Source organism: Paracidovorax oryzae ATCC 19882 (assembly GCF_000687165.1).
Lineage (GTDB): Bacteria > Pseudomonadota > Gammaproteobacteria > Burkholderiales > Burkholderiaceae_C > Paracidovorax > Paracidovorax oryzae.
In genome coordinates this window covers 55,888-170,375 of sequence record NZ_JMKU01000011.1, presented here as the reverse complement: position 1 = coordinate 170,375, position 114,488 = coordinate 55,888, and the positions used below count along the sequence as shown (strand labels likewise).

Genomic DNA, 114,488 nt, shown 5'->3' with positions numbered 1-114,488 from the left:
GGGCGAGAGCAGGAAGCGCGACAGGTCCGGCGGCGCCTTGTAGGGCATGAGCCGGTGCAGCCGCGCGCCCGCCGGCGACAGCACCATGGCCTCGATCTGGGTACCGTTGTGCGCGATGCGCAGCGCCAGCGGGTTCTTGCCCGCGCCCCGCTCCACCTGGGCGGTGAAGCCCACGCCGTTGCACTGGCCCTGCACGCGGATCTGGCCCAGCGTGGCGGCGCTGCCGATCTGGTAGTCCTTGCCGCCCACGCGCACGCTGCTGCCGCCGGACGGATCCTGGAAGTCGGTCACAGACACCTCGTGGTGCACGTGCTCGCCCCCGGCACCCAGCACCACCACCACGAACTGCTCGCCCACCTTCACCTCGTGCCCCGAAAGTTGCCCGCTGATGCCGCTCGCGCGCGCGCGGTAGCGGCGGTGCATGTAGGCGGCCAACGCCACCAGGAAGAGCGGATCGTCGTGCGGCACGTCTTCGGAATGGAAGCCCTGCGCATAGTGTTCGGCGATGAAGCCAGTGTTGAACGCGCCGGACACGAAATCCGGGTGCGCCAGCAGCGCCGCCTGGAACGGGATGTTGCTGCTGATGCCGCGGATCACGAAGCCGTTCAGGGCCGCGCGCATCTTGTGGATCGCGTCCTCCCGGTCCGTGCCGTGCACGATGAGCTTGGCGATCATCGAGTCGTAGAACATCGGGATCTCGCCGCCTTCATAGACGCCCGTGTCCACGCGCACGCCCAGCTTCTTCTCGGTATCGGCCTGGAACATGCTCTCCAGCGGCGGCTGGAAGCGCACCAGCCGCCCGGTGGAGGGCAGGAAGTTGCGGAACGGGTCTTCGGCATTGATGCGGCACTCGATGGCCCAGCCGTCGCGCTTCACGTCCTGCTGAGCCAGGGGCAGCGCCTCGCCGGCCGCCACGCGGATCATCAGCTCCACCAGGTCCAGCCCCGTGATGCACTCCGTCACCGGGTGCTCCACCTGCAGGCGGGTGTTCATCTCCAGGAAGTAGAAGTCCTGGTCCTTGCCGACCACGAACTCCACCGTGCCGGCGCTCTGGTACTTCACGGCCTTCGCCAGCGCCACGGCCTGCTCGCCCATGGCCTTGCGCGTCGCATCGCTGATGAAGGGCGACGGCGCCTCCTCGATCACCTTCTGGTGGCGGCGCTGGATCGAGCATTCGCGCTCGTTCAGGTAGATCACGTTGCCATGCGCGTCGCCCAGCACCTGGATCTCGATGTGGCGCGGCTGCTGCACGAACTTCTCGATGAAGATGCGGTCGTCGCCGAAGCTGTTGCGGGCCTCGTTCTGGCAGGCGGTGAAGCCTTCGAGCGCCTCCTTGTCGTTGTAGGCCACGCGCAGGCCCTTGCCGCCGCCGCCGGCCGAGGCCTTGATCATCACCGGGTAGCCGATGTCGCGCGCGATCTCCACCGCGCGTTCTGCCGACTCGATGGCGTCGTTCCAGCCCGGGATGGTGTTGACCTTCGCCTCGTTGGCCAGCTTCTTGGACGCGATCTTGTCGCCCATGGCCGCGATCGAATGCGCCTTCGGGCCGATGAAGGCGATGCCTTCGTCCTCGCAGCGCTGCGCGAAGGCCTCGTTCTCCGACAGGAATCCATAGCCCGGGTGGATCGCCTGCGCGCCCGTCTGCTTCGCGGCCGCGATGATGCGGTCCGCCAGCAGGTAGGACTCGCGCGAGGGCGCCGCGCCGATGTGCACGGCCTCGTCGGCCAGCCTCACATGGCGGGCATCCTTGTCGGCATCGGAATACACGGCCACCGTGGCGATGCCCATGCGGCGGGCGGTGGCGATGACGCGGCAGGCGATCTCGCCGCGGTTGGCAATGAGGATTTTGGTGAACATGGTGCGTCGAAAATGTTGTTGCGGGCGGACGTGGAGCAGGTGCCGGGCAGGCGGTCAGGAGGTCCGGTCGATGGTCGGGCTCATGTCCTCCATCCAGAGGACGTTGTCCGAATACGACTGCAGGTCCGGAGACAGGTTGGCCGCGGAGCCCGACACCCACACCTCCTTGTGCAGTTCGGACTTCACGTAGGAGATCGCGTCCTCGAAATCGCCGTCTCCCGCGGAAAGGATCAGGCGGTCGTACACGTTCTGCGCGGCGAGCTTGATGATCAGCGTGGCGATGCCCACGTCCACACCCTTCTGGACCCACCGCTCGGACGAATGGCCGCATGCCGCGCAGTTCATGTGCATCCTCTTGAGCTTGTAGAGCTGCACGCGGAACTTCGGCCCATGGGGCGGCGCGGTCTTGATCCACGAATGGAACGCGTTCTGCGCATCCGTGGCGGGGTCGCTCACGGAGTTCAGGTAGTAGCTCTCGCGGATCGGCCCGCCGTTCAGCCGGGTGATCTCGTTCTTCAGCTTGAGGTAGTCGAAGGGCCTGCTCTTGCCGTAGTTGAAGAGGTAGGCGCCATCGACGATCCAGACGGTTTTCATCGTGCTCCCGGAAGGTTCGTCCGAGCGGCCGTGCATGGCTTCGCGCCGGGGCGACTCACAGCGTAGGTGGCGATCATGCGACAGGCGACTCCGCCGCGGCTGGCGATGAGGATTTTGGTGAACATTTCGATGGCTCCGTTGTTCTTTCTCGGCTTTTCGATCCCTTGATTGGCCGGCTGGCGAATTCTCATCACGACCGCGGCCACTCGCACTGTCACGGTGCAGGCGTACATACATGGATGAACGGGGCAAGCTCATGGTTTACCCCATTTCTTCAAAGAGCGTCCCCCAAGGGCCACGGGCTTCGGTATCCAGGAGATCCTTGGGTATCTTGCCGTCACGATTACGCAGGTCTGTGCGCGCACCCGCCTCCAGCAGTGCCTTCACGCTGGGTACGTCGTTGGCATGCACCAGCCACCTCGCCAGCAGATGCAGCGCCGTGTTGCCCCGCGCGTCCTGCGCGTTCACATCCAGTCCTCTGCTGCACCAGAAATTGAACAGCGCCATGTCGACAAGCCGTCGATGATCGTGGAGGTGCTTGTGCAGCAGTGTCCCGCCTTGGGCATCACGCACCAGTGGGTCGAAGGCAAGTACTTTCTCCAGCACGGCGGCTGCCTCGGCCCCTGGGCAATGCCACCATGCGTTCAGGCCGTCACCGTCCAGCAGCCTGGGATCTGCCCCCTCAGCCAGCAACCGCTCCATCACCTGGGGCGCCTCTTCGGGACTGGTTCTTATCGTGTGCAGCGGCCGCACGGCATCTCTGCCACGAGGTGGCCTGGATAAGTCGTTGACATCCAGGCCATGGGCTTTCAGCAGCGACACCGATTCGGCAGTCCTCACCCGATGCATTGCGGTCTGACCGTTCAGCGTGCGACGCATCACATCCGCGCCAGCCTTCAGCAGTACTTCCTGCGTGCGATGCTTGGCTCGCATCAGCAAGGTGGTCGTCAACTCGGAAGTGAGATGACCCCAACCAACGTCCACGTCGCATCCGCGGGCAATCATCGCGCGCAGCAGTCGCCAATAGTCATCCTCCTTGAACCGGGGGTTGCCATACAACTGATGGAGGGCGCTGCCATATGTCCCGGGCCAGGGGTCGATCCTGGCACCATGCTCGATCAGCCACAACAAGGTCACCGGATTGGCCGTGCGAGGTTCCCCCGCCGAGAAGATCAAATGGGAAAGTGGCAACTCATGCGTGGAGAGAGAGGCGCCATGCGCCAGGAGGACCTCCAGCATCTCAAGATTGTTATGTTGCGCGGCCATGCGCACAGCGGTCATGTCCTTTCCTGCACCGGCGTAGCTGTCAGGAAAGAGATGGTCATTCAGTTCTTCGCAATCGGCGCTGGCGCCCTGCTCCAAGGCGGTAGCCACCGCACGCAGATCATTGTCCCGGGCGCCAAACAGAAGCGCATAGTCACTTTCGGTACGCGCCGCAACACGAGGTGGCCGTTCACCGGGCTGCGCTTCTCGCGGCTGGGTTTGCAGCCATGAAGTCCATTGGGTCGCAGCGGCCCCTTCCACGTCGAATTCCCAGCGCATTTCGCCGATGCCGCGCAACAACGGCAGCCACTGTGAAGCACCATCGCCCACGCAACCGAGGGATACCCAGGCACCGATGAAACTGAAAAGGTTCACCGCCAAAACGTCTCCGTGAAGCCGGTCCTGCTCATGACTGAAATACCGCACTGGCTGAAAAGCCGGATCGTCATTGCGCGTATCCAGAGTGAGCAGGTCTCCATTGGAGAGCTCCATAAAGGGTACATGACTGTTCCAAAAATCCCGGTAGCGCGCAATCGCCTCCTCCGGTACGTGGTCGTCAGAGTCCACATGCTGGTTCACCCAGCCCGCCATGCGCTCAGGTAATTCGGTCAGCCCTTGAGTGGTCCAGATGGCCCCTCTTATGCCTCCGCTATAGCAGAACGCCAGGTCGCGAGGCAAGCTATCGACGGGTGAGGATGACCAGCCGAAAGTCCATTCTGAAGAGCGCGAGAGCACCCACCGCAACTGCAATGGAAGCGCGCATCCCATTTGCTGCTCGAGGAGCGCCAGCGCATCTGGCGACACTCCTGGAGCGCGCCGCGGGCCTTCGACCCTCCATCCCCGACGGCCAAGACATGTGCTGAACTGAACGACGTTTGCAAGCCAGGTCGCGTCCATCCGCTCGAGCGCAGGACCATCACCGACGGATGCACAGAACGTGGCTTGAAGTTCCAACGCCAGCGAAGCAGGCCGCGACGGATCGCGCTGCCCGAGCGCGCTCGCGCCCTTCTGCAAAGCCTTCAAAAATCGGTCGAACACGGCAGCGTCGCGAATCGGTTCATCGTCCGGCAAATTACAGCGGAATGTTCCCGTGCTTGCGCCACGGGTTCTCGATCTTCTTGTTCTGCAGCATCACCAGGCTGCGGCAGATGCGCTTCCTCGTCTCGTGCGGCAGGATCACATCGTCGATGAAACCCCGGCTACCTGCCACGAAGGGGTTGGCGAAGCGGGCCTTGTACTCGGCCTCGCGCGCGGCCAGCTTGGCGGGGTCGTTCTTGTCCTCGCGGAAGATGATCTCCACGGCGCCCTTGGCGCCCATCACCGCGATCTCCGCGTTGGGCCAGGCCAGGTTCACGTCGCCGCGCAGGTGCTTGGAGGCCATCACGTCGTAGGCGCCGCCGTAGGCCTTGCGCGTGATCACGGTGATCTTGGGCACGGTGGCCTCGGCATACGCGTACAGCAGCTTGGCGCCATGCTTGATGATGCCGCCGTACTCCTGGCTGGTGCCGGGCATGAAGCCGGGCACGTCCACGTAGGTCACGATGGGGATGTTGAAGGCATCGCAGAAGCGCACGAAGCGTGCGGCCTTGATGCTGGACTTGATGTCCAGGCAGCCCGCCAGCACCAGCGGCTGGTTCGCCACGATGCCCACCACCTGCCCGTCCATGCGGCCGAAGCCGACGACGATGTTGCGCGCGTAGTCGGGCTGCAGCTCGAAGAAGTCGCCGTCGTCCACCGTCTTGGCGATCAGCTCCTTCATGTCGTAGGGCTTGTTGGGGTTCTCGGGCACCAGGGTGTCCAGGCTCAGGTCCTTGCGGTCGGCCGGATCGGTGCTCCTGCGCACCGGGGGCTTCTCGCGGTTGTTGAGCGGCAGGTAGTTGTACAGGCGCCGCAGCATCATGAGCGCCTCCACGTCGTTCTCGAAGGCCATGTCGGCCACGCCGCTGCGCGTGGTGTGGGTGACGGCGCCGCCCAGTTCCTCCGCCGTGACCTCCTCGTGCGTCACGGTCTTGACCACCTCGGGGCCGGTGACGAACATGTAGCTCGAATCCTTCACCATGAAGATGAAGTCCGTCATGGCGGGCGAATAGACGGCGCCGCCCGCGCAGGGGCCCATCACCATGCTGATCTGCGGGATCACGCCCGAGGCCATCACGTTCTTCTGGAACACGTCCGCATAGCCGCCCAGGGACGCCACGCCTTCCTGGATGCGCGCGCCGCCCGAATCGTTCAGGCCGATCACCGGGGCACCGACCTTCATGGCCTGGTCCATGATCTTGCAGATCTTCTCGGCATGCGCCTCCGACAGCGCGCCGCCGAACACGGTGAAGTCCTGGCTGAAGACGAACACCAGCCGGCCATTGATCATGCCGTAGCCCGTCACCACGCCGTCGCCGGGGATCTTCTGGTCCTGCATCCCGAAGTCCGTGCATCGGTGCTCGACGAACATGTCCCATTCCTCGAAGGTGCCGTCGTCCAGCAGCAGTTCGATGCGCTCGCGCGCGGTGAGCTTGCCCTTCTTGTGCTGCGCCTCGATGCGCTTCGCGCCGCCGCCCTGGCGGGCCTGCTCGCGCTTTTTCTCCAGCTGTTCCAGGATGTCTTGCATGGTCTTCCTTCCAACGATCCGTGAAGTTGTCTGTGCGAATGTCCGTGTGGCGCCCGCGGCCTGCGCGGGGCCAGTCAGGGCGGAGCGAAACCGCCCGCCTGCAGCAGGCTGCGGGCCGCCGTCGATGCCGCGATGCGCCCGGCGAGCACGTCCTCGCGCAGCCCGGGCAGCATCGCCTGCACCTGCGGCTGCGCGCGGAACGCCTGCTTCAGGCCGGCATCGATGCGCTCCCACATCCAGGCCTGCGCCTGCTGCCGGCGCCGCGCCGCGAGATGCCCGTTGGCCGCCTGCACGCGCCGGTAGTCTTCCACCGCAGCCCAGAAGGCGTCCACGCCGCGGCCCTGCAGCGCGCTGATCTGCAGCACGCGCGGGTGCCACAGCGCCGTGTCGTGCCGTGCATGCCCGGGGTGGCCGTGCTGGCTGAACAGCCGCAGGCTGGAGGTGATCTGCGCCTCGGCGCGCGTGGCAGCATGGGCGTCGATGTCCGCCTTGTTGATCGCCACCAGGTCCGCGATCTCCATCACGCCCTTCTTGATGGCCTGCAGGTCGTCGCCGGCGTTGGGCAATTGCATCAGCACGAACATGTCCGTCATGCCTGCCACGGCGGTCTCGCTCTGGCCCACGCCCACCGTCTCCACGATCACGATGTCGTAGCCGGCCGCCTCGCAGACCAGCATGGCCTCGCGCGTCTTCTCCGCCACGCCGCCCAGCGTGCCGCTGGAAGGGCTCGGGCGGATGTAGGCCTGCTCGTGCACCGACAGGCGCTCCATTCGCGTCTTGTCGCCCAGGATGGAGCCGCCCGACACGGTGGAAGACGGGTCGATGGTCAGCACCGCCACGCGGTGGCCCTGCGCGATCAGGTGCAGGCCCAGCGCCTCGATGAAGGTGGACTTGCCCACGCCGGGCACGCCGCTCAGGCCCAGGCGGAAAGCCTTGCCGGTGTGCGGCAGCAGGGCCGTGAGCAGCCCGTCGCCCTGCGCGCGATGGTCGGCGCGCGTGGATTCGAGCAGCGTAATGGCCTTGGCGATGGCCCGGCGCTGCACGGGGCCGGGCTCGCCGGTGATGCCGGCCAGGAGCGGATGCGGGGGCGCATTCATGGCTGCGCTCCCGGGGCCGGGCCGTCCCACGACGGGCTCCAGCGGTACTCCAGGTCGAAAGGCTCATCGGCCACCTGCCGGAAGCCGTGGCGCAGGTAGAAGCGGTTGGCGTCGCTGCGCTTGAGCGCGCACAACGTCACGTCGCAGCCGCGCTCCCGGGCCCGGGCCTTGACCCAGGCCATGGCCCAGCTGCCGGCGCCTGCGTTCTGCGCGCCCGGCCGCAGGTAGAGGTGGTGCAGCCTCAGCGTGCCGTCGGCCACGCGCGGCAGCAGCGTGAGGTAGCCGATGCGCTCGCCGTCCCGCACGATGTGGCGCATGCCCTCGGGCACGAAGGCATCGCGCAGCCGCTCCCGCACGCGCACCGGATCGAAGCGGCCCAGCCGCTCCAGGCTCTCGCGCAGGGCCTCGGCCCGCAACTCGGCCATGGCGGCGAAGTCTCCTTCGGAGACGGCCTCCCAGCCCAGGCCGGAGGGTCCGGGCGGTGGTGAATACGGCGAGGCGACAGGCATCGCGGGCGCACGCATCCTCAGGCCGCCACGGCCTTGCGGATCTGCTCCAGCACGTCCTTCGCGCTCGCCGGGATCGGCGTGCCGGGGCCGTAGATGCCCTTCACGCCCGATTCGTAGAGGAAATCGTAGTCCTGCTGCGGAATCACGCCGCCCACGAACACGATGATGTCGTCGGCACCCTGGTCCTTGAGGGCCTGGATGATGGCCGGCACCAGCGTCTTGTGGCCGGCCGCGAGCGTGGAGACACCCACGGCGTGCACGTCGTTCTCGATGGCCTGGCGCGCGCATTCCTCGGGTGTCTGGAAGAGCGGCCCCATGTCCACGTCGAACCCCAGGTCGGCGAAGGCCGTGGCCACCACCTTGGCGCCGCGGTCGTGGCCATCCTGTCCCAGCTTGGCGATCATCACGCGCGGGCGGCGCCCCTCGCCTTCCGCGAAGGCGTCGATCTCGCCCTTGAGCTTTTCCCAGCCTTCGGCCGAATCGTAGGCCGCGGCATACACGCCCGTCACTTTCTGCGTGTCGGCACGGTGGCGGCCGAACACCTTCTCCAGCGCGTCGCTCACCTCGCCCACCGTGGCGCGCAGGCGGATCGCCTGGATGGACAAATCGAGCAGGTTTCCGGTGCCGGATTCGGCCGCTGCGGTGAGCGCATCGAGCGCCTGCTGCACGGCCGCCGCGTCGCGCGTGGCGCGGATGCGTTCGAGCCGCGCGATCTGGCCGTCGCGCACCTTCATGTTGTCGATCTGCAGGATGTCCACCGGGTCTTCCTTGGCCAGGCGGTACTTGTTCACGCCCACGATCACGTCCTTGCCGGAATCGATGCGCGCCTGCTTCTCCGCGGCGGCCGCCTCGATCTTGAGCTTGGCCCAGCCCGAGTCCACCGCGGCGGTCATGCCGCCCATGGCCTCGACCTCCTCGATGATCTTCCAGGCGGCGTCGGCCATGTCCTGGGTGAGCTTTTCCATCATGTAGCTGCCGGCCCAGGGATCGATCACGTTGGTGATGTGCGTCTCTTCCTGGATGATGAGCTGCGTGTTGCGCGCGATGCGGGCCGAGAACTCGGTGGGCAGCGCGATGGCCTCGTCGAAGCTGTTGGTGTGCAGGCTCTGCGTGCCGCCGAACACGGCCGCCATGGCCTCGATGGTGGTGCGCACCACGTTGTTGTACGGGTCCTGCTCGGTGAGCGACCAGCCCGAGGTCTGGCAGTGCGTGCGCAGCATCAGGCTCTTGGGGTTCTTCGCGCCCGTGCCCTTCATGATGCGGCACCACAGCAGCCGCGCCGCGCGCATCTTGGCCACCTCGAGGTAGAAGTTCATGCCGATCGCCCAGAAGAACGACAGCCGCCCGGCGAACTCGTCCACGTCCAGGCCCGAGGCGATCGCGGTCTTCACGTACTCCTTGCCGTCGGCCAGCGTGAAGGCCAACTCCAGCGCCTGGTTGGCCCCCGCCTCCTGCATGTGGTAGCCGCTGATGGAGATGGAGTTGAACTTCGGCATGTTCCGCGCCGTGTAGCCGATGATGTCGCCGATGATGCGCATCGAAGGCTGGGGCGGGTAGATGTACGTGTTGCGGACCATGAACTCCTTGAGGATGTCGTTCTGGATGGTCCCGGAGAGCTGGTCCTGCCGCACGCCCTGCTCTTCGGCCGCGACCACGTAGCCGGCCAGCACGGGCAGCACGGCGCCGTTCATCGTCATGGAAACGCTCACCTTGTCGAGCGGGATGCCGTCGAAGAGGATCTTCATGTCCTCCACGCTGTCGATGGCCACGCCCGCCTTGCCCACGTCGCCGGTCACGCGCGGATGGTCGCTGTCGTAGCCGCGGTGCGTGGCGAGATCGAACGCCACCGAGACGCCCTGCCCGCCCGCCGCCAGCGCCTTGCGGTAGAAGGCGTTCGATTCTTCCGCCGTGGAGAAGCCCGCATACTGCCGGATCGTCCAGGGCCGCACGGCATACATGGTGGCCTGCGGGCCGCGCACGTAGGGCTCGAAGCCCGGCAGGGTGTTGGCATGGGGCAGCCCCGCCACGTCCTCTGCCGTGTAGAGGGGCTTCACGGTGATCCCGTCCGGCGTGACCCAGTTCAGCGCGGAGACATCGCCGCCCGGTGCGGACCTGGCCGCCGCCTTCGCCCAGGCGGCGAGATCGGCGGACTGGAATTCGGGCGGGGGCGTCTGGCTGCTGCTCATGGATGGCTCGCGTCGGGGTTTTGCTTGTCGATCGGAGGTTCCGCACCGCCTTGTCTCCGGGCAGCACGGGGAAGCAAAGGCGAGTCTAGCCGATTCCGTAATTATTAATTCATCATTTTTTTGACGTACCATTCCGCGCCATGTCCACCGCCTCGCTCACCCCACGCGCCCTTTACGAGGAAGTGGCGGAGCATCTGCGCCAGCGCATTTTCCGGCGGGAGCTGCAGCCGGGCAGCTGGATCGACGAGCTGAAGATCGCTGAGGAATTCGGCATCAGCCGCACGCCCCTGCGCGAGGCCTTGAAGGTGCTGGCGGCCGAAGGGCTGGTGACCATGAAGGTGCGCCGGGGCGCGTACGTCACCGAAGTGTCGGACAAGGACCTGCGCGACGTCTATCACCTGTTGGCGCTGCTGGAGAGCGATGCCGCGCGCGTGGTGGCTGAAAGCGCCACCGATGCGCAGCTGCGCGAGCTGGAGGCGCTGCACGCCGAGCTGGCAGCGTGCGTGGACGACCGGGACCGCTTCTTCGGCGTGAACGAGCGCTTCCACATGCGGCTGCTCGAACTGGCGGACAACCGCTGGCGCAACCAGATGGTCGCCGACCTGCGCAAGGTCATGAAGCTCAACCGCCACAACTCCCTGCTGCGCCAGGGCCGCATCGAGGAGTCGCTGCGCGAGCACGCAGGCATCCTCGGCGCGCTGCAGGCCCGGGACGGGGAACGCGCCGCGGCCGCGATGCTGGACCATTTCAGCCAGGGACTACAGGCCGCGGCCTGAATCCCCCCATCGTCCAGCCCTCCTCCACGCCTGGGTCCCCAGGCCCTGCGGCTGACGCGGACCTTGCCGCGTCGCGTGCATGCAAGCCGCGGCACGGGATATTGCGGCGATGACTTGTCGCGAGGCGGCGCTCCCCGCATCATTGGGGACGGAGAGCGAAAAAGCAACGCCGCCTGCGACGCGGACGGGGCACCGCCGGCAGCACGCCCGAGGAGGCCTGCCGCCATCACCGACACCTGGGAGGAGCCTTGCGCATGCTGGAACTGGAGCGTTTCTTTCTTCTGGACGGGGCGGACGGCCTGCCCGCGGGGGCACTGCTCGCCGGCAGCCACGATCCCGCGCTCGTCGCCCTCTCGGTGGCCGTCGCGGTGCTGACCTCCACCCTCGCGCTCTACCTCTCCGGCCAGGCCCGCGGCGCCCAGATCACATCGTCGCGCGTGCTCGCACTGGCCAGTGCCGGCGTGGCGCTCGGTGCAGGCATCTGGGCCATGCATTTCATCGGCATGCTTTCATTCACGCTGTGCGCCGCGGTGCACTACGACGTGGCGCTCACGATGCTGTCGATGTTTCCAGCGATGTGCGCCTCGTGGCTGGCGCTGTCGCTCCTGGCACGCCCCGACGTGCGGCCGCGCCAGCTCATGCTCGGCGGCGTGCTCGTGGGCGCGGGCATCGGCACCATGCACTACATGGGCATGGCGGCCATGCGCATGGCCCCGCTGCTGCGCTACGACCCGCTGTGGTTCACCGCATCGCTGGTGGTCGCGGTGGCGCTGGCCAATGCGGCGCTGTGGGTGCGCTTCATGCTCATGCGGCGCATCGGCATGGCGCCGTGGAAGGCCAACCTGCTCGGCGGCGCCATCATGGGCTGCGCGATCTCGGGCATGCACTACACCGCCATGGCCGCGGCCCGCTTCGTGGGCACGGCCGAACCGGGCGGCGGCGAAGGCCGCGAGTGGGTGCAGATGCTCGCGATCACCGTGACCCTGGTGACCGCCTGCGTGGGCCTGTTCGCCGGCGCGGTGAACGGATTCCTCCTCTACCGCGACCTCTACCGCAAGGTGCGGCGCAGCGAGTCGCGCCTGCGCGCGCTGGTGGACACCGCCGTGGACGGCATCATCACCATCGACGGGCGCGGCATCATCCAGAGCTTCAACCAGTCGGCCGAGCGCATCTTCGGCTGGACCGCCGGCGACGTGCTGGGTCGCAATATCCGCATGCTCATGCCCTCCCCCGACAGCGAAGCCCACGACGGCTACCTGCAGCGCTACCTGGCCACCGGCGAGGCCCGCATCATCGGCACGGGCCGGGAGGTGGTGGGCCTGCACCGCGACGGCAGCGCCCTGCCGCTGCGCCTATCCATCGGACGCGCCAACGCGCCCGACGGCCCGCTCTTCGTCGGCTTCCTGATCGACCTGCGCGGCGTGAAGGAGGCTGAAATGCGCCTGAGCATCGCCGCCAGCGTGTTCGAGCACAGCTACGAGGCCGTGCTGATCCTCGACTCGGACCACCACATCGTGGATGCCAACCCCGCCTTCGAACGCACGACCGGCATCTGCCGGCAGGACCTGCTGGGCACGCCCGTGGAAGCGCTCTACCCCGGCTCGGAGGAGGCCGCGGAGGACGGCACCGCGGAAGACCGTGCGCCCGAGCGCCCCCGTTTCGCGGCCATCTGGCGGACCATCCAGTCCCAGGGATACTGGCAGGGAGAGATCCTGGGCCGCGGCCAGGGCATCGCCATGCCGCAGCGCATCTCCATCGCCAGCGTGCTGGGCAAGGAAGGCCATCCGCACCACTACATCGTGGTCATCAGCGACATCAGCCAGATCAAGGCGCACGAACAGGAGCTGCAGCACATCGCGCTCTACGACAGCCTCACCGGCCTGCCCAACCGCCGCCTGCTGGCAGACCGCCTCGTGCAGGGCATCGTGCAGGCGCAGCGCAGGCGCCAGCTCCTGGCCGTGTGCTACCTCGACCTCGATGGATTCAAGCGCGTCAACGACCAGCACGGACATGCCGCCGGCGACCAGCTCCTCATCGAGGTGGGCCGGCGCATCCAGTCCCAGCTGCGCGCGGAAGACACCCTCGCCCGCCTGGGCGGCGACGAGATGGTGGTGCTCATCAACGGCCTGCAGACCCCCGAGGACTGCACCCCCCTCATCAACCGCATCCTGCACGCCGTGCGCCAGCCCGTGCCGCTGCCCAAGGGCCAGGGCTTCGTCTCGGCCAGCATGGGCCTGAGCTTCTACCCCCTCGACGGCGACACGCCCGACCTGCTGCTGCGGCAGGCCGACCATGCGATGTACGAGGCCAAGCAGGATGGCAAGAACCACTGCCGGCGCTTCGGCAGCGACACCGCCGGGGCGCCGGGCGGGGGCGCATCCAGGGTGGATTGAAGCAGGCGGGATTGCGCCCGCCTTCAGTTCGCGAACTCCCGGCCACCGGTGCCCGCCATGCCGCCCCGGCGGTGCGCCATGCTGTAGATCAGCGGAAGCACCAGCAGCGTCAGGACGGTGGAAGACAGGATGCCGCCGATCACGACCGTCGCCAGCGGGCGCTGCACCTCCGATCCGGTCCCCGTGGCCAGGGCCATGGGAATGAAGCCGAGAGATGCCACCATGGCGGTCATGAGCACCGGACGCAGGCGCTGTACCGCGCCGGTCCGCACGGCTTCGGGCAGCGGCATGCCTTCCTCGCGCAATTGCCGGATGAACGACAGCATCACCAGGCCGTTGAGCACCGCCACCCCGGAAAGCGCGATGAACCCGATGCCCGCGGATATGGACAGCGGGATGTCGCGCAGCCAGAGTGCCAGGACACCCCCCGTCAGTGCGAACGGGATACCCGTGAACACCAGCAGGCCGTCCCGCGCGTTGCCGAACATGGCGAACAGCAGCACGAGCACCAGGCCGAGCGACACCGGCACCACGATCTTCAGGCGGTTCGCCGCGGACTGCAGGTTCTCGAACTGGCCGCCCCATTCCACCCAGTAGCCCGAGGGAAGCGCGACCTGCCGGATCGCCGCCTGCGCCTCCGCCACGAAGGAGCCGAGGTCCCGCGAACGCACGTTGGCGCTGACGACGATCCGGCGCTTGCCGTTTTCGCGGCTCACCTGGTTGGGCCCCGGCGCGATGTCCAGGGAAGCGACCTCGCCCAGCGGGATGAACGATGTCGCGGCCGTGCCGTTCCTCGGCAGGGCAATGGGCAGCCGGCGGATCGCCTCCAGGTCGGTCCGGACGTTATCCGGCAGGCGGACCAGGATGTCGAAGCGGCGGTCGCCTTCGAACATCGTGCCGGCGCGCCGGCCGCCCACGGCCGTCGCCAGGGTGCCCTGCACATCCGCGATGTTCAGGCCATAGCGCGCGGCCCTGGCGCGGTCGATGCCCACGGTCAGGACGGGCAGGCCCGTGGTCTGCTCGACCTTCACCTCCGAAGCGCCGTCCAGCCTCGCGAGCACCGCCGCCGCTTCGGCCGCCGTCCTGTTCAGCACGTCCATGTCGTCGCCGAAGATCTTGACCGCGACGTCGCTGCGGATGCCGGAGATGAGCTCGTTGAACCGCAGCTGGATGGGCTGCGAGAACTCGTAGCTGTTGCCGGCGATCTTCTCGACCTCCTCCTGGATGGCATCGCGCAGTTCCGCCGGGGTCTTGCGCGGCTCGGGCCACTCGCTCACCGGGTTCAGCATGATGTAGCCGTCGGAAATGTTCGGCGGCATCGGATCGGAGGCGATCTCCGCCGTTCCCGTCCGTGCGAAGACGCGCCGGACCTCGGGGAATTTCGCCTTCACGGCGATCTCGATCCTCTGCTGCATCGCGACGGATTCGCTGAGGCTGGTGCCCGGAATGCGGATGGCCTGGATCGCGAGGTCTCCTTCGCTGAGGTTCGGGGCGAACTCGGTGCCCAGGCGGGTCGCCATGAGCCCGCACAGCACGATGGCCGCCATGGCCGCCGTGAGCACCACCAGCCTTGCGCCCAGCGCCCGCTCCAGCAGCGGTTCATAGCGTGCGCGCAGCCAGGCCATCATCCGGTTTTCCTTTTCCGCGACATGCCTGCCGATGAAGAGCGCGACCGCGGCCGGCACGAAGGTCACCGACAGGACCATGGCGCCGAGCAGCGCGATCACGACAGTGAAGGCCATGGGATGGAACATCTTGCCCTCGACTCCCGCCAGGGCGAAGATCGGCAGGTACACCACCATGATGATGAGCTGGCCGAAGATCAACGGACGCCGGGCTTCCCGGGCCGCCTCGAACACTTCGGCGAACCGCTCCTTCAAGGTGAGCGCGCGCCCCGCGGCGTGCTGCGCGTGGGCCAGTCGCCGGATGCAGTTCTCGACGATCACCACTGCGCCGTCCACGATGATCCCGAAGTCCAGCGCCCCCAGGCTCATGAGGTTGGCGCTGACCTTCTGCGAGACCATCCCCGTGAACGTGAAGAGCATCGCCAGTGGAATGACCATGGCGGTAATCAGCGCCGCGCGGATGTTGCCGAGGAAGGCGAAGAGCACGGCGATCACCAGGATCGCGCCCTCGAGGAGGTTCTTCTTCACCGTGGCGATCGCCTTGTCCACCAGCACCGTGCGGTCATAGACCGTCACGGCCTTCACGCCCGCGGGCAGGGTCCGGTTGATTTCCTCCATCTTCCGGTCCACGGCCTGCGACACCGTGCGGCTGTTCTCTCCGATGAGCATGAACACCGTGCCGAGGACCACCTCCTTGCCATTGTCCGTGGCGGCTCCGGTGCGCAGTTCCCTGCCGACGATCACCTCGCCCACGTCGCCGATGCGGATGGGAACGCCCGCCACGTTGCTGACAACGATGTTCCCGATATCCTCGATGGTCCGCACCTGCCCGGGCGCCCGGATCAGGTACTGCTCACCGCGGCGCTCGATGTAGCCGGCACCCACGTTCTCGTTGTTGCGCTCCAGGGCGGTGACGACATCGGCGAGCGTCAGGCCATGGGCATGGAGCTTTTCAGGACTCGGCGCGACCTGGTACTCCTTGGCGAATCCACCGATGCTGTTGATCTCGGCCACGCCCTTCACATTGCGCAGCTGCGGCTTGATGATCCAGTCCTGGACCTCGCGCAGATCGGTGGGCGTGTATTCCTTGCCGTCCGGGCGGCGCGCACCCACCCCGGCCTCCACGGTCCACAGGTAGATCTCGCCCAGGCCCGTCGAAATCGGCCCGGCCACGGGACTCACGCCTTCGGGCATCTGCTCGCGCGCCGCCTGGATGCGTTCGTTGACCAATTGGCGGGCGAAATAGATGTCCGTGCCGTCCTCGAAGATCACCGTGACCTGTGACAGCCCGTAGCGCGACAGGGACCGGGTCTGCTTCAGTCCCGGCAGCCCCGCCATCACCGTTTCGATCGGATAGGTGACCCGCTGCTCCGTCTCCAGCGGGGAGTAGCCGGGTGCCGCGGTGTTGATCTGCACCTGGACATTGGTGATGTCCGGCACCGCATCGATGGGCAGGCGCTGGTAGTTGTAGATACCCAGTGCCGCCATGCCCATGACGGCGAACATCACGAGCCAGCGATGGGCGATGGAAAAATGGATGATTCGATCGAACATGCTGGATCTCAGTGTTCATGGCCCGAGGAGCCCTTGCCTTGCTGCGCCTTGACGACGAAGCTGCCCTTGCCGGCATATGCGGTGCCGGCGGCCAGGCCATCGAGGATTTCGACGCGCTGGCCATCGGAACGTCCCGCCTTGACGGGTCTCGCCTCGAATCCGCCGTCCACCCTCGCATACACGGTCGGGCGGTTCTCCACCATCTGGATCGCGTCCGCCGTGACGGTGACGGGCGCCGCCGTCTTCCCGGTGGCCAGTTCCACCGTGACGAACAATCCGGGACGCCACGCCATCTCGGGATTCGGCAGCGTCACGCGCGCCGTGGCCGTACGCGTCTGCTCGCCGATGAGCGCGCCGACATACGACACCTTCCCCGTCGCCTCGTGCTGGAAGCCCGTCGCCTGGATGGCCACGGGCTCCCCGACCTTCACCAGCGGCAGGTTGGCCGCCGTCACATTGATCTGGGCCCACACCGTGGAGAGATCCGACACGGTGAACACATTCGCGTCTTCCTTCACCGACTCGCCCAGCGCGATGTGCTTTTCGACCACCATGCCGTCGAACGGTGCCCGCAGTTCGAAGCGCGCCAGGTCGCCAGAGACGGCGGTTGCGCCCAGGGCCCGCAGCTTCTGGCCGGCGTTGGCGACGGCGATCTCCGCTTCGTGCAGCACCTGCTCTGCCTGCAGGACATCCTGCTGGGCAGAAATCCTGTCCTGGAAAAGCCTGCGTTCACGGTCCGCGGTGGTGCGCGCCAGGACGAGGCGCTTCTGTGCGGCCAGCAGTTCGCTGCGCTGCTCGGACAGCGCCACGCTGGAGATGACCGCCAGCACCTGGCCCTTGCGGACGCGCTGCCCCAGATCGGCGCCGACGCTTTCGACGACACCGGCGACGCGGGGAACGACGTGCGCCGTGCGGTCCTCGTTGAACCGGATTTCGCCGGGCAGCCGGGTGCGGGTTTCGATCTCGCCCGGCGCACTCGTCTCGACCACCACGCCGGAAGACCTGAACTGCTCGTCCGAGAAGGCGATGAGGCCTTTTTCATGGCCCTCTTCACGGCCGTCCTCGTGGCCATGTTCCTCGGGTTCCGCGGCATGGCCCTCGCCATGCCCGTCGGCGGGCCGCGCGGCGGCCGCATGCCCATCGGCGCCACCAGGCTGTTTGGCGGGCCGGAGGATGAAAAATCCGGCAATGGCCGCCAGAACGACGAGCGCGATGGCCAGGATCAGGTGCCGGCTCTGGGTTTTGCCGGCGGAAGTTTCAACAGGGGATTGCATGGCGTTCAGGGCTTGGAGGGGTTCAGGAGGCCGGACGAGGCATCCGTGACGTGGAGCAGGCGCTCCAGCTCGGCTGCTGCGCGGTAGGTATCGAGCAAGGCACGAAGCAACTGGGCCTGGGTGCCGACCAGGGTGCGCTGGGCATCCAGCGTTTCCAGGTAGCTGAACTTGCCCAGCTGGAAGCCTTGCGATGCAACGCGGTAGGCCTCGCGCGCGCCGGGAATCGCGTCCTGCTGCAGGGTCTGCGCTTCGGCGCGGGCCGACCGCAGCTGCTCGCGCACCTGGGCGATCTCCGACGCCAGCCGCAGCTCGGCCGCGTTCAGTTCCTCCCGGGCCTTCTCCTCCCGCGCCAGTGCTTCGGCGAGGTTGCCCTGGTTCCGGTCGAACAGGGGCAGAGGCACGGTCAGGCCCACGACGGCGGCCGTCACCCCGTTCTCCTGGCTGCGCTTGACGCCGACGGACACCGCGACATCCACGACCTGGCGCGAACGCTCCAGTGCCACGGCCGCTTCCGCCCGCTCCCGTTCCAGCCGGGCACGCTGCAGCACCGGCGATGCGGCCATCCGGGCGAACACCACCTCGTCGGCCAGGCCTTCGGCAGGCAGGTCCAGGGGGCCGATCAGCGTGGTTTCGCGGTGGCCAGTGTCGCCCCAGAGGGCGAACAGCTTCTGGCGGCCGGCACGCAGCGCGCCTTCCGCCTGGGCCACCTCGGCAACCGCTGCGGCGCGCGCGACCTGCGCGCGCGTTTCCTCCAGCGGGGCCACCTTGCCCGCCTGCACGCGCTTGCCGGTCATCTCCGCATCGCCGGTGGCGAGCTGCAGCGAAGACCGCGCCAGCCGCAGGCGTTCCTGGCCGACCAGCACTTCATGGAAGGCGACGACGACCTGGGAGCGCACATCCGCGCGGGCCTGCTCGATGTCGGCAGCGGCCTGCGCGCTGATCCGCTCGGCGACCGCCGTCCGGTGGGCCCTCTTGCCGCCGAGCTCCAGCGATTGGGTGACCTGGACGGTGGACGTTCGCCGCCCCTGTTTGAAATCCTCCTGCTGGACGGACAGCTCGGGGTTCGGGCGCAGGCCGGCCTGCAGGACGGCGCCGCGCGTCGCGTCGAACTCGCGCTGCGCCACGGCGATGGCCGTGTTCCTGGCGAGCGCCAGCGCGATGGCTTCCGCCAGCGTCAGGGAGCGGGCCGACGGTTCAGTGGATGTGGCCCGGGCCGGGGTGGTCAAGGGCTGCGCATGTACGGGCGCAGGAAAGAGGGGCAAGCCGGCCAGCAGGACGGAGCAGGCCGTTGCGATGAATGGTCTGGTATGGGACACCTGGGTCTCCGAAGTGATGAAAACTTCGGTGGACCGCAGGGGCGCAGTCAATCAGGTGATCATTCCCCCGCAGTCCACCGTCGATGGAGCGTGGAAGGACCACTTGGGGCGCTCGATATCGTTGGCGGCACCGGTGCCCCGGTGCCGGAGATGCCTGGGAACGACCCACGCATTCGAGGCCTGCTGCACGGGGCACCGCGGGTTCGGCACATCGCCGATCGACGAAGGCTGGGCGACGTTGTGGAATGGGCAGGGAACGCCCCGGTCTTCGGAAAAGTGGATGCCTTCCGCCTCATCGGCGGCTTTCTTCTGGGCCGAGGCGTACCCCGCCGCCACGGACCCGGCAGACGAGGCCGACTCATGGAACTGCGCTGCCGTCCATTGGAGCGGCAGCAGCAAGAGCATGAAGACGATGACGATCCGGCGAACCATTGTCAGGGGGGACTGCTTCCTTGGCTGCACGGGCCCTCGACAGGGCGCCGCACAGGACATGCCCGACGAGCGCCGCGAAGAGGGCGCCCTTGGACAGGCGATTTTCGGGAGCGGATTCTAGAGCGTTCAGCCGGGACTCGTACGCGTCGCCCCTTTGCGGCACAGGCCAATGTTCGTCCGGGCCGCGCGCACGATCTCCAGGTAGCGCTCCGCCAGTGCAGGCGCCCAGCCATCCACCGCCGCATCATCGTCCTTTGCGGCATCCCCTGCATATTTGGCGAGCGTCGCCAGGCATTGCGCATGAAGTCCGTTGCGGTACTGCGTGATGGCCAGGTCGTTGCGAACGGCCCCCTCGTCTTCCCAGTCCAGGGTCACCGAACAGCTCTCCAGCACAGGAGACAGGGTGGCGAGGGCCGCCTTGAAATTCCTGCGGTCATAGAGACGCTGGAACGCGGCACGCGTGCGATCGACTTCATCCCTGCCGCAACCCTCCTTCACCCGCATATAACGCCCTGCGAAACTTCCGTTGTAGCCACAAAAATCCCTGCACTCGGCAGGCGTAGCGGCCTTCACATCGATGCCCTGCGCGCTGTGGCCGAAGCCCACCATGCAGGAAGAACGCCTGCCGTCCTGCATGGCAACGCCCTGGCCGCCGTCGATGGGCCCATCGAGCGAGCACAGGCTGTCACCCGTGGTGCTTTCGAGCGAAAACGTCATCTCGCCTTTCTCGCTCCTGATCAAAAGACGTCCCCAGCCCCGCTCCGTCATGTACTCACCCGGCTGCAACGCACCGTTTCCGGATGGCGACGGGCGCTCTGGAGGCTGCAGATGGCCCGCCGGCTGCGCAGAGGCACCACCCGCACAGGTCGAACAGGACATGGCAAACAGCAGAATGACCGATGCAAGCATCCGCGGTACCGTCGGCCTGGGAAAGCGATGGGGTGACAGGGTCATCAAGGTCTTCGCAGAGAAATTGCCTGTTGCGGCATGGAATCTTCGGTAGCGGGCCGGCAGGTCTTGCGCCATGATAAGACCGTGTTCCCTGGGGTAGCGACAGGCATGCCGAGGTTGCCCGAGCACGTGGTGGATCCCTGTTGAATCTGGTTGCATCCACATCCAGCACCCGGGTTCTAATGCCCAGCTTCCAGCAGCATGTGCTTTGCAGCGCCGCCCCCTGGATCCGGCTTGTACAGCCCTATCGCAACCTGTTCACCGAGGAATCGCAGATGCCCCGCTTCTCCCCCATCCTGATGGCCTTGTTCACGATCGCCTGTGTACCGCTGGCGCAAGCGCAGGGTACCAGCGAATTCAACAAGGAGGCGATCAAGTCCACCGGCGAAGCCGCCGCGATGGCGTTCGTGTGCGGCAAGCTCAACCAGGCCCAGATCAATGCGCACAAGGAAAAGGCGCGCCGGCTCTACCTTGCGGACGGCGTCTCCCAGGCGACCTTCGACACCCTCTACGCCGAGGGGTTCAAGGAAGTGCAGGCCAAGGCGAAAGCCAATCATGTGCAGGCAGGCAGCCCCCAGTGCCAGCTTCCCGTACCCGGTGCAGGCAAGCCGGACTGAGATAGGAAAGCATGCAAATGAAGTTCCGTACGTCCGTCCCCCTGCTTCTCACTGTATTTATCGCGGTTTCGAGCCTGCACGCCCAGACCGCATGCCCCTCCGGCGTGGCCGCGGGCAGCGCGCGTTGTGGTCCGAGCGGCGACAGCGGCGACAGCGCGCCTCCGCGGCCGACAGGCCACTGGGTGAAAACCTGGGGGGCCCTCGTCAGCTCTAACCAGGCGGGCGGAGCCTGGTCCTCCAAAGGCAAGGACTCGGAAGAAGACGCGCGCCAGGATGCCCTGAAAAGGTGCCAGGCCCAGGGCGCATCCGACTGCAAGGTGGACGCGACGTTCTTCAACCAGTGCATTGCCGTCTCTGGCTCTAACGCCCAGCGTGGCGTTTTCACGAACACGGGAAAGAACAAGGAAGTCGCCGGCGCCCGGGCCCTCAAGGACTGCCAGGACAGCGGCAGGGCAAACTGCGCCGTCGTGTTCGCCGAGTGCACCGATCCCTACTTCGTGAAATATTAGCCGGTCGGCACCTGCCGCCGCACCGGCAGTTCAAGCGCCATCGATGCGAACACCGCGCAGCTTGGCGATGAGTTCCACCCGGTTGCGGGCCTGGAGCTTCTGCAGGATCGCCGTGAGGTGTTCTTTGACGGTGTGCTCCGAGAGGTGCAGCGCGGAGGCAATTGGCTTGTTCTGCAGACCGTCCAGGACGAGTGCGAGGATTTCCCCCTGCCGCGGCGTCAGGCCGATGTCGGCAGGCGCCAGGTGGATCTCGCGGGGCGCCGTGGACCGGGCCGGCGACCGTGGATGCAATGCAGCCGCGTCCGTATCGAACCAGACCCGGCCGCCCAGCACCGCGGTCACGGCCGCAAGGTAGGTGTCGGGCGCTTCGCGCTTGTGGACGAACCCGTGGGCACCGCTTGCACGGGCCTTCAAGGCAATCGCCGGGTGCTGGTCCGCGCTCGTCACCAGCACACGGGTTGCGGGAGACATGGCCAGGAGGCTGGCGATGAAGGAAGTCGCGGCGCCCTCGGCGAGCCAGAAATCCACGAGGGCCAGCATGGGCGGCCCCTGCGTGGCCACGATGCGCAGTGCGCTGGCCCCATCGAAGGCATGGCAGGTTTCGGCGATAGCAGGGTGCTGGCCTAGAAAATCGGCCATGCCGCGTGCGACGAGTGGATGGTCATCGACGACGAGCGCATGGCCTGCCGGATGAAGGCGCGAGCAAGGAGGCAGGGGCATTGGGACGATTCGCCAGTGCAGCCGAATCGACAAAATGCAATGCGACAGTTTGACAAAGCGTAACCGCCCCTGCTCGGCGTTTGATGACAAGCCCCTGTCGACGCCGCGGATGCAACGCAGGTGACTCGTCAAACGCGATTTCGCGGATATGGCAAGTGGAATGGTGGGTGGAACGAGCAAATCGCTTTGGCATATCTCGGTGCAGTCCGTTCGCTCTATGGCACCAGCGCTCGGTCGGTGCCCGAAAAGACAGCCTGGCCCGCAGCCACCGCCTGCCCCAGCTTGAAGATGCCGACCGCCTGCACCAGGTCTTGCGCCTGCGCCCTGAGACTGGCGGCTGCGGCTGCGATTTCCTCGACCAGCGCGGCGTTCTGCTGGGTGACCTGGTCCATCTGTATGACGGCTTCGCCGACCTGGTTGACGCCAGCGCTCTGCTCCCCGCTGGCGGCACTGATTTCGCGCATGATCTCGGTCACCCGGCGAATGCTGCCGACCACCTCCCCCATGGTGGTGCCAGCCCGGTCCGCAAGTTGTTCGCCCATTTCGACGCGCGCGACGCTGGTGTCGATGAGATTCTTGATTTCCTTGGCCGCCTCGGCACTTCGCACGGCCAAGCTGCGCACCTCTCCCGCCACTACCGCGAAACCACGGCCCTGCTCACCCGCACGGGCCGCCTCCACCGCCGCATTCAGCGCGAGGATGTTGGTCTGGAATGCAATGCCATCGATGACGTTGATGATGTCGGCGATCTTGCGTGAGCTCTCGCTGATGCCCTTCATCGTCTGCACCACCTGCGACACGACCTCGCCCCCACGGGTCGCCACCACGCTGGCCTCCTGGGCGAACTGGTTGGCCTGGCGGGCATGGTCGGCATTCTGCTTGACGGTCGAGCCCAGCTGCTCCATCGATGCGGCCGTTTGCTGCAGGGCACTCGCCTGCCGCTCCGTTCGGGCCGACAGGTCGGAATTTCCCTGGGCGATCTGGGTACTGGCGGCAGCCACCGATTCGCTGCCCTCCCGTACCCGCGTGACAACATGGGCCAGCGAGTCGTTCATGGATTTGAGACTCAGCAGCAGGGTGCCGACCTCGTCGCGGGCGGCAACGTCGATGCGCGTCGTCAGGTCGCCGTCCGCCACCGCCTGCGCGACACCGAGGGCCTGGGAAACCGGCCTGGTGATCGACCGGATGACCCACATCCCCAGGAAAGTCGCCATGACCACCGCCAAGGCCGACCCGCCGAACTCGAGCATCAAGGTCGTGCGCCGGGCACCGTCCAATGCGGCGGAGCGAACCGCGAGCAGGTCCCTCTCCATTTTGCTGAAATCCCCTTCGAGCGCACGGAATCCATCCATGGCAGCTTTATCGAGACCTTTCCTGAACTCGGCCAGGAAATCCTCCCAGGAAACTGCGCCGCCATTGACCTCCCTGCGCAGCCCTTGCATCTTCTCGACAATAAAAACGAACTCTGCCTTCCGGGCTCGCATATCCTCCAGGCGCTTTTGCTGCGCCGGATTATCGGAAGTCAGGGATTTTGCCTTGTTCCAGGCGGCATCGAAGCTCTTGATGCCGGTGGTCCAGGGCTCGAGAAATCGCTCCTCCCCGGCCAGCAGGAAACCTCGCGCGCCCGTTTCCATGTTCACCATGCTCTGCAGCATCTCCTGCCCGACGCCCAGCACCAAATAGGTGTGCTGATTCATCTCATCCGCTTTCTTGAGCTCGTTCTGGCTCTTGATCGCCACGCCGATCACGGTGAGGAAAATCACGATCACGCCAGCAAATGCCAGAGAAAGCCGGCGAGCCAGGGGCCAATTTGATAGAACCATGACAGACCTCCCATGAAACATTTAATTCTTTGCGTCATCGAGGCAGCGCATTTTTCAATTTGGAATCGAATCGACTGCAACACGCGCTTTTGCAGGGTTTCTACAGTGCACCTCTTGTGCTCGACACGTCAAAGATTATCCGATCCAGCAACGAGGTTATTAAGAGCGGCTGCAGCCGGTTTCAACAGCGCTTCGTGGATGTCCAGCCGCCTCTTGAAGCGGATGCGCAGCTTGCCCAAGCCTGCGAGCCATCCATGCTCTCTCTCTCCACCGCCCAGCGATGCCGACCTATCCATATCCTCCGCCGCTGAGGTTGCGCCCCCTCCGCGCTACGCGAACAACAACAACAACAACAACAACAACAACGATAGGCGGTGAAGGTCAGGTGCAATCGGCGTCGTTCTCTCCGCCATGTGACTGCACTGCGTGCGCGATTCTTTGCGCCAGCGAGTTCAGCAGTTGCTGGCAGGCCGTCGCCAGTGCTTCGACGTCGCCCGCCGGCGCACTCTGGCTCAGGCGGCTGCGGCAGACCGTGCGCTGCTGTGGCGAACTGGCGAAGCCCATGCTCCAATCCGCGTCCATGTCCACCTGCCGGCCGAGCCAGGCATCCAGGCGGCGGATCTCGACCTTGACCCGCACGACGGGCTGGCCGGGCGCTCGCGCCAGGCCCGACACATCCTGCGCGCCCAGGAGCACGGCGAGTCGTGCCGACAAGGCGCGGCGCACCTCTTCCCCCAGCGGCCCGGCCCAACGCTCGCGGTCGAGAACCGCGACTCCCGCCTCGCCCTGGCGCACCACCAGCCCTGGTCGATCCAGTGCCTCCGGTATGCCCACAGGGAGCACCTCGATCTGATACGAAGCGGTCGCCGCGCCGTTACTGGCAGCCGGCGCCACCAGCGTGTAGTAGCGCACGGGCGCGGACGCGCAGCCGCCCAAGCCCAGCACGGCGGCGAGCAGGACAGGGAACAACACAGGCCTGGTCTTCATCGGGACTCCTTGGAACCCTTCGCGGGAGTTGGCGCTGGCGGGAGTGTGCGCACATCGTCGGCACGGCGCCCTCGCAGCAGCGCTTCCGGCTGTTCACCCAGCAAATCGGTCAGTGTGCGCAGCGAGCGAGCGCTGCGGCGCAATTCCTCCAAGGTCAGCCCGAGGTTTTGCTGGAGCGGCGCGTCATCGGCCAACATCCCCTGGGCCGTGCTGAAGGCCTGGCTCGCCTGTTGCAGCGTCTGCGTGGTCTGCGGCAGCACCTGGCCGTTGACCTGCTTGAGCATGCGGTCCAGGTCGGCCAGCGTCGCGTCCAGGTTGCGGCCGATCGAGTCCAGCGGGATCTTGTCGATCTTGCCCACGATGCTCGCCATCTGCTCCTGCAGCCGGTCGAAGCTGCTGCCGATGGTCGGCAGGGTCAGAGGCCGCGCCTTGGGGTCGAACGCCACCTTCGGCGCATTGGGCACGAAGTCCAGCGAGATGTAGAGCTGGCCGGTCAGCAGGTTGCCCGAGCGCGCCTGCGCGCGCAGGCCGTGCTCGACCATGCCGTGCAGCAGCTGTGCAGCTTGCTCCTGCGAGCCGCCATCCATCTTCGGCGGGCGCTGCAGCACGCGACCCAGCCGCTGCGGATAGACGACGATGCCGACCTCGGTCGGGAAGCTGTGTCTGCCCGGATCGTAGTCCAGCTCCATGGACACCACTCGTCCCAAGTCCACGCCGGAGAGCTGCACCGGCGCGCCCACCGCGAGCCCGCGCAGCGACTGCTCGAAACGCAGGCGGATGTACTGCGCCGGGCCGTCCGGCGGCGCCAGTGCCGTCTGCTCGTCCTGGGCCAGCGTGAACTCGGCGTTTTCCGCGGCCACTGCGGCCTGGCTACCCGATGGCGCGCCGAAGGCGACGCCGCCGGAGACGATGGTGGAAACCGACTGGGTCTTGAGCTTGAGCCCGTCCGCGCCCAGCGAGATGTCCACGCCGCTGGCGTTCCAGAACCGCGTATCGGTGGTCACGAAGCGGTCGTAGGGAGCATTGACGAACACCTGCACACGCACGGTCTTGCCGTCCTCTGCGAGCTGGTAGCCGGCTACCTGCCCGACCTGGATGCGGCGGTAGTACAGCGGCGAACCGATGCCCAGCGATCCCAGGTCCTCGGTATGCAGCACGAAGGACTTGCCGGGAGTGTCGCTGACCACGGTGGGTGGCGTTTCCAGGCCGACGAAGGACTTGGCGGTCTGCTCTTCGTGACCAGCATCGGCGGCAATGTAGGCACCCGAGAGCAAGGTGTCGAAACCGGAGACGCCGCCGGCACCGATGCGCGGCCGCACGACCCAGAACCGGGTGTCCCTGCGGGTCAGCTTTGTGGCGCTCTTGTCCAGGGACACGGTGGCCACCACGTGCGAACCATCATCGCTCAGGGCAATGGCGGTGACCGCACCAACGGTCACGTCCTTGTACTTGACCGCGGTCTTGCCCGCTTCCAGGCCCGCGGCGGTGTCGAAGCGCACCTGGATGTCCGTCCCGGCCGACATCCAGGCATGCACCAGCATGGACAGCCCGACCAACGCGGCCACGATCGGCACCAGCCAGACCAGCGAGATCGGCCAGCTCCGGCGGGCCACCGCCGGCTCGCCCGGCTGCGGGGTGTTGGAAGGCTCACTCATTTGTCGTCATCCCAGATCAGGCGCGGATCGAAGTTCATTGCCGAAAGCATGGTCAGGATCACCACCACGCCGAAGAAGAAAATGCCCACGCGCGGCTCGATGTCGCTCAGCGCCTGGAACTTCACCAGCGCAGCGACCACGGCCACCACCAGCACGTCGAGCATCGACCAGTAGCCGATTACCTCGACCAGCCGGTAAAGGCGGGCGCGCTCGCGCCGCCTCCAGCGACTGTGCCGCTGCGAAGTCCACAGCAGCAGGGCCATGACCAGAAACTTGGTGCACGGCACCGCCACGCTGGCGATGAAGATCACCAGCGCGATGCCGTAGGAGCCGCCCTGCCAGAACTGGATCACGCCGCCCATGACCGTGCTCTCGTGGCCACGGCCCAGCAGCTCGGTGTACATCACCGGCAGCACGTTGGCCGGGATGTAGAAGATGACCCCGGCGATCAGCAAGGCCCAGGCGCGCGCGATGCTGTTCGGGCGACGCCGGTGCAGTGCCGCTCCACACCGTGGGCAGTCGCCGTGCCCGCTCGTGCCCAGGACATCCTCGCATACCAGGCCACAGGCATGACAGGCGACGACGCCCAGTTGGCGCGCGCGGGCGGGCAGGCTCATGCGCGCAACTCCTGGTCGGCCGCCGACGAGGTGGACAACTCCCACAGCCCGTGCAGGTCGCGGCTGGCGATCAGGGTGATCAACACCATCAGCACTGCCGTCGCCCATATGCCGGCGCCGGGGGCGACCTGCACCATGCTCGACAACTTGATCACCGCCACCAGGATGCCGAGCAGGCAGACCTCGATCATGCTCCACGGCCGCAGCGCCACCAGCATGCGCATCGCCTGCGCGAAACCCGGCGCGCGCCGTCCGCGCCGGGCATGGATCAGCACCCAGCCCAGCAGGGCGATCTGCAGGAAGGGCACGATGATCACGGACAGAGCGGTGGGCAGCGCGATCGGTGCGGCGGCGCCATGTGCCAGCGCGGCGGCAGCCTGCCACAGCGTGGATTCGTTGTGCAGCCCCTGCAGGCTGATGCGGATGACGGGGCAGACGTTGGCGATCACGAACACGATCGCAGCGGCGACGGTCAGGGCCAGCCAACGGTCTATGTCCAATTGGCTGGCGCGATAGAGAACCGCAGCGCAGCGCTCGCAATGTGCACGTTCGCCGCTGCCCAGTGTGCGGCGGTGGTACACGCTGTCGCAATGCTCACAGACTACGAGGCCAGGAAAAATTTTCATGGTTGGGGGATGTCCTGCAGACGCATCGCATCCACGGCACACGCAAATCTGGACCAAGGAATCGATTATCTATAAAATAGACAAAATCGTCTAGTTTTGTTTCGGGCGCCTCTGCTGGCGCAGCGCCCCATCACCTCGACAACCATGACCAGAGCCTCGACCAGCAAACAAGCGCCACGCGCATCCCAACAGGCGCGTGGCCAGGCCCGTATCGAAGCGATCCTCCAGGCGGCCGCGGCAATGGCGGCCGAAGGCGGCGTCGCCGCAGTGACGATGCATCTGGTGGCCAAGCGCGCACAGACCTCCGTCGGCTCGATGTACCACTTCTTCCCTGATCGGGAGAGCCTGCTGCAAATACTGGTCGAACGGCACATGGCCGCTGTCAGGCAGATCAACGAACAGCTCATCGCGGTGCCGGCAGAGGTCTGGCAGTCAATGTCCACCGCCGCCACGATCGAACATCTCGTAGGGCCCTTCATCGAGCACATCAACCGGCACCCGGATTTCCTGGCCGTGATGCACGGGCGCGATACGGCCGAGGGCGACGCCGACTTCATGCGAACATTTCGGCATGTTCTTGGCGCCCGCCTGCCAGGAATCACGGCTGCGGCCCTTGAGGACTATGTTGCGGTGATGCACGCAATTGCCGCAGGCGGCATGCACGTGGGCTTCCAGTCCAACCCGCATCGTGCAGATCTATATCTGCGAGAAGTGCCGCGCGCGCTCGCGGCGTATCTGGCCCGCCTCGAAGAAGATCATGGGTTGGCGAAGAGTGGCTCCGACAGAGCCCACAGGCCGTCCCGAATTCCTGGGACCGGATCAGGCAAGGAAGGCCATTGACATCATGGATAACGAGAAATCCCCTCCTCTACATGTCGTCGTCGTGGGCGGTGGCGTCGCCGGACTGGAAATCGCCACCACGCTTGGCCGGCGCTGGCGCCGCCAGCGCGCGGGAAAACAGCCGGTTCCGGCCATCACGCTCGTGGATGCGGACTCGGCGCATGTGTGGAAGCCCATGCTGCACACGATCGCCGCAGGCACACGCGACGTTTCCCAACAGCAGACTCCGTATGTTGCCCAGGCACGCAGCGCCGGATTCATCTATCAGCCCGGCCACCTATGCGGTCTGGATCGGAAGGCGCGCCAGATACGGATCGCGCCACTGCACGCGCCGGATGGACGGCTGCTGGTTCCCGCGCGCCATATCGGCTACGACGCGCTGATTCTGGCCATTGGCAGCCAGGCCAACGACTTCGGTACGCCCGGCGTGGCCGAGCATTGCTTCAAGATCGACTCCCGCCTGCAAGCCGACGCCTTCAACCATGAAGTGCGGCTGCGCATGTTGCAGGCTCTTGCGCAGGGCACCGATTTGCCGATCGCGATCGTCGGCGGCGGCGCTACCGGCGTGGAGCTGGCCGCCGAACTGGTGCAATTGAAGGAATCGGCCATCGGCTACGGCGCGCAGGGACTCGCTTCCCGCCTGTCGGTCACGCTGATCGAAAGCGGGCCTCGGCTGCTCGCAGCGTTTCCGCAGGATATCGCCGCCGCCACCCGCGCGCGCCTCGAATCGCTTGGCATCACGGTAATGACCGATACCCGCGTCAAGGCGGCCTCCGCCGAGGCCTTCCTCCTGGGCGATGGCACGCAGGTGCCGGCGGCGCTCAAGGTGTGGGCGGCCGGAGTCAAGGCTGCCGACTTTCTGAACGGCCTCGACGGGCTGACCACCAGCCGTACCAACCAGATCGTGGTCACACCTTCCTTGCAGTCCCTCATCGATCCGAATGTCTACGCGGTCGGCGACTGCGCCAGCCTGACCCTTCAGGGCGCTGAACGACCACTGCCGCCGACGGCTCAGGTCGCCCACCAGCAGGCACAGCACCTGATCGCCCATCTTCCCGGCAAGCTGTTGAATGGCGCAACGATTCCCGACTTCATCCACCGCGACTTCGGAGCCTTGGTATCGTTGGGCGAGTACGATGCCTATGGCTCACTGGGCAAGTTCGGGCTGTTGAAAGGTGTCACGCTGCGCGGGCGCCTTGCGCAACTCAGCCACGTCATGCTCTATCGCAGCCACCAGGCAAGGATTCACGGCCTCTGGCGCGGCAGCTTGCTCTGGCTGGTCGACCGGATCAATGCGCGGCTGCGAGCCTCGATCCGGCTGGATTGATACTGTTGCCAGGATGACGCATACGTTCGGTGCGGCAGGCTCGTTCGGCGGCTCGACCAGGATGCGAAACTGGTGCGGGCGTTCCTTGGCGAAGTTGGCGTAGGCCGCAGCCACCGCGGACAACCGATCGTCCATCCGCCAGGCAATGCATAGGCGGCGTCCATGTAAGTCGAAGCAGCGCTGCGCCCTCAACTCCCGTAAGCCGCCGGCCTCGCTCAACCGCACGACCTCCATATCTGCCAGGCTACACTGCCCGAGTCGCTTGATGTCCGCCGCCTTGACATGCCCCCACGGGGTTATTTTTTCAGCCGCGCTGACATACTCGTCGAACAGCCCCCCTCAGCGTCACCTTATCGGCCATCTTCCGGCCGCTTGCGCTCGCCAGTTCCAACTCCGACTATCGGCGCTTCAGCCACGCGGACGCCCATATTCGCCGACTGCACGTCTGCGCCTCGGTGTGCGGGACCTTCCCGTCCTGCTTCAGCCGGATCTGGGCCATGCAGGAGAAGGTTCCGTCGTAATCGATGCAGCACCATGGCCGCAAAAATGCGGCCGCAATGGAGCGAGAAGGCGGCAAACAGGAAGCCAAAAAAATGTTGCAAGTACCATCGCAAGCTGTTGATTTAAAACAAAACATCCAGAAAACAGTCCCCTGGCGCCTGTCCGTCGCCCCCATGATGGACTGGACCGATCGCCACTGCCGCTACTTCCACCGACTGCTGAGCCGCCATGCCCTGCTCTACACCGAGATGGTGACGACCGGGGCGCTGGTGCATGGCGACGTGGAGCGGCACCTGCGCTTCAATGCCGAGGAGCAACCGGTCGCGCTGCAACTGGGCGGCAGCGAGCCTGCCGACCTCGCGCACTCGGCACGTCTCGGCGAACGATGGGGATACGGCGAAATCAACCTCAACTGCGGATGCCCCAGCGAGCGCGTGCAGCGCGGGGCCTTCGGCGCCTGCCTGATGAACGAGCCGCGGCTGGTGGCCGACTGCGTGAAAGCGATGGTGGATGCAGTGAGCGTTCCTGTCACCGTCAAGCACCGCATCGGCATCGGCCGCAGCGAGGAGTACGCCTTCGTGCGGGATTTCGTGGGCACCGTTGCCGAGGCCGGCTGCCGCGTGTTCATCGTGCATGCGCGCAATGCCTGGCTCGAAGGCCTGTCGCCCAAGGAGAACCGTGAAATACCGCCGCTGCGCTACGACGTGGTGCACCGGCTCAAGGCCGAGTTCCCGGACCTCGTGATCGCGATCAACGGCGGCCTCGCGACCGATGCCGCGGTGCAGGAAGCGCTGGGCGGCGGACTCGACGGCGTGATGATCGGCCGCGAGGCCTACCGCAACCCCTGGTGGCTGGCCCGCTGGGATGCGCAGTACTTCGGCGATGCCGCATCCGGGCTCACGCGGGAGGCCGCCGAAGAGGCCATGGTGGACTACATGGCGCGCGAGGCAGCGCGGCACGGCACCGCGTGGTCTTCAATCGCACGCCACATGCTGGGGTTGCGCAACGGGTTGCCCGGCGCTCGGCGGTGGCGGCAGGTGTGGAGCGACCACCGCCTCAAGCACCTGCCCGCGCACGAGGTGATGGCCATCGCGCGCACTCCGCCCCGGGTGGCGGCAGACGCCCTGGCCGGTTGAATGCCGCGGGCCGCGGTTCAGACCGCCGCGGCGCCCACCTGCGTATCGATCCACTCCTTGAGCGGCAGGGGGTGGGCATACAGGTAGCCCTGCATCGCGTCGCAGCCGTGCCGGACCAGGAATTCCGCCTGGGTCTCGGTTTCCACCCCTTCGGCCACCACGCGCAGGCGCAGGTGCTGCGCCATGGACAGGATGGCGCGCACGATGGCCGCATCGTTGGGGTTCACCGGTGCGTCCTGCACGAAGCTCCGGTCGATCTTGAGCTCATAGAGCGGCAGCCGCTTCAGGTAGGCCAGGCTCGAATAGCCCGTGCCGAAATCGTCGATGGAAAAGCGCACCCCGAAGCGCACCAGCTCCGCCATGCGCTGCGCGGTGTCCTGCCAGTTCTCCACCAGCAGGGTCTCGGTGACTTCCAGGATCAGCCGGGACGCCGGCGCACCGCTGTAGGCCAGCGCATCGCGCACGTAGGCGACGAAATCGTCCTGTCGGAACTGGCGAGCGCTCACGTTGACGGAGATCGTCATGTCCAGCCCCGCAGCATGCAGCTGCGCCAGGGCGTCGCAGGCGCGGCGGATCACGCGCGCGCCCAGGCGCAGGATCAACCCGGACTCCTCGGCGATGGCGACGAAGCGGGCGGGCGACACGTTGCCGTGGGCCGGATGCCGCCAGCGCAGCAGGAGTTCCCCCCCGCACACGGCCCCGTCCCGGTCCACCTGCGGATGGATGTGGATCTCGAGCGCATCGTCGGCGATCGCCTGCGCCAGGTCCTGCTCCAGCGACAGGCGCTCCTGCGCGGCGGCCTGCATGTCGGCCTCGAAGAAGCGCACGCGGTGCGCGCCGGAGGACTTCGCGCGGTACATCGCGGTATCGGCCTCGCGCAGCAGGTCCTCCACGGTTTCGCCTGCCTTGGGAAACAGCGTCACCCCCGTGCTGGCGGTGACCGAATAGTAGGTGCTGCCCAGGTCGTACGGCGCCTCCATTCCCTCGCGCAGCCGCGCTGCCATGGCGCCCGCGGCATCCACGCCCGCCTGCATGCCGTTGGCGATGCGGGGGATGAGCACCACGAACTCGTCTCCCCCGATGCGCACCACGCTGCCGAAGCCCTGCAGCAGGCGCTCCAGCCGCCGCGCCACCTGCACCAGCAGGCGGTCGCCCGCCGCATGCCCCCGGGCATCGTTGAGCTGCTTGAAGTTGTCCAGGTCGATGAAGAACAGGGCGCCGATGCGCCCGCCGCTGCGTGCCTCGTCCAGCGCAGCCTGCAACTGCTCGAAAAGCAGGCGCCGGTTGGGCAGGCCCGTGAGTGCATCGTAGTAGGCCATGCGGTGCATGGCCGCCTCGGCATCGCGCCGGGCCGTGATGTCCCGGGCCAGGGCCACGTAGCGGGAGTCTGCACCACCCTGCCCTGCGGCAGCGCCCACGCCGAGCCGGCGCGCCACAGACAGTTCGAACCAGAGCTGCCCCATGGCCGTTTCCTGGTGGTATTGCCGACCCAGCGACACCCCTTGCGATTCGGCCTCCTGCAGTGCCTGCATGAACTCCGAGGCCACGCCCGGCGGCAGGACCTCCTCCAGCATCCGGCCTTCGAATGCCTGGCTGGGCTCTGCCGACAGGTCGGACCGTGCCGAGCGGTGGTAATGGATGCGCCCACCGGCATCCAGCTCGAACAACAGGTCCGGAACGGCCTGCAGGATGCCTTCCAGGTTGTCGCGCGCGGTGCGCAGTTCGCTCGTCATCGACTGCGCCAGGGCCAGCGCGCGCTGGTGGCCGGTGGCCTGCATGGCGATGAACCAGCCCGCCAGCACGCTGAACAAGGCCCCCAGCCAGGCGATGAGCGCATAGTTGTCGCGGCCCAGGCGGTGGTCGAATGCCGGCAGGGGCTCCATGGTGAGCGTCCAGGGCCGGCCGCCCACGATCAGCACGCGCGCCGCCCGCAGGCGCTCGCCGGACAGATGCGGGACCGGCTCCGCCGCATCGCGGGAGTTGTAGAGCTCCCCCGCGTCCGCATCGGCGCCGCCGCCGGCCAGCCCATCCTGGATGCGCAGCGACACGCCCGGGTCCAGTTCGCCCAGGAGGGCACCGGCCACGGCCGCCACGCGGAACGGCGCGGCCACCCAGCCCCGGATCGCCGCGCGCCGCGCCTCCTGGGTGGCCGGCGTTCCCCCGCCGGCATAGACGGGCAGGAACATCATGAGACCCGGATCGTCTTCGCCCCCCACGCTCCAGAGGCCGGACAGCGCCAGGGCGCCCGAATCGCGCGCGCGGTCCAGGGCTTCGCGTGCGGCGGGCAGGCTGGCGACGTCGAAGCCCAGCGCGGTCAGGTTGCCCCGGGTGCGCGGCTCCACCCGGGTGATGACGGCATAGGAGCCGCGGTCCCCGCGCGAGCGCACCTCGTAGCGGTCCAGCCCTTGCGCCCGCATCGCCTGCACATGCGTCCGCAGGCCGTCGTAGGGCACCTGATCGATCAGGCACAGGGCCTGCAGCCCCGGCCGCGTCTGGTCCATCTGCAGCGCATGTACGTAGGCGGCGAATTCACCCTGCTCGATGGCCGTGGAGCCATCCACGTAGCCCTTGAGGCCGCGCAGCACCATTTCGTAGGCACCCATGCGGTCGCGCAGCGCCGACACCACCCGCTCGGCCGCCGCGTCGAAGTTCTGGCGGCGCCGGGTTTCCTGCAGCTGGTCGGCGTGGTGCCAGTACAGGTAAGTGATTCCCAGCAGCGCCGCCGACAGCAGCGGCGCGAACGCCAGGCGCACGTGCCAGAACCGCGTCGGGCTGCTTGGGGAGGGCTGGCCCGGACGGCGGAGGAATGGAAGGGGGCTCATGCGCAGCGCAGCGTGGCACGGCCGGCCTGCGCTGGCAAGCCCCCGCAGGGCAACGGCGCAACGGCTCGCGCCGGTGCGCGGCATGGATTGCAGCGCCCGCCTGCCGGCAGGCGGTATCCTTCGCCCTGCTGCCTTCGTTCCGGTACTTTTGCCTTTTTCATGCCGTCGCTCGATTTTTCCAGGGAAGAAAGAGGCTTCGAAGCCTTCTATGAGCAGGAGCTACCCGCCCTGCAATATGCCTGCGCCTCCTATATCGCCCTGCTGCAGTCCATCCTCTCGCGCACGCCCCACCTGGACATCACCAAGGTGGAAGGCCGGGTCAAGGACCGCCTGGAATGTATCGCGAAGTTCTCCCGCAAATACCGTGCGGCGCTGGAAGAAAGCAACACTCCCTATGAGATCCGGCACTACATCACCGACCTGATCGGGGTGCGCGTGGTCTGCCTGTACGAGGACGAGCTGGAAAAAGTGGCCCAGGCCGTACGATCGCACTTCGACGTGATCGACGTGACCGACAAGGTGTCGGCCATGGAAAGCACCGAAGGCTCCTTCGGTTACAAGGGGCTGCACCTGGACCTGCGCCTCAACGCCGCCCAGGCCGGCCTGCCAGAGCATGCCGCCTACGCCGCCCAGCCCTTCGAGCTGCAGGTCCGCACCATCATCCAGGACTCCTGGAGCGTGCTGGACCACAAGATCAAGTACAAGAAAGCCATTCCAGGCCAGCTCAAGCGCCGCATCAACGTGCTCTCGGCCCTGTTCGAGCTGGCCGACCGGGAGTTCCGCCAGATCCGCGACGAGACCGAGGCCGGGCTGCGGCATGCCCCCGACGAGACCGAGGCACCGGAGGCCACGGGGCCGGAAGCCGCCGAGGCCGGGCCGCAGGAAGAACGGCCGGCCTCCCCCGGCAGCGAGCTCAACGCCTTCACCTTCCTGAAGATCGCCAACCATTTCTTCAAGGACAGCGATTTCGACCCGCGCAAGGTGGACCTGTTCGTGGCGGACATCCGGGGATGGGCGCCCGGCATCACCCGCGCGCGGTTCAACACCCTGCTGCGGGCCACCCTGGGCACCGTGAAGCGCTACAAGCAGCATTTCGAGGATGCCAACCCGCAGACCAGCTTCAACGCCTACACGGTGATACGGCACTGCCTCTATCTGGGCGACCGCACCACCTTCCGGCGAGCGCTGCGCAACAGCTCGCGCGAGGCGTTCGAAGCGTGGCTGCGCGACCACGCCTGACCCCCGGGTGAACAAAAGGCGCACCCGCGGCGTGGTTACTTCAGCTTACAGCTACTGAATTCATAGCACCCGGCCTTTGATGGCGCGAGGCGTCCGACTGTCGCATTGGCGACTCCTTATCCGTAGTTTCACGCCACACGCCCGGCGCGAACTGCTGCTATATTGCACTGCAACATTTTTCGCCGAGCCGCCCCCATGCTCTACAACCTCTACGAAACGCAGCGTTCACTGATGGAGCCGTTCGCGGAACTCGCGCAGACCGTCTCCAAGATCTACAGTAACCCGGTCTCGCCGTTCAGCCACACGACCTATGCCCAGCGCATGTCCGCCGGCTACGACCTGCTGTACCGGCTGGGCAAGGACTACGAGAAGCCAGTGTTCGGCATCTCCACCGTCCAGGTGGACGGCCACGAGGTGGTCATCCACGAACGGGTGGAGCTCGACAAGCCCTTCTGCGAGCTGCGCCGCTTCAAGCGCTTCTGCGACAACCCCACCACGCTCGAGACCATCAAGCGCCAGCCCGCGGTGCTGATCGTGGCCCCGCTGTCCGGCCACTACGCCACGCTGTTGCGCGACACGGTGCGCACCATGCTGCAGGGCCACAAGGTCTTCATCACCGACTGGAAGAACGCCCGCCTCGTTCCCCTGTCGGAAGGCGAGTTCCACCTCGACGACTACGTGAACTACGTGCAGGAATTCATCCGCCTGCTGCAGTCCCGCTACGGCAACTGCCACGTGATGAGCGTGTGCCAGCCCACGGTGCCGGTGCTCGCGGCTGTCTCCCTCATGGCCAGCCGCGGCGAGAAGACGCCCCTGTCCATGACCATGATGGGCGGCCCGATCGACGCGCGCAAATCCCCCACGGCGGTGAACAACCTCGCCACGCAGCGCAGCTTCGAGTGGTTCGAGAACAACGTCATCTACCGCGTGCCGGACAGCTTCCCCGGTGCCGGGCGCCGCGTATACCCTGGCTTCCTGCAGCACACGGGCTTCGTGGCCATGAACCCCGACCGCCACGCCAAGAGCCACTACGACTACTTCAAGGACCTGGTCAAGGGCGACGATGCCAGCGCCGAGGCCCACCGCAAGTTCTACGACGAGTACAACGCCGTGCTCGACATGGATGCGGACTACTACCTCGAGACCATCAAGACGGTCTTCCAGGACTACGGCCTCGTCAACGGCACCTGGGACGTGCGCTCGCCCGAGGGCCAGCCCGAGCGCGTGCGCCCGCAGGACATCCGCAGCACCGCCCTGCTGACCATCGAGGGCGAGCTGGACGACATCTCCGGCTCGGGCCAGACGGAAGCCGCCCACGGCCTGTGCACGGCCATCCCCGAGAAGGACCGCCGCCACTTCGAGGTCAAGGGCGCGGGCCACTACGGCATCTTCAGTGGCCGCCGGTGGCGCGATATCGTCTATCCGCAGGTGCGGGACTTCATCCTCGCCCACGACCCGCAGCCCGCCACCACGGTGGACAGCGCCTCCGTGCCCAGCGAAGACGCACCCCGCCGCCGCACCGGAGCCGCCGCAGCGCCTGCGGACCTGCTGTCCGAGGAACTGCCGACCGCGACCTCCGCACCGCAGGCGCGCAGCCGGCGCAGCGCGCCCAAGAAGGCTTGACGGCGCCCCCTGCCGCTGCCGCCTCCACGCGCGCCCTGGCGGCCCGTATCGACGCGGCGTTGCCGCAGACGCAGTGCACCCGCTGCGGCTACCCCGATTGCGCCGCGTATGCGGATGCGATCGCGGAGGGAACGGCGGACATCAACCGGTGCCCGCCGGGCGGAGCCGAAGGTGTCGCGCGCCTGGCAGTCCTCACCGGACGCACGCCGCTGTCGCTCGACCCGCAGTGCGGCGCCGAAGGCCCCCGCGGCCTCGCCGTGATCGATGAACTGGCCTGCATCGGCTGCACCCTGTGCATCAAGGCCTGCCCCACGGATGCGATCCTGGGCACGCACAAGCGCATGCACACCGTGATCGAGGCGCATTGCACCGGATGCGAGCTTTGCATTCCCGTGTGCCCGGTGGACTGCATCTCCATGGAGAACGCCACTGGCCATGCCACGGGATGGGCAGCATGGTCCGCCCCGCAGGCCGGCCGGGCTCGGCAGCGCTACCAGGCACGCCGCCTGCGCACCACCCCCGACGCAAAGCGGGACCCGGCGGCTTGCGCACCGGAACCGGCCCATGCCGCCGCGACGCCCACGCTCCGGCCCGTTCATGTGCCGATGCGGGAAGCAATTGCCCCCGTGTCGCCGGCAGCCAGCGTCCAGCCGTCTGCCGAAGACCGCCGCGCCGCCATCGCCGCGGCCCTGGCGCGCGCCCGCGAGCGCCGTGGCGACGGGCCGCGGTGAATACCGTGCTGCGGCCACCCGCCGTGGCCCGCACCGTGGTTCACCCCCGGGCCGCGAGCGACTTGTACACGCCGCACCCCAGGTACACGCCCTCCAGCGCCTGCACGTAGGACATCTTGGTCTGCACCTTGCCCGTGGCCGGGTTAGTGATGTCGTATTCCACCCAGCCGGGTGCGCGCTCGGCCTGCGCCACGATGTCCTCCACGAGCCGCGCGCCGTCGATGCCGGGGATGTCCTGCACCCGGGTGCCCACCTTCGCGGGATTGCCGCCGAAAGCCAGGTAGGTGCCGGCCCGGTCCAGCACGAAGACGTACATGTCCCGGTCATGGAAGGGTTGGGCCGGATCGGTCAGCTGCCGCAGGAAGGCCTCCCGGGAGCCGGCGGCCGCGCGCTGCGCGGCGGCACGCGCCACCAGGGCCTGCGCCTCGTCGGCCGTGCCCTGTTGCAGCCGGAATGCCTGCACCGCCTTCGCCAGCGTGGCGGCGCGGCTGCCGAGCGCCTCGGCCTGCTGCACGGCACGGCCCACCATGCGCGCGTTGTGCTGGGTGACCCCGTCGATCTGCTGGACGGCCGCACTGATCTCCGCCAGGCCGGCACTCTGCTGGGCGCCCGAGCCTGAAATCCCGCTCACATGGGCGGCCACGCCGCGGATGCCCTCGGCCATGCCGCCGATGCCATCGCCCGCTGCGCGCATGAGCGCGGCGCTCGCCTCCACCTGCCGCACGGAATCGCCGATCAGGTCTCGGATCTCGCGCGCCGCCTGCCCCGAGCGTTGCGCCAGCGTGCGTACCTCCGCCGCCACCACTGCGAAGCCCCGGCCCTGCTCGCCTGCCCGCGCGGCTTCCACGGCGGCATTGAGCGCGAGGATATTGGTCTGGAATGCGATGGAGTCGATCACGCCGGTGATCTCGGCCATGCGCCGCGCGCCCTGCTGGATCGCCTGCACCGAATCGACCGCGCGACCCATGGCCTGCGTGCCTTCTTCGGCCGCCTCGCGCAGCTCCGATGCCCGGCGGTCCGCCGCCTGCGCCGTCTGCGCGTTCTGCTGCACGGCGGCCACCAGTTGCTCCACGCTGGCGGCGGTCTGCTCCAGGCTCGCGGCCTGCTGCTCCGTGCGCTCGGCCAGGGCCCGGTTGTCCACAGCCAGGCTGTGGCCGGCGTGCGCAACCAGCGCCGCATTGCTGCGGATGTCGGCCACCATGGACGAGAGCGTCACCACCATGCGCGCCAGCGACTGCGCCAGCACCGCCGGCTCGTCCCGCCCGCCGGCCGACACCGAGCGGGACAGGTCGCCGCGCGCGGCTGCCTCCATGGCCTCGGCCACGCGGCCCAGGTCTTCCGACAGCCCCGCCGAGAGCGCCAGGCCGAGATAGACCAGGACCAGGCTGCTCGCACAGGCCACCCCGGCAGCGGCGGCCGCGCCGCCGGCAGCGCCGGCCCACACCGTGAAGGCCAGCGCCGCCAGCGCCACGCCCGTGCACAGCGCCAGCTTGGCGGAAATCCTCAGTCCGCGCAGAAGCCGGACGCCCGGGCGCAACGGCAGGAAGGCAGCCATGCTCTTTGTCTCCTCTTTCTCGTTATGGATCGCTAATGCTCCCGGATGGTATTGGCAGGCACTTACGGCGGATTGACAAGGCGGGAATACGCCGAGCCGGCCCGGGCGGCCTTCCGCGCAGCACCGATAATGGCGCCCCATGAATCCCCTGCTCACCCATTTGCAGCCCTACCCGTTCGAGCGGCTGCGGCAGCTCTTCGCGGGGGTGCAGCCCCCCGCCGGCCTTCCGGCGATCAGCCTCGGCATGGGCGAACCCCGCCATCCCACGCCGGCCTTCATCCAGCAGGCCCTGACGGACCACCTGGGTGGCCTCGCCAGCTACCCCGCCACAGCGGGCGATCCCCGCCTGCGCGAAGCCTGCGCGCAATGGCTGCACCGGCGCTACGGCATCGCGGTCGACGCCGCGACCCAGGTCCTGCCCGTGAACGGTTCCCGCGAGGCCCTGTTCGCATTCGCCCAGACGGTGATCGATCCCACGCGCGAAGGCGCCACCGTGGTCTGCCCCAATCCCTTCTACCAGATCTACGAAGGCGCCGCGCTGCTGTCGGGCGCACGGCCGTACTACGCCCCCAGCGACCCGGCGCGCAATTTCGCCGTGGACTGGGACGCCGTGCCCGAGGATGTCTGGAAGCGCACGCAACTGCTCTTCGTCTGCTCGCCGGGCAACCCCACGGGCGCCGTGATGCCCCTGGCCGAGTGGGAAAAGCTCTTCGCGCTCAGCGACCGGCACGGCTTCGTGATCGCCTCGGACGAGTGCTACAGCGAGATCTACTTCCAGGGCGGCCCGCCGCTCGGCGGGCTGGAAGCCGCGGCACGCCTGGGCCGCAAGGATTTCCGCAACCTCGTCGCCTTCACCAGCCTGTCCAAGCGCAGCAACGTGCCCGGCCTGCGCAGCGGCTTCGTGGCGGGCGATGCGGAGCTGATGAAGGCCTTCCTGCTCTACCGCACCTACCACGGCAGTGCCATGGGGCCGGCCGTGCAGGGGGCCAGCATCGCCGCCTGGAGCGACGAGGCGCACGTGGAAGAGAACCGCGCCCTCTACCGGAGCAAGTTCGAGCAGGTCACGCCGCTGCTGGCACAGGTGATGGATGTCGCCCTGCCCGACGCCGGCTTCTACCTGTGGGCCCGCGTGCCCGAGCGCCTGGGGATGGACGACGCGGCATTCGCCCGTGCCCTCCTCGCTCAATACAATGTGACCGTGCTGCCGGGCAGCTACCTCGCGCGCGAATCCGGCGGCCGCAATCCCGGTGCCGGGCGCGTGCGCATGGCGCTCGTGGCCGAGGTCGAGGAATGCCTCGAAGCCGCGCGCCGCATCGTGCAATTCATCCAATCCCATCCCTGATTCCCGAACGGACCATGACCCAACAACTGCAGAACATCATCGACACCGCCTGGGAGAACCGCGCCAGCCTCTCGCCCTCCGCCGCTCCGCGCGAAGTGCAGGATGCCGTCGAGCACGTGATCGCCGAACTCGATGCCGGCAAGCTGCGCGTGGCCACCCGCGAGGGTGTCGGCCAGTGGACCGTGCACCAGTGGATCAAGAAGGCCGTGCTGCTGTCGTTCCGCCTGAAGGACAACGAACTGATCGAGGCCGGCAGCCTCGGCTTCTACGACAAGGTGCCGACCAAGTTCGCGGGCCGCTCGGCCGAAGAGATGGCCGCCACCGGCGTGCGCGTGGTGCCGCCGGCCGTGGCGCGCCGCGGCAGCTTCATCGCCAGGGGCGCGATCCTCATGCCCAGCTACGTGAACATCGGCGCCTACGTGGACGAGGGCACCATGGTCGATACCTGGGCCACCGTCGGCTCCTGCGCGCAGGTGGGCAAGCACGTGCACCTGTCCGGCGGCGTGGGCCTCGGCGGCGTGCTGGAGCCCCTGCAGGCCAACCCGACCATCATCGAGGACAACTGCTTCATCGGCGCGCGCTCGGAAATCGTCGAGGGCGTGATCGTCGAAGAGAACTCCGTCATCTCCATGGGCGTGTACATCGGCCAGAGCACCCCCATCTACGACCGCACCACCGACACCGTGAGCTACGGCCGCGTGCCGGCAGGCTCGGTGGTGGTGAGCGGCAGCCTGCCCAAGGGCGACGGCAAGTACAGCATGTACGCAGCCATCATCGTCAAGAAGGTGGATGCCAAGACCCGCTCCACCACCAGCCTGAACGACCTGCTGCGCGACTGACGGCAGGCGCCGCGGCCCCCGGCACCCGCCGGGCCGCGGCCACCCGCCCATTCCACCACCTTCGCAAGGGACACCCCATGAGCACGATGGAGCGGATTCTCCGGCTGATGGCCGAAAAGCGGGCCTCGGACGTCTATCTCTCGGCCAACGCCCCGGTCCTCATCAAGATCAACGGCGAGTGCGTGCCCGTCAACAGCCAGCTGCTGCCCTTCGATGCACCGAAGAACCTGCTGGCCGAGATCGTGTCGCCGGACCGCATCGAGGAGCTGGAGGAAACCGGCGAGCTCAACATGGGCGTGCCGCTCACCGGCGTGGGGCGCTTCCGCGTGAGCGCCATGCGCCAGCGGGGCAGCTACGCGGTGGTCGTGCGGTTCATCGCGCAGCACATCCCCGAGCTGTCCAGCCTCAACCTGCCGCCGATCCTCGGCGAACTGATCCTCGAGAAGCGCGGCCTGCTGCTGGTCGTGGGGGCGACGGGCTCGGGCAAGAGCACCACGCTGGCCTCGATGATCGACAGCCGCAACGCGCAGCTCACGGGCCACATCCTCACGGTGGAGGATCCGGTCGAGTACCAGTTCAAGAACAAGAAGTCGATCATCAACCAGCGCGAGATCGGCTCCGACACCCAGTCCCTGCAGACGGCGCTGAAGAACGCCCTGCGCCAGGCGCCCGACGTGATCCTGATCGGCGAGATCCGCGACCGCGAGACCATGTCCGCGGCCATCGCGTACGCGCAGTCGGGCCACCTGTGCCTCGCCACCCTGCACGGCAACAACAGCTACCACGCGCTGAACCGGATCCTCAGCTTCTACCCGGTCGAGGTGCGCCCCACCATGCTGGGCGACCTGGCCTCGGCCCTGAAGGCCATCGTCTCGCAGCGCCTGGTGCGCTCTCCCGCCGGCGAGCGCCTGCCCGCAGTGGAAGTGCTGCTCAATACCAAGCTCGTGGGCGAGATGATCGAGCAGGGCAATTTCTCCGGCGTGCGCGAGGCCATGGAGAAATCCATGGCCGAGGGCTCGCAGACCTTCGAGCACGACCTCGCCCGCCTGGTCCTCGAAGGCCGCATCGACCGCAAGGAAGGCCTGGCCTACGCCGATTCACCCACCAACCTGATGTGGCGCCTGCAGAACGACTTCTCGATCGCCGCCAAGGCCGCGCGCGACCGCAAGGATGCGGGCGTGCAGGACGACGAAGACCAGCCCTCGTTTACCGAGATCGTGCTGGACGTCAAGCCCCAGTGATCCCGTGCGCCGTCCCGGGCCCGTGCAGCGGGCCGCGCCCGGCGCCTTTTTTCCAACTTTCCCCCCGGAGCGCGTTCCATTGCGCTTCGCGTCCACGATGTCCCGTACCCTGATCCTGGCCGAACAGCTCATCTCCCGTCCGTCCATCACGCCCGAAGATGCCGGCTGCCTCGAACTGCTGGCCGAGCGCCTGGCCCCGCTGGGCTTCACCTGCGAGCGGATGGACAGCGGGCCGGACAGCTTCCGCGTCAGCAACCTCTGGGCCCGCCGCGCCGCGGCGGGCGGCACCACTCCCGCGCGAACCCTGGTGTTCGCGGGCCATACCGACGTGGTGCCCACCGGGCCGCTGGAGCAGTGGAGCAGCCCCCCGTTCACGCCCTCCCACCGGGAAGGGCGGCTCTACGGCCGGGGTGCCAGCGACATGAAGACCTCCATCGCCGCCTTCGTCGTGGCGGTGGAGGAGTTCCTGTCCGCCACGCCCGAGCCGGCCATCGCGCTGGCCTTCCTGCTGACCAGCGACGAGGAAGGCCCCTCGGTGGACGGCACCAAGGTGGTGGTGGAACAACTGTCCGCCCGCGGCGAGACGCTGGACTGGTGCATCGTGGGCGAGCCCACCTCCGTGCGCAAGACCGGCGACATGATCAAGAACGGCCGCCGCGGCACCCTGTCGGGCAAGCTCACCGTGCGCGGCATCCAGGGCCACATCGCCTACCCCCAGCTCGCCCGCAACCCCATCCACCAGGCGCTGCCGGCCCTCGCGGAACTGGCCGCCACGGAATGGGACCGCGGCAACGACTACTTCCCGCCCACCAGCTGGCAGATCAGCAACATCCACGGGGGCACGGGCGCGACCAATGTCATCCCCGGCACCGTGGTGGTGGACTTCAACTTCCGCTTCTGCACCGAATCCACGGCGGAAGGGCTGAAGACCCGCGTGCACAACCTGCTGGACCGGCACGGGCTCGAATACGACCTCACCTGGACGCTCGGGGGCCAGCCCTTCCTCACGACGCCCGGCGAACTGGTGGCCGCGGTGCAGCAGGCGATCACGCAGGAGACCGGCATCACCACCGAACTGTCCACCACCGGTGGCACCAGCGACGGGCGCTTCATCGCCCGTGTCTGCCCGCAGGTCATCGAACTGGGACCGCCCAACGCCACCATCCACAAGATCGACGAGCATGTCGTGGTCGCCGACGTGGAGCCGCTCAAGAACATCTACCGCCGCACGCTGGAGCGGCTGAACGCACAGGCCGCAGCAGCATGAGCACCACCACGCCCCCCGTCCCGCCCGCGGTCCCCGTGCGCGGCGATACCGTGCCGGAACTGGTCGCGAGCGCGGCCGCGCGCCTGGACGCCGCCGGCGTGGCCTTCGGGCACGGCACCGCCAACGCGCACGACGAGGCCGCCTGGCTGGTGCTCTGGCGCCTGGGCCTGCCGCTGGACACGCGGCTGGAAGATGCCGGCGAGGTGGCGCCCGACCGCCAGGCGCAGGTCGCGGAGCTGGTCGAGCAGCGCATCGCCACCCGCAAGCCCGCGGCCTACCTGACGCGGGAGGCCTGGCTGCAGGGCGTGCCGTTCTATGTCGATGAGCGCGCCATCGTCCCGCGCAGCTTCATCGCCGAACTGCTCGCGGACGGCAGCATCGACGGCTTCCTCGGGGAGCACACGCGCGACGTCCTCGACCTGTGCACCGGCAACGGCAGCCTCGCCGTGCTGGCGGCCATGGCGTACCCCGACGTGCGCGTGACCGGCGCGGACCTGTCCCCGGACGCCCTGGATGTGGCCCGCATCAACGTCGAGCGCCACGGACTCGAAGGCCGCGTGGCGCTGGCCCTCTCGGATGGCCTCTCGGCCGTTCCCGGCCCCTGGGACCTGATCCTCTGCAACCCGCCCTACGTGAATGCCGCCAGCATGGCAGCGCTTCCCCAGGAGTACCGCGCCGAGCCGGAACTGGCGCTGGCGGGCGGCGCCGACGGCATGGACTTCGTCCGCCGGCTGCTGGCGGATGCGCCGGCCGCACTGCGCGAGGACGGCGTGCTCATCCTCGAGATCGGCAACGAGCGCGCGCATTTCGAGGCCGCTTTCCCGCACCTGCCGGCTTTCTGGCTCGAAACCAGCGCGGGCGAGGACCAGGTCCTGCTGCTCACGCGCGAGGCGCTGGTGCTGGCCCCGCCCCCCTCCGCGGTCTGACTCCTACCCAGCGTCCCCGGACTGCACGCCGCAGTCCGCGCGGGCGCGCATTCCACCGCATCCGCTACCATGCGCGGTTGCTTTGTCGCGGGCCCCACGGGCGGCCCGCTGTGATTCGATCATGATCCTTCTGAACAATGTCACCTTGCGCCGCGGCGCCAAGGTGTTGCTGGACAGCGCCAGCGTGACCCTCAACCCCGGCGAGAAAGTCGGCCTGGTGGGACGCAACGGCGCCGGCAAATCCACCCTTTTCGCGCTGCTCAACGGCTCGCTCCACGAGGACGGCGGCGACTTCTCGATGCCGCCGACCTGGCGCATGGCCCAGGTGGCGCAGCACATGCCCGAGACGGAGGAATCCGCCACCGACTTCGTGCTGAACGGCGACACGCGCCTCAGCACGCTGCGCGGCGAACTACAGGCGGCGGAAGAGTCCGGCGACGGCATGGCGATCGCCCAGGCCTACGCGGACCTCGGCGATGCCGGCGAGCACGACGCCGTGCCGCGCGCACAGGCGCTCATCCTCGGCCTGGGCTTCAAGGTGGAGGAACTGGGCAGGCCGGTGAACAGCTTCTCCGGCGGATGGCGCATGCGCCTGCAACTCGCGCGGGCCCTCATGTGCCCGAGCGACCTGCTGCTGCTGGACGAACCCACCAACCACCTGGACCTCGACGCCCTCGTCTGGCTGGAAGCCTGGCTGCAGCGCTATGCCGGCACCCTGATCGTCATCAGCCACGATCGGGAGTTCCTGGATGCCATCACCACGGTCACGCTGCACATCGACAACGCGCGGCTGACGCGCTACGGCGGCAACTACAGCCGTTTCGAGGAACTACGCGCCCAGCAGATGGAACTGCAGGCCGCCAGCTATGCCAAGCAGCAGGACAAGATCGCCCATCTGCAGAAGTTCATCGACCGCTTCAAGGCCAAGGCCAGCAAGGCCAAGCAGGCCCAGAGCCGGGTCAAGGCCCTGGAGCGGATGGAGAAGATCGCCCCCGTGCTCATGGGTGCGGAGTTCACATTCAGCTTCAAGGAGCCCGCCAACCTGCCCAACCCGATGCTGGCGATCACCGATGCCTCCTTCGGCTACCTGGACGAGGACGGCGGCGCCCACAAGACCATCCTGCGCCACGTGAACCGCTCTGTACTGGCGGGCCAGCGCATCGGCATCCTCGGCGCGAACGGCCAGGGCAAATCCACGCTGGTCAAGACCATCGCTCGCACCATGAAGCCGCTCGCAGGCAGCGTGACCGAAGGCAAGGGCCTGTCCATCGGCTACTTCGCCCAGCAGGAGCTCGACGTGCTGCGGCCCGCCGACAACCCGCTGGAACACATGATCCGCCTCGCGAAGGAACTGGGCGCCCAGTCGCGCGAGCCCAGCCGCGAGCAGGACCTGCGCAACTACCTCGGCACCTTCAACTTCTCGGGCGACATGGTCAAGCAGTCCGTGGGCACGATGAGCGGCGGCGAGAAAGCCCGGCTCGTGCTGGCGATGATCGTCTGGCAGCGCCCCAACCTGCTGCTGCTGGACGAGCCGACCAACCACCTGGACCTCGCCACGCGCGAAGCGCTGTCGATGGCGCTCAACGAGTTCGAAGGCACGGTGATGCTGGTCAGCCACGACCGGGCGCTCCTGCGTGCCGTCTGCGATGAATTCTGGCTGGTGGGACGCGGTGCCGTGGGCCCCTTCGACGGCGACCTGGACGACTACCAGCGCTACCTGCTCGACGAGTCCAAGCGGCTGCGCGACGAGGCCCGTGCGCTGGCCTCTGCCCCGGTGGCCCCCCGGGAAGACTCCGCAGCCCCTCCTCCCGGGCCCGCGCCGGTGGCCCCGCCGGTACCCGCACCTGCGGTAGCGCCCGCCGTGGCACCGAAGGATGCCCGGGAGCAACGCAAGCTCGGGGCCCAGGCCCGGCAGCAGCTGGCGGAGAAAACCCGCCCCCTGCGACGCGAACTCGACCAGATCAACCAGCGCCTGGCGGTGCTGGCCTCGGAGAAATCCGACCTGGAGCAACGCCTGAGCCAGCCCCTGCCCCCTGCCGAGATCGCCGACTGCGGCCGCCGCCTCAAGGCGTGCGGGGACGAAACCGGGCAACTGGAGGAACGGTGGTTGGAACTTTCCGAATCCATCGAGACCATGGAACAAGGGGCAGACAAGTAAAATGCTGTAACGGGGTGCTGCAATTTCCTGCAAGTACCCATGTCGAGCATGATTCCATTGCTCCTTTTTCAGGAGCACAAGAAAAGCCTTCGGCTGGTTGCATTTTTTTTCGTTCTACTGTCAACGCTCCAGGAAGACGCCGCGTTGTGGATGCATCCAAGGAGCTAACGATGAACACCTCTGCAATCCTGTCCGCATGGCCTGAAGACGAACGCGACCGCAAGCGCGCTCCCGGCCGTTTCTAAAAGGCAGGCACCAGACAGCAGTCGGACACTGGCGGAATCCCCAACGGGTTCTGCCGAGCCCGGCGAGCGCGGACCCTGACCTTCGTTCCATTCCCTTCTTACCCCCATCCCCAATGAAAAACCCCGCCGAGGCGGGGTTCTTTTTCGTCCAGGGAGTCCAGGGCGTCAGCCCATGTGCAGGCCGCCGTTGACCGAGAAATCGGCCCCGGTGGCGTAGCCGCCCTCTTCCGACGCCAGCCACGCGATGATCGAGGCGATCTCGCTGGGCTCGCCCAGGCGCTTGACCGGCACGGTGGCGACGATCTTCTCCAGCACGTCGGGCCGGATGGCCTTGACCATGTCGGTGCCGATGTACCCCGGGCTGACGGTGTTCACCGTCACGCCCTTGGTGGCAAGCTCCTGCGCGAGCGCCATCGAGAAGCCGTGCATGCCGGCCTTCGCGGCCGAATAGTTCGTCTGGCCGGCCTGGCCCTTCTCGCCGTTCACGCTGCTGATGTTGATGATGCGGCCCCAGCCCTTCTCCACCATGTCGCCCACGACCTGCTTGGTCACGTTGAACATGCTGTTGAGGTTGGTCTCGATCACCGCATCCCAGTCCTCGCGGGACATCTTCACGAACATGCGGTCGCGCGTGATGCCGGCGTTGTTCACCAGCACGTCGATGCTGCCATGCTCGGCCTTGGCCTTGGTGAAGGCCGCCACCGTGGAATCCCAATCGCCGACGTTGCCGACGGACGCGTGGAACGTGTAACCCAGGGCCTTCTGCTCGCCCAGCCACTTGGCATGGTCCCGGGTCGGGCCGCAGCCCGCGATGACCTTGAAGCCATCTTTGTGAAGCCGTTGGCAGATGGCCGTTCCGATGCCACCCATGCCCCCAGTGACATACGCTACTTTCTGATTCATGTGATTTATCTCCTAGTCAACGATTCACGCAACCACTCTACCCAAGATTCCGCGCTCCACTGTTGAGGAAAACACCCAGCACCTGCGGGGTGCGCCCGGTTCCTGGACAGGCATGGCCGCCGGATGCCACCGCCACCGCGGCCTGCAAAAAAGCCGCACCACGTGCGGCTGCAGGACGGCAGGCGGTCCGGAAAACTCAGACCCGCTCCACCGCGAGCGAGACGCCCATGCCCCCGCCGATGCACAGCGCGGCCACGCCCTTGCGGGCGCCACGGCGCTGCAGCTCGTGCAGCAGGGTCACCAGCACGCGGCAGCCCGAGGCGCCGATCGGGTGGCCGATGGCGATCGCGCCGCCGTTCACGTTCACCTTGGCGGGATCGATGCCCAGCTGCTGGTTGACGGCGCAGGCCTGGGCGGCGAAGGCTTCGTTCAGTTCGAACAGGTCCACGTCGGCCGCGGTCCAGCCGGCGCGCTGCAGCACCTTGCGCGTCGCGGGCACGGGGCCCAGGCCCATGGTGGCGGGATCGAGGCCGCTCGTGGCGTAGGCGGCGATGCGTGCCAGCGGCTTGAGCCCCAGGGCCGCAGCCTTCTTCGCACTCATCACCACCACGGCGGCCGCGCCGTCATTGAGGCCCGACGCATTGCCGGCCGTCACGGAACCGGCTTTGTCGAAGGCGGGCCGCAGCCCGGCCAGCGCCTCGGCATTGGTCTTGCGGTTGAGGTATTCATCGGCCTCGAAGACGATGGGATCGCCCTTCTTCTGGGGCAGGCTTACACCGACGATCTCGTCCTTGAAGCGGCCGGCGTCCTGCGCTGCGGCGGCCTTCTGCTGGCTGCCCAGGGCAAGCGCATCCTGCTGCTCGCGGGAGATGCCCTCCTGTTTGGCAACGTTCTCGGCGGTGATGCCCATGTGGTACTGGTTGTACACGTCCCAGAGGCCGTCCACGATCATCGAGTCGGTCATCTTCCAGTCGCCCATGCGCTGGCCCTCGCGCGAGCCGTTGAGCACGTGGGGCGCGAGGCTCATGTTCTCCTGGCCGCCCGCGACCACGATCTCGCTGTCGCCCGTGGCCACGGCCTGGGCCGCGAGCATCACGGCCTTCAGGCCGGAACCGCAGACGGCGTTGATGGTCAGCGCCGGCGTTTCCTTGGCCACGCCGGCCTTCATCATGGCCTGGCGTGCGGGATTCTGGCCCACGCCGGCAGTCAGCACCTGCCCCATGATCACTTCACCCACCTGGTCCAGCGGCACGTTGGCGCGGGCCAGCGCTTCCTTGATCACGATGGCGCCCAGTTCGGTGGCCGGGGTCTTGGCGAGCGCGCCGCCGAACTTGCCCACGGCCGTGCGGACGGCCGAAACGATGACGATGTCTTCCATGTCGATCCTCAAAGGTAATGATGGGAAAAGGGGTGGAGCGGAGCCTCAGGCCCGCTCGCGCACATAGCGTCCCGGTGCCGGCTCGATGGCTGAGAACCGCGCGCCCTTGCCGTAGCGCTTGGGCGCGGGCACGAGCGGGCCGGCATGGCCACGCAGCCAGGCAGCCCAGTCGGTCCACCAGCTGCCGGGCAGTTCCGTCGCACCATCCAGCCACTCGGGCAGCGTGGCTGGCAGGACGCCGTCCTCGCGGACCCAGTGGCTGCGCTTCTTCTTGGCGGGAGGATTGATGACGCCCGCGATGTGGCCCGAGGCCCCCATCACGAATCGCTTCTCGCCGGGCAGGACCTGGGTCGACGCGTACGCCGCATCGACGGGGACGATGTGGTCCTCGCGCGATCCGTAGATGTACGCGGGCAGGTCCACGAGGTTCAGGTCGATCGATTCGCCGCACACGGTCAGGTGGCCGGGCCTGCAGAGGTTGTTCTCGAGGTAGAGGTTGCGCAGGTACCAGGCGTAGAACGGCCCGGGCAGGTTGGTCGAGTCGCTGTTCCAGTAGAGCAGGTCGAAGGGAGGCGGCGTCTCGCCCTTCAGGTAGTTGCCCACCACGTATGTCCAGACAAGGTCGTTGGGCCGCAGGAAGCTGAACGTGGATGCAAGGTCCTGCCCCTTCATCAGGCCACCCTGCCCCATCTGCAGTTCGCGGAAATGCACGAAGCTCTCGTCGATGAAGACATCGAGGATGCCGGTTTCGGCGAAATCGATGAACGTGGTGAGGAAGGTGGCGCTGGCCACGGGTTCCTCGCCCCGGGCAGCGAGCACGGCCAGGCCGGTGGCCAGCATCGTGCCGCCCACGCAGAAGCCGAGCGCGTTGATCTGGTCGCTGCCGGAGATTTCGCGGACGGTGTCGATGGCGCAGAGTACCGCGTCCTCGATGTAGTCGTCCCAGGTGGCGCTCGCCAGGGACTGGTCCGGATTGCGCCAGCTCACCACGAAAGTGCGGTGCCCTTCGGACACCGCATGCCGGATGAGCGAATTCTCGGGCTGCAGGTCGAGGATGTAGAACTTGTTGATGCAGGGCGGCACGACCAGCAGCGGGCGCTGGTGCACCTTGGACGTGAGCGGCTTGTACTCGATGAGCTGGAAAAGCGCGTTCTCGTACACCACGGCACCCTCGGAGGTGGCCACGTTGCGGCCCACCTCGAAGACGCTTTCGTCGGTCATGGACACATGGCCCTGCCGCATGTCGTGCAGCAGGTTGGCGATACCCTTGGCCAGGCTCTCGCCCTGGGAATCGATGGCCTTCTTCTGCGCCTCGGGGTTGAAGACGAGGAAATTGCTGGGCGCCATGGCCGCCATCCACTGCTCCACGCCGAAACGGATGCGCGCGCGCGTCTTGGGATCGGTCTCCACCGCGTCGGCCAGCCCCATCAGGGTGCGGGCATTGAGCAGGTAGGACGCGGCGGCGAAGGCCGCCATGGGGCTCTCGGCCCAGGCGGGAGCGCTGAAGCGGCGGTCTTTCATGGCGGCCGGCTGGAGCGCCTGGCTCCAGAGCTCCGACGCTTCCTTCAGGTACTGCTGCTGCAGCCCGGCCAGCTTGTCCGGAGAGAAGGCGATGGCCGGACCGGCCTGCGCGGAAGCTGCGCCGGGAGCGGCGGGGCCGCCGGCCTGCCGGAAGGCTTCCAGCGCCTGCATCCAGCTTTCGCTCAGTTTCTGCTGGATCTGCCGGGCACTGCCGGCCCAGCCTGCGTCAAAATCCATGAACGTGTCTCCTCGCACCCATCCATCATGCCATCCCGGCAGCGCCTCCGGGGGGAATCGCGCCATGGCCATGGCATTGTTGCCGAGCGGCGCGCCTGGAAGCAATGCCGCTTTCGCTTTTTCACGATATAGCTCAGTTTTCGGGAAGACGGCCCCATGTATCTGGTAATCATCGGCTGGTTGTACGTCACCGTGATGATGGCCGCCGCCGAGGCCGCCAGTCCGCAGGGCAGCCTGCTGGGCGCGGCTGTGACCTTCGTACTCTACGGGCTGGTGCCCATCTCGATCGTCGCCTACATCCTCGGCACCCCGGCCCGCAAGCGCGCCCTGCGGGAGAGGGAACAGCGGGAGAGGGAACAGCGGGAGAGGGAACAGCGGGAGAGGGAACAGCGGGAGAGGGAACAGCGCGAGCGGGAAGAGGCTGCGCGCAAGGCTGGCCGGGAAGCACCGCCGGCCGGCCCGGAATCAACCGCCGCGCGCTCCCAGCCAGATGCAGGCGGCGAACCGCCCGCCGGTGCTGCCGGACCGCTGCATGGAGGCGCGGTGCGAAAAGAACCGTGAGGCCTGGCGCACGGTGCACCAGCTGTCGCCCCCGTCGTTGCCCCACACGCCCGCCACGCCCAGCGCACCGAGCCGCCGCCGTGCCAGTCCGGGCAGGTCAGCCAGGTACTTGCCCCCGCCCTGCGGGGAAAAATGCGTGGCTGCCCCGGCGTCCTGTGCGCAAAACGCCTCCCGGACCTCCTTGCCCACCTCGAAGGCGGACGGCCCGATGCACGGACCCAGCCATGCCAGCACGCCGCCGTCCGCATCCAGGCGCGCGAGCGCCTGCTCCAGCACGCCACCGGCCAGGCCGCGCCAGCCGGCATGCGCCGCCGCCACGACGGAACCCTCATGGTCGGTCAGCAACACGGGCAGGCAGTCCGCGACCATGATGGTGCAGGCCCGGCCCGGCAGGCGTGCGATGCAGGCGTCGGCCTCCGTGCCGTCCGGCACGCCGCGGTCCAGGTCCGCCACGGCCGTCCCGTGCACCTGCCGCAGGAAGGTGGGTGCCACCGCGGCCCCTCCGCCCAGGCCCGCCAGGCGGGCGCGCAGGTGCTGCCGGTTGGCCAGGACGGCATCCGGCTCGTCGCCGACGTGGTCGCCCAGGTTCAGCGCAGACCATGCGTCCCGGCTCACGCCGCCCGGCCGTGCCGTGCACACCGCATGCACATGGCCGGGCACGGGCCAGTCGGGTTGCAGCCAGCCGTCCGGCAGGGAAGCCGCCGCGGGCGGCAAGGTGCTAGCCCCCGGCATCGGGGCATGCGGAAGGATGGGCCGCCTGGAAAGCCGGCAGCTCGGACGCGGCCTCCCAGGCCGCCATGGTGCGCGGCAGCCCGGCCAGATCGATCTCGAAGCGCTGCGCATTGAAGATCTGCGGCACCAGGCAGCAATCGGCAAGCGTCGGGGCATCGCCCCAGCACAGCCGCGATCGCGGCAGGCCCCCCGCCTCCCGGGCGCGGGCGAGCAGGCCGAGCTGCCGCTCGAACGCTTCCAGGCCGCCGCGCGTCCAGTGGCGGTACCAGGCGGTCTTCTCCGATTCATCATGGCCCAGCGTCTGGGTGAGGTACCTGAGCACCCGCAGGTTGTTGACCGGATGGATCTCGCAGGCCACCATCTGGGCCAGTGCCCGCACATGGGCCCGCCCGAGCGCGTCGGCGGGCAGCAGCGGCGGCTGCGGATGCATTTCGTCCAGGTACTCGATGATCGCCATCGACTGCACCAGCGTGCTCCCGTCGCCCAGCTCCAGCGCAGGCACCAGCGCGTCCCCGACGCGGTCCGCGTAGCCGGGTTCGCGGTGTTCAGCGCGCACGAGGTGCACCGGCACGTACTCGTAGGGTAGCCCCTTCAGCGCCAGGGCGATGCGCACCCGGTAGGACGCGGAAGAGCGGAAATAGTTGAACAGCTTCATGGTCTGCCAAGCATAACGTCCGTGCATGGCACACTCTGGCCGGGGCCTGCCGACGCCAGCCCGGCGCGCAGACCACCACTCCCCACCGAGACAAGGCCTGACATCCACCATGAACTACGTGATTCCTCCTGCGCCCATTCCCGGCGTGCCCGTGGCGGGCACCGCAGACCGCTTTCCGGTGCACCGCATCTACTGCGTCGGCCGCAACTATGAGGAGCACGCCAAGGAAATGGGCTTCACCGGCCGGGAGCCGCCGTTCTTCTTCCTCAAGCCGGCGGACGCCATCGTCGCGGTGGAGGCGGGCGAGACGGGCCGCATGCCCTACCCCACCCTGACGGCCAACCTGCACCATGAGATCGAACTGGTGGTGGCCATCGGCCGGGGCGGGCGCGACATCCGCGCAGCCGATGCCCTGCAGCACATCTTCGGCTATGCCGTCGGCCTCGACATGACCCGCCGGGACCTGCAGAACGACATGAAGAAGCAGGGACGCCCCTGGTGCATCGGCAAGGGTTTCGAGCACAGCGCGCCCATCGGCCCGATCACGCCGGCCGCGCAGGCGGGCGACGTGTCCAGGGCCTCCATCTGGCTGCAGGTGAACGGTGCCGACCGGCAGCGCAGCACGGTCGCGCAGCTGATCTGGAACATCGCCGAAACGATCGAGCACGTGTCGGCTGCCTGGGAGCTGCAGCCCGGCGACCTCATCTTCACGGGAACTCCCGAGGGCGTGGGCGCGGTGGTGCGCGGCGACGTTCTGGAAGGCGGCGTGGACGGACTGGGCACCCTGCGCGTGGAAATCGCCTGAACATGACCACCCGCAGGCCGATCAAGCACTGCCGTGAATGCGGGGCCGCCGTGGAGTACCGCGTACCCGACGACGGCGACACCAAGCTGCGCGCCGTCTGCCCGGCTTGCCACACCATCCACTATGAAAACCCGCTCAACGTGGTCGGCACGGTGCCCGCGCTGGGGGACAAGGTGCTGCTGTGCAAGCGCAACATCGAGCCCCGCTGGGGCAAGTGGACGCTGCCGGCGGGCTTCATGGAGCTGAACGAGACCACCGCCGAGGGCGCGGCCCGCGAAACCGACGAGGAGGCCGGCGCGCAGATCACCATGGGCCCGCTCTTTTCCGTGCTCAACGTGCCGCGCGTGGGGCAGGTGCACCTGTTCTACCTCGCTCGCCTGGACAGCGACCGGTTCGCCCCCGGGTACGAGACCATCGAGGCCCGGCTTTTCGCGGAAGACGAGATCCCCTGGGACGAGATCGCCTTCCGCACGGTCAAGGTGACGCTCGAGAAATACTTCGCCGACCGCCGCTCGGGCGCTTTCGGCATGCATTGCGTCGATATCGATTGACCCACCCGGGCCTTGCGGCCTGGTTTCCCGGACACCATGACCGATGAACTGCAGCGCTTGCGCGCTGGCGACCTCGCGGGTGCGCGCGTGCTGCGCATCGCCGCCGGCCTGGAGCACTTTCCGCGCGAGGTCTTCGACCTGGCCGATACGCTGGAGGTGCTGGACCTCTCCGGCAACCGCCTTTCGGCCCTGCCCGCCGACCTGCATCGGCTGCACCGGATGAAGGTGTTCTTCGCTTCGTCCAACCGCTTCACCGAACTGCCCGCCGAGCTTGGCGACTGCCCGCAACTGGAGATGGTGGGCTTCAAGGCCAACCGCATCGCCCACGTGCCGGCCCGGGCGCTGCCTGCGCGGCTGCGCTGGCTGATCCTGACCGACAACGCCATCACGGCGCTGCCCGATGCCCTCGGGGACAGGCCCCGCCTGCAGAAGCTGATGCTGGCCGGCAACCTGCTGCGCAGCCTGCCCGATACGCTGCGGCAGTGCGGTTCGCTGGAACTGCTGCGCGTCGCCGCCAACCGGATCGACCACCTGCCGGACTGGCTGGCCGACCTGCCCCGGCTCGCCTGGCTGGCCATCGGCGGCAATGCGTTCAACGAAGCCGCCGAGGAACTCGCGCGCGGCAGCCAGGCCGCCGGCACTGTGGACTGGAGCCGCCTGCAACTGGGCGAACTGCTGGGAGAAGGCGCCTCCGGCCGCATCATGGCGGGCAGGCTGGAGGGCGCCACCGGCATGCGGGAGGTGGCCGTCAAGCTGTTCAAGGGCGAGGTCACGAGCGATGGCTGGCCATTGACCGAGATGGCGGCCAGCCTGGCCGCCGGGCGGCATCCGCGGCTGATCCCGGTGCTGGGGCGGCTCGACGGCCACCCGGACGGCGTGCAGGGCCTGGTGATGGAACGCATCTCCACGGACTACCGCACGCTGGCCAGCCCACCCAGCTTCGAGAGCTGCACACGCGACGTCTATCCAGCCGGCCTGCGGCTGCCTGCCAGCGTGGCATTGCGCATCGCGGCGGATGTGGCATCGGCGCTGGCACACCTGCATGGGCAGGGACTGGTGCACGGCGACCTGTACGCGCACAACCTGCTGTGGCGCCCGGATGCACCTGCCGGCCAGGCGGCCGGCCTGCTGGGGGATTTCGGCGCCGCGGCTTTCGCGCCACCCGGAGCGCTGGGCGATGCGCTGCGCCATATGGACGTGCGCGCCTTCGGCATGCTGCTGACCGAACTGTGCGCCCATGCCGACGGACCTTTGCCCGACGGCGGTGCTCCGGCGCTGGCGGCAGCCTGCCTGCACGAAGACGCTGTCGCCCGGCCCGATGCCGCCGCACTGGCCGCACGCACGGCGCAGTGGACGCCGGGCTGAACGGCTGCGCCCGGAAAGTCAGTACAGGCCATGCCGCACGGCGTGCGCGTAATGCGCATCCGCATCCGAGGCCTGGGCCTCGCTCCATCCCAGCACCGCGGCCTTCATCCGTCCGGGCGTGGGCAAATCGCGCCGGTCCAGATGGGACTCAGGCGCCCACAACTGCGCCCGGTGGATGGCCTTGCCGCAGTGGAACAACGTCTCGTCGATCGCGACGACCACGCCCAGCTTGGGGCTTTTGCCGTGCTCCGCGAGCCGTGCCAGCAGATCCGGCGCCAGCGACAGCCGCGCGCGTCCGTTGATGCGCAGGAAGATGTCCAGCCCCGGGAACAGAAACAGCATGGCCACCCGCGCATCCTCGCCCAGGTTGCGCAGCGAGGCGATGCGGTTGTTGCCCGGCCAGTCGGCGAAGGCTACCGTGCGCTCATCGAGCGCCTGCACGAAGCCGGGCGGCCCGCCGCGGGGCGATGCATCCAGCCCGTCGCCCCCTGCCGTCGCCAGGCAAAAGAAAGTGGCGGCACGCAGGTACTCGACGTGGAAGGGCGTCAGCACCGGCAGCACGCCCCGGGTAATGGCGTCGGAAGGAGCGTCGTAGAGTGCGTCCAGGTCGATGGCGGGAGCGCCATCCGGCGCGATGGAATCGGAGCGGGAGGTCATGGATCCATGCTAGTGAAGGCCGCGCCGGCCTGCTAAGCTGGCGGCGCCATTCGATAGCGCGATCACGCCATGCCCGACACTGCTGCATGGGTCGACCTGCACGATGACGACGCAGGCCCGCTGGTGGTCGGCCGCGCCGGTACGCAGGAAAACCACGATACCGCCCCGCACAGCCACTGCCGCGGCCAGTTGATCGGCTGCGCGCGCGGCGTGCTCAGCGTGGGTGCCGATACCGGCCAATGGGTGGTTCCGGCGCGGCATGCGATCTGGCTGCCGCCGGCCCGGCCGCATTCCGCACGCATGCATGGCGCCTTCACCGGCTGGTCGCTGTACGTGGCGGGCCCCGCCTGCCAAAGCCTGCCGGATTCCCCATGCACCGTGGCGGTCAGCCCGCTGCTGTGGGAGGCAGCGCTGCGCTGCGCCGAGCGCGCCACCGCCCTGCCCGACCCGGCTCAGGATCGGCTGGCGGCCGTCATCCTCGATGAGCTGCACCACATGGTGCCGAGGCAGCTCGGCCTGCCCATGCCGAACGACGCACGCCTGCTGCGCATCGCGGGCGCGCTGCTGGAGGACCCGGCGCGGCGCCGGAGCCTTCAGGCATGGGCCGACTGGGCCGGACTGTCGAGCCGCAGCCTCAGCCGTCGCTTCGTGGCCGAAACCAGCCTGAGCTTCACGGCCTGGACACAGCGCGTTCGGCTGTTGCGATCGCTCGAGTGGCTGGCCGACGGCCGTCCGGTGACGCAAGTGGCACTGGAGCTGGGCTACGACAGCGTGAGCGCCTTCATTGCCCTCTTCAAGCGCGAACTGGGCCGCACGCCGGCAGCCTACTTCGGGCGGCAGGTGCCGCCTGTCGGGCGCAGCGGCCCGAAGCTCACCTGAGCCACTTGTCAGCCGCCTGCTTCAGCTGGCCGCGGGCATCCATCAGGCCCCAGACGAACTCCATCACGCGCGAATAGTCCGCGTCGTCCTTGGGCAGCATGAAACCCAGCGTGTTCTGCGGCGTGAGCGGCGCGGCGACGAAAGCCGCATACAGGCGCGGATCGGCCTTGGCGTAGTACAGGGCCTCGTATGTCTCGGTGATCATCACGTCGCCCTTGCCCTCGGCGATGAGCGCGGGGATCTCCGCGTTCCTGTCGTGCGTGCTGACCTCGGCCGCCTTGAGGTTTTCCAGCACGAAGGTTTCATTGGTGCCGCCCGGGTTCTTGATGACGCGCACGCCCGGCCGGTTCAGATCGGCCAGGGTCCGGAACCTGTCCTTGTCGGCGGCACGCACCAGCGCCACCTTGCCGAACGGCGCGTAGCCCGGCAGCATTTCGATCTGGCGGATGCGCGTGACGTTGCGCGTGATGCCGCCCACGGCCACGTCGAACCTGTCGGCCTGGATGTCCTTCATCAGGTTGGGCCAGCTCGTGGGCACGTATTCGACCTTCACGCCCAGCTCCTTCGCCATGGCCTCGACCACGTCGATGTCGTGGCCCGCATAGCCGCCGTCGGCCTTGATCGCGAAGGGCCGGTAGTCGCCCGGCGTGCCGACGCGCAGCACCTTGGTGTCCATGATCCGGTCGAGCCGGGGACCGGCATGGGCGGCCTGCAGGAAGCCGGCGGCCGCCAGGGCGGCGGTGGCGATGAGGGTGGCGACGGACGTGCGCTGCATGCGGGGGCCTTCGAGTGTTCGTTGCAAAAAGGGATGGAGGTCCTGGAAAAATGCCGCGCTCCGGAGATCCGCAGGGACTCTGCCCGGCCACGGCCGCGCCAGCATACCGCGGCAGGTCTCGCAGGAAACGTGCCCAGCGGATCCGAAGGCGCGGATCCGCTCCGCGGAACCGCAGCGCACGTTGCGCGCGCTCAGGGGCGCGATTCGACGAAGAACGGTTGCTGCGCGCCCCCCGGCACGACGGTGCCGCGCTGGACGGGCGCCACCTCCACGCCGGCGCCTGCGCCACCTCCGGCAGACCCGCTCGCCGCACCGGAGGGAGCCACCGCGGGCGCCGTGCCCGGCACGGTGGATCCCGGCGGATCGGTCGTCACGGGCGGAAGCGCGCGGCTGCCGCCGAAGACGGCCGCGGGCGCCGCGGAATCCCCGCTTTCCGGCGGCAGGTCCACCTCGGCCGGGGGAACATACGGCGCGCTGGGCGTCGCATCCTGCAGCGGCGTCAACGGCGCCTCGGTGATCTCGGGCCGCGTGTCCGCGGGTGCGCTGGCCGGTGCACTGGAAGGCGGCAAAGGCGCCCTCGCCGGCGGCTCAGTGCCCGGGCCACCCGCCTGCGCATCGGTGCGCCGCCCGAACAGGTCATAGACGGAGAGCGCCCACTGCCGCACGCCGTCCACCGCCTGGCCGACCCAGGTGCTTTCCTCCTGGTCGATGAATTTCTCTCCGGGGTCGATCACGCGCGAGCGCAGGGCCTGCTGGAAGACGTCGCCGACCATCGGCAGCGCGCTGTGCGCGCCCTGCCCCCAGTAATCGCTGCGCAGCGTCACGCGGCCGTCGTTGAAACCGGCCCAGGCGCCCGCCACCAGTTGCGGATGCATGAGCAGGAACCATCCATCCGCGGCGTCCTGCGTCGTGCCGGTCTTGCCCGCCACGTCCGCGGTGATACCGTAGCGCGACCGGATGGCGGCGCCCGTGCCCTTGTCCACAACGGCGCGCAGCGCATTGCGCAGCATCTGCGCGGGGCCCAGCCCCAGCACGCGCTCCGGGGCCGCCGGGCTGAAGTCCTCCAGCACCTTGCCGTCCTTGTCCTCGATGCGCGTGATGACCGTGGGTGCGATGTAACGGCCCGCCCCGGCGATGGTTCCGTACGCTGCCACCATCTCCTTGAGCGTGACAGGGCTCGTGCCCAGCGCCAGGGACGGCACGGCATCCAGCGGAGACTCCCGCACGCCCATGGCACGCGCCAGGTCGGCCACGCGTTCCGGTCCGACCTGCTGCATCAGTTGCGCCGTGATCGTGTTCTTGGAATAGGCCAGCCCGTCGCTCAGCGTCATCGGCTCGCCACTCGGCGCGGCGCCTTCGTCCGTGGGACGCCATACACGGCCGCCGCCCAGCGGGATCTCCACGGCCTGGTCAATCAGCGTATCGGTGGGCAGGGCCCCCTTGGCGAAGGCAGCCCCATAGACGAAGGGCTTGAAGGTCGAGCCCGGCTGCCGCCGCGCCGCCTGCACGTGGTCGAACGGATCCTGCGCGAAATCACGGCTTCCCACCCACGCGCGGACCTGGCCGGTGCGGGGATCCATCGCCAGGAAGCCCGCCTGCACGCGGGTTTTTTCCTGGCGCAGCTTGCGCATGAAGTCCGCATCCGCCATCAGGGTCTTGAGGGCGTCGTCCTCGGGCGTGCCCTTCGCCACGGCAGCGGCATACTGGGGCGACTCCCGCACGAACGCCTGCACCAGGGAACTCCTGGCATTCCAGACCCGCGGCCCCCACGCACCGTCGGCGACGGATTGCAGCTGGCGGCCCTGCCGGGCCACCGCCTGGTTGGCCAGGGTCTGCAACCGGAAATCGATGGTCGTGCGGATCACCAGGCCGTCGGCATACAGGCTGTATCCATTGCGGTCAGCCCAGTCGATGAGCTGCTTGCGCAGCTGCTGGGCCAGGTGGGGTGCCGGGCCCGCGGCCTCCAGCTGGCGCTCGAACCGGATGCGCAGGGGCCGCTTGGACAGGGTCTCGAAATCCCTGGACGACAGCTTGCCGCGCTTTTCCATCTGCGCCAGCACCACGTTGCGCCGTGCCTGGGCCCGCTCCGGATTCAGCACCGGGTTGTAGTAGCTCGTGCCCTTGAGCATGCCGATCAGCGTCGCACTCTCCAGCACCGTGAGCTTGTCCGCCGACTTGTCGAAGTAGGTGCGCGCCGCCATCTCGATGCCATAGGCGTTGTAGAGGAAAGGCACCGTGTTGAGATAGGTTTCCAGGATCTCGTCCTTGGAATACAGCGCCTCGATCTTCAATGCCGTGATCGCTTCCTTGAGCTTGCGCGTCAGCGTGGGGGCGCGGCCCACGTCCTCGGGGTAGAGATTGCGTGCGAGCTGCTGCGTGATCGTCGATCCCCCCTGCTTGTCCCCCCCCAGGGTGCGGATCAGCGCCGAACCCGTGCGCCGCCAGTCCAGCCCGAAGTGGTCGTAGAAGCGGTGGTCTTCGGTGGCGATCAGCGCATCCACCACCGACGGTGCGATGTCCTCCAGCGCCACCCATTCCCGGTTCACCCAGCGGTACTCGGCCAGCAGGCGGCCGTCGGCCGACACGAGCTGGGCCGGCTGCTCGGTCTTGGCCTTGCGGATGTCGCTGATCGCGGGCGTGAAAGGCCAGAGCAGCAGCGTATAGACCACCAGCGCCGCCGGCACGGCGGCCAGCGCCCACAGCAGCATCCAGGCCGGCCGCCTGGCAAGGAACCAGCGCAACGCGGCGCCAACGCGCCGGGCCAGCGAGGAAAACGGCCCGCTGGACAGCCAGGAGCGCAGGGAAGCGAGCAGGGAAGCAATCACACGGTCAGGAAGTAAAAACCCATTGGCGCAGCGGGCGGGCGTTGGGCCGGCCTGGCGCGGCATCGCGGCAGACGGGTCCGGCGGAAGGGGCATGCACGGCAACGCTGCCGATGCACATTCCGCGAGCGCGATGGTACCGGGTCCGCGAAAGCGGCCCCCCACCATCCTGCGGATGGGAGTCGTTCCTGCTAGGCTGGTTCCCATGAAGCCGACCCGACACTCCGCGCGCCGGGCCCTGCGCGCCATGCTGGCCAGCCTTCCCCTGGCCGCCCTTCCCGCATGCGATGCCCCGCCGGCCCCCACCCGCTTCTCGATCGACCTGTGCGGAGCCCCTCACCGCTGGGAGGACGCCGACACCCGGTGGGACACGCTCTACGCAGCCCAGCTCGACGGAGACGACGAACTGGTCATCGCATTGCGCGTCCCCGCCGGACATCAGGCCGCGCCGGCAGCCACGGGCGTGCAATTCCATCTCACGGCGCCGCCCGGCCTGCTGCGTCCCGGCCAGATCGCATCACTGGCAGGCACTTTCCGGCTGGCAGCCGAATCCGATGCCGATCGCAAGCCACGACAGCCCGGCACCGGATCGGCGGTCGTCTTCCGTGATCCCTCCCCGCCCTGGGCCATCCGGAAGGGCGAACTGCGCATCTCCGAAGTCCGCACGATACCGAAGGATGGGCAAGGCAGCGCCCGTGCCGTGGCAACCGGCAGCTACCGGCTGGACATGGCCCCCGACGGCGCGGGTGCCGGCGTCCCGTCCTGCACGGTGAGTGGTACGTTCGAAGGCGCCGTCTTCCGCCTGAAAGCCGGCACCGACTGACCGTCCCGCTGATGGTGGATCAATCCAGCGCGAACACCATCACCTTGAGTGACCGCTCCGCGTCCACGTCCGCGAACACCGCCGGATTCGCGACCCGCGCCACCCAGCGCAGTTCCGGCGCCTGCTCGCGCATCTGGCCGAGCAGGAACTCCGTGCCCAGTTCGGGCGCGTTCAGGCACAACAGCGCATGCCCTCCGGGCGCGAGCAGGCCGGGCAGGCGCCGCATGAGCCGCGCATAGTCCTTCGTCGCCACGAAGCTGCCCTTCTGGTAGCTCGGCGGATCGGCGATGACCAGGTCATAGGGCCCGCCGCGGCCGATCTTGCCCCAGCTGGAGAACACGTCGTGCGCCAGGAAGCTCGCGCCCTGCTCCAGCCCGTTGAGCCGGTGGTTCTGCTGCCCGATGGAGATCGCGCCCTGCCCCATGTCCACGTTGACCACCTGGGCCGCTCCGCCCTGCAAAGCCGCGACGGAGAAAGCGCAGGTGTAGGCGAAAAGATTCAGCACCCGCGGCCCGCGCCCGTCGGCAGCCTGGCGCGCCGCCACATGCTCGCGCACCCAGCGCCGGCCCTCGGCCATGTCGAGGAACAGGCCATGGTTCTGGCCCCGCAGCACATGCGCGCGATAGCGCGCGCCCTGCTCCGTGACCACATGCGGCTCCGGCACCTCGCCAGCCATCAGACGCGTCCCGGTCTTTCCCGGGTACCTGCACTGGAACACCCAGCACAGCGGCTCCCCGGGAGCGATCTCCGCCCAGCGGTCCTGCAGCGCCGCGCCGATGGTGGCCAGGGCGTCCTCTTCCATCGGCAGGAAGCTCGTGAGCACGAAGGCGGGCGGATACGCATCGAGCGACCAGTGCTCGCAACCCGGGTGCAGGCCGCCCCGGCCGTGGAAGATGCGCCGTGCATCCGGGCCAGGAGCCATGTGGGCAATGGCATGCAGCAAGGGTTCCATCGAGGAAGGGGGCCGTCGTTCGCCGTACGCTGAAAGCGCGGCGCGTGCCGGCCCGGAAGTGGCTGGGGCGTCGATTGTGCCTTGGCGGGCCGCTACCATTTTCATATCACTGCAGCGCGGCATCCGGCAAGCGCTCCTGCTGCCGCGGCAGACGGGTGCGATACACAAGGCTGCAGTGGGCCGCGCCATACCGGATACAGTGCTGGCGGCGCAAGTCGGCACGGCCTGCGCCATTGAGCAGCTCAGGGGAGCCGCCCTCATCCAGAACCAATCCATAACAGGGGAAGAGCAATGAAAAAAACGTTGGCCGCGGCCATCATCGGTATCGGCCTGTCCATCGGCGCCTGGGCGCAAGGCACGGAATCGGACAGGCAGGCGCAGATCGAGGCAAAAGTGAAAGCGCTGCACTGGATCGACCAGGGGCAAGGCGAGATCGGCAGCCAGGCCACGATCCGGATTCCGGGCGGCTACCGCTTCCTGGGCGCACAGGACACGGCCAAGCTGCTGGAACTCTACGGAAACCCGCCTTCCCCCGACCACTATCTGATCGCGCCCGGTACGCTGAAATGGTTCGCCGTGTTCTCCTTCGACGATACCGGCTACGTCAAGGACGACGAGAAGATCAATGCCGCGGAACTGCTGTCCTCCATGAAGGCATCGGATGTGCAGAGCAACAAGCAGCGCAAGAAGCTGGGAATGGAAGCGCTCTACACGGAAGGCTGGCAGGTCGAGCCGCATTACGACACGCAGAGCAAGCGGCTGGAATGGGGCCTGCGCCTGCGCGACGAAAGCGGCCACAAAGCCATCAACTACACCTCGCGCATCCTCGGGCGCACGGGAGTGATGAGCGCCGTCCTGGTTTCCGACCCCGAGGCCCTCGCCCAGGACACCGAAGAATTCAAGCAGGTGCTCACCGGCTTCAAGTACAACAGCGGCCAGTCCTATGCCGAATTCAGGAACGGCGACAAGATTGCCCAGATCGGGCTGGGCGCGCTCGTACTGGGAGGCGCCGCCGCGGTCGCCACGAAAAAGGGGCTGTGGGCCGTGATCGGCGGCTTCGTCGCCGGGTTCTGGAAGCTGCTGCTGGCCGGAGCGGCCGGTCTGCTGGCGGGCATCGGCAAGCTCTTCGGCCGCAAGAAAGACGCCTGACGCCGCAAGGGGCGGGCCCTGCGTCCCGCTCCTGCTTATTTCCGCTTATTGCCGCACCGATGCCTGAACAACTGCCGTGTTCCCGCTGATCAGTCCCGAGGCGCAGGTCATGCTGGCCATCTGCGCGTTCTATGCGTATGACGCCTGCGTGCCCCTGGCCGAGGGTGCCGGGCTGGTACATCGCCCAGGTCGCAGGCGCTGGCGCGGCATGCTGGCCACCCAGGGCTTCGAAGTCCGCTGGGCCTACCTGGCCTGGCCTGCGCTGCTGTCGCCGCACCAGCCCGTGTACCAGCTGCGCTGGCAACCGGACCTGGTCCGTTTGCCGGGTGACGCCGCTGCGGTTCAGCGCCTCCAGGCCCATGCCGACAGCTTCCGCCATTTCGCGCTGCCGCTCCATGGGCTGGGTGCGTCGCTGTTCCTGCTGCTGCCGGCAGCGCTGTTCGTGTGGCCTGGCGAGGCCCTGCAACTGGCTGCCGCAGGGATGATCTACTTCTTCGCGGCATGGACTGCTGTCCGGGCATGGCGGCATGGCGACAAGGGACACTCCCCACGCCAAGTGGCCCGATCGGTGGCCATCCAGGCGCTGGCGTGCCCTCCTTTCGCGCTGAACTCCGTACGCAAGCTCGCGGCCGCCCACGTTCCCGGCATGGATCTGCTGCAGGCAGCGCACCAGTTGCTGGACCCGCCCGCGTGGCATGCACTTGCGCAGCACGCGCAGGCCGCCATCGAGGCGGACATCGAAACAGCCCGGGCGGAGAGTCCGGCAGCCACGGCACGGTCGCAGCGGCTCTGCAGCGCACTGCGCCAACTGCAAGCGCACATGCCGGCGGCACCCGCCAAAGAAACTCCGTGAGAAGGCCCGCCCGGCGGCGTTGCCCGCGCCGGGCAGGCGCCGTCAATCCACCGAAGCGCCGGACTGCTTCACCGCCTTGCCCCACTCCACGATCTCGCTGGCAACGAACTGGTCCATCGCCTCGGGCGTGGTCGGCGCGGGCTCGGAGCCACGGTCACGGATGAATTTCTGCATGTCCGGACTGTTCAGGATGTCCACCACTTCGCGGTTCAGGCGGTCCACGACGGGCCGGGGCGTGCCCTTGGGCGCCATCAGCCCGAGCCAGCCCACGGCCTCGAAGCCCTTGAACTCCGGCAGGCCGCTCTCGGCGATCGTGGGCACCTGGGGCAGTTGGCTGGAGCGCGTGGCGGAGGTCACAGCCAGCGGCACGGCCTTGCCCGCCTGGATGTTGGCCAGGCCCGCCGTGACCGAATCCACCATCAGGGGTACCTGCCCACCCAGGAAGTCGGACTGCGCAGGGCCGCTGCCCTTGTACGGGATGTGTTCGATCTCGATGTGGGCACGCGCCTTCACCATCTCGGCGCTCAGGTGCTGCGTGCCGCCGATGCCGGCGCTCGCATAGCTCAGCTTGCCGGGCTCCGCGCGCGCGCGGGCCACCAGGTCCTGCATGCTGCGGATGCCGGACGCCGGGTTGGCCAGGAACACCAGCGGCACCTTGGCCACCAGGCTGATGCCCTGCAGGTCCTTGCGCGGGTCGAAATTCACCTTGCGATAGAGCGTCTGGTTCACTGCCATGGCGCTGCCCGCCATCACCAGCGTGTAGCCATCGGGCTTGGAACGCACCACCTGCTCGGTGCCGATGTTGCTGCCGGCGCCCGCCTTGTTGTCCACCACCAGCGGCTGCCCCAGGCGGGTACCCAGCTTTTCCGCGAGGGCACGCGCGAAGATGTCGGTGGCCTGCCCCGGGGGAAAGGGAACGACCAGGGTGATGGGCCGCTCCGGCCAGGCGGCCGAGGCGGCGCCGCAGAAGGCCAGAAGCAAGGCGGGAAGGCAGTGGCGAGTGCGCATGGGTGGTTGTCTCCGGGGAAGCGATATGCGCAAGCATCATAGGCGGCGCCTGCGGCGACTCCGGAGGCCTGAAGCGATCGTTCCGCACCGGGGGATGGGCTACCGCGTGCGCGCCCGGCCGGCTCGAAGCTCTCGCCGAGCAGGAGGAGCGCATTCGTGCACGGCGTCGCTGCGATCCTTTTCTGAAAATCCGTACCCCGATTCCATGGACTCTCCGAAGCCATCCGTTTTTCTGGATATCCACGCCAATCCGCTCCCCTGGTTTGCCATAATACGCGCATCATTGCCCGCCATGCTGCTTTGAAAGCTTCCAGGCCTTAACAGGATTACCGCCAGATGGAATACAGGAAGGAGATAGACGGATTAAGGGCATTGGCCGTGCTGCCTGTCATCCTGTTCCATGCGGGGTTTGCCGCGTTCAGTGGCGGATTTGTAGGCGTGGATATCTTCTTCGTCATCAGCGGCTACCTGATCACCACCATCACCGTGGAAGAGATGGACAAGGGCAAGTTCTCTTTGCCCAGCTTCTACGAACGCAGGATCCGAAGAATCCTGCCGGCCCTCTTCTTCATGATGCTGTGCATCCTTCCATTCGCGTGGCTCTGGATGCTGCCGCACGAGTTGAAAACCTTCTCAGAGAGCCTGGTGGCTGTCCCTCTTTTTGTTTCCAATGTTCTTTTTTACCCGACAAGCGGTTACTTTGGCGCGGCATCCAAGCTCAATCCTTTATTGCATACGTGGAGCCTGGCCGTTGAAGAACAGTTCTACATCCTTTTTCCCGCCTTCCTGATGCTGACATGGAAACTGGGCAAAAAATGTATCATGCTCCTGCTTCTTCTGGCCGCAGTAGCCAGCGCGCTTGTTGCCCAATGGGGAGTGACAACACATCCGTCTTTTACATTCTACCTGCTTCCGACACGTGGTTTTGAAATACTTATCGGCGCATTGATATCATTGCATGCCAACCGCAAAAATGCTGCCGCTTCAGCCAGCCATCCGGCGAGTGAATGTGCCAGCCTGACCGGACTGGCACTGGTGCTGTATTCGATATTCTCATTCCACGAAAACACTCCATCTCCCAGCCTGTACTCGCTCTTGCCAACGACAGGCGCCGCCCTCATCCTTGCTTTTTCGAGCCAACGAAACCTTGTGGGCAAACTGCTGGGCAGCAGGTTTTTCGTGGGAATCGGCTTGATCAGCTACAGTGCATACTTGTGGCATCAGCCATTGTTTGCCCTTGCGAGACTGAGATGCATGGACGAGCCAGGCATGTCGTTGTTTGGAATACTGACCCTCCTGTCGATCCTGCTTGGGTTCATCAGCTGGAAATACATCGAAACGCCATTCAGGACCCAACACAGCGGAAGCCGCAGAAAAACATTCATTCATGCTGCCATCGGAAGTGCGTTCTTCATGGCCATTGGAGCTTGCGGATATATTGCAAACGGTTTTCCGCAGAGATTGCCTGCCAGTTCATCTCCATTCCTGTTTGCGATCAACGACAAGAACCCCAGGCAATCAGAGTGCCACTTCGGAGCAGCAGCATTTCCCCGGCCTCAGGATTCGTGCATGCTGGGAGACGCCAAAAACCTGCAAGGTGCACTGCTTGGAGATTCGCATGCTGACGCCATTTCTTTTGCGCTGGAGAAAGAATTGAAGTCGAGGCATCTCGGATTCCTCAGCCTTACCTACAGTGGATGCCCGCCGATCCAAGACATCTACAGAGCAGACACTTCCCTGGCGAACCGGTGCTTCGAATACAACCAGCAGACGTATAAATTCCTTCTGGAGAATCCAAGCATCCACTACGTCATACTGTCAGCCAGATGGACCCAATACCTCGAAAGAAACAAATACGACAATGGTGAAGGAGGCGTCGAAGATGGAGAGCATGGCTTCGTCGATGTCGTTGTCAATGGCAAAAAGAAATTCAATACTGAAGCAGAAAGAAAATCATTGATAAAGCAACACTACCGCGCATCCATTGAACAACTATTGCAAGCCGGGAAAAAAGTCATCGTTATCTACCCAATCCCCGAAGCCGGATGGGATGTGCCAGCCACCCAGCTCAAGAAATTATTATTCGACCGCATGGAAGCCGAGCCTCTCACCACGTCACATGCCTCCTACAAGGCCAGGAACGAATCGACCATAGCGACGCTCGACTCCATCCCCGACAGGGAAAATCTCATCCGTGTAAGGCCGGACAAGATATTTTGCGACACCTTCATTCCAGGCAGATGCGTCACTCAAATTGGCAACGAGGTGCTTTATTACGACGACGACCACCTGTCCAACAAAGGCGCGCAGTTGGTGATCGATGAGGCCATGAAATTCGTCAAGTGAATGCGATATCTTCCTGCTTCCCGATGGCTTGCCGGTGCGAAGGTCTGGCCGAGGAGAGGCGATGCGCGCCCCCCTCAGCCCATCGGTCTCTCGCCGCAGAAAGATCCGCCAGATGCCCGAGTTGGTCTGGCAACAGGGAGGCTCCAGCGTGGGATGACCGCAGGTCGCAGGAAAGCCGGTGCCGGATGGGATTCATGGCGAAATGAAAAAGGCGGCCGGAGCCGCCCTGATTTCCGAAACGCGCCGCGACATCTGCCGCGACGCTCCACGCTGCTTCACTTCTTCTGCGGCGGCACGTCCGTGCAGGAGCCGTGCGCGATCTCCGCCGCCATGCCGATGCTTTCGCCCAGCGTGGGGTGCGGATGGATGGTCTTGCCGATGTCCACGGCATCCGCGCCCATCTCGATCGCCAGGGCGATCTCGCCGATCATGTCGCCGGCGTGGGTGCCCACGATGCCGCCGCCCAGGATCCTGCCGTGCCCATGGGCCTCGGGCGAATCGTCGAACAGCAGCTTCGTGTAGCCCTCGTCGCGGCCGTTGGCGATGGCGCGGCCGGAGGCCGTCCAGGGGAACAGGCCCTTCTTGACCTTGATGCCCTGGGCCTTGGCCTGGTCCTCGGTCAGGCCCACCCAGGCCACTTCGGGATCGGTGTAGGCCACGCTCGGAATCACGCGGGCGTTGAACGCGGCCGAAGCCAGCGCCTTGTCGCCCGTGAGTTCGCCGGCGATGACTTCGGCCGCCACGTGCGCTTCGTGCACCGCCTTGTGCGCCAGCATGGGCTGGCCCACGATGTCGCCGATGGCGAAGATGTGCGGCACATTGGTGCGCATCTGCACGTCCACGTCGATGAAGCCGCGGTCGGTCACGGCCACGCCGGCCTTCTCGGCGCCGATCTTCTTGCCGTTGGGCGTGCGGCCCACGGCCTGCAGCACCAGGTCATAGACCTGCGGCTCGGGCGCCTTGCCGCCCTCTTCCGCGGCGGCGAACGTGACCTTGATGCCTTCGGGCGTGGCCTCGGCCCCCACCGTCTTGGTCTTGAGCATGATGTTGTCGAAACGGTGGGCATTCATCTTCTGCCACACCTTGACCAGGTCGCGGTCCGCGCCCTGCATCAGGCCGTCCATCATCTCGACCACGTCCAGGCGGGCGCCCAGCGTGGAATAGACGGTGCCCATTTCGAGGCCGATGATGCCGCCGCCCAAGATCAACATGCGCTTGGGCACTTCCTTCAGTTCCAGCGCGCCGGTCGAATCGACCACGCGCGGGTCCTTGGGCATGAAGGGCAGGTGCACGGCCTGCGAGCCGGCAGCGATGATGGCGCGCTTGAAGGCCACGACCTTCTTGCTGCCCGTCTTCTCCTGGCCCTTGGCGCCGGTGGTTTCCTCCACCTCGAGGTGGTTGGCACCCACGAACTGGCCCACGCCGCGCACGGTGGTCACCTTGCGCATCTTGGCCATGGCGGCCAGGCCGCCGGTCAGCTTGCCGATGACCTTTTCCTTGTGGCCGCGCAGGGTGTCCACGTTGACCTGGGGCGTACCGAAATCGATGCCGGCCGCCTTCAGGTGGCTGGCCTCGTCGATGACGGCCGCCACGTGCAGCAGCGCCTTGGACGGGATGCAGCCCACGTTCAGGCAGACGCCGCCCAGGGTGGCATAGCGTTCCACGATGACGACCTTCAGGCCGAGGTCGGCAGCGCGGAAGGCCGCGCTGTAGCCGCCGGGGCCGCCGCCCAGCACGAGCACGTCGCACTCGAGGTCGGCATTGCCGCCGAAGTTCGCCGCGGCCGGAGCCGGGGCAGCTGCAGCCTTGGGGGCCGGCGCGGCAGCCTGGGCAGGCGCCGCGGGTGCGGATGCGGGCGCCGGGGACGGAGCGGCAGCCGCATCGGCGGCCTCCAGCGTCAGCACCACCGAGCCTTCGGCGACCTTGTCGCCAACCTTCACCTTCATCTCCTTGACGACGCCGGCATGGCTCGCCGGGATTTCCATCGATGCCTTGTCGGATTCGACGGTGATGAGGCTCTGTTCCACCTTGATGGTGTCGCCGGCTTTCACCAGCACTTCGATCACGCCCACTTCGGAAAAATCACCGATGTCGGGCACCTTGATGTCGATCACTGCCATGTCGGGTTTCCTTTCACAGCAGGATGCGGCGGTAGTCCGCCAGCACCTGGCCCAGGTAGGCGTTGAAGCGCGCCGCAGATGCGCCGTCGATCACGCGGTGGTCGTAGGAGAGCGACAGCGGCAGCACCAGGCGCGGCACGAACTGCTTGCCATCCCACACCGGCTTCATCTGGCCCTTCGAGAGGCCCAGGATGGCCACTTCGGGTGCGTTGATGATGGGCGTGAAGTGCGTGCCGCCGATGCCGCCGAGCGACGAGATCGAGAAGCAGCCGCCCTGCATGTCGGCCGCGCCGAGCTTGCCGTCGCGGGCCTTCTTGGCGAGCTCGCCCATTTCCTGGCTGATCTGCAGGATGCCCTTCTTGTCGGCATCCTTCAGCACGGGCACCACGAGGCCGTTGGGCGTGTCCGCCGCGAAGCCGATGTGGAAGTACTGCTTGTAGACGAGCGTGTCGCCGTCCAGGCTGGTGTTGAACTCGGGGAACTTCTTGAGCGCGGCCACCACGGCCTTGATCACGAAGGCGAGCATCGTCACCTTCACGCCGGACTTCTCGTTCTCCTTGTTGGTGGAGACGCGGAAGGCTTCCAGCTCGGTGATGTCGGCCTCGTCGTTGTTGGTGACGTGGGGAATCATCACCCAGTTGCGGTGCAGGTTGGCGCCGCTGATCTTCTTGATGCGCGAGAGGTCCTTGCGCTCCACGCCGCCGAACTTGGCGAAGTCCACCTTCGGCCAGGGCAGCAGGTCCATGCCCACGCCGGAACCGCCGCCGGCAGGCGCCTTGGCCGCCTGGGCCTTGGTCTGTACGCCGCCCGCCATCACCTGCCTGGTAAAGGCCTGGATGTCCTCCTGGGTGATGCGGCCCTTGGGGCCGGAACCCTTGATCTCTTCCAGCGGCACGCCCAGTTCGCGGGCGAACTTGCGCACCGAGGGAGATGCGTGCGGCAGGCCGATGGGCGCGGCGCCCGGGGCATGGGGAGCAGGCGCCGGAGCAGCAGCAGCCGTGGCGCCGACCTGCGGAGCGGCCTCCTCGGCCGGCAGCTGGCGGGGCGCCCGCGTGTCGGGTTCGGACTGGGGTGCGGGACGATCCACAGGTGCTGCGGCGGGTGCCGCCGACGGGGCCCCGACGGCGCCTTCCAGCACGGCCACGAGGTCACCCACGTTCACCTTGTCGCCGATCTTGATCTTCAGTTCCTTCACCACACCAGCAGCGGGCGACGGGATCTCCATCGAAGCCTTGTCGGATTCGACGGTGAAAAGCGACTGCTCTTCCTTGACCGTATCGCCGGGCTTCACGAGCAGCTCGATCACCGCCACGTCCTTGAAGTCGCCGATGTCCGGCACCTTCACATCGATCGGACCCGCGGCCGCCGGGGCGGGTGCAGGCGCAGCCGGCGCCGGAGCGGATGCAGCGGTCGGGGCGGGAGCAGGTGCGTCCGCTTTCGCGGCGGGTGCGGCGGCGGGCTGCGCGCCCTCGCCTTCGGCCTCGACCACGACGATCACGGAGCCTTCGCTCACCTGGTCGCCGATCTTGACCTTGACCTCCTTCACCACGCCGGCGTGGCTGGAAGGGATCTCCATGGAAGCCTTGTCGGACTCCACGGTGATGAGCGACTGCTCGGCCTTCACCGTGTCGCCGGGCTTCACCAGCAGCTCGATCACGCCGACGGCGTCGAAATCCCCGATGTCCGGGACCTTGATGTCAATCAGTGCCATATTGGTGTCTCCGGTTAGGGTCAGGCGTGCAGCGGGTTGACCTTGTCGGCCTGGATGCCGTACTTCTGGATGGCCTCGGCCACCTTGGCGGCGGGCAGCTTGCCGTCCTCGGCCAGGGCCTTGAGCGCGGCCACGACGATGTAGTGGCGGTCCACCTCGAAGTGCTCGCGCAGCTTGCGGCGGAAGTCGCTGCGGCCGAAGCCGTCGGTGCCCAGCACCTTGTACGTACGGCCCTTGGGCACGAACGGACGGATCTGCTCGGCATACGCCTTCATGTAGTCGGTGGAAGCGATCACCGGGCCTTCGGTCTTGCCGAGCTGCTCCTCCACGAACGACGTGCGCGGCGTTTCCGTGGGATGCAGCAGGTTCCAGCGCTCCGCCTCCTGGCCGTCGCGCGCGAGCTCGTTGAAGCTCGGGCAGCTCCACACGGATGCGGCCACGCCCCAGTCCTTCTCCAGCAGTTCCTGGGCGACGAACGACTCGCGCAGGATCGTGCCGCTGCCCAGCAACTGCACGGCGGGCGCGCCCTTCTTGAGGGCCGGCGCCTGTTTGCAGAGGTACATGCCCTTGATGATCTGCTCTTCCGTGCCGGGCTGCAGTCCGGGCATGGCGTAGTTCTCGTTGAGCAGCGTCAGGTAGTAGAAGACGTTTTCCTGGCGCTCGACCATGCGCTTCAGGCCGTCGTGCATGATGACGGCGACCTCGTGCGCGAAGGTCGGGTCGTAGCTGATGCAGTTCGGAATCGTGTTGGCCAGGATGTGGCTGTGGCCGTCCTCGTGCTGCAGGCCTTCGCCGTTCAGCGTGGTGCGGCCCGACGTGCCGCCCAGCAGGAAGCCCCGCGCCTGCATGTCGCCGGCCGCCCAGGCCAGGTCGCCGATGCGCTGGAAGCCGAACATCGAGTAGTACACGTAGAACGGGATCATGATCCGGTTGTTCGTGCTGTACGACGTGGCCGCGGCGATCCAGCTGGACATGCCGCCGGCCTCGTTGATGCCTTCCTGCAGGATCTGGCCGGCCTTGTCCTCGCGGTAGTACATCACCTGGTCCTTGTCCACCGGGGTGTACTGCTGGCCGTGCGGGTTGTAGATGCCGATCTGGCGGAACAGGCCTTCCATGCCGAAGGTGCGGGCCTCATCCACCAGGATGGGCACCACGCGCGGGCCGATCGCCTGGTCGCGCAGCAGTTGCGTGAGGAAGCGCACGTACGCCTGCGTGGTCGAGATCTCGCGGCCTTCGGGCGTGGCATCGAGCACGGCCTTGAAGGTCTCCAGCGACGGCACGGTGAAGCTCTCGTCGGCCTTCGTGCGGCGGTGCGGCAGGTAGCCGCCGAGGGCCTTGCGGCGCTCGTGCAGGTACTTCATCTCCGGGGTGTCGTCGGCCGGCTTGTAGAACGGCAGGTCGGCGATCTGGCTGTCGGGAATCGGAATGTTGAAGCGGTCGCGGAAGGCCTTGATGTCCTCGTCGCCGAGCTTCTTGGTCTGGTGGACCGTGTTCTTGCCCTCGCCGATCTTGCCCATGCCGAAGCCCTTGACGGTCTTCACCAGCAGCACCGTGGGCTGGCCCTTGTGCTCGTTGGCTGCCTTGAAGGCCGCATAGACCTTCTGCGCATCGTGGCCGCCGCGGCGGAGGTTCCAGATCTCGTCGTCGCTCATGTGCTCGACCATCTTCAGAGTGCGCGGATCGCGGCCGAAGAAGTTCTTACGCACGTAGGCGCCGTCATTGGCCTTGAACGACTGGTAGTCCCCGTCGTTGCACTCCATCATGATCTTGCGCAGCGCGCCGTCCTTGTCGCGGGCCAGCAGGTCGTCCCAGCCCTTGCCCCACAACAGCTTGACGACGTTCCAGCCGGAGCCGCGGAATTCGCCTTCCAGCTCCTGGATGATCTTGCCGTTGCCGCGCACCGGGCCATCCAGGCGCTGCAGGTTGCAGTTGATGACGAAGATCAGGTTGTCGAGGTTCTCGCGCGCGGCCAGGCCGATGGCGCCCAGCGACTCCACTTCGTCCATCTCGCCGTCGCCGCAGAACACCCAGACCTTGCGGTTCTCGGTGTTGGCGATGCCGCGGGCCTGCAGGTACTTCAGGAAGCGGGCCTGGTAGATGGCCATCAGCGGGCCCAGGCCCATCGAGACCGTGGGGAACTGCCAGAACTCGGGCATCAGCTTGGGGTGCGGATAGCTGGACAGGCCCTTGCCGTCCACCTCCTGGCGGAAGTTCAGCAGTTGCTCCTCGGTAAGGCGGCCTTCCAGGTAGGCGCGCGCATAGATGCCGGGGGACACGTGGCCCTGGATGTACAGCAGGTCGCCGCCGTGGTTCTCGCTCTCGGCGTGCCAGAAATGGTTGAAGCCCGCGCCGAACATGTTGGCCAGCGAGGCGAAGGAGCCGATGTGGCCGCCCAGGTCGCCGCCTTCGGGCGGATGGTGGCGGTTGGCCTTGACCACCATCGCCATGGCGTTCCAGCGCATGTAGGCGCGCAAGCGGGCTTCGATCTCGAGGTTGCCGGGGCAGCGCGCCTCCTGGCTGGGCTCGATCGTGTTCACGTAGCCGGTGTTGGCGGAGAACGGCATGTCGATGCTGCTCTGGCGCGCGTGTTCGAGCAATTGCTCGAGCAGGAAGTGGGCCCGCTCAGCGCCTTCGCGGTCGATCACGGCAGACAGTGCGTCCATCCACTCGCGGGTTTCCTGTTGGTCGGTGTCGGGGGTGGACGTCGCGGTTTTTCCGGCCTGAGGGTCGGTCTGAGCAGTCATGCCTGTCTCCTTTATGAGTCGCTGGCGTTGGGGGTAAATCCATGGAAGTTTCGCATACTTTTCCTGAATTTCGAATGGCGCCACATCAAACCACAATATGAAAAATTGCTGCAACCGCACATCCGCCCGGACGGGGGAGCCGGGCCACTCCCCTACACTCGCGGGCATGGACCGCCCTTCCCCTGCGCCCCCCGCTCCGGCAGAGCCTTTCGTGGTCACCGCGCCGGCCCGCTGGTGGCGCACCTGGTGGCGCAGCCTCTCACCCACGCGCCAGGACCGCCTGGCGGCCCTGGCGCCGCTGGCCGCCGTGCTCATGTTCCTCGCCGCGATCGTGGCGGCTTTCTGGTACCTGCGCGCCGAGGAAGGCGAGCGCGAGCAGGAAGCCCTGCGCCGCGACGTTGAATACGCCCAGCAGCGCGTGCGCCTGCGCCTGCTGGAGCGCCAGGAACAGATCATGCGCATCGCGCGCGACCTCTCCAACCAGGACCTGGAGCGCGCGGATTTCGTCGCCCGCGCGGAAGGCCTGATCAGCCAGTACCCCGAACTGCAGGCCATCACCTGGATCGACGACCGCCGCCGCATACGCGCCAGCCATGCGGCGCCCACGCTGCCCAGCAGCCAGCTGCGCGTGGCAGGCGAGGTGCTGCGCAATGGCGACACGGCCGACACCTTCGGCATCGCACGCGACCTCCAGCAGCCCGTGTACGCGCAGCCGCTGGCCGACCCGGGACGGGGCGAGGCCGCGCCCCTGTTGCAGCTGCAGGTGCCCCTGGTGGCACAGGGCAAGTTCACGGGCGTGGTCCTGGCCGAATACTCCGTGGACAGCCTGCTGCGCTACGGCACGCCCACCGAAGTGCTCGCGCGCTATGCGGTCACCATGCTCGACGGCCGTGACCAGCTGCTGGCCGGCACGCCGCTGCCGCCGCGCGGGCGCGCCTCGCCCTGGCAGCCCTGGGCCACGCGCGCCAACCAGTACGAGGTGTTCGTGTCTCCGGTGGGCAATGGCCTCGTGCTGCGCGCCCAGGCCTACCGCACCTCCCTGGGGGTGGTGGGCAGCGGCCTCTTCTGGCTCGTGGGCACGCTGAGCGCCATGACGGCCTGGATGCTGATCGCCAACTGGCGCCACACCCGCCGCCGCCTGCGCACGCAGGAGGCGCTGGTGGCCGAAACCAACTTCCGCCGCGCCATGGAAAACTCCATGGTCACGGGCATGCGCGCGCTCGACATGAATGGCCGCATGACCTACGTGAACGCCGCCTTCTGCCAGATGACAGGCTGGAACGCGGAGGAGCTGATCGGCCAGTCCCCGCCCTACACCTATTGGCCGGAAGCCGACCACGAGGTGCTGCATTCGAAGCTGCGCGACGAGCTCAGCGGCAAGCAGACGGTCGGTGGCTTCCAGGTGCGGGTGAAGCGCAAGAACGGCACGCTGTTCGACGCGCGGCTGTACGTGTCGCCGCTCATCGACGCGCACGGGCAGCAGACCGGCTGGATGACCTCGATGACCGACATCACCGAGCCCAACCGCGTGCGCGAACAGCTGACGGCGTCCCATGAACGCTTCACCATCGTGCTGGAATCGCTGGATGCCTCCGTCTCCGTCGCGCCCCTGGGCAGCGAGGAACTGCTCTTCGCGAACAAGCTGTACCGCCAATGGTTCGGCTCGCAGACCGGCGGGCACCTGCAGCTCGTCGCCCAGGCGGGCGTGCTGCCGGCCGGCAGCTCCAGCGCGGGCAGCATGGACGACGAGGATGCCCTCATGGGCCTGCCCACGGACACGCTCACCGACGCGCGCTCGGAGAACGCCGAGATCTACCTGCCCGACCTCGGCAAATGGCTGGAAGTGCGCTCCCGCTACCTGAACTGGGTGGACGGCCGCCTGGCCCAGATGGTGATCGCCACCGACATCACCCCGCGCCGCCAGGCCGAGGAACAGGCCGCGCGCCAGGCCGAACGCGCGCAGTCCGTGAGCCGTCTGATCACCATGGGCGAGATGGCCTCCAGCGTGGCGCACGAACTGAACCAGCCGCTCACGGCCATCAGCAACTATTGCAGCGGCATGGTCTCGCGCATCAAGAGCCAGCAGATCACGGAAGACGCCCTGCTTTCCGCACTGGAGAAGACCGCGCACCAGGCGCAGCGCGCGGGCCAGATCATCCAGCGCATCCGCGCGTTCGTGAAGAAAAGCGAGCCCAACCGCACCCTCGCCGACGTGCAGCACATGGTCAGCGAGGCGGTCGAGCTAGCGGACATGGAACTGCGCCGGCACAACGTGCGGCTGACCCATTACGTGGCCGCGCGCCTGCCGCCCGTGATGGCCGACACCATCCTGATCGAGCAGGTGCTCATCAACCTCATGAAGAACGGCGCGGAATCCATCCAGCAGGCCGGGCGTCCACCGGCCCGCCGCAGCGTGGAGCTGCGCGTGGTGCCGCGCCCGCTGGACAGCCAGGACGGCATCGAATTCGCGGTGCAGGACACCGGCAAGGGCCTGGCCCCGGAAGTGCTGGAACACCTCTTCGAGGCCTTCTTCTCCACCAAGCAGGAAGGCATGGGCATCGGCCTGAACCTGTGCCGCAGCATCGTGGAATCGCACCAGGGCCGGATGCAGGCGGAGAACATCTACAATGGCCCGGAGGTCACCGGCTGCCGATTCTCCTTCTGGCTTCCGCTCGCCCAGCCTGCGGATGACACTATGAATTCTGTAGCAAAAGCATCTACCCCAAGGACTCCCGCATGAGTTTGACTCCCAAAAAAGGTACTGTCTACGTCGTGGATGACGACGAGGCCGTGCGCGACTCGCTGCAATGGCTGCTGGAGGGCAAGGACTACCGCGTCCGCTGCTTCGACTCCGCCGAATCCTTCCTCTCGCGCTATGACCCGCGCGAAGTCGCCTGCCTGATCGTCGATATCCGCATGGGCGGCATGACCGGGCTTGAACTGCAGGACCGCCTGCTCGAACGCAAGTCCCCCCTGCCCATCGTCTTCATCACCGGCCACGGCGACGTGCCCATGGCCGTCAACACCATGAAGAAGGGCGCGCTCGACTTCATACAGAAGCCTTTCAACGAGGACGAACTCGTCAGCCTCGTGGACCGGATGCTCGACCGGGCCCGCGAGTCCTTCGCCGGCCACCAGCAGGCCGCCAGCCGCGACGCCCTGCTCTCCAAGCTCACCGGGCGCGAGGCGCAGGTGCTCGAGCGCATCGTCGCCGGCCGCCTGAACAAGCAGATCGCCGACGACCTGGGCATCAGCATCAAGACCGTGGAGGCGCACCGCGCCAACATCATGGAAAAGCTGAACGCCAATACCGTGGCCGACCTGCTCAAGATCGCCCTGGGCCAGAACGCGCCCAAGTCCTGACCGTCTCCGCAAGGCCGCCCAGCCCACCGGCGCCCAGCCGGGGCCGGCGGCCTTTTTCGCATCCAACGCACCGAAGTCCCTTTCCGCCATGACCGCCCAACTGATCGACGGCAACGCCCTTTCCCGACAACTCCGCGCCGACGTGGCCCGCCGCGCCGCGCTGCTCAAGGAACGCGGCACCACGCCGGGCCTGGCCGTCGTGCTGGTGGGCGACAACCCCGCCAGCCAGGTGTACGTACGCAACAAGGTCAAGGCCTGCGAAGAAAGCGGCCTGCACTCGGTGCTCGAGAAGTACGACGCCGCGATGACCGAGGCCGCGCTGCTGGCGCGCGTGGACGCGCTGAACAACGACCCGTCCATCCACGGCATCCTGGTGCAGCTACCCCTGCCGTCCCACATCGACGCCCAGAAGGTGATCGAGGCCATCTCGCCCGCCAAGGACGTGGACGGCTTCCACATCGCCAGCGCCGGTGCCCTGATGACCGGCATGCCCGGCTTCTGGCCCTGCACGCCCTATGGCTGCATGAAGATGCTGGAACACATCGGCTACGACCTGCGCGGCAAGCACGCCGTGGTGATAGGCCGCAGCAACATCGTGGGCAAGCCCATGGCGCTGATGCTGCTAGCCAAGGACGCCACCGTCACCGTGTGCCACTCCCGCACCACCGACCTCAAGGCCCAGACGCTGCAGGCCGACGTGATCGTGGCTGCCGTGGGCCGCCGCAACGTGCTGACGGCCGACATGGTCAAGCCCGGCGCCGTCGTCATCGACGTGGGCATGAACCGCAACGACGAAGGCAAGCTCTGCGGCGACGTGGACTTCGAGGGCGTGCGCGAGGTCGCGGGCCACATCACCCCCGTTCCCGGCGGGGTCGGCCCCATGACCATTACGATGCTGCTCGTGAACACCCTCGAAGCGGCCGAACGCGCAGCCGGCTGACCCGAACCATCGAGCCAGGCTATCGAAGAGATTGCGCACGCCGCTTGAACCCATCGTCCCCGCCGCCATCTGAACGCGCATGAGCAATCCACTCCTCGACTTCCAAGACCTCCCGCTGTTCGACCGCATCGCGCCCGCCGACGTGGCTCCCGCGATGGACGCCCTGCTCTCGCGCGCGAACACCGCGCTGGACACCGTCACGGCCCCGGACTTCCCCGCCACCTGGGAAGCCATCTCGCGCGTGCTGGATGTCGCGATCGAGGAACTGGGCCGGGCCTGGGGCGACGTCAGCCACCTGAACAGCGTTGCCGACACGCCCGAGCTGCGGGCGGCATACAACGAGGTCCTGCCGCGGGTGACGGAGTTCTGGACGCGTCTCGGGGCCGACGAGCGCCTCTATGCGAAGTACAAGGCCATCGACCCGGCCACGCTCAATCCGGAACAGCGCCAGGCCTGGAAGAACGCGGTGCGCAATTTCGTGCTCTCCGGCGCCGAGCTGCAGGGCGAGGCCAAGGAGCGCTTCGCCCAGATCCAGGAGCGGCAGGCCGAACTGTCGCAGAAGTTCAGCGAGAACGCCCTGGACGCCACCGACGCCTTCGCCTACTACGCCCGCGAGGATGAACTCGCCGGGCTGCCCGAGGACGTGCGCCAGGCCGCCCTCGCCGCCGCCCAGGCGGACGGCAGGGAGGGCTACAAGCTCACCCTCAAGATGCCCTGCTACCTGCCCGTGATGCAGTTCGCCGAGAGTAGCGCATTGCGTGAAACGCTGTACCGTGCCTATGTCACCCGGGCTTCGGATCAGGCCGAGGGCGATGCCCGCCGCTTCGACAACTCCGCACTGATCCGCGAAATCCTCGCCCTGCGCCAGGAAGAGGCGCGGCTGCTGGGTTACGCGAATTTCGGCGAAGTGTCCGTCGTTGCCAAGATGGCGGATTCGCCCCGGGAGGTCATCGATTTCCTGCGCGACCTCGCCCGACGGGCGCGGCCCTACGCGGAAAAGGACGTGGCCGACCTGCGCGATTTCGCCGCGAAGCACCTGGGCATCGCCGATCCGCAGTCCTGGGACTGGCCCTACATTTCCGAAAAGCTCAAAGAAGCGCGCTACGCCTTCAGCGAGCAGGAGGTGAAGCAGTACTTCACCGCGCCGAAGGTGCTGGCCGGCCTCTTCAAGATCGTCGAGACGCTTTTCGACGTGGCCATCCGGCGCGACACAGCCCCTGTCTGGAATCCCGCCGTGGAGTTCTACCGCATCGAGCGCGGAGCCCAACTCGTAGGCCAGTTCTACCTGGACCAGCCGGCCCGCACCGGCAAGCGCGGCGGCGCCTGGATGGACGGCGTGCGCACGCGCTGGCTGCGCCCGGATACCGGCCGGCTGCAGACGCCCGTCGCCCACCTGGTCTGCAACTTCGCCGCGGGCGTGGAGGGCAAGCCGCCACTGCTCACGCACGACGACGTGATCACCCTCTTCCATGAATTCGGCCACGGGCTGCATCACATGCTCACGCAGGTGAACGAGCGCGACGTATCCGGCATCAGCGGCGTCGAGTGGGACGCGGTAGAGCTGCCCAGCCAGTTCATGGAAAACTTCTGCTGGGAGTGGGACGTGCTGCGGCACATGACCGCCCACGTGGACACCGGCGCCCCGCTGCCCCGCGAGCTTTTCGACAAGATGCTGGCCGCCAAGAATTTCCAGAGCGGCATGGGCACGCTGCGGCAGATCGAGTTCGCGCTGTTCGACATGCTGCTGCACACCGAGCACGACCCTTCGCAGGACTTCATGCCCCTGCTCGACCAGGTGCGCAAGGAAGTCGCCGTGCTGCAGCCGCCGGCCTTCAGCCGCAGCGCACACACGTTCAGCCATATCTTCGCGGGCGGCTACGCGGCCGGCTACTACAGCTACAAGTGGGCGGAAGTGCTGAGCGCCGACGCCTATGCCGCTTTCGAGGAAACCGCCGGCGCCGACGGCCTGCCGAGCACGGACACCGGCGCGCGCTACCGCCAGGCCATCCTGGAAGTCGGCGGCAGCCGCCCGGCCATGGAGTCCTTCAAGGCCTTCCGGGGGCGGGCACCGTCCCTGGACGCCCTGCTGCGCCACCAAGGCATGGCCCAGGCCGCCTGACGCCCCCAACGCTAGAAACGCCCCACGCCCAAGGAGACACGCCCCCATGCCCTCCCTGCTCCCCGCAGTCCGCCTGGCTGCGCTGTGCCTGGCCAGCGCCGCTGCCGCCCTGCCCGTGGCCGCCCAGAACGTCTATCGCATCGTCGGTCCTGACGGCAAGGTGACGTTCTCCGACCGGGCGCCGGACGCGCAGTCGGGGCCGGCGACGATGAACGGCAAGCCTGCCGGTACCTCCGCCAGCGGCCTGCCCTATGAATTGCAGCAGGTCGCCTCCCGGTTTCCCGTCACGCTCTACACCGGCAACGACTGCGCACCCTGCACCAGCGCGCGCAATCTGCTGGCAGGCCGCGGCGTGCCCTTCACCGAGCGCACCGTGAATACCAACGAAGACGCAGAGGCCCTGCAGCGCCTGAGCGGGTCCACCACCCTGCCATTCGCCACCATCGGATCGCAGCAGCTCATCGGCTTCTCCGACACCGAGTGGACACAGTACCTCGATGCCGCGGCGTACCCCAGGCAGTCGCAACTGCCTCCGAACTACCGGCGCCCGCCCGCAACGCCCCTGGTCAGCGCCAAGCCTGCCACGCCGGCCCCGGCAGCGCCCCCTGCGGCAGCGCCCGCTCCGGTGCAGCGGCCAGCCGCGCCGCCCGCGCCTTCGCCCGCCAATCCCGCCGGCATCCAGTTCTAGTCCTGTCGCGCATCGCTGGCGGCACGCAGCGGCCATGGGCCGCTCGTGCCCGCCATCTCCTCAGTACGTGAGTGTCCGGACACCCTCCGGCGCACCGATCAGCGCCACGTGGGCCTTCTGGTGGGCGAAGACGCCCACGGTCACCACGCCGGGCCACTGGCTGACGTCCGATTCGAACGCCAGCGGATCCTGGATCGACAGCCCCGTCACATCGAGGATGTGCTGCTGGTTGTCGGTGACCAGCGGCTGCCCGTCCGATCCCCGGCGCAACACGGCCTGGCCGCCCCGGGCGGCGAACCGGCGCGCGATCTGCTGCGCCGCCATGGGAATCACCTCGACCGGCAGCGGAAACCGGCCCAGCGTTTCCACCAGCTTGGACGCATCGGCGATACACACGAACTGCCTGGCCAGGGCCGCGACGATCTTTTCGCGGGTCAGCGCAGCGCCTCCCCCCTTGACCATGTGGCCCCGCGGATCGATCTCGTCCGCGCCATCGATATAGACGGACAGGGCCTCCACCTCGTTGGCGTCGAAGACCGGAATGCCCAGCGCACGCAACCGTTGCGTGCTGGCCTCGGAGCTCGACACCGCGCCCCGGATGGCGTCCTTCATCGAACCCAGCGCCTGGATGAACTGGTTCACCGTCGAGCCAGTGCCGACACCGATGATGTCGCCGGGCACCACGTACTTCAGCGCGGCCTGGCCCACCAGGGCCTTGAGTTCATCTTGGGAAAGTGATGCGGGAGTGGTCATGGGAGAGAATCGGAGTGAAGCCCGAATTATCCCCATGTCCCTGATCCCCTACGCCCTCACCCGCCCGTTCCTCTTCGGCATGGATGCCGAAGCCGCCCACGAACTCACCATGGACATGCTGGCACGCGGCCAGCGCACGCCACTGCAGTGGGCATGGAGCGGCGAACAGGTCTCCGACCCCGTCCAGCTCGCGGGGCTCACCTTTCCCAACCGAGTGGGCCTCGCCGCAGGATTGGACAAGAACGCACGCTGCATCGACGCGCTGGGAGCCATGGGGTTCGGCTTCGTCGAAGTGGGCACCGTCACCCCGCGCGCCCAACCCGGCAATCCCAAGCCGCGCATGTTCCGCCTGCCCGAAGCCAACGCCCTCATCAACCGCCTCGGCTTCAATAACGAAGGCCTGGACGCATTCCTGCACAACGTGCGGCAATCGAACCACCACACCCGCCCCGGCACGCGCCCGATGCTCCTGGGCCTCAACATCGGCAAGAACGCCACCACGCCGATCGAGGACGCCACGCGCGACTACCTGCTGTGCCTGGAGGGGGTGTATCCACACGCCGACTACGTCACGGTCAACATCAGCTCCCCCAACACCCAGAACCTGCGCGCACTGCAGAGTGACGCAGCCCTGGACGGATTGCTGGGGGCCATCGCCGAGCGGCGGGAGTCGCTGGCCAAGCAGCCTGAAAAGGCCACGGGGCGAGCGCGCCGCGTGCCCATCTTCGTGAAGATCGCCCCCGACCTCGCAGAGGAGCAGGTAGCCGTCATCGCATCCACGCTGCAGCGCCACGGAATGGACGGAGTCATCGCCACCAACACCACCATTTCTCGCGATGCGGTGCAAGGGCTGCGCCACGCGGAGGAAACCGGCGGGCTCAGCGGCGCACCGGTGCGGGAAGCCAGCAACCGGGTCATCCGACAGTTGCGCCATGCATTGGGCAAGGACTTTCCCATCATCGGGGTGGGAGGAATCCTCAGCGCCGAGGACGCGGTCGAGAAGATGCGCGCGGGCGCCGACGTGGTGCAAATCTACACCGGGCTCATCTACCGGGGCCCCGCGCTGGTGCCCCAGGTCGCCAAGGCGCTGCGCGCCATGCCCCGCCCGGCCTGAGGGGAAAGCGGGAGAGATCCAGCAGTGGCCGTGCGCCCAGCGCACAGCGCCAACGACAGCTGCTCAGCGCTTCATTTTCATGACGAGCGGCATCAGCACTCCCGCCCAGCGCATGATGCGGCTGGGGCCCACGGCGGCGGCGGCTCCAGCCGCGGCCACCACCATGATGGGGTGCTGCCGCGCGAACCAGATGACCCGCTCGACCAGCGGCGCGTCCGGATCCAGCGGCCGTGGGCCGCCTTCTGCCCCCTGCTGGGCGCGCAGTTCCGCAGCCTGTCGCCGCGCAAGGCGGCGGCTGTGCAGGCGCTCGCGCTGCAGCGCTATGCGCTCGAGGATCTTGCGTTGTTCGGGAGTGGCGTGCAGATCGCCGAGCGCAGGCCGGAAATCGGTTTCGCCAGACGTGGAAGCGTGCGGTGCGGACATCGGGATTACAGCCTTTCCTTGATCTGCCGCCAGTCTTCGCGCAGTTCGCGGCGCGTGAGCGCGAAAGCGTTGCCAGCCTGCTTTGCGGTGACCACAAGGCTGACCAGCGTGATTGCCCACAAGGCGAGCCAGGTTCCGGCCACGATCCAGGCGACCATGGCGCGGTCCGGCGAATCCCAGAAATGCACCATGATGGCCAGGGACAAAAGGATGAGGGCGATCACGGTCAGGCCTGCAGCAGCCACGACGAGCACCACCATCCAGGCCAACCGGCGCTTTTCCTCCGCCCATTCCAGGCGGGCCAGATCCCAGCGGTCCTCGGCGGCGATGGCACCTTCGATGGTGGCTGCGCGGATGCGCGCAACCCACCCTTCCAATCCCAACAGCGCCAACCAATTCATGAGGACCTTTCAATGCAGTGAAAAGGCTGGGTCTTCGGAGTTCCCAGCCGGAAAGAGGGATGGCGGCGCCCGGTGTGGCGAGCGCCCGCCCCGCTCAACGCCGGGCGAGCAGGAAGCCCACCAGGGCACCTGCGGCCAGTGCAGCCGTGGCAACGCGCCAGGGCTCGTCGTGCGCATAGCGGTCTGCCACTCGGGCCGCTTCCTTCGCCTGGCTGGCGGCCTCTTGCGCCGCGCGGACGGCGGAGTCACGCACCGTGTTCACGCCATCGTCCAGCCGGCGGCGCAGCTGGCGGATTTCCGGAACGCTGTCCAGGTCCTTGTTGGACAGCAGGCCGCGCAGGTCGGTGACCAGCTTTTCCAGTTCTTGTTGTGCATTGGAGAAGGTTTCGGATGCAGAGGTCATAAACAAGCCTTTCATAGCAGAACCCAAAGGTAATCCGCCCCTCCCAGGTCGGCTGTAGGCGGATGTCCCATATTACCGGCCCCCATCCCGCGGCGGAGCCCTCAGCCGCGGGCTGCGGCAGTGACGTATTCCGCGATAGCCAGGCAACTGGTGAGCCCGGGCGATTCGATGCCGAACAGATGCACCAGCCCCGGCACGCCATGCACCTCGTGCCCCTGGATCAGGAAGTCCGCAGCCGGCTCGTCCGGCCCGTGGATCTTGGGACGCATGCCCGCGTAGGCGGGCTGGAGCATCCCGTCGTGCAACCCAGGCCAGTACTTTCGCACCTCCGCATAGAACGCCTCGCCGCGGGCAGGGTCCACTGCCAGGTCGGCGCTGTCCGCAACCCATTCCACGTCCGGACCGAACCTGGCTTGGCCTCCGAGATCGAGGGTCAGGTGCACGCCCAGGCCTGCCGGCTCGGGCACGGGATAGACCAGCCGCGAAAACGGAGCCCGGCCGGACAGCGAGAAGTAGCTTCCCTTGGCGAAATGGGCCACGGGCACCATTTCCTGCGGCGTGCCTGCGCAACGCCGCGCCACCGCCGGCGCATGGAGACCGGCCGCGTTGATGACACAGCGTGCCCGCAGGTGCGTGCCATCTTCGGTTTCCACGAGGATGCCGTCCGGCCCGCACTGCGCCGCAGCGAAGACGGCGTTGAGCGCCACGATGCCGCCAGCGTGCTCCAGATCTCCCTGCAGCGACAGCATGAGCGCATGGCTGTCCACGATGCCCGTGCTGGGCGACAGCAGCGCACCGGCACACGCGAGGGCCGGCTCGAGCGCCACGGCCTCGTCGCGGCCGAGGTGCCGCAGATCGGACACGCCGTTGGCCCGCGCTCGCGCCGCGATTCCATCGAGCGATGCGAGCTGCGAGGAGGACGTGGCGACGATGAGCTTGCCGCACCGGCGGTGCGGTACCCCGCGCTGCGCGCAATAGGCATACAGGAGTTCCTTGCCCCGCACGCACAGCCGCGCCTTGAGCGAGCCCTGCGGATAGTAGATGCCCGCGTGGATGACCTCGCTGTTGCGTGAACTCGTACCGGTGCCGATGGCCCCCGCGGCCTCCAGTACGATCACCTCCCGGCCCTCCATCGCCAGCGCCCTGGCCACCGCGAGCCCCACCACCCCCGCGCCGATGACCACGCATTCGACCGCGTCGCTCATGGCGGCCCTTCCGGTCCGGCACCGCCCGCCACGCGCTCAAAGCCCTGCAGTACGTTGACCGCGTTCACACCCAGTTCCGCGGCCGCATATCCGCCTTCGAGTACGAAGACCGTCGGCAGCCCCAGGCCTGCCAGCCTGGCGCCCACTTCGATGAAGTCCGGCGACGACAGCGTGAACCGCGAGATGGGATCGCCCTCGAACGTATCGAGACCCAGCGGCACGACCAGCGCCTGCGCCCCGCATTCCACGACACGCGCACAGGCCCGGTCAAGCGCATCGAGCCAGCCGGGAAAGGCCGTTCCGGCCGGCAGAGGGATATTGAAGTTGAAGCCGGCACCGGGTCCCTCGCCGGTTTCGTCGGCATGCCCCAGGTAGAACGGATACTCGGTGCGCGGGTCGCCATGGATGCTGATGCACATCACGTCGGATCGCTCGTAGAAGATGCTCTGCGTGCCGTTGCCGTGGTGGTAGTCCACATCCAGCACGGCAACGCGGCGGGCGGCGCCGGCATCGAGCAGCCACTGGGCCGCCACTGCCGCGTTGTTGAGAAAGCAGTAGCCGCCCATGAAGTCGGGCCCCGCGTGGTGGCCCGGCGGGCGGGTGCAGCAGAACGCGGCACGCGCTCCTGCCGCCACCGCGGCCGCCGCGCTCGCGGCCGCATCGGCGCCCGCCTTGGCTGCCGCCCAGGTGCCTTCGGACAGGGGCGAGCCGTTGTCCATGGAATACAGGCCCAGCCGCGCGACGAAGTTCTCGGGCTCGACATCGTCGCGCAGCGTGCGCACCGGCCAGACGGACGGGAACGGCTGCACTCCGGCATTGCGCCCATCCAGCGACAGCCACTGCGGCCACGCATCCTGCAGGAAGCGCAGGTACCGCGGCGCATGCACACGCTCCAGGACGGCCTGGCTGTCCGCGTCCGGAGCTCGCAGCGCGTAACCCTGCTGCCGCAGCCGGGCTTCCACATAGTCGGCACGGTCGGGCTTTTCAAAACAGGGAACGCGCTCGCCCCGGAAGAACTCGTGGACCGGCGCGTGGAGACGGTGCGAGGGGTTGTGGTAGATGATCACGGCAGCCTTGCGTCTGGCAGGAAGAAAGCCGGATTGTGGCCGAGGAGCAGTCACCCTCGGCGCCATGGGCAACGCCTGGCCAGCCAAGCTCGCACAAAGCAAAAACCCCCTGCAGGCAGGGCCTGCAAGGGGTCTGGAATGGTGGGTGATACATGGATCGAACATGTGACCCCTGCCGTGTGAAGGCAGTGCTCTACCGCTGAGCTAATCACCCTTTCCGAAGAACCGCCTGCAAGGCGTCCCATCGGAGCAAAACTGGTGGGTGATACATGGATCGAACATGTGACCCCTGCCGTGTGAAGGCAGTGCTCTACCGCTGAGCTAATCACCCCAGTGCCGTTGTTGCGGCAGCCCATGATTATGGCATAGCTTTTTGGCTGTCCGAAGAAATTTTCCAAATAGTTTTGCCGCCACTGGCCTTGTCGATCTGCGCCAGCACCTCGTCGTGCGCCGCCAGTTCCTGCTCGCTGGCCAGGAGCACCGGCAGCGTGAAGGCGGAAAGGTCCACGGGCGCAAGGCGCACGGCGGTCTCGTCACCCTCCTGCGCGTCGTCTGCGATCAGCAGCGCATCCTGGCCGCGGGTGAGGTTGATGTAAACATCGGCCAGCAGTTCCGCATCCAGCAGCGCCCCGTGCAGCGTACGACCGGAGTTGTCCACGCCCAGCCGGTCGCACAGCGCGTCCAGCGAGTTGCGCTTGCCCGGGTACATCTCCTTGGCCATCACCAGCGTGTCCGTCACGCTCTCGACATAGCTCGTGAACGCGGGGCGACCCGTCAGCTCCAGCTCCTTGTTCAGGAAGCCCACGTCGAAGGCCGCGTTGTGGATGATGATTTCCGCGCCTTGCAGGTATTCCAGGATCTCGTCCACCACCTCGGCGAACTTGGGCTTGTCCTTCAGGAACTCGTTGCTGATGCCGTGCACCTTCAGCGCGTCCTCGTGGCTGTCGCGCTCCGGGTTGAAGTACAGGTGCAGGTTGTTGCCGGTCAGCTTCCGGTTCAACAGCTCCACGCATCCCAGTTCGATGATGCGGTCGCCGCCTTCCGCGGACAGGCCCGTGGTTTCGGTATCGAGAACGATCTGCCGCGTCATGCCAGTGCTCCTGCGCATGCCGAGGTACCGACCGGGCGGGATTCAGCCTGGGCCTGCATCAGTGGTTCTCCTTGGCATGGTTGATGGTGTACTTCGGAATCTCCACCGTCACGTCCTGCTGCGCAAGGATCGCCTGGCAGGACAGCCGCGACTGCGGCTCGAGCCCCCAGGCCCGGTCGAGCAGGTCTTCTTCCTCTTCCTCGGCCTCGTTGAGCGACTCGTAGCCCTGCCGCACGATCACATGGCAGGTGGTGCAGGCGCAGCTCATGTCGCAGGCGTGCTCGATCTTGATCCCATTGTCCAGCAGGGCTTCGCAGATCGAGGTCCCCGCGGGCGCGTTCACCTCCGTGCCGGCAGGACAGTATTCGGGATGGGGCAGTATCTTGATGACAGGCATGTCGTGGGCTGGCTTGAAAGGATGTTCTGGTGTCTCAGAGGCTCTGGACGCTCTTGCCGGCCAGCGCCTGCTGGATGCCCCGGTTCATGCGCCGGGCGGCGAAAGCTTCCGTCCCCTTGGCGAGGGCCTGGGTCGCGGCATCGATGGCGGAGGCATCTTCATGCTCGCGCACCGCCTCCAGGGCCTGCACGAGCGCATCGATGGACTGGCGCTCGGCCGGCGGCAGGATATCGCCGTCGGCCTGCAGCGCCGTGCGGGTAGCCATGAGCATGCGGTCCGCCTCCACGCGGGCCTCGACCAGCGCACGGGCGCGCATGTCCTCGCCCGCCGTGGCGAAGCCTTCCTGCAGCATGCGTGCGATCTGGTCATCGGACAGGCCGTAGGACGGCTTGACGTCCACCCGCGCCTCGATGCCGGTGCTCTGCTCGCGTGCGCTCACGCCCAGCAGGCCATCGGCATCCACCGTGAAAGTGACGCGGATGCGCGCCGCCCCCGCCGCCATCGGCGGGATGCCGCGCAGCTCGAAGCGGGCCAGGCTGCGGCAGTCCGCGACCAGATCCCGCTCGCCCTGCACCACATGGATGGCCAGGGCCGTCTGGCCGTCCTTGTAGGTGGTGAAATCCTGGGCCTTGGCGGTGGGAATGGTCTCGTTGCGCGAAATGATGCGCTCCACGAGCCCTCCCATCGTCTCGATGCCCAGCGACAGCGGGATCACGTCCAGCAGCAGCATGTCGCCCGCCGGGTCGTTGCCCGCGAGCTGGTGCGCCTGGATGGCGGCGCCCAGGGCGACCACCTCGTCCGGATTCAGGTTGTTCAGGGGCTCCGTGCCGAAGAACGCGGCCACCGCGCGCTGGATCTGCGGCATGCGGGTGGACCCGCCGACCATTACGACGCCCTGGATGTCCTCCCGCTGCAGGCGTGCATCCCGCAGGGCCCGGCGCACCGCGGCCAGCGTGCGCTCCGTGAGCGACGAGGTGATGGCATCGAAATCACCCCGCAGCACGTCCAGCCGGACCTCCTTCCCGCCGATGCGTGCCGAGAACAGCGCACTCTCCACGGCCGTGAGCCCCTCCTTGCACGCCCGGGCCGCGATGCGCGCAGCCGCCTTGTCCTGCGCGCTTTCAGCCCGTATGCCCAGCCGCTGCAACGCCCACTCCGCCAGCGCGGCATCGTAGTCGTCGCCGCCGAGCGCGGAATCGCCACCGGTGGCGATCACCTCGAACACCCCCTGCGCCAGGCGCAGGATGGAGATGTCGAAGGTTCCACCGCCCAGGTCGTACACCGCATAGACGCCCTCGCTGGCATTGTCCAGGCCGTAGGCAATGGCCGCCGCCGTGGGTTCGTTGATGAGGCGCAGCAGGTTCAGGCCCGCCAGGCGGGCTGCATCCTTGGTCGCCTGCCGCTGCGCGTCGTCGAAATAGGCTGGCACGGTGATCACCGCGCCGTACAGGTCATCGTCGAACGTGTCCTCGGCACGGTGGCGCAGTTCGGCCAGGATTTCCGCGCTCACTTCGACGGGGGACTTCACCCCGTCCACGGTTTCCATCGCCACCATGTCGCCGTCCTGGCCGGGCACGAAGGCATAGGGCAGGCGCTCGGGATGGTCGATGTCCTTGAGTCCGCGGCCCATGAAACGCTTCACCGATACCAGGGTGTTGGCGGCGTCTTCCGACCGCGCTCCCATGGCGGCATGTCCGATCTGCCGGCGACCCTGGGGCAGGTAGCGCACCACGGACGGCAGCAGCAGCCGGCCTTCGGCGTCCGGCAGGCATTCCGCGGCGCCGTTGCGCACGGCGGCGACCAGGGAGTGGGTGGTCCCGAGATCGATACCGACCGCGATGCGGCGCTGGTGAGGATTCGGGGACTGGCCGGGTTCGGAAATCTGCAGAAGCGCCATGGTGGTGGTAGGGGCAAGCCGGACGGGAAGGCGCACCATGCGGGGCGGGCCGGTCCGGAGAATGGAAAACGCGCGAGGCCACGCGGGCCTGCGAAAGGAGCCAAGGGAGTTATTGTTCCAGTTGCTCCCGGCGGCGATCGAAGTCGAGCGCAAAGCGCTCAATGAACATAAGGCCTCTGACGGCACCCGCAGCGGCCGCATAGTCCTGGCGCACGTCGATCAGTTCGCCGCAGCGATCCAGTGCATCGCGACGGGCCTGCCGCACCTCCGCCTCCAGGCGGTCGATGGCAGCCCCGTCCGCGGCCTCGTCGAGTGCTTCGCGCCACTCCATCTGCTGCATCAGGAATGCCGCCGGCATGGCCGTGTTGTCCTCCGCCTGGATGGGTGCGCCATGGAGTTCGCACAGGTAGGCTGCCCGGCGGATCGGATCCTTCAGCCGCTGGTAGGCCTCGTTGATGCGCACGGACCATTGCATGGCCACCCTCTGGGCCGCCGCGCCCTGCGCAGCGAAACGGTCGGGGTGGGCTTCCCGCTGCAGGGCTTTCCAGCGGGCATCGATCGCCGCACGCTCCTGGGTAAAACGCCTGGGCAGGTCGAAAAGCTCGAAATCGTCGGATTGCAGGTTCATGTCAAGAAAAAAACCGCCAGCACACCTGCGATGGCGGTTCGTCGTGGTCCATGCCGGGCAATGCCGGCAGAAACGCCCGGAGTGCCGGACGGCTCAGACGCGGAAGCTTTCCCCGCAACCGCAGCGGTCGCGCTCGTTGGGATTGTTGAAGCGAAAACCTTCGTTCAACCCTTCCCGCACGAAATCCAGCTGCGTGCCGTCGATATAGGCCAGGCTCTTCGGGTCGATCAGTACCTTGACGCCGTGGTCCTCGAAGACCACGTCCTCGGGTTCGGGCGCATCGACATACTCCAGCTTGTAGGCCAGGCCGGAGCAACCGGTGGTCTTCACCCCCAGGCGCACGCCCAGGCCCTTGCCCCTGCGGGACAGGTACCGGCTGACGTGCCGCGCTGCGGCTTCCGTGAGAGTGATCGCCATGGCCGGTCAGGCTCCCGCCAGGGCCGAATGCTTGGCCTTGTAGTCCTGCACGGCAGCCTTGATCGCATCCTCGGCGAGGATGGAGCAGTGGATCTTGACCGGGGGCAGTGCCAGTTCCTGGGCGATCTCGGCATTCTTGAGGGCCGCGGCCTCGTCCAGCGTCTTGCCCTTGACCCACTCGGTGACCAGGGAAGAGGATGCGATGGCCGAACCGCAGCCGTACGTCTTGAAGCGTGCGTCCTCGATCACGCCGGTTTCCGGGTTCACCTTGATCTGCAGCTTCATCACGTCGCCACAGGCGGGGGCGCCCACCATGCCGGTGCCCACGGAATCGTCGCTCTTGTCGAACGAACCCACATTGCGGGGATTTTCGTAATGGTCGATGACCTTGTCGGAGTAAGCCATGATTTCTACCTGCCTTTCACTTCTTCGCGGCTGCCGGGATCAGTGGGCAGCCCATTGGATGGAGCTGATGTCCACGCCATCCTTGTACATTTCCCACAGGGGGCTCAATTCGCGCAGCTTGGCGACGTTGTGGCGGATGGAGGACACCGCGAAATCGATCTCTTCCTCGGTCGTGAACCGGCCGATCGTCATGCGCAGGCTGCTGTGCGCCAGTTCGTCGCTGCGGCCGAGGGCGCGCAGCACATAGCTGGGCTCGAGGCTCGCCGACGTGCACGCCGAGCCGGACGACACCGCCAGCCCCTTGATGCCCATGATCAACGATTCGCCTTCGACATAGTTGAAGCTGATGTTGAGGTTGTGCGGCACCCGGCGCTCGAGGTCGCCGTTGACGAACACCTGCTCGATGTCGGAGAGGCCGTCCAGCAGGCGCTTCTGCAGCGCGCGGGCCTTTTCCAGATCCTGCGCCATTTCCTCGCGGGCGATGCGGAAGGCCTCGCCCATGCCGACGATCTGGTGCGTCGGGAGGGTGCCGGAGCGCATGCCGCGTTCGTGCCCACCGCCGTGCATCTGCGCCTCCAGGCGCACCCGGGGCTTGCGGCGCACATAGAGCGCACCGATGCCCTTGGGGCCGTAGGTCTTGTGCGAAGCCAGGCTCATGAGGTCCACTGGCAGCGTCTGCAGGTCGATCTCCACCTTGCCGGTGGCCTGTGCCGCATCGACGTGGAAGATCACGCCCTTTTCACGGCACAGCGCGCCGATCGCGGGAATGTCCTGGATGACGCCGATCTCGTTGTTGACGAACATCACGCTCAACAGGATGGTGTCGGGGCGGATGGCAGCCTTCAGCACCTCGAAGTCGAGCAGGCCGTTCTCCTGGACATCCAGGTAAGTGACCTCGAAGCCCTGACGCTCCATCTCGCGCATCGTGTCGAGAACGGCCTTGTGCTCCGTCTTGACGGTGATGAGGTGCTTGCCCTTGCCCTTGTAGAACTGGCCCGCGCCCTTGATGGCGAGGTTGTTGGACTCGGTGGCGCCGCTGGTCCAGACGATCTCGCGCGGGTCCGCATGGATGAGCGCCGCGACATCGGCACGCGCCTTTTCCACGGCCTCCTCGGCTTCCCAGCCCCACGCATGGCTGCGCGACGCCGGGTTGCCGAAGTGCTCGCGCAACCAGGGGACCATGGCGTCCACCACGCGCGGATCGACCGGCGTCGTGGCTCCATAGTCCAGGTAGATGGGGAAATGCGGTGTCATGTCCATGGCTGGCTCAGTAAATGTCTGGCTGGCGAATCGTGGCGACGGGATCGACCCTGGCGGAGCCGGCCCCGAACCCCGGGGTCGCCCGGGCCGTCGGGTTCAGGATTTGGCGAATGCGTTGCCCAGGGCGAACACGGAATTGGGCGCATTCACGCGGATGGGCTTGACCACCGGCGTCGTGGAAATGGCGCGGCGGACCACCGGCTTGTCCTCGATCTGCACGCCCTTGGCGATCTGGTCGTCCACCAGCTTCTGCAGCGTGACGGAATCAAGGAACTCGACCATGCGCTGGTTCAGGGATGCCCACAGCTCGTGCGTCATGCAGCGGCCGGCCTCGCCCAGGCAGTTTTCCTTGCCGCCGCATTGCGTGGCGTCGATGGGCTCGTCCACCGACACGATGATGTCGGCGACGGTGATGTCGGCCGCCTTGCGGGCCAGGGTGTAGCCGCCGCCCGGGCCGCGGGTGGATTCGACGAGTTCATGGCGGCGCAGCTTGCCGAAGAGCTGCTCCAGGTACGACAGCGAGATCTGCTGGCGCTGGCTGATGGCCGCCAGTGTGACGGGACCATTGTTCTGGCGGAGGGCCAGGTCGATCATGGCGGTGACCGCGAAACGGCCTTTGGTAGTGAGACGCATCGCAAGCTCCTTTGCTAGCTTGTCCGTTATAGAAATGCCGGAACCCGATGGCAGTGGGCATACCGCAGAGGTTGCCGGCTCGTCTCCGCCCCTACACTCCCGCGCGAAGCCCCGGTGGGCGGGGAGCACGGGAGCCCTTCTTCGTGGGCTGTTTTCTTGAGTGTTGCGCCCAAGTATAGCACAAAACCCTATTGTTTTTGTCGGGTAACAAAACCCATCAGTCACCTTTTTGCCCAGGCGGCGCCCTCTTTCTTCCTTCAGGCCGCCTGGTCGGCCCCGCTGGCGCCGAAGGCCTGCGCCTTCAGCCGGTTCAGCTGGTCCCGCACCCGGGCGGCCTGCTCGAACTCCAGGTTGCGCGCATGCTCCAGCATCTGCTTTTCCAGCCGCTTGATTTCGCGGGCGACGTCCTTTTCGGACATGTCCTCGACCTGGGCCCGCCGCAGGGACTCCTGCTCGAGACGCTCGGCCTCCCGGCCGGTCTTCTCGCTGTAGACCCCGTCGATCAGGTCGCGGACCTGCTTGACGATGCTCCGTGGCGTGATTCCCTGGGCTTCGTTGTGTGCGATCTGTTTCGCGCGCCGCCGTTCCGTTTCGCCGATGGCTTTTTTCATGGAATCCGTGATGCGGTCGGCATAGAGGATCGCCTGGCCGTTCAAGTTGCGCGCGGCACGCCCGATGGTCTGGATCAGGCTGCGCTCGGCGCGCAGGAAGCCTTCCTTGTCCGCATCGAGGATGGCCACCAGGGACACCTCGGGAATATCCAGCCCCTCGCGCAGCAGGTTGATCCCCACCAGCACGTCGAAGGCCCCCAGCCGAAGGTCCCGGATGATTTCCACGCGCTCGACGGTGTCGATGTCGGAGTGGAGGTAGCGCACCTTCACGCCGTTGTCGGTCAGGTAATCGGTAAGCTGCTCGGCCATGCGCTTGGTGAGCGTGGTGATCAGCACCCGCTCGCTGCGCTCGACACGCACGCGGATCTCCTGCAGCACGTCGTCCACCTGGTGGGTGGCGGGGCGGACCTCCACGATGGGATCCACCAGCCCCGTCGGGCGCACCACCTGGTCCACCACCTTGCCGGAGTGGGTCTTTTCGTAGTCGGCCGGCGTGGCCGAGACGAAAACGACCTGGCGCATGCGCCGCTCGAACTCCTCGAACTTGAGGGGCCGGTTGTCGAGCGCGGACGGCAGGCGGAAGCCGTACTCGACCAGGGTGGTCTTGCGCGCGCGGTCGCCGTTGAACATCGCCGCGAGCTGCCCGATCATCTGGTGGCTCTCGTCCAGGAACATGAGGGCGTCGGGGGGCAGGTAGTCGGTGAGCGTGGCCGGAGGATCGCCGGGCGCGGCGCCGGACAGGTGGCGCGTGTAGTTCTCGATGCCCTTGCAGTGGCCGACCTCGCTGAGCATCTCCAGGTCGAACCGGGTGCGCTGCTCCAGGCGCTGCGCCTCCACCAGTTTGCCCTCGGCCACGAACTGGGCCAGCCGCTCGTTCAGCTCCAGCTTGATGGTCTCGACGGCAGCCAGCACCTTGTCGCGGGGGGTGACGTAATGGCTGCTGGGGTAGATGGTGAAACGCGGGATCTTCTGGCGCACGCGGCCGGTGAGCGGGTCGAACAGCGACAGGGTCTCGATCTCGTCATCGAACAATTCGATGCGGATGGCCAGTTCGCTGTGCTCCGACGGGAACACGTCGATGGTGTCGCCGCGCACGCGGAAGGTGCCGCGCGCGAAATCCTGCTCGTTGCGCGTGTATTGCATGCGGATCAGGCGCGAGATCACGTCCCGCTGGCTGATCTCGTCGCCCACGCGCATGATGAAGCGCATCTTGGTGTAGTCCTCCGGCGCCCCGATGCCGTAGATGGCGCTCACCGTGGCCACGATGACCACGTCGCGCCGCTCGAGCACGCTCTTGGTCGCCGACAGCCGCATCTGCTCGATGTGCTCGTTGATGGCCGAGTCCTTCTCGATGAAGAGGTCGCGCTGCGGGACATAGGCCTCGGGCTGGTAGTAGTCGTAATAGCTCACGAAATACTCGACGGCGTTGTTCGGGAAGAACTCCCGGAACTCGCTGTAGAGCTGGGCGGCGAGCGTCTTGTTGGGGGCGAACACGATCGCCGGACGGCCGAGCCGCGCGATCACGTTCGCCATGGTGAACGTCTTGCCCGAGCCGGTCACGCCCAGCAGCGTCTGGAACACCTCGCCGTCCTGCACGCCCTCGACCAGCTGGTCGATGGCGGCGGGCTGGTCGCCTGCCGGCGGATAGGGCTGGTAGAGCTCGAAGGGCGAATCGGGGAAGCGCACGAGGGTGCCTTCGCCTCGCGTCTCCGGCATGGTTTCGATGGGTTTTGGCATGGGCTGGCTCAAGGTGGAGCCCTTAAAATCGGGGCGACCTGGCAGAGTACAACAGGCCCGGTCTCCCGTTCCGACATCCTTCGTCGATACCCCAAGGAAACTCCATGTCTCTCTTCACCGCCGTCGAAATGGCACCGCGCGACCCGATCCTGGGTCTGAACGAGCAGTACGCTGCTGACACCAACCCCAACAAGGTCAACCTGGGGGTGGGCGTGTATTTCGACGACAACGGCAAGCTGCCCCTGCTGCAATGCGTCCAGGCCGCGGAAAAGGCCATGATGGACAAGCCTTCGGCACGCGGCTACCTGCCCATCGATGGCATCGTCGCCTATGACAATGCCGTCAAGTCGCTGGTGTTCGGAGCAGGCAGCGAGCCCGTCAGCTCTGGCCGCGTGGCCACCGTGCAGGCCATCGGCGGCACCGGCGGCCTGAAGATCGGCGCCGACTTCCTCAAGAAGGTCAGCCCGGATGCCAAGGTGCTGATCTCCGATCCGAGCTGGGAGAACCACCGCGCGCTGTTCACCAATGCCGGCTTCGTGGTCGATACCTACGCCTACTACGACGCGGCCAAGCGCGGCGTGAACTTCGAGGGCATGCTGGCCAGCCTCAAGGCCGCCACGCCCGGCACCATCGTCGTGCTGCACGCCTGCTGCCACAACCCTACCGGCTACGACATCACGCCCGAGCAGTGGGACCAGGTGGTGGCGGTGGTCAAGGCCCAGGGCCTGACGGCCTTCCTCGACATGGCCTACCAGGGCTTCGGCCACGGCATCCAGGAAGACGGAGCAGTGATCCAGAAGTTCGTGGCCGCCGGCCTGAGCTTCTTCGTTTCCACCTCCTTCTCCAAGAGCTTCAGCCTGTACGGCGAGCGCGTGGGCGGCCTGTCCGTGCTGTGCGCCGACAAGGAAGAAGCCTCTCGCGTGCTGAGCCAGCTGAAGATCGTCATCCGCACGAACTATTCCAACCCGCCCACGCATGGCGGCGCGGTGGTGGCCGCGGTGCTGGGCAACCCCGAACTGCGCGCCCTATGGGAAAAGGAACTGGGCGAGATGCGCGTGCGCATCAAGGCCATGCGCCAGAAGCTGGTGGACGGCCTCAAGGCTGCCGGCGTGCAGCAGGACATGTCCTTCATCACGCAGCAGATCGGCATGTTCAGCTACTCGGGCCTGTCCAAGGACCAGATGGTTCGCCTGCGCACCGAGTTCGGCGTGTACGGCACCGATACCGGTCGCATGTGCGTGGCTGCGCTCAACAGCAAGAACATTGACTATGTCTGCCAGTCGATCGCCAAGGTGATGTGACCCCGGCCGGCGCACCGCCCGCGGACGCCGGCATGGGCAGGAAGCCGCCTCCGGGCGGCTTTTTCATGGGCGCATGGCACTGCATGCCGTCCTGCCCTGTCCGGGCGATACTGGGGCATGGCTTTTCCACCCCAATCCACCAGCGCACTGGGCGGTGCCCGCATCCTCAGCATCGCCCTGAACCTTCCCGGACCTGCGGCACTGGCCCGGTGCCGCGACGAAGGGGCACTCTGCACGAAGCTTGAACCGCCGGCACCCGCGGGCCGGGCCAGCGCGGATCCCATGGCGCTCTATTGCCCGCAGGCCTATGCGGAGCTGCATGTTGGCGTACGCGTGCTCCAGGCCGACTTGAAGGCGCCTGCGGGGCAGGAACTGCTGCACCAGGAACTGGCAGCCACGGATGTGCTGATCACCTCGTTCCGCCCCTCGGCGCTGCAACGGCTCGGACTGGACTGGCCCACCTTGCAGGACCGCCATCCTGCTCTGTCGCTGGTCCGGATCGTGGGCGGCCATGGCGATGCCGCGGAAAAGCCCGGCCACGACCTCACCTACCAGACAGAGGCGGGGCTTCTGCCCGAAGGAGAGGTGCTGCCCACCAGCCTGCACGCCGACATGGCGGGCGCCCTGCTGGCCTTCGAGGCGGTGCTGCGTGCCTTGCTCGCCAGGCATGCCACCGGACGGGGGACGGAACACGAGATCGCGCTCGCGGCGGCGGCACGGTGGCTGGCGATGCCCAGGACCTGGGGGCTGGCCCTGCCTGCCGGCGACGTGGGCGGCGCCCATGCGGGATACCGCGTCTATGGATGCAAGGACGGGCGGGTGGCGGTGGCGGCCCTGGAGCCGCACTTCATGGCCCGGCTGTGCGGCGCGGTCGGGCTTCCGCTGGATGCCGACCCGCGCGAGGCATCGACCCGGGACGCCATTGCCAGCTTCCTGCGCCATCGCCGGCGGGAGGAACTGGACCGCTGGGCCCGACAGGAGGATATCCCCCTGCATACCATCGACTGACCGGATCCGGGCTCCGGTACGTCGGCGCCGTCCGACAACATGCCGCTGGATTGCCCTACGTCGCGGATGCAACGCGGCATTGCCCAATGGCTGGAGCAGCGCGATCCGACATGCGCGCATCCTTTGCCCCCCAAGAGGTGAGCCCATGAAGCCGTTCGCACTCGATCCCGACATGACGTCGCCCACCGGCATGTTCTACCCCACGGGCTACGTATTTGCCCTCTTCCCCGGGGAGCAGCCCGGCCGCGATGCGGCGCAGGCCCTGGCTGACCAGGGGTATGCCGATGTGTCGCATGCGCCGCCGGACGCGATCCAGCAGCACGTGGTGCGCACCCTGGGCAACGCCGATACCCCGCTGCCGAGCGTGGGGGCGGAAGGCGTGATCGTGCGCCGCATCGCCGATCTGGCGGCGCAGGGCCACCACGGGCTGCTGATCCTGCCGCACGAGGATGACAGCCCGGAATCGCTGCAGGCGGCCCTGGAGCCGTTGGGCGCCAGTGCGGCTTTTTTCTACCGGCGCCTCATCATCGAAGACCTCATACCCCAGCCTGCCCCCTGATGGTCTTGCACCCGGGTTGCAGTGCCCGCCGGGGTGCCCGGTACGGCCGCACGGCAGGAGAGCCGGCGCACCGCGTTTCAGCGCGGCTTGTTCCGCCCTGCACCGCCCGGCCGCGGGCCGGCAGCCGGCTTGCCGGGCGATGGGCCACCGGCGCGTGGGCCAGAGCGGACACCCGCGCGGGGCGGCAGGCCCGTGTGCTGGGTCAGCAGCTTGCCGGGCGCCGGCCCCTTGGCGGGCGCCGTGGTGCTGTTCTTGCGACGGGCGCTCTGGTAGCTGCCATCCGTCATCGGCTGGAAGGTCGGGATCAGGTGGTGCTTGCCGTTGCCGATCAGGTCGGCCCGGCCCATGGCCTTGAGCGCCTCGCGCAGCAGGGGCCAGTTGTTCGGGTCGTGGTAGCGCAGGAAGGCCTTGTGGAGGCGGCGGCGCTTCTCCCCGCGCACGATGTCCACGGACTCTTCAGCCGCATCGCGCATCTGCCGCCGCACCCGCGTCAGCGTGTTGCGGCCGGAGTGGTACATGGCCGTGGCCGTGGCCATGGGGCTGGGGTAGAAGGTCTGCACCTGGTCTGCGCGGAAGCCGTTCTTCTTGAGCCAGATGGCGAGGTTCATCATGTCCTCGTCGCTGGTGCCCGGATGCGCGGCGATGAAGTACGGGATCAGGAACTGCTTCTTGCCCGCCTCTTCGCTGAACTGCTCGAACATCTGCTTGAAACGATCGTAGCTGCCGATGCCCGGCTTCATCATCTTGGTGAGCGGGCCCTGCTCGGTGTGCTCCGGCGCGATCTTCAGGTAACCCCCCACATGGTGCTGCACCAGCTCCCGGACGTATTCGGGCGACTTCACGGCCAGGTCGTAGCGCAGGCCCGAGCCGATGAGGATCTTCTTGATGCCCTTGAGCGCCCGGCCCCGGCGGTAGATCTTGATGAGCGGGCCGTGGTCGGTGGTGAGGTTCTGGCAGATGCCCGGATAGACGCAGCTGGGCTTGCGGCAGGCCGCCTCGATCTCGGGACTGCGGCAGCCCAGGCGGTACATGTTGGCCGTGGGGCCGCCCAGGTCGGAGATGGTGCCGGTGAAACCCTTGACCTTGTCGCGGATGTCCTCGATCTCCTGGATGATCGAGTCCTCGCTGCGGCTCTGGATGATGCGGCCCTCGTGCTCGGTGATCGAGCAGAACGTGCAGCCGCCGAAGCAGCCGCGCATGATGTTCACGCTGAAGCGGATCATCTCCCACGCAGGGATCTTCGTCGCCCCGTCGTGGCTGCCGTTCTCGTCGGCGTAGCTGGGGTGCGGGCCGCGGGCATACGGCAGGTCGAAGACATGGTCCATCTCGGCCGTGGTGAGCGGGATGGGCGGCGGGTTGATCCACACGTCGCGGGCCGTGGCGCCCTCACCATGCGCCTGCACCAGCGCGCGGGCGTTGCCGGGATTGGTTTCCAGGTGCAGCACTCGGTTGGCGTGGGCGTAGAGCACGGGGTCGCTCTTCACCTGCTCGTAGCTGGGCAGGCGGATCACGCTCTTTTCGCGCGGTGGCACTTTCAGCCTGGTCTTGAGCGCCGGGTTGGCGACGAACTGGATGGGCTGGACCGCGGGGTTCGGATCCTGCGCTGCGGGAGCGCCCTCCTCCTTGCTGCAGCTGCTGCCCTGTGCCGCCGCCTGCTCGCTGGTCGTGAGGTAGGGATTCACGTGGGCCTCGACACGGCCCGGCTCGTCGACCGTCGTGGAGTCTATCTCGAACCATCCGGCAGCCGTCTCGTCGCCGGGGCGGCGCACGAAGGCTGTGCCGCGCACGTCGGTGATCTGCTCGACCGGCTCGCGCGCGGCGAGGCGGTGCGCCACCTCGACCAGCGCACGCTCGGCGTTGCCGTACAGCAGCAGGTCGCATTTGGCATCGACCACGATGGAGCGGCGCACCTTGTCGCTCCAGTAGTCGTAGTGGGCGATGCGGCGCAGGCTGCCTTCGATGCCGCCCAGGATGATGGGTACGTCCTTGAATGCCTCGCGGCAGCGCTGGCTGTAGACGATGGCAGCGCGGTCGGGGCGCTTGCCGCCCACGTCGCCCGGGGTGTAGGCGTCGTCGCTGCGGATCTTCCGGTCGGCCGTGTACCGGTTGATCATGGAGTCCATGTTGCCCGCCGTCACGCCCCAGAACAGGTTGGGACGGCCCAGCGCCTTGAAGGGCTCGGCGCTCTGCCAGTCGGGCTGGGCGATGATGCCCACGCGAAAGCCCTGCGCTTCCAGCGTGCGCCCGATCACCGCCATGCCGAAGCTCGGGTGATCGACGTAGGCGTCGCCCGTCACCAGGATCACATCGCAGCTGTCCCAGCCCAGTTGCTGCATCTCCTCGCGGCTCATGGGCAGGAACGGGGCCGTGCCGAAGCGCTTCGCCCAATAGGGACGATAGCTCGTCAGCGGCTTGGCGGCGCGCGCGAAAAAGGAAACGTCGACAGGGGCGTTCATTGGAATGGCGTGGGGGCGGGGCCCTGGATTCTAGAGGGATCGCCCCTGGAAGCGCCCAGGGCTGCGCAGGCCACCACGGTCACGACGTGGTTTCACGGTGATCCAGCCATTGCTTTACTTTCGTAAAAAATTGCAAAGTTTTTTTCTTGAAGATGCCAATTGAAATCATTAAAATCAATTTTTTCAAATTGAGCAATAATTCACCACAGCGTTCACTTGCTGGAGCGCGACATCTATCCACGGAGACCTCCCCATGCGCAAAGCCACAATGACCGTCAAAAACCAGCTCAGCATTGCATTCGGAGCCCTGGTGGTGATGGTGCTCATCGTCTCGGTGCTTTCGCTCCACTCGCTGGGCAACGCGAACCAGACGTTCACGGGCTATGTGCAAGGCATCAATGCCCAGTCCGATCTTGCGAGCGGTCTGCGCAGCGCGGTGAACCGCCGGGCGATCGCAGTGCGCAACCTGGTGCTGGTGACCGAGCGCCAGGAAGCGGACAAGGAACTGGCCCTGGTGCTCAAGGCCGACGAAGACGTGCAGAAGAACCTGTCCGGGCTGAAGAAAGCGATCGAGCAGGATCGCTCTGCCCCGGCATCGACGCGTCAACTGCTGGGCGGGCTGGAGCAGATCGAGTCGGTGTACGGCCCCGTGGCCCGCGACATCGTGAAGATGGCAGTGGCCGGGCAGCGGGACGCCGCCGTGACCAAGATCAACAACGAATGCCGGCCTCTGCTCGCCCAGCTCACGGGCAAGACCGGGGATTTCGTGACCGACGCCGGAAAGCGCGCGGACGCGACGGAAGCAGCCGCGGCCGAAAGCTTCGTGCGGCAGCGGAACGTTCTGCTTGCCGCCTGCCTGGCCGCGGTGGCCATGGCCATCGTGTCGGGCGTGATCATCACGCGTCGCCTGTCGAATGCCCTGGGCGCGGAGCCGTCCGAACTGGGCTGGGCCGCCCAGCGCGTGGCCGAAGGCGACCTGGCCCCGCTGGGCGCGGCTGGCGGCGTGGCGGCAGGCAGCGTGATGGCCTCCCTCGCCAGCATGCAGAGCAGCCTGGCGCGCATCGTCACCCAGGTGCGCAGCGCCTCGGATTCCATCGCGATCGGCTCGGCGGAGATCGCCACCGGCGCCGGCGACCTGAGCATGCGCACCGAACAGCAGGCCAGCGCGCTGCAGCAGACGTCCGCGACCATGGATGAACTCAGCTCCACCGTGCGCCACAACGCCGATAACGCCCAGCAGGCGAACCAGTTGGCCCAGGGGGCCTCCGGGGTGGCGCAGCAGGGCGGAGACGCCGTGAACCAGGTCGTGAACACGATGCGGGAAATCAACCAGAGCTCGCGCCGCATCTCCGACATCATCGGCGTCATCGACGGCATAGCCTTCCAGACCAATATCCTTGCGCTGAATGCGGCGGTGGAGGCAGCCCGCGCAGGCGAGCAGGGACGCGGCTTCGCCGTGGTCGCCAGCGAGGTACGCAGCCTCGCCCAGCGAAGCGCCCAGGCGGCCCGGGAAATCAAGACCCTCATCACCGACAGCGTGACGCAGGTGGAGACGGGGACGGCGCTGGTGGACCGGGCCGGTCAGACCATGGAAGAGGTAGTGGCTTCGATCAAGCGGGTGAGCGACATCGTCGGAGAGATCAGCGCCGCCAGCAGCGAGCAGAGCCATGGCGTGTCGCAAGTGGGCGTCGCCGTGAACCACATGGACGAGGCCACACAGCAGAATGCCGCGCTGGTCGAGCAGAGCTCGGCGGCAGCCAAGAGCCTGCAGCAGCAAGCCCAGGATCTCGTGCAGGCGGTCTCGATCTTCAAGCTGCAGCCGCAGCACGCCGCCCTGCCCCAGCCGATGCAGTTCGCCGCCCTCCAGGGGTGAGGAGACGGGAACTCCGCCGAGGGCTCAAAAGCCGAGGCGGCCTTCCCTGTTCACCACTCGCCGACGGCGCGCACCCGCTCGTCAAGGTCCGCAGGCGGATCTTCGTAGGCCGACACCAGGAGGCGGCCGTCCGCCGGGGCTATTGGTGCCTCGGTCGCCTTGGTGGGTGAAACACCCGAGGCATCGCCCAGGAAGGGCAGCGCGGAAAATGGACGGGGCAGCGCGAAAGAGCTCAGGTTGAAGGACAGCATGGCGGGCTTCCTGTAGCGACGTGGAACGTCGCATGGTCTTCATGCGGGGGATACCTCGAGGAGCGTAAGGGGGGCTGCCGCCAATCCCCTGTAGGCCGGCACGCTTCCTCCATGACAAACCATCCTGCCGTGGCGTCCCTGCCACACGGAGCATGGGCTGCTCCCGCCACCGGACAGGGCATCGGCTGCCCCGTCCTGGCGCTGCGTCACTTCGTAAGCGTCAGCGTGCCCTTCATGAGCGCCGAGTGGCCGGGGAACGAGCAGAAGTAGGCATACGACTCGCCGGCCTTGAGGGAAGAGACCGGGAACGTCACCGAGTCGCTTTCACCGCCACCGATGATCTTCGTGTGGGCAATGACGCGCTTGTCGCCGTCCTTGACGAAATTCTTCTCCGCGCCGGCCGCCATGCCATCGGTCGAAGCGCCCTGCATATCCGATGCCTTGCTGAGCACCCAGTTGTGGCCCATGGCGGTCTTGGGCAGCTTGCCCGCGTGCTTGAGCTTGACGGTGAACTGCTTGCAGCTCTGGGGTACGGCGATGGCAGCCTTGTTGAACTGCATGGCGTCGTTGCCTTCGATTTCCACGCTGCAGTCCGCCGCCTGGGCGGATGCGCCGGCGCCCAGCGCCAGAGCCAGGGCCAATGCCTTCCAATGTCTTGCCATGTCGGGTTTCTCCTTCAGTCAATGCCGCCGATGCGGCGATGGCCTATCGTAGGAAAGGCGGCGCGGGAGGCCGTTGACGTGCATCAAGCCCACGAAGGAGATGCCGACGGTGCCCGTCCGCCTACACTTGCGCCCCCTATGCCGCAAACACTCCGAGCGCCTTCGCACAGCGAACTCGTCATCAAGAAGAGCCGCTTCATCGGCTGCGTGCAGCCCGTTGCCGACCGTGCCACTGCCCAGCTGGTGGTGGACGGCCTGCGGCACGACCATCCGGGCGCCGCGCATGTCTGCTGGGCTCTGCTGGCCGGGGGCCAGTCGGCCGCGGTGGACGACGGGGAGCCAGGGGGCACGGCGGGCCGGCCCATGCTGGAGGTGTTGCGGCACCAGGACCTGGAAGGCGTCCTTGCCACCGTGGTGCGCTACTTCGGCGGGGTGAAGCTCGGTGCCGGCGGGCTCGTGCGGGCGTATGCGGACACCGTGGCCCAGGCCCTGCTCCAGGCAGACAAGGTGCCCCTGGAGCGCATGGCCACCCTCCAGTGCCTGGTGCCCTACGCGCTGGAAGGGCTCGTGCGCCGCGAAGTGGAGGCCGCGGGGGCCCAACTGCAGGACGTGGAGCACGGTTCGCTGGTACTGTTGCGCCTGTCGATTGCCGAGCCGCGCGCCGCGGCGTTCCGGCAGCGCATCGACGACGCCGCCCAGGGACGGGCCGGCTGGCCCGATACCTGAGAGCGGGCACGGCCCGGGCTGCAGCCAGGACAAGACAGCCTTTCCGCCTACATGCCCCCACGCGCACGCGCGCCGACACTTTCCTGCCGAGTCAAACACCAGAGCAGGAGATCCAGGCCCATGAGCGACACGTTGGACGTCATCATCCTCGGAGCGGGTTCCGCCGGCCTCGCGGCGCTGCGCGAAGTGCGCAAACGCACGGAGCGGGTGCGGATCGTGAACGACGGCCCGTGGGGAACCACATGCGCCCGGGTGGGCTGCATGCCGTCGAAGATGCTCATCGAGGCCGCAGATGCCTTCCACCGCCGCCACAGTTTCGATACGTTCGGCATCCGCGGGCAGCAGTCGCTGGGGGTGGACCTTCCAGCCGTGCTGGAGCGGATCCGCGCGCTGCGGGATGATTTCGTGGCGGGTGCGCGCAAGGCGTCCGACATCGGCACCCTGGGCATTGCCGGGCATGCCCGGCTCATGGGGCCGCACCGGGTGGAGGTGGACGGCCACGTGTACGACGCCCGCAGCATCATCATCGCGACAGGTTCGCGGCCGATCGTGCCGGAGGAATGGCTGGCCTTCGGGGACCGCATCCTCACGACCGACACCCTGTTCGAGCAGCGCGGGCTGGGGCCGCGCATCGCGGTCATCGGCCTGGGGCCCCTCGGTGCGGAAATGGCCCAGGCACTCGCACGGCTGGGCGTGGAGGTGGCCGCGTTCTCGAGCCGCAAGGAGATCGCCGGCCTCTCCGATCCCGCCGTGAACGACACGCTGCTGGAGCTGCTGAAATCGGAGTTCGTCCTGAACGTCGGCGAGGAGGTGACGCTGCGCGAGGTTCCGGGGGGCATCGAGGTCACCAATGGCAACGCGACGGTGGTGGTGGACCAGGTCCTCGCGGCCATGGGACGGCGCCCGAACGTGGAGCACCTCGGGCTGGAAACGCTCGGAGTGGAACTGGACCAGCACGGCATGCCGCCGGTGGACCGGCGCACGGTGCAGGTCGGCGACCTGCCGGTGTTCATGGCCGGGGACGCGAACGACTTCCGTCCCCTGCTGCACGAGGCCGCGGACGACGGGCACATCGCCGGGCTCAATGCGCTGGCTCCCGACGTGCGCGGATTCCGCCGCCGCATGCCGCTGTCCATCGTGTTCACGGAACCGAACGCGGCGACCGTCGGCAGGCGCTACAAGGACCTGACACGGGACGAATCGGTGACCGGCACCGTCGATTTCTCGCGGCAGGGGCGAGCCCGCGTTGCGCAGCGCAACCACGGGCGCCTGAGCCTCTACGCCCAGCGGGACACCGGCCGGCTGCTGGGTGCGGAAATGTGCGCCCCGGCCGGAGAACACATGGCCCACCTGCTGGCGCTGGCCATGGACCGGGAACTGACCGTGCACGACATGTTGCGCATGCCGTTCTACCACCCGGTGCTGGAGGAAGGACTGCGGACCGCACTGCGCGATGCAGCCAGCCAGCTGCCCAAGGGCAGCGATTCCGATCTCTCCGCCTGCGATGCCTACGGATCCAGCGCACTGGATTGAACCGCGGGTTTACCCGGAAAAAGGCCTGCGAGGTGTAACAGTGCTCAAGCCCTGGCGCCGATGGGCCGATAAACAGGCATCTTTTGCCCATCGGTCTCCCAGCGGAGGCTGCACAAGGAGATGTCCATGGATGTAGGTCTCTCGCAATCCCTCGTCAACACCGCCACCGCCATGGCCAGTCAGAAGACCTCGGACGCCGTGAACCTCACCGTGCTGAAGAAGGCCCTGGACATCCAGAAGTCCTCCGCGGCCCAAATGCTGGAAGCCCTGCCCCAGCCCCAGCAGCTGGCCACGTCCGGCTCCCTGGGCACCCAGGTCAATACCTACGCCTGATCGCGAGGACCGGCCGGGGAGCCTGTTCAGCGCAGCCGTGCCGGCGACAGGGCCGCAGGTTCCACGCCCTGGTCCGACAATGCTGGCGCCAGCGGCTGCGCCAGCAACAGGTTGCGCGCCAGCAATGCCACGCCTGAGGCACTCTGGATGCCGTAGCCGCCCTGCCCCGCCAACCAGAAGAACCCCTGCGCGTGGTTGTCCCAGCCGATGACCATGTCGCCATCCGCGACGAAGGACCGCAGCCCCGCCCAGGTGTGCGAGGGCCTGCGGATCTGGAAGGTCGTCATCTGCTCGATGTTCCAGATGCCGGTCGCCACATCGAGCTCTTCGGGCACCACGTCGTGCGGGTGCGTGGGATCGGCGTTGGCGGGAGAACCCAGGAGCTGTCCGGCATCCGGCTTGAAATAGAAGCTCTCGTCGATGCCCACCACGGCGGGCCAGTCCGATGCGTCCATGCCGGCCGGCACCGGGAACGTGAAGGCCGTTCGCCGCCGCGGCTCCAGGCCGATGGGGGGAATGCCGGCCATCGCGGCCACCTCGTCTGCCCAGGCACCGGCCGCGTTGACGATGGCCCGAGCGCGCACCCTGGCTCCTGACGCGAGATGCACCAGCCAAGCGCCGTCCTGCCTTTCGATGGCGGTGACGCCGGCATCCGGCATCAGGCGGCCACCCCGCTGGCGCAGCCCCCGCAGATAGCCCTGGTGCAGGGCATGCACATCGATATCGGCCGCACCGGGTTCGTGCATGCCGGCTGCCACCGCCTCCGGCCGCAGGCACGGCAGCCACTCCAGCAATTGCTCGCGGGTGGCGCGCTGCACGTTCGGCGAACGCTGCAGGGCGTCCGCCAGCGCCGCATCCAGCAGGTCGAGCTGGTCCGGACCCGCCACGTACACCACGCCCCGGGGAGAGAGGATCGGGCCTTCGGCGAAACCCTCGGGTGAGTGGTCGTAGAACGCCCTGCTGGCGCGGGTAAGCGCCTGTATCTGCGGCGTGCCGTAGGTTTCCATGAAGAGCGCCGCGGAGCGGCCCGTCGTGTGGTAGCCGGGCTGCGGTTCGCGCTCGAGCACGAGCACGCTGGCGCCCGGCGCCGCATGCGCGAGTTCCCAGCCGACCGAGGCGCCGGCAATGCCGGCACCCACCACGAGGAAGTCCACCAGTTCGGTCATGCCGATTCCTTTCCTGCCGATCCGACCAAGGGCCGTCAGACCGCAGAGGCCTGGGCGGTTCCCTGGCTGCCGGAGCCGTCCCGGCGCGGCTCGCCCCGGGCATCGCGTGCGTCGGGTGCGATGGTCACGAGCGACGTCAGCGCCGGTTCGACCGGGGCCAGCCGGTCCAGCGCCGGCCGTGGACGCTGCAGCTCCCGGATACCGGCGAAGGACTGCTCCATCGCGCGGCCGATGGCCAGGGTGCCCAGGTCGTCCCGGAAGCGGCCCACCACCTGCAGGCCGAACGGCATGTCGCGGCCATCCCGCCCGCACGGCAGGCTGAGGGCAGGATGGGTGGTCAGCGTGGTGACGTAGGTCAGGGCCAGCCAGCGGTAGTAGTTGGCCTGCGGTTCACCATTGATGTGGCTGGCGTACAGCTCGGTCCAGGGGAACGGCGAGACCGGCGTGGTCGGCGCGAGGATCACGTCGAACGACTCGAACGCCTGCTGGAAGCGCGCGAGGATGCGTGTCTGCTCCGCCTGCGCCCAGGCGCTGTCGATGAGCGTCATGGCCGCACCCATCTCGTAGTTCGCGCGGGTGTTCGGCCCCAGGCTGGCGGGGTCGCGTTCATAGGCCTCCCGCGTGCCCGCCACGAAGGCCTCGGCGCGCAGCACGTCGAAGCAGCGGTGGACATCGCCCAGGTCCAGCGCGATGGGATCGCAGCTGCGGAACAGGTGACGCATGGCGGCGATCTTGTCGCGGAAGGTCGCGCGGATGCCGTCGTCCACGGCGCAGGCCCCGAAATCCTCCGTGTAACCAACGCGCAGCGTGGAGAGGTCCACCTCGGGCAGGGACAGGAAGACGGCGGGATCCAGCGGGTAGCTGAGGGGGTCGCCCGCCGACATGCCCGCCGTGGCCGCGAGCTGCAGGCAGGCCTCTTCCACGGTGCGGCCCATGGGCCCCACGACGGAGATCGGCGTCCAGCCCAGCAGCTTGCGGGAACTCGGCACCACGCCGGGCGACGGCCGGAACCCCACCACCCCGCATTTGGCCGCGGGAATGCGCAGGGAACCGCCGGTATCGGAGCCGGTGCAGACCGGCAGCATGTCACACGCCAGGGCCGCGGCCGAGCCGCCTGAGGAGCCACCCGCGTTCAGGCGGGGATCGAAGGGATTGCCGGTGGCACCCCACACGGTGTTGCGGGAGTTGGCGCCGGCGCCCATCTCGGGGATATTGGTCTTGCCCGTGACGATCGCACCGGCACGGCGCAGGCGCGCGACCAGCACGTTGTCTTCCGCGGGAATGTGCTCGCGGTAGATCTGCGAGCCATAGGTGGTGAGCAGGCCCTGGGTGGCCTCCAGGTCCTTAACGCCCAGCGGCAGGCCGTGCAACAGCCCGAGGACATCGCCCCGCAGAACTGCCCGCTCCGCCTCGCGCGCCTCGTTCCGGGCGCGGTCGTAGCACGTGGCGGTGATGGCGTTCACGTAGGGGTTGATGGCCTCGATGCGCGCGATGCAGGCCTCGAGCAGTTCGACGGGCGAGATCTCGCGGCGGGCGATCCGCAGGCGCAACTCGGGGGCGGTCAGTTCGACCAGGGAAGCGGAGGAAGCAGCGGTCTGTGTCATATGGTGCGCCGCCCTGGCGGTGCGGCGTTGTCTCCTGGAAGCGTGGATACCGGATGGAAACCGGTCAGTCGGCGGTGATGCCGGCGCGCTGGGCCACGGCACGCATGAGGGGCAGTTCCTTCTCGATGAGCGAGGACAGCGCCTTGGCCGAACCATAGGACGGCTCGAAGCCGTTGGCCAGCAGTTTCTCACGCGTTTCTCGGTCTTCCATGACCTGGGCCAGCGCGCGCTCCAGGCGGGCCTTCACGGCCGGCGGCAGGCCGGCAGGAGCCACCATCGCCAGCCAGGTATCCATGTCGATCGCGTAGCCGTTCTCGGCCAGGGTGGGCACATCCGGCAGCAAAGAGGAACGCCTGGCCGAAGTGACGGCGATGGCCTTGATCTTTCCTTCCTTGAGCTGGGGAATCGCGGCCGCGACCGTATCGACCGTGAAGGGAATCTGGCCGCCCATGAGGTCCACCATGGCCGGCGCACTGCCTTTGTACGGCACATGCTGGATCTTCAGGCCCGCCAAGTGGAAAAAGGCCTCGCCGGCGAACTGCGACGTGGTGCCGGAGCCGAAGGAGCCATACGAGTACTTGTCCGGGGCGGCCTTGACCAGGGACACGAACTGCTTGACGTCGTTGGCCGGCACGCTCTTGCCGGCCAGCAGGATGAGCCCGGTGCGCCCCGTGATGCCGATCGGCTCGAAGCTCTTCACGGGGTCATAGGGAAGCTTGGCGCGCACGGCCGGATTGACGGTGAAGGTGGTGCCCGAGCTCATCAGGAGCGTGTAGCCGTCCGGTGCGGCCTTGGCGACGTAGGACGCCCCGATCACCGTGCCGGCACCCGCGCGGTTATCGATCACCACGCTCTGGCCGAGCACATCGCCCAGCTTCTTGCCGATGACACGGCCCAGCACATCCGTGGCGCCCCCTGGCGGGAACGGGATCACGAGGGTGACGGGCCTGGCCGGGTAGGCTTCCTGTGCGAAGGCCGGAGCCAGCGCGGCGCCTCCCAGGCAGCAGGCGATGGCGGACAGCAGCATCCTCTTGGCGCGGTTCATGGTGGTCTCTCCGGGTGATGAATGAAAGATGGGCGGGGCAGAAGCGGCGCGGCTCAGGCGGCGGCCTACAGCAGGGCACGGCCGCGGGCCTCGAAGCGCCGGTGCTCGGATTCGGGCACGAACAGCCCGCCCGTGGTCCAGACGAGGTGCGTGGCCTGCGGCAGGTGCCGGTCCAGGCCCTGCGCCCGCAGCCAGTGGCGTCCGGCATCCGAACCCGCGAGCCAGCCAGGCCCGCTGAAGCCTGCAGCGGCGGAGGGTTCGATACGCTCGCCCGTGGCATCCAGCACCCGCACGAGGTGCTCGAACAGGGTGTCGTCGCGGACGGTGAAGATGCCCGACAGGAGTGGCTGCATGAGTTCCGCCGCCAGCAGCGACGCCCTCGGCACCGCCAGGCCGTCGGCCTCGGTGCGGTTGGTCAGGCCCAGGTCGTACACGGACGGGTGCGTTCCGGGCGGTGCGGCCATCTGCACCAGGAAGCACGGCGACTGCACCGGCTCGGCAAAAAAGCAGTGCACATGCGGTCCGAGCAACTGGCGCAGCCCGAAGGTGATGCCCGCCGGCGCTCCCCCTACCCCGCACGGCAGATAGACGAACAGTGGGTGGGCGGCATCCACGGCGATGCCCTGCTCCGCCAATTGGCCCCGCAAATGCAGCGCCGCGGCGCTGTACCCCAGCAGCAGCGACAGGGAGCGCTCATCGTCCACGAAATGGCTGAACGGATCGGCCTGCGCCTGGCTGCGCCCCGCCGCCACGGCGCGCTCGTAGTCGCCGGTGTGCTCCACCACCTCGACGCCCCGGCGGCGCAGGCGCTCCTTCTTCCACTCCTTCGCGTCGGCAGACATATGCACGGCCGCCCGGAAGCCCAGCGCCGAAGCCGCCACGCCGATGCTCAGGCCCAGGTTGCCCGTGGAGCCCACCGCCACCTGGTGGCGCCCGAACACCTCGCGTGCAGCGGGCTCTGCCAGCACCCCGCAATCCTGTCCGGCGGACAGCAGCCCTTCGCGCAGGGCCAGGGCTTCCGCGAATTCCAGCACCTCGTGGATGCCACCGCGCGCCTTGATCGAGCCCGCCACGGGAAGGCCGTGGTCCGCCTTGATCCACAGCCGGCCGCAACCAGGCTCCAGTCCGATGGCCTCCGGGAGTGCGCCCGCCTCGACCAGCGGCGACTCGATGATTCCGCCCGCTGCCTCGAGTTCGGGAAACAGCCGGGCCATCAGGCCCGCGAAGCGGCGGAACCGGTCCGCAGCAGCCTGCGTATCATGCAGACTAATGTGGCGATCCCCTGCCCACAAAGCCGCGGGAATGTCCGCGCTGCGATGCAGGTTGAACCAGAGGCAGGGATCGGCCCGGCGCAGCGCCTGCAAGGCAGCTTCCTGGGCATCGGCGCCCGCGGGCAGTACGGCACGATGGGGTTCGGTCATGCAAAAGTAGAAGAAAGCAGTGCATGCATTCTTGTGCGGGTGTCTGAGGCCGTGCAATGCATTTATATTGACGGAAGCATTAGTTTCATTAATGGATTCACGCCTTTCCAATTCAGTACTGGCCTGGTTGCGCTGTTTCGATGCGGCCGCACGGCAGGGCAGTTTCACCCGCGCCGCCGCGGAGTTGTGCATCACCCAGGGCGCAGTGAGCCAGCAGGTCAAGCAACTGGAGAACTGGCTGGGCCGCCCCCTGTTCCTGCGCACCCCGCGGCTACTGGTGCCCACCCCGGAAGGCAAGTGGCTGGCCGTGGTGCTGCGCGAAAGCTTCGAGGCCATCGAGAACACGCTGGCGCAGATGCGGCGCCCGGCCCCGGCGCATGCGGCGGCCACGCTGAGCTGTTCCCCCTCGTTCGCCATGCAGTGGCTCACGCCCCGCCTGGGCGGGTTCTTCCGGCAGCATCCCGATGCGGGGCTGCGCGTGTTCGGCGAATTCCATCGCCTCGACCGCACCCGCATGGTGCGCGATGGGGTCGAGGCCGCGGTTCGCTTCGACCCGGGGGAGTACACCGACCTGGAGGCCACCGGGTTCCTCGACGAATGGCTGGTTCCCGTGGCCAGCCCCGCCTTCATCGCGGCCCACCCGGATCTGCGGGATGCCCCGGCCAGGTTGCAACCGGAATGGCTGCTGCACGACGGCAGTGCCTGGGAAGGGGCCGATACGTTCGAGGAGTGGCAGCACTGGTTCGCTGCGCAGGGCGCACCATGCCCGGACTGGGGAGGCGGCCCCCAGTTCAACCTTTCCCAACTGGCGGTGGGAGCGGCCATTGCCGGCCAGGGCATCGCCATGGGCCGCGCCGCACTCGTGCTCGAGGATGTGGCGGCAGGCCGCCTGGTGCCGCTGTGCTCGTGGAGCACGCTTTCCCGGGCACGCTATTCCTTCGTGAGCTCACCCCAGGCGGGGCCGGCCATGCTGCGCGTGCGGGACTGGCTGGTGGAGGAAGGGCGGAGGTTCAGGGAGACACGCGCCCTGGTGCTGCCGCCACTACAGATGCAGCGGTAGAGCGGTTGAAATCCAGTTCGGGGTTCCGTTGTGCATAAGATGCCGCATCGCAACCAGTCCTGGTCCCCATCCGCTCGCATTGAAGAAAGAACATGCACGCTCTTCCCGCCCTGCTCGCCGCAGTTTCCGTCGCTCTAATCGGGGGTTCAGTACATGCAGCGCAGGCTGTCAATGCCGGCCAGGAAGCACTACCGTCGATGCAATGCCCGGCGCAACTGCACGTACGGCAAACGCCGGATAACGTCGCGGAGCCTGGCTGGCAGGCCGAAGGCACTCGCAAGAGCCACCCGTTGGTGACGGTGTCGTTCTTTGCGGGGCCGCCCGAGCAGAAAGCCCAGTTGGTCCCTACGAAGGAAAGCAAGAGGGGAAAATCACCGACCGCCACCTGGAAACTGGAGCGCCGCGAACAACCCTACTGGGTAGCCTGTGAATATGGAGGTACTTCCGCCATCGCCACCCGGGCGTTGCCGGTGGAGGTGATAGCCTGCACAGTGGAATACGATCCGAACTTATCGGAACCGGTCATGAAGCGGTGGAGCTGTCGATCCGGCAAGTGATGAAGGACGGGTGAGAAAGTCGCACCTCCACGACTGTCACGGCCGCGCCGCCGCAAC

Annotated in this window: 96 protein-coding genes and 2 tRNA genes (2 of these 98 only partly in view); 39 read left to right on the top strand and 59 right to left on the bottom strand. The window is 67.3% G+C overall.

Annotated elements, in window-relative coordinates:
- The 7 genes from T336_RS0111400 to scpA all read right to left on the bottom strand — a co-directional run.
- Window positions 1-1,857, bottom strand: the 5' portion of a protein-coding gene (locus tag T336_RS0111400) for an acetyl-CoA carboxylase biotin carboxylase subunit (protein WP_026432632.1). 192 nt of this gene lie to the left of the window's left edge; only the first 1,857 of its 2,049 coding nucleotides appear in the window; the start codon lies at window positions 1,855-1,857; its stop codon lies beyond the left edge, outside the window.
- Between the two features lie 54 nt (window positions 1,858-1,911).
- On the bottom strand, window positions 1,912-2,451 hold the full coding sequence (locus T336_RS0111395; protein ID WP_019700680.1) for an NYN domain-containing protein: 540 nt from the start codon (window positions 2,449-2,451) through the stop codon (window positions 1,912-1,914).
- A 261-nt stretch (window positions 2,452-2,712) separates the two neighbouring features.
- On the bottom strand, window positions 2,713-4,752 hold the full coding sequence (locus tag T336_RS26635; RefSeq protein WP_156957839.1) for an SMI1/KNR4 family protein: 2,040 nt from the start codon (window positions 4,750-4,752) through the stop codon (window positions 2,713-2,715).
- Between the two features lie 34 nt (window positions 4,753-4,786).
- The gene (locus T336_RS0111375) at window positions 4,787-6,319 is read right to left on the bottom strand and encodes an acyl-CoA carboxylase subunit beta (RefSeq protein WP_019700682.1); all 1,533 of its coding nucleotides are present in this window, start codon (window positions 6,317-6,319) and stop codon (window positions 4,787-4,789) included.
- Window positions 6,320-6,393: 74 nt separating this feature from the next.
- Entirely contained in the window at window positions 6,394-7,416 is a 1,023-nt protein-coding gene (gene meaB / locus T336_RS0111370; RefSeq protein ID WP_035225797.1) for a methylmalonyl Co-A mutase-associated GTPase MeaB, read from the bottom strand.
- On the bottom strand, window positions 7,413-7,841 hold the full coding sequence (locus T336_RS0111365) for a GNAT family N-acetyltransferase (protein WP_051647132.1): 429 nt from the start codon (window positions 7,839-7,841) through the stop codon (window positions 7,413-7,415). Before T336_RS0111365 ends, meaB begins: the two co-directional genes overlap by 4 nt.
- Before the next feature lie 101 nt (window positions 7,842-7,942).
- A complete protein-coding gene (scpA, locus tag T336_RS0111360) occupies window positions 7,943-10,111 on the bottom strand; it encodes a methylmalonyl-CoA mutase (protein WP_026432628.1) in 2,169 nt (722 codons plus the stop codon).
- Between the two features lie 140 nt (window positions 10,112-10,251).
- Between scpA and T336_RS0111355 the strand changes: the two genes are divergently transcribed.
- Together T336_RS0111355 and T336_RS0111350 are read left to right on the top strand one after the other, a co-directional pair.
- Complete coding sequence (locus T336_RS0111355) at window positions 10,252-10,887, top strand: GntR family transcriptional regulator (protein WP_026432627.1); 636 nt, start codon at window positions 10,252-10,254, stop codon at window positions 10,885-10,887.
- A 254-nt stretch (window positions 10,888-11,141) separates the two neighbouring features.
- A complete protein-coding gene (locus tag T336_RS0111350; protein ID WP_019700687.1) occupies window positions 11,142-13,280 on the top strand; it encodes a sensor domain-containing diguanylate cyclase in 2,139 nt (712 codons plus the stop codon).
- A gap of 23 nt (window positions 13,281-13,303) precedes the next feature.
- Here T336_RS0111350 and T336_RS0111345 read toward each other — a convergent pair whose 3' ends face one another.
- The 5 genes from T336_RS0111345 to T336_RS0111325 all read right to left on the bottom strand — a co-directional run bounded on the left by T336_RS0111345 (window position 13,304) and on the right by T336_RS0111325 (window position 20,507).
- A complete protein-coding gene (locus T336_RS0111345) occupies window positions 13,304-16,459 on the bottom strand; it encodes a CusA/CzcA family heavy metal efflux RND transporter (protein ID WP_026432626.1) in 3,156 nt (1,051 codons plus the stop codon).
- A gap of 8 nt (window positions 16,460-16,467) precedes the next feature.
- Window positions 16,468-17,733, bottom strand: a complete 1,266-nt coding sequence (locus T336_RS0111340) for an efflux RND transporter periplasmic adaptor subunit (protein ID WP_026432625.1) — start codon at window positions 17,731-17,733, stop codon at window positions 16,468-16,470.
- 5 nt (window positions 17,734-17,738) lie between these two features.
- Window positions 17,739-18,959, bottom strand: a complete 1,221-nt coding sequence (locus T336_RS0111335) for a TolC family protein (protein WP_019700690.1) — start codon at window positions 18,957-18,959, stop codon at window positions 17,739-17,741.
- A gap of 141 nt (window positions 18,960-19,100) precedes the next feature.
- Window positions 19,101-19,481: a hypothetical protein gene (locus T336_RS0111330; protein ID WP_026432623.1), complete on the bottom strand. Its 381-nt coding sequence runs from the start codon at window positions 19,479-19,481 to the stop codon at window positions 19,101-19,103.
- Window positions 19,482-19,607: 126 nt separating this feature from the next.
- Window positions 19,608-20,507 carry a hypothetical protein gene (locus T336_RS0111325; protein WP_244883919.1) on the bottom strand — a complete coding sequence of 300 codons (900 nt, stop codon included), beginning with the start codon at window positions 20,505-20,507 and terminating at the stop codon, window positions 19,608-19,610.
- A 107-nt stretch (window positions 20,508-20,614) separates the two neighbouring features.
- On the opposite strand from T336_RS0111325, the gene T336_RS0111320 reads away from it, so the two are divergent.
- Both T336_RS0111320 and T336_RS0111315 read left to right on the top strand, forming a co-directional pair.
- Window positions 20,615-21,049: a hypothetical protein gene (locus tag T336_RS0111320; protein ID WP_244883918.1), complete on the top strand. Its 435-nt coding sequence runs from the start codon at window positions 20,615-20,617 to the stop codon at window positions 21,047-21,049.
- A gap of 17 nt (window positions 21,050-21,066) precedes the next feature.
- Window positions 21,067-21,558: a DUF4189 domain-containing protein gene (locus T336_RS0111315; RefSeq protein WP_026432620.1), complete on the top strand. Its 492-nt coding sequence runs from the start codon at window positions 21,067-21,069 to the stop codon at window positions 21,556-21,558.
- A 30-nt stretch (window positions 21,559-21,588) separates the two neighbouring features.
- On the opposite strand, the gene T336_RS0111310 is transcribed toward T336_RS0111315, so the two are convergent.
- The 6 genes from T336_RS0111310 to T336_RS0111285 all read right to left on the bottom strand — a co-directional run bounded on the left by T336_RS0111310 (window position 21,589) and on the right by T336_RS0111285 (window position 27,860).
- Entirely contained in the window at window positions 21,589-22,278 is a 690-nt protein-coding gene (locus tag T336_RS0111310; protein WP_019700695.1) for a LuxR C-terminal-related transcriptional regulator, read from the bottom strand.
- A 215-nt stretch (window positions 22,279-22,493) separates the two neighbouring features.
- The gene (locus T336_RS0111305) at window positions 22,494-24,101 is read right to left on the bottom strand and encodes a methyl-accepting chemotaxis protein (protein ID WP_209435957.1); all 1,608 of its coding nucleotides are present in this window, start codon (window positions 24,099-24,101) and stop codon (window positions 22,494-22,496) included.
- Between the two features lie 381 nt (window positions 24,102-24,482).
- On the bottom strand, window positions 24,483-25,088 hold the full coding sequence (locus tag T336_RS25045; protein WP_051647124.1) for a PqiC family protein: 606 nt from the start codon (window positions 25,086-25,088) through the stop codon (window positions 24,483-24,485).
- Window positions 25,085-26,743 carry a PqiB family protein gene (locus tag T336_RS0111295; RefSeq protein WP_026432618.1) on the bottom strand — a complete coding sequence of 553 codons (1,659 nt, stop codon included), beginning with the start codon at window positions 26,741-26,743 and terminating at the stop codon, window positions 25,085-25,087. The genes T336_RS25045 and T336_RS0111295 overlap by 4 nt, the downstream gene beginning before the upstream one ends.
- Window positions 26,740-27,360 (bottom strand): paraquat-inducible protein A, encoded by a 621-nt coding sequence (locus T336_RS0111290; protein ID WP_020424778.1) that lies wholly within the window; start codon window positions 27,358-27,360, stop codon window positions 26,740-26,742. Before T336_RS0111290 ends, T336_RS0111295 begins: the two co-directional genes overlap by 4 nt.
- Window positions 27,357-27,860 (bottom strand): paraquat-inducible protein A, encoded by a 504-nt coding sequence (locus tag T336_RS0111285; RefSeq protein ID WP_020424779.1) that lies wholly within the window; start codon window positions 27,858-27,860, stop codon window positions 27,357-27,359. The genes T336_RS0111290 and T336_RS0111285 overlap by 4 nt, the downstream gene beginning before the upstream one ends.
- A 270-nt stretch (window positions 27,861-28,130) precedes the next feature.
- Here T336_RS0111285 and T336_RS25040 point away from each other — a divergent pair, with 270 nt between their 5' ends.
- The 3 genes from T336_RS25040 to dusA all read left to right on the top strand — a co-directional run bounded on the left by T336_RS25040 (window position 28,131) and on the right by dusA (window position 31,790).
- Window positions 28,131-28,826 carry a TetR family transcriptional regulator gene (locus tag T336_RS25040; protein ID WP_244883917.1) on the top strand — a complete coding sequence of 232 codons (696 nt, stop codon included), beginning with the start codon at window positions 28,131-28,133 and terminating at the stop codon, window positions 28,824-28,826.
- A gap of 4 nt (window positions 28,827-28,830) precedes the next feature.
- A complete protein-coding gene (locus T336_RS0111275; protein WP_026432615.1) occupies window positions 28,831-30,153 on the top strand; it encodes an NAD(P)/FAD-dependent oxidoreductase in 1,323 nt (440 codons plus the stop codon).
- 593 nt (window positions 30,154-30,746) lie between these two features.
- On the top strand, window positions 30,747-31,790 hold the full coding sequence (gene dusA / locus T336_RS0111270; protein WP_084151411.1) for a tRNA dihydrouridine(20/20a) synthase DusA: 1,044 nt from the start codon (window positions 30,747-30,749) through the stop codon (window positions 31,788-31,790).
- A 17-nt stretch (window positions 31,791-31,807) separates the two neighbouring features.
- Here dusA and T336_RS0111265 read toward each other — a convergent pair whose 3' ends face one another.
- Window positions 31,808-34,612, bottom strand: coding sequence for a bifunctional diguanylate cyclase/phosphodiesterase (locus T336_RS0111265; RefSeq protein ID WP_026432613.1), 2,805 nt, complete (start codon window positions 34,610-34,612; stop codon window positions 31,808-31,810).
- Between the two features lie 159 nt (window positions 34,613-34,771).
- Here T336_RS0111265 and T336_RS0111260 point away from each other — a divergent pair, with 159 nt between their 5' ends.
- The 3 genes from T336_RS0111260 (at window position 34,772) to T336_RS0111250 (ending at window position 38,205) form a co-directional block, all read left to right on the top strand.
- Window positions 34,772-35,851 (top strand): GTP pyrophosphokinase, encoded by a 1,080-nt coding sequence (locus tag T336_RS0111260; RefSeq protein ID WP_019700705.1) that lies wholly within the window; start codon window positions 34,772-34,774, stop codon window positions 35,849-35,851.
- Between the two features lie 195 nt (window positions 35,852-36,046).
- Window positions 36,047-37,474 (top strand): polyhydroxyalkanoate depolymerase, encoded by a 1,428-nt coding sequence (locus tag T336_RS0111255; protein WP_019700706.1) that lies wholly within the window; start codon window positions 36,047-36,049, stop codon window positions 37,472-37,474.
- The gene (locus T336_RS0111250; protein ID WP_019700707.1) at window positions 37,471-38,205 is read left to right on the top strand and encodes an RnfABCDGE type electron transport complex subunit B; all 735 of its coding nucleotides are present in this window, start codon (window positions 37,471-37,473) and stop codon (window positions 38,203-38,205) included. Before T336_RS0111255 ends, T336_RS0111250 begins: the two co-directional genes overlap by 4 nt.
- Window positions 38,206-38,245: 40 nt before the next feature.
- Here the strand turns inward: T336_RS0111250 and T336_RS0111245 are convergent, their stop codons facing one another.
- Window positions 38,246-39,760 carry a methyl-accepting chemotaxis protein gene (locus T336_RS0111245; RefSeq protein ID WP_026432612.1) on the bottom strand — a complete coding sequence of 505 codons (1,515 nt, stop codon included), beginning with the start codon at window positions 39,758-39,760 and terminating at the stop codon, window positions 38,246-38,248.
- 139 nt (window positions 39,761-39,899) lie between these two features.
- Between T336_RS0111245 and dapC the strand changes: the two genes are divergently transcribed.
- The 6 genes from dapC (at window position 39,900) to T336_RS0111215 (ending at window position 47,533) form a co-directional block, all read left to right on the top strand.
- On the top strand, window positions 39,900-41,102 hold the full coding sequence (dapC, locus tag T336_RS0111240; RefSeq protein ID WP_026432611.1) for a succinyldiaminopimelate transaminase: 1,203 nt from the start codon (window positions 39,900-39,902) through the stop codon (window positions 41,100-41,102).
- Window positions 41,103-41,116: 14 nt separating this feature from the next.
- Window positions 41,117-41,941: a 2,3,4,5-tetrahydropyridine-2,6-dicarboxylate N-succinyltransferase gene (gene dapD / locus T336_RS0111235; protein ID WP_026432610.1), complete on the top strand. Its 825-nt coding sequence runs from the start codon at window positions 41,117-41,119 to the stop codon at window positions 41,939-41,941.
- A gap of 77 nt (window positions 41,942-42,018) precedes the next feature.
- Window positions 42,019-43,182 (top strand): PilT/PilU family type 4a pilus ATPase, encoded by a 1,164-nt coding sequence (locus tag T336_RS0111230; RefSeq protein ID WP_026432609.1) that lies wholly within the window; start codon window positions 42,019-42,021, stop codon window positions 43,180-43,182.
- A 97-nt stretch (window positions 43,183-43,279) separates the two neighbouring features.
- Window positions 43,280-44,449 carry a succinyl-diaminopimelate desuccinylase gene (gene dapE / locus T336_RS0111225; protein WP_026432608.1) on the top strand — a complete coding sequence of 390 codons (1,170 nt, stop codon included), beginning with the start codon at window positions 43,280-43,282 and terminating at the stop codon, window positions 44,447-44,449.
- The gene (gene prmB / locus T336_RS0111220) at window positions 44,446-45,375 is read left to right on the top strand and encodes a 50S ribosomal protein L3 N(5)-glutamine methyltransferase (RefSeq protein WP_026432607.1); all 930 of its coding nucleotides are present in this window, start codon (window positions 44,446-44,448) and stop codon (window positions 45,373-45,375) included. Before dapE ends, prmB begins: the two co-directional genes overlap by 4 nt.
- A 121-nt stretch (window positions 45,376-45,496) precedes the next feature.
- Window positions 45,497-47,533, top strand: coding sequence for an ABC-F family ATP-binding cassette domain-containing protein (locus T336_RS0111215; RefSeq protein ID WP_026432606.1), 2,037 nt, complete (start codon window positions 45,497-45,499; stop codon window positions 47,531-47,533).
- Between the two features lie 410 nt (window positions 47,534-47,943).
- Here T336_RS0111215 and phbB read toward each other — a convergent pair whose 3' ends face one another.
- From phbB to maiA, 6 genes are all read right to left on the bottom strand, one after another.
- Entirely contained in the window at window positions 47,944-48,681 is a 738-nt protein-coding gene (gene phbB, locus T336_RS0111205; protein WP_019702935.1) for an acetoacetyl-CoA reductase, read from the bottom strand.
- Window positions 48,682-48,877: 196 nt separating this feature from the next.
- On the bottom strand, window positions 48,878-50,059 hold the full coding sequence (locus T336_RS0111200; RefSeq protein ID WP_019702936.1) for an acetyl-CoA C-acetyltransferase: 1,182 nt from the start codon (window positions 50,057-50,059) through the stop codon (window positions 48,878-48,880).
- A 45-nt stretch (window positions 50,060-50,104) separates the two neighbouring features.
- Window positions 50,105-51,817, bottom strand: coding sequence for a class I poly(R)-hydroxyalkanoic acid synthase (phaC, locus tag T336_RS0111195; protein WP_026432605.1), 1,713 nt, complete (start codon window positions 51,815-51,817; stop codon window positions 50,105-50,107).
- A 293-nt stretch (window positions 51,818-52,110) separates the two neighbouring features.
- Window positions 52,111-52,248 (bottom strand): pentapeptide repeat-containing protein, encoded by a 138-nt coding sequence (locus T336_RS27595; RefSeq protein WP_156957843.1) that lies wholly within the window; start codon window positions 52,246-52,248, stop codon window positions 52,111-52,113.
- Window positions 52,249-52,282: 34 nt separating this feature from the next.
- On the bottom strand, window positions 52,283-53,110 hold the full coding sequence (gene pgeF, locus T336_RS0111190; RefSeq protein WP_035225751.1) for a peptidoglycan editing factor PgeF: 828 nt from the start codon (window positions 53,108-53,110) through the stop codon (window positions 52,283-52,285).
- Window positions 53,097-53,765, bottom strand: a complete 669-nt coding sequence (gene maiA, locus T336_RS0111185; RefSeq protein WP_026432603.1) for a maleylacetoacetate isomerase — start codon at window positions 53,763-53,765, stop codon at window positions 53,097-53,099. The genes pgeF and maiA overlap by 14 nt, the downstream gene beginning before the upstream one ends.
- A gap of 109 nt (window positions 53,766-53,874) precedes the next feature.
- On the opposite strand from maiA, the gene T336_RS0111180 reads away from it, so the two are divergent.
- From T336_RS0111180 to T336_RS0111170, 3 genes are read left to right on the top strand one after another with little or no spacing between them, the layout of a single operon-like run.
- Window positions 53,875-54,570: a fumarylacetoacetate hydrolase family protein gene (locus T336_RS0111180; RefSeq protein ID WP_019700958.1), complete on the top strand. Its 696-nt coding sequence runs from the start codon at window positions 53,875-53,877 to the stop codon at window positions 54,568-54,570.
- A gap of 2 nt (window positions 54,571-54,572) precedes the next feature.
- On the top strand, window positions 54,573-55,121 hold the full coding sequence (locus T336_RS0111175) for an NUDIX hydrolase (RefSeq protein ID WP_019700959.1): 549 nt from the start codon (window positions 54,573-54,575) through the stop codon (window positions 55,119-55,121).
- Window positions 55,122-55,157: 36 nt separating this feature from the next.
- On the top strand, window positions 55,158-56,486 hold the full coding sequence (locus T336_RS0111170; protein ID WP_026432602.1) for a leucine-rich repeat-containing protein kinase family protein: 1,329 nt from the start codon (window positions 55,158-55,160) through the stop codon (window positions 56,484-56,486).
- Between the two features lie 18 nt (window positions 56,487-56,504).
- Here T336_RS0111170 and T336_RS0111165 read toward each other — a convergent pair whose 3' ends face one another.
- A complete protein-coding gene (locus tag T336_RS0111165) occupies window positions 56,505-57,143 on the bottom strand; it encodes an MSMEG_1061 family FMN-dependent PPOX-type flavoprotein (RefSeq protein WP_026432601.1) in 639 nt (212 codons plus the stop codon).
- A 69-nt stretch (window positions 57,144-57,212) separates the two neighbouring features.
- On the opposite strand from T336_RS0111165, the gene T336_RS0111160 reads away from it, so the two are divergent.
- Window positions 57,213-58,022, top strand: coding sequence for an AraC family transcriptional regulator (locus T336_RS0111160; RefSeq protein WP_026432600.1), 810 nt, complete (start codon window positions 57,213-57,215; stop codon window positions 58,020-58,022).
- Here T336_RS0111160 and T336_RS0111155 read toward each other — a convergent pair.
- Window positions 58,015-58,797, bottom strand: a complete 783-nt coding sequence (locus T336_RS0111155) for a transporter substrate-binding domain-containing protein (protein WP_026432599.1) — start codon at window positions 58,795-58,797, stop codon at window positions 58,015-58,017. The genes T336_RS0111160 and T336_RS0111155 overlap by 8 nt on opposite strands.
- Window positions 58,798-58,988: 191 nt before the next feature.
- Window positions 58,989-61,505, bottom strand: coding sequence for a penicillin-binding protein 1A (locus T336_RS0111150; protein ID WP_244883924.1), 2,517 nt, complete (start codon window positions 61,503-61,505; stop codon window positions 58,989-58,991).
- Between the two features lie 319 nt (window positions 61,506-61,824).
- Between T336_RS0111150 and T336_RS0111145 the strand changes: the two genes are divergently transcribed.
- Window positions 61,825-62,442, top strand: a complete 618-nt coding sequence (locus tag T336_RS0111145) for a fimbrial protein (RefSeq protein ID WP_035225749.1) — start codon at window positions 61,825-61,827, stop codon at window positions 62,440-62,442.
- 19 nt (window positions 62,443-62,461) lie between these two features.
- Here the strand turns inward: T336_RS0111145 and T336_RS0111140 are convergent, their stop codons facing one another.
- Window positions 62,462-63,394 carry a class I SAM-dependent methyltransferase gene (locus T336_RS0111140; protein ID WP_026432596.1) on the bottom strand — a complete coding sequence of 311 codons (933 nt, stop codon included), beginning with the start codon at window positions 63,392-63,394 and terminating at the stop codon, window positions 62,462-62,464.
- Window positions 63,395-63,685: 291 nt separating this feature from the next.
- Here T336_RS0111140 and T336_RS0111135 point away from each other — a divergent pair, with 291 nt between their 5' ends.
- A complete protein-coding gene (locus tag T336_RS0111135; protein ID WP_026432595.1) occupies window positions 63,686-64,543 on the top strand; it encodes a DUF2167 domain-containing protein in 858 nt (285 codons plus the stop codon).
- A gap of 76 nt (window positions 64,544-64,619) precedes the next feature.
- The gene (locus T336_RS0111130) at window positions 64,620-65,396 is read left to right on the top strand and encodes a hypothetical protein (RefSeq protein WP_026432594.1); all 777 of its coding nucleotides are present in this window, start codon (window positions 64,620-64,622) and stop codon (window positions 65,394-65,396) included.
- Window positions 65,397-65,438: 42 nt separating this feature from the next.
- On the opposite strand, the gene T336_RS0111125 is transcribed toward T336_RS0111130, so the two are convergent.
- A complete protein-coding gene (locus tag T336_RS0111125; protein ID WP_026432593.1) occupies window positions 65,439-66,404 on the bottom strand; it encodes a tripartite tricarboxylate transporter substrate binding protein in 966 nt (321 codons plus the stop codon).
- Between the two features lie 336 nt (window positions 66,405-66,740).
- Between T336_RS0111125 and T336_RS26045 the strand changes: the two genes are divergently transcribed.
- Window positions 66,741-68,750: an acyltransferase family protein gene (locus tag T336_RS26045; protein WP_026432592.1), complete on the top strand. Its 2,010-nt coding sequence runs from the start codon at window positions 66,741-66,743 to the stop codon at window positions 68,748-68,750.
- 275 nt (window positions 68,751-69,025) lie between these two features.
- Here T336_RS26045 and lpdA read toward each other — a convergent pair whose 3' ends face one another.
- The 3 genes from lpdA to aceE are packed head-to-tail and all read right to left on the bottom strand — an operon-like array spanning window position 69,026 to window position 75,325.
- On the bottom strand, window positions 69,026-70,870 hold the full coding sequence (gene lpdA / locus T336_RS0111115; protein ID WP_026432591.1) for a dihydrolipoyl dehydrogenase: 1,845 nt from the start codon (window positions 70,868-70,870) through the stop codon (window positions 69,026-69,028).
- A gap of 13 nt (window positions 70,871-70,883) precedes the next feature.
- Window positions 70,884-72,581 (bottom strand): dihydrolipoyllysine-residue acetyltransferase, encoded by a 1,698-nt coding sequence (aceF, locus tag T336_RS0111110; RefSeq protein WP_026432590.1) that lies wholly within the window; start codon window positions 72,579-72,581, stop codon window positions 70,884-70,886.
- Between the two features lie 20 nt (window positions 72,582-72,601).
- Complete coding sequence (gene aceE, locus T336_RS0111105; protein WP_026432589.1) at window positions 72,602-75,325, bottom strand: pyruvate dehydrogenase (acetyl-transferring), homodimeric type; 2,724 nt, start codon at window positions 75,323-75,325, stop codon at window positions 72,602-72,604.
- Window positions 75,326-75,491: 166 nt separating this feature from the next.
- Here aceE and T336_RS0111100 point away from each other — a divergent pair, with 166 nt between their 5' ends.
- The 5 genes from T336_RS0111100 to T336_RS0111080 all read left to right on the top strand — a co-directional run bounded on the left by T336_RS0111100 (window position 75,492) and on the right by T336_RS0111080 (window position 82,435).
- Entirely contained in the window at window positions 75,492-78,065 is a 2,574-nt protein-coding gene (locus tag T336_RS0111100) for a PAS domain-containing sensor histidine kinase (protein ID WP_019703184.1), read from the top strand.
- Entirely contained in the window at window positions 78,062-78,688 is a 627-nt protein-coding gene (locus T336_RS0111095; RefSeq protein ID WP_011795564.1) for a response regulator transcription factor, read from the top strand. The genes T336_RS0111100 and T336_RS0111095 overlap by 4 nt, the downstream gene beginning before the upstream one ends.
- Window positions 78,689-78,776: 88 nt before the next feature.
- Window positions 78,777-79,628: a bifunctional methylenetetrahydrofolate dehydrogenase/methenyltetrahydrofolate cyclohydrolase FolD gene (gene folD / locus T336_RS0111090; RefSeq protein WP_026432588.1), complete on the top strand. Its 852-nt coding sequence runs from the start codon at window positions 78,777-78,779 to the stop codon at window positions 79,626-79,628.
- Window positions 79,629-79,707: 79 nt separating this feature from the next.
- Window positions 79,708-81,747, top strand: a complete 2,040-nt coding sequence (locus tag T336_RS0111085) for a M3 family metallopeptidase (protein ID WP_026432587.1) — start codon at window positions 79,708-79,710, stop codon at window positions 81,745-81,747.
- Between the two features lie 46 nt (window positions 81,748-81,793).
- Window positions 81,794-82,435 (top strand): glutaredoxin family protein, encoded by a 642-nt coding sequence (locus tag T336_RS0111080; protein WP_026432586.1) that lies wholly within the window; start codon window positions 81,794-81,796, stop codon window positions 82,433-82,435.
- Between the two features lie 60 nt (window positions 82,436-82,495).
- Here T336_RS0111080 and rpiA read toward each other — a convergent pair whose 3' ends face one another.
- Window positions 82,496-83,188, bottom strand: a complete 693-nt coding sequence (rpiA, locus tag T336_RS0111075; protein WP_019703188.1) for a ribose-5-phosphate isomerase RpiA — start codon at window positions 83,186-83,188, stop codon at window positions 82,496-82,498.
- Between the two features lie 34 nt (window positions 83,189-83,222).
- Here rpiA and T336_RS0111070 point away from each other — a divergent pair, with 34 nt between their 5' ends.
- Complete coding sequence (locus T336_RS0111070) at window positions 83,223-84,302, top strand: quinone-dependent dihydroorotate dehydrogenase (RefSeq protein ID WP_026432585.1); 1,080 nt, start codon at window positions 83,223-83,225, stop codon at window positions 84,300-84,302.
- Window positions 84,303-84,365: 63 nt separating this feature from the next.
- On the opposite strand, the gene T336_RS0111065 is transcribed toward T336_RS0111070, so the two are convergent.
- The 16 genes from T336_RS0111065 to uvrB form a co-directional block, all read right to left on the bottom strand.
- The gene (locus T336_RS0111065; RefSeq protein WP_019703190.1) at window positions 84,366-84,725 is read right to left on the bottom strand and encodes a hypothetical protein; all 360 of its coding nucleotides are present in this window, start codon (window positions 84,723-84,725) and stop codon (window positions 84,366-84,368) included.
- A 5-nt stretch (window positions 84,726-84,730) separates the two neighbouring features.
- Window positions 84,731-85,126 carry a phage holin family protein gene (locus T336_RS0111060; RefSeq protein WP_026432584.1) on the bottom strand — a complete coding sequence of 132 codons (396 nt, stop codon included), beginning with the start codon at window positions 85,124-85,126 and terminating at the stop codon, window positions 84,731-84,733.
- 94 nt (window positions 85,127-85,220) lie between these two features.
- Window positions 85,221-85,529 (bottom strand): ElaB/YgaM/YqjD family protein, encoded by a 309-nt coding sequence (locus T336_RS0111055; protein WP_013595169.1) that lies wholly within the window; start codon window positions 85,527-85,529, stop codon window positions 85,221-85,223.
- A gap of 101 nt (window positions 85,530-85,630) precedes the next feature.
- The gene (locus T336_RS0111050; protein WP_026432583.1) at window positions 85,631-86,734 is read right to left on the bottom strand and encodes an NAD(P)/FAD-dependent oxidoreductase; all 1,104 of its coding nucleotides are present in this window, start codon (window positions 86,732-86,734) and stop codon (window positions 85,631-85,633) included.
- Entirely contained in the window at window positions 86,731-87,801 is a 1,071-nt protein-coding gene (locus T336_RS0111045) for a histone deacetylase family protein (RefSeq protein ID WP_026432582.1), read from the bottom strand. Before T336_RS0111045 ends, T336_RS0111050 begins: the two co-directional genes overlap by 4 nt.
- Before the next feature lie 139 nt (window positions 87,802-87,940).
- Window positions 87,941-88,015 (bottom strand) — tRNA-Val (locus tag T336_RS0111040).
- Window positions 88,016-88,057: 42 nt separating this feature from the next.
- Window positions 88,058-88,132 (bottom strand) — tRNA-Val (locus T336_RS0111035).
- Between the two features lie 27 nt (window positions 88,133-88,159).
- Entirely contained in the window at window positions 88,160-88,891 is a 732-nt protein-coding gene (gene dnaQ / locus T336_RS0111030) for a DNA polymerase III subunit epsilon (RefSeq protein WP_026432581.1), read from the bottom strand.
- 58 nt (window positions 88,892-88,949) lie between these two features.
- Entirely contained in the window at window positions 88,950-89,288 is a 339-nt protein-coding gene (fdx, locus tag T336_RS0111025) for an ISC system 2Fe-2S type ferredoxin (RefSeq protein WP_019703195.1), read from the bottom strand.
- Window positions 89,289-89,322: 34 nt separating this feature from the next.
- Window positions 89,323-91,185 carry a Fe-S protein assembly chaperone HscA gene (gene hscA / locus T336_RS0111020; RefSeq protein ID WP_026432580.1) on the bottom strand — a complete coding sequence of 621 codons (1,863 nt, stop codon included), beginning with the start codon at window positions 91,183-91,185 and terminating at the stop codon, window positions 89,323-89,325.
- A 109-nt stretch (window positions 91,186-91,294) separates the two neighbouring features.
- Window positions 91,295-91,813, bottom strand: coding sequence for a Fe-S protein assembly co-chaperone HscB (gene hscB, locus T336_RS0111015; protein ID WP_026432579.1), 519 nt, complete (start codon window positions 91,811-91,813; stop codon window positions 91,295-91,297).
- Window positions 91,814-91,906: 93 nt separating this feature from the next.
- Complete coding sequence (gene iscA, locus T336_RS0111010; protein WP_013595176.1) at window positions 91,907-92,230, bottom strand: iron-sulfur cluster assembly protein IscA; 324 nt, start codon at window positions 92,228-92,230, stop codon at window positions 91,907-91,909.
- Window positions 92,231-92,236: 6 nt separating this feature from the next.
- Window positions 92,237-92,635, bottom strand: coding sequence for a Fe-S cluster assembly scaffold IscU (gene iscU / locus T336_RS0111005; protein WP_011795548.1), 399 nt, complete (start codon window positions 92,633-92,635; stop codon window positions 92,237-92,239).
- Window positions 92,636-92,674: 39 nt separating this feature from the next.
- Window positions 92,675-93,895, bottom strand: a complete 1,221-nt coding sequence (locus tag T336_RS0111000; protein WP_019703198.1) for an IscS subfamily cysteine desulfurase — start codon at window positions 93,893-93,895, stop codon at window positions 92,675-92,677.
- Between the two features lie 96 nt (window positions 93,896-93,991).
- On the bottom strand, window positions 93,992-94,528 hold the full coding sequence (gene iscR / locus T336_RS0110995; protein ID WP_011795546.1) for a Fe-S cluster assembly transcriptional regulator IscR: 537 nt from the start codon (window positions 94,526-94,528) through the stop codon (window positions 93,992-93,994).
- Between the two features lie 257 nt (window positions 94,529-94,785).
- Entirely contained in the window at window positions 94,786-96,876 is a 2,091-nt protein-coding gene (gene uvrB / locus T336_RS0110990; protein WP_026432578.1) for an excinuclease ABC subunit UvrB, read from the bottom strand.
- A gap of 104 nt (window positions 96,877-96,980) precedes the next feature.
- Between uvrB and T336_RS0110985 the strand changes: the two genes are divergently transcribed.
- From T336_RS0110985 to T336_RS0110975, 3 genes are all read left to right on the top strand, one after another.
- Complete coding sequence (locus T336_RS0110985; protein ID WP_026432577.1) at window positions 96,981-98,177, top strand: amino acid aminotransferase; 1,197 nt, start codon at window positions 96,981-96,983, stop codon at window positions 98,175-98,177.
- Window positions 98,178-98,294: 117 nt separating this feature from the next.
- Window positions 98,295-99,185 (top strand): CoA transferase, encoded by an 891-nt coding sequence (locus T336_RS0110980; RefSeq protein ID WP_035225746.1) that lies wholly within the window; start codon window positions 98,295-98,297, stop codon window positions 99,183-99,185.
- Between the two features lie 145 nt (window positions 99,186-99,330).
- A complete protein-coding gene (locus T336_RS0110975; protein ID WP_026432575.1) occupies window positions 99,331-99,744 on the top strand; it encodes a hypothetical protein in 414 nt (137 codons plus the stop codon).
- Between the two features lie 77 nt (window positions 99,745-99,821).
- Here T336_RS0110975 and T336_RS0110970 read toward each other — a convergent pair whose 3' ends face one another.
- Complete coding sequence (locus T336_RS0110970) at window positions 99,822-102,200, bottom strand: YgiQ family radical SAM protein (protein ID WP_026432574.1); 2,379 nt, start codon at window positions 102,198-102,200, stop codon at window positions 99,822-99,824.
- 253 nt (window positions 102,201-102,453) lie between these two features.
- On the opposite strand from T336_RS0110970, the gene T336_RS0110965 reads away from it, so the two are divergent.
- Window positions 102,454-104,073, top strand: coding sequence for a methyl-accepting chemotaxis protein (locus T336_RS0110965; protein WP_026432573.1), 1,620 nt, complete (start codon window positions 102,454-102,456; stop codon window positions 104,071-104,073).
- Window positions 104,074-104,123: 50 nt separating this feature from the next.
- Here the strand turns inward: T336_RS0110965 and T336_RS0110960 are convergent, their stop codons facing one another.
- Together T336_RS0110960 and azu are read right to left on the bottom strand one after the other, a co-directional pair.
- Window positions 104,124-104,324, bottom strand: coding sequence for a hypothetical protein (locus T336_RS0110960; protein ID WP_019703205.1), 201 nt, complete (start codon window positions 104,322-104,324; stop codon window positions 104,124-104,126).
- Window positions 104,325-104,530: 206 nt separating this feature from the next.
- Window positions 104,531-104,986 carry an azurin gene (azu, locus tag T336_RS0110955; RefSeq protein WP_019703206.1) on the bottom strand — a complete coding sequence of 152 codons (456 nt, stop codon included), beginning with the start codon at window positions 104,984-104,986 and terminating at the stop codon, window positions 104,531-104,533.
- Between the two features lie 138 nt (window positions 104,987-105,124).
- Between azu and T336_RS0110950 the strand changes: the two genes are divergently transcribed.
- From T336_RS0110950 to T336_RS0110940, 3 genes are all read left to right on the top strand, one after another.
- On the top strand, window positions 105,125-105,712 hold the full coding sequence (locus T336_RS0110950) for an IMPACT family protein (protein ID WP_019703207.1): 588 nt from the start codon (window positions 105,125-105,127) through the stop codon (window positions 105,710-105,712).
- A gap of 120 nt (window positions 105,713-105,832) precedes the next feature.
- Window positions 105,833-107,245, top strand: coding sequence for a dihydrolipoyl dehydrogenase (locus tag T336_RS0110945; RefSeq protein WP_026432572.1), 1,413 nt, complete (start codon window positions 105,833-105,835; stop codon window positions 107,243-107,245).
- A gap of 126 nt (window positions 107,246-107,371) precedes the next feature.
- Complete coding sequence (locus tag T336_RS0110940; protein ID WP_026432571.1) at window positions 107,372-107,578, top strand: YjfB family protein; 207 nt, start codon at window positions 107,372-107,374, stop codon at window positions 107,576-107,578.
- A gap of 26 nt (window positions 107,579-107,604) precedes the next feature.
- On the opposite strand, the gene T336_RS0110935 is transcribed toward T336_RS0110940, so the two are convergent.
- The 4 genes from T336_RS0110935 to dsdA form a co-directional block, all read right to left on the bottom strand.
- Window positions 107,605-108,744 carry an NAD(P)/FAD-dependent oxidoreductase gene (locus T336_RS0110935; RefSeq protein ID WP_019703210.1) on the bottom strand — a complete coding sequence of 380 codons (1,140 nt, stop codon included), beginning with the start codon at window positions 108,742-108,744 and terminating at the stop codon, window positions 107,605-107,607.
- Window positions 108,745-108,779: 35 nt separating this feature from the next.
- Window positions 108,780-110,348, bottom strand: a complete 1,569-nt coding sequence (locus T336_RS0110930; protein WP_026432570.1) for an amidase — start codon at window positions 110,346-110,348, stop codon at window positions 108,780-108,782.
- Between the two features lie 64 nt (window positions 110,349-110,412).
- Entirely contained in the window at window positions 110,413-111,393 is a 981-nt protein-coding gene (locus T336_RS0110925) for a Bug family tripartite tricarboxylate transporter substrate binding protein (protein WP_019703212.1), read from the bottom strand.
- A gap of 65 nt (window positions 111,394-111,458) precedes the next feature.
- Window positions 111,459-112,814: a D-serine ammonia-lyase gene (gene dsdA, locus T336_RS0110920; protein WP_051647123.1), complete on the bottom strand. Its 1,356-nt coding sequence runs from the start codon at window positions 112,812-112,814 to the stop codon at window positions 111,459-111,461.
- Window positions 112,815-112,905: 91 nt separating this feature from the next.
- Here dsdA and T336_RS0110915 point away from each other — a divergent pair, with 91 nt between their 5' ends.
- Entirely contained in the window at window positions 112,906-113,874 is a 969-nt protein-coding gene (locus tag T336_RS0110915; RefSeq protein ID WP_026432568.1) for a LysR family transcriptional regulator, read from the top strand.
- Between the two features lie 92 nt (window positions 113,875-113,966).
- Window positions 113,967-114,431, top strand: a complete 465-nt coding sequence (locus T336_RS26040) for an STY0301 family protein (protein WP_244883916.1) — start codon at window positions 113,967-113,969, stop codon at window positions 114,429-114,431.
- Between the two features lie 36 nt (window positions 114,432-114,467).
- Here T336_RS26040 and T336_RS0110910 read toward each other — a convergent pair whose 3' ends face one another.
- On the bottom strand, window positions 114,468-114,488 hold the 3' portion of the coding sequence (locus T336_RS0110910) for a PQQ-dependent sugar dehydrogenase (RefSeq protein ID WP_026432567.1). Its footprint extends 1,365 nt past the window's final position; 21 of the gene's 1,386 nt are visible here — the last part of the coding sequence; the start codon falls outside the window, past its right edge — the gene reads right to left on this strand; the stop codon is at window positions 114,468-114,470.

Coding starts and splice junctions, on each gene's coding strand:
- aceE (WP_026432589.1), bottom strand. CDS start 75,325: ATGACTGCTCAGACCGACCCTCAGGCCGGAAAAACCGCGACGTCCACC.
- iscA (WP_013595176.1), bottom strand. CDS start 92,230: ATGGCGATCACTCTCACGGAAGCCGCAGCGCGGCACGTCAGCCGGTAC.
- dnaQ (WP_026432581.1), bottom strand. CDS start 88,891: ATGACGCGGCAGATCGTTCTCGATACCGAAACCACGGGCCTGTCCGCG.
- folD (WP_026432588.1), top strand. CDS start 78,777: ATGACCGCCCAACTGATCGACGGCAACGCCCTTTCCCGACAACTCCGC.
- T336_RS0111170 (WP_026432602.1), top strand. CDS start 55,158: ATGACCGATGAACTGCAGCGCTTGCGCGCTGGCGACCTCGCGGGTGCG.
- T336_RS0111125 (WP_026432593.1), bottom strand. CDS start 66,404: ATGCGCACTCGCCACTGCCTTCCCGCCTTGCTTCTGGCCTTCTGCGGC.
- T336_RS0111325 (WP_244883919.1), bottom strand. CDS start 20,507: ATGGCGCAAGACCTGCCGGCCCGCTACCGAAGATTCCATGCCGCAACA.
- prmB (WP_026432607.1), top strand. CDS start 44,446: ATGAGCACCACCACGCCCCCCGTCCCGCCCGCGGTCCCCGTGCGCGGC.
- T336_RS0111245 (WP_026432612.1), bottom strand. CDS start 39,760: ATGGCTGCCTTCCTGCCGTTGCGCCCGGGCGTCCGGCTTCTGCGCGGA.
- T336_RS0111055 (WP_013595169.1), bottom strand. CDS start 85,529: ATGACCTCTGCATCCGAAACCTTCTCCAATGCACAACAAGAACTGGAA.
- iscR (WP_011795546.1), bottom strand. CDS start 94,528: ATGCGTCTCACTACCAAAGGCCGTTTCGCGGTCACCGCCATGATCGAC.
- uvrB (WP_026432578.1), bottom strand. CDS start 96,876: ATGCCAAAACCCATCGAAACCATGCCGGAGACGCGAGGCGAAGGCACC.
- T336_RS0110930 (WP_026432570.1), bottom strand. CDS start 110,348: ATGACACAGACCGCTGCTTCCTCCGCTTCCCTGGTCGAACTGACCGCC.
- T336_RS0111345 (WP_026432626.1), bottom strand. CDS start 16,459: ATGTTCGATCGAATCATCCATTTTTCCATCGCCCATCGCTGGCTCGTG.
- T336_RS0111135 (WP_026432595.1), top strand. CDS start 63,686: ATGAAAAAAACGTTGGCCGCGGCCATCATCGGTATCGGCCTGTCCATC.
- T336_RS0111315 (WP_026432620.1), top strand. CDS start 21,067: ATGAAGTTCCGTACGTCCGTCCCCCTGCTTCTCACTGTATTTATCGCG.
- T336_RS0110985 (WP_026432577.1), top strand. CDS start 96,981: ATGTCTCTCTTCACCGCCGTCGAAATGGCACCGCGCGACCCGATCCTG.
- T336_RS0111275 (WP_026432615.1), top strand. CDS start 28,831: ATGGATAACGAGAAATCCCCTCCTCTACATGTCGTCGTCGTGGGCGGT.
- pgeF (WP_035225751.1), bottom strand. CDS start 53,110: ATGCCGGGGGCTAGCACCTTGCCGCCCGCGGCGGCTTCCCTGCCGGAC.
- scpA (WP_026432628.1), bottom strand. CDS start 10,111: ATGAGCAGCAGCCAGACGCCCCCGCCCGAATTCCAGTCCGCCGATCTC.
- azu (WP_019703206.1), bottom strand. CDS start 104,986: ATGGCAAGACATTGGAAGGCATTGGCCCTGGCTCTGGCGCTGGGCGCC.
- T336_RS0111255 (WP_019700706.1), top strand. CDS start 36,047: ATGCTCTACAACCTCTACGAAACGCAGCGTTCACTGATGGAGCCGTTC.
- T336_RS0110970 (WP_026432574.1), bottom strand. CDS start 102,200: ATGAACGCCCCTGTCGACGTTTCCTTTTTCGCGCGCGCCGCCAAGCCG.
- T336_RS0111310 (WP_019700695.1), bottom strand. CDS start 22,278: ATGCCCCTGCCTCCTTGCTCGCGCCTTCATCCGGCAGGCCATGCGCTC.
- T336_RS0111295 (WP_026432618.1), bottom strand. CDS start 26,743: ATGAGTGAGCCTTCCAACACCCCGCAGCCGGGCGAGCCGGCGGTGGCC.
- phaC (WP_026432605.1), bottom strand. CDS start 51,817: ATGGATTTTGACGCAGGCTGGGCCGGCAGTGCCCGGCAGATCCAGCAG.
- T336_RS0111365 (WP_051647132.1), bottom strand. CDS start 7,841: ATGGCCGAGTTGCGGGCCGAGGCCCTGCGCGAGAGCCTGGAGCGGCTG.
- T336_RS0111050 (WP_026432583.1), bottom strand. CDS start 86,734: ATGAGCGACGCGGTCGAATGCGTGGTCATCGGCGCGGGGGTGGTGGGG.
- T336_RS0111350 (WP_019700687.1), top strand. CDS start 11,142: ATGCTGGAACTGGAGCGTTTCTTTCTTCTGGACGGGGCGGACGGCCTG.
- T336_RS0111085 (WP_026432587.1), top strand. CDS start 79,708: ATGAGCAATCCACTCCTCGACTTCCAAGACCTCCCGCTGTTCGACCGC.
- T336_RS0111330 (WP_026432623.1), bottom strand. CDS start 19,481: ATGGTTCGCCGGATCGTCATCGTCTTCATGCTCTTGCTGCTGCCGCTC.
- T336_RS0110940 (WP_026432571.1), top strand. CDS start 107,372: ATGGATGTAGGTCTCTCGCAATCCCTCGTCAACACCGCCACCGCCATG.
- phbB (WP_019702935.1), bottom strand. CDS start 48,681: ATGAATCAGAAAGTAGCGTATGTCACTGGGGGCATGGGTGGCATCGGA.
- T336_RS0111355 (WP_026432627.1), top strand. CDS start 10,252: ATGTCCACCGCCTCGCTCACCCCACGCGCCCTTTACGAGGAAGTGGCG.
- aceF (WP_026432590.1), bottom strand. CDS start 72,581: ATGGCACTGATTGACATCAAGGTCCCGGACATCGGGGATTTCGACGCC.
- T336_RS0111100 (WP_019703184.1), top strand. CDS start 75,492: ATGGACCGCCCTTCCCCTGCGCCCCCCGCTCCGGCAGAGCCTTTCGTG.
- meaB (WP_035225797.1), bottom strand. CDS start 7,416: ATGAATGCGCCCCCGCATCCGCTCCTGGCCGGCATCACCGGCGAGCCC.
- T336_RS25045 (WP_051647124.1), bottom strand. CDS start 25,088: ATGAAGACCAGGCCTGTGTTGTTCCCTGTCCTGCTCGCCGCCGTGCTG.
- T336_RS0111070 (WP_026432585.1), top strand. CDS start 83,223: ATGTCCCTGATCCCCTACGCCCTCACCCGCCCGTTCCTCTTCGGCATG.
- T336_RS0111305 (WP_209435957.1), bottom strand. CDS start 24,101: ATGGTTCTATCAAATTGGCCCCTGGCTCGCCGGCTTTCTCTGGCATTT.
- T336_RS0111230 (WP_026432609.1), top strand. CDS start 42,019: ATGAGCACGATGGAGCGGATTCTCCGGCTGATGGCCGAAAAGCGGGCC.
- T336_RS0110925 (WP_019703212.1), bottom strand. CDS start 111,393: ATGAACCGCGCCAAGAGGATGCTGCTGTCCGCCATCGCCTGCTGCCTG.
- maiA (WP_026432603.1), bottom strand. CDS start 53,765: ATGAAGCTGTTCAACTATTTCCGCTCTTCCGCGTCCTACCGGGTGCGC.
- T336_RS0111175 (WP_019700959.1), top strand. CDS start 54,573: ATGACCACCCGCAGGCCGATCAAGCACTGCCGTGAATGCGGGGCCGCC.
- T336_RS0111375 (WP_019700682.1), bottom strand. CDS start 6,319: ATGCAAGACATCCTGGAACAGCTGGAGAAAAAGCGCGAGCAGGCCCGC.
- T336_RS0111160 (WP_026432600.1), top strand. CDS start 57,213: ATGCCCGACACTGCTGCATGGGTCGACCTGCACGATGACGACGCAGGC.
- hscB (WP_026432579.1), bottom strand. CDS start 91,813: ATGAACCTGCAATCCGACGATTTCGAGCTTTTCGACCTGCCCAGGCGT.
- dapE (WP_026432608.1), top strand. CDS start 43,280: ATGTCCCGTACCCTGATCCTGGCCGAACAGCTCATCTCCCGTCCGTCC.
- dusA (WP_084151411.1), top strand. CDS start 30,747: ATGTTGCAAGTACCATCGCAAGCTGTTGATTTAAAACAAAACATCCAG.
- T336_RS0111165 (WP_026432601.1), bottom strand. CDS start 57,143: ATGACCTCCCGCTCCGATTCCATCGCGCCGGATGGCGCTCCCGCCATC.
- T336_RS0111290 (WP_020424778.1), bottom strand. CDS start 27,360: ATGAGCCTGCCCGCCCGCGCGCGCCAACTGGGCGTCGTCGCCTGTCAT.
- T336_RS25040 (WP_244883917.1), top strand. CDS start 28,131: ATGACCAGAGCCTCGACCAGCAAACAAGCGCCACGCGCATCCCAACAG.
- lpdA (WP_026432591.1), bottom strand. CDS start 70,870: ATGGCAGTGATCGACATCAAGGTGCCCGACATCGGTGATTTTTCCGAA.
- T336_RS0111260 (WP_019700705.1), top strand. CDS start 34,772: ATGCCGTCGCTCGATTTTTCCAGGGAAGAAAGAGGCTTCGAAGCCTTC.
- T336_RS0111060 (WP_026432584.1), bottom strand. CDS start 85,126: ATGAATTGGTTGGCGCTGTTGGGATTGGAAGGGTGGGTTGCGCGCATC.
- T336_RS0111145 (WP_035225749.1), top strand. CDS start 61,825: ATGAAGCCGACCCGACACTCCGCGCGCCGGGCCCTGCGCGCCATGCTG.
- T336_RS0111340 (WP_026432625.1), bottom strand. CDS start 17,733: ATGCAATCCCCTGTTGAAACTTCCGCCGGCAAAACCCAGAGCCGGCAC.
- T336_RS0110935 (WP_019703210.1), bottom strand. CDS start 108,744: ATGACCGAACTGGTGGACTTCCTCGTGGTGGGTGCCGGCATTGCCGGC.
- T336_RS0111150 (WP_244883924.1), bottom strand. CDS start 61,505: ATGCTGCTGTGGGCGCTGGCCGCCGTGCCGGCGGCGCTGGTGGTCTAT.
- T336_RS0110960 (WP_019703205.1), bottom strand. CDS start 104,324: ATGCTGTCCTTCAACCTGAGCTCTTTCGCGCTGCCCCGTCCATTTTCC.
- T336_RS0111200 (WP_019702936.1), bottom strand. CDS start 50,059: ATGGAAGACATCGTCATCGTTTCGGCCGTCCGCACGGCCGTGGGCAAG.
- T336_RS0110945 (WP_026432572.1), top strand. CDS start 105,833: ATGAGCGACACGTTGGACGTCATCATCCTCGGAGCGGGTTCCGCCGGC.
- T336_RS0111180 (WP_019700958.1), top strand. CDS start 53,875: ATGAACTACGTGATTCCTCCTGCGCCCATTCCCGGCGTGCCCGTGGCG.
- T336_RS26040 (WP_244883916.1), top strand. CDS start 113,967: ATGCACGCTCTTCCCGCCCTGCTCGCCGCAGTTTCCGTCGCTCTAATC.
- T336_RS0110915 (WP_026432568.1), top strand. CDS start 112,906: ATGGATTCACGCCTTTCCAATTCAGTACTGGCCTGGTTGCGCTGTTTC.
- T336_RS0111080 (WP_026432586.1), top strand. CDS start 81,794: ATGCCCTCCCTGCTCCCCGCAGTCCGCCTGGCTGCGCTGTGCCTGGCC.
- T336_RS0110950 (WP_019703207.1), top strand. CDS start 105,125: ATGCCGCAAACACTCCGAGCGCCTTCGCACAGCGAACTCGTCATCAAG.
- T336_RS0111395 (WP_019700680.1), bottom strand. CDS start 2,451: ATGAAAACCGTCTGGATCGTCGATGGCGCCTACCTCTTCAACTACGGC.
- dapC (WP_026432611.1), top strand. CDS start 39,900: ATGAATCCCCTGCTCACCCATTTGCAGCCCTACCCGTTCGAGCGGCTG.
- dsdA (WP_051647123.1), bottom strand. CDS start 112,814: ATGACCGAACCCCATCGTGCCGTACTGCCCGCGGGCGCCGATGCCCAG.
- T336_RS0111265 (WP_026432613.1), bottom strand. CDS start 34,612: ATGAGCCCCCTTCCATTCCTCCGCCGTCCGGGCCAGCCCTCCCCAAGC.
- T336_RS26045 (WP_026432592.1), top strand. CDS start 66,741: ATGGAATACAGGAAGGAGATAGACGGATTAAGGGCATTGGCCGTGCTG.
- hscA (WP_026432580.1), bottom strand. CDS start 91,185: ATGGCGCTTCTGCAGATTTCCGAACCCGGCCAGTCCCCGAATCCTCAC.
- T336_RS0110975 (WP_026432575.1), top strand. CDS start 99,331: ATGAAGCCGTTCGCACTCGATCCCGACATGACGTCGCCCACCGGCATG.
- T336_RS0111215 (WP_026432606.1), top strand. CDS start 45,497: ATGATCCTTCTGAACAATGTCACCTTGCGCCGCGGCGCCAAGGTGTTG.
- T336_RS0110965 (WP_026432573.1), top strand. CDS start 102,454: ATGCGCAAAGCCACAATGACCGTCAAAAACCAGCTCAGCATTGCATTC.
- T336_RS0111000 (WP_019703198.1), bottom strand. CDS start 93,895: ATGGACATGACACCGCATTTCCCCATCTACCTGGACTATGGAGCCACG.
- rpiA (WP_019703188.1), bottom strand. CDS start 83,188: ATGACCACTCCCGCATCACTTTCCCAAGATGAACTCAAGGCCCTGGTG.
- T336_RS0111155 (WP_026432599.1), bottom strand. CDS start 58,797: ATGCAGCGCACGTCCGTCGCCACCCTCATCGCCACCGCCGCCCTGGCG.
- T336_RS0110980 (WP_035225746.1), top strand. CDS start 98,295: ATGGCTTTTCCACCCCAATCCACCAGCGCACTGGGCGGTGCCCGCATC.
- dapD (WP_026432610.1), top strand. CDS start 41,117: ATGACCCAACAACTGCAGAACATCATCGACACCGCCTGGGAGAACCGC.
- iscU (WP_011795548.1), bottom strand. CDS start 92,635: ATGGCTTACTCCGACAAGGTCATCGACCATTACGAAAATCCCCGCAAT.
- T336_RS0111095 (WP_011795564.1), top strand. CDS start 78,062: ATGAGTTTGACTCCCAAAAAAGGTACTGTCTACGTCGTGGATGACGAC.
- T336_RS0111140 (WP_026432596.1), bottom strand. CDS start 63,394: ATGGAACCCTTGCTGCATGCCATTGCCCACATGGCTCCTGGCCCGGAT.
- fdx (WP_019703195.1), bottom strand. CDS start 89,288: ATGCCTGTCATCAAGATACTGCCCCATCCCGAATACTGTCCTGCCGGC.
- T336_RS0111065 (WP_019703190.1), bottom strand. CDS start 84,725: ATGTCCGCACCGCACGCTTCCACGTCTGGCGAAACCGATTTCCGGCCT.
- T336_RS0111320 (WP_244883918.1), top strand. CDS start 20,615: ATGCCCAGCTTCCAGCAGCATGTGCTTTGCAGCGCCGCCCCCTGGATC.